Raw genomic sequence first — 115,343 nt, 5'->3', positions numbered from 1 at the left:
AAGTACTTGCTTCATAGGAAAATGTTCAATATAGGTCTTTCAGAAATTTTAGTTGTAGCTTTAGTGAGCATAATTGTTCTTGATAAAAATAAGGTACCTGTATTTATTGATCTTATTAGGAATGTGTATAAGTATCTTATGATTATAAAATCAAAAGCTAGGAGGTTATTGAAAGACGCAGGAGTTGAAGACTTATATAAAGAGTGTAATACTGAGAAAGTAAATTACATAGTTGGTAAAAATGGTAAGCTTTATCCTACTTACGATATAGATAATACATCTAAAGATAATGACAGCGAAGATTCTGGTAGTAGATGATGTACTATCTAATGTCAAGCTTTTAGAAGCTCGACTAAAAGCAGAGTACTATACGGTTATCGTAGCTCATGATGGTGAAGAAGCTATAGATTTAGTAGCAAAGCAGCAGCCTGATATTATATTACTTGATATCATGATGCCAAAGATGAATGGCTTTGAAGTTTGTAAGGAGCTAAAGAGTGATCCCTTGACAACCCATATTCCAATAATTATGGTAACTGCGCTGCATGATACTCATGATAGAGTGCAAGGTATTAATGCTGGCGCGGATGATTTTCTGACTAAACCAATAAACGAAACTGCTTTATCTGCACGAATTAAGTCTCTCACGCGCTTAAAAATGATTATCGATGAATTGCGTTTGAGAGGAGAAACTAACGCTGAGATTTGTGGAGTCGCAGGAAACAGTATTATGGATTATTCCAATCAGATTTTTGATGCTAACATACTTGTTATAGATGAGGATGTTCATCAAGCAGAGCAGATATATAATATATTAAAGCAACGCTTTAGGTCAATTAAAATACTGAGTGATCCAATAGAAGCATTGAAGGTTGGTATTGAGAATGGTTATGACCTGATCATTTCTGATATGCAATTTTCAAAAACTGACGGCTTGCGTTTGTGTTCTGAGTTTCGTAGTAAGGTGGAAACACGTTATACACCAATTCTGATTCTTTCTGAGGATTATGATAAAAACAATTTAGTAAAAGCACTTGATGTAGGTGCTAATGATTATTTAACAGTACCTTTGGATGAGGGTGAGCTAATAGCAAGGGTTAATTCGCAAGTAAAACGCAAAAGATATCAAGATGCCTTGAGAATGAATTTATTTAATAATGCGGAAATGTCTATAAAGGACCCATTAACTAACTGCTATAATAGAAGATATTTTGATGCACACTTAAGAAACATTGTTAAGGACTCTGTGGAAAAGGATAGAAGGTTGTCTCTTATGATACTTGATATAGACTATTTTAAGATAGTGAATGACAGTTTTGGGCATAGTGCTGGAGATGAACTTTTAAAGCAAATACAGAAAAGAATTTCTGAAAATATCAGAGTGACAGATTTACTAGCTAGGTTTGGTGGTGAGGAGTTTGTTGTTGTAATGCCAGATACCAATGTATCAGATGCGTATACTATTGCGGAGAGAATACGAAAAATTATTGCTAAAGAACCTTTTGTACTTGCGGATAAAAATACAACCCATAATGTAACTGTGAGCATTGGAATTGCAGAAATGCAAGGATCTGACTTTGATGATATTAAAAAATTTATAGTACGTGCTGACAGATATTTATATAAAGCAAAAAACAGTGGTAGAAATAGAGTGGTTACTGGCTATAGCTAAAGTGGCTTAAGTTTACCGACAACCGTCATTCCGCTACTCGTTAGCGGAATCTATGCTGAGATACCGCGAATGAATCGCGGTATGACGGTTCGCGGCAGCATGACGATAAGGTTTATACCTTGTCATTCCAGTGCTTGACACTGGAATCCAGTTTTCCATATAATTTCATCGAAAACGTTGTAACCACTTTCCATGCTAGTTTGCTTGTTCACAAGCAAACTTTTCTGGATCCTAGGCTCTGTGGACAAAATTTTAGAGAAGCCATACAAGAGCTCCAACAAAATTGAGAAAACCAATAAAAACCTCAGCAGTTTTATCAAATCTGGAAAAAATGCGCCTAAAATTTTTAATTTTACCAAAAAAACACTCAATCAAATGACGTTCTTTGTAGATATGCTCATCGTAATACCTTTGCACTTTTCGATTCCGTTTTGGCGGAATAACTACTGTACATCCCTTGTCTTCAAGACTTGTAACAAAGGCATTGCTATCGTAGCCCTTGTCAGCTACTACAGTAGAGTTATAGATACTTTCGGTCAACACTTGTGCCTGCGTAATTTCATTTCTTTGACCAGGAGTCAGAGTAAATTTAAGTGGATTTCCAAGTGCATCGACAAGCGCATGTATTTTAGTTGTAAAGCCACCTTTGCTCCTCCCTAAAGCTTCTTGATCCTTGGAGTTTTTTGTATATCCAGATGAACATGGATGGGCTCGAATGATCGTACCGTCGATTATAGCAACTTCTAAATCAGGCTCTTGTTTAGTATATTCAAGCAATTTTTTCCAGACATCTCTTTCACACCATCTTTTAAATCGCTTATGTATACTCCTGTAATTACCATAAGTTTTTGGTAAAAGTCTCCATTGGCAACCACTTCGCACTATGTACCACACTGCCTCTATGAATATTCTTAAACGTTTTTCATCTTTGCTGTGCATTCCTTTTACGCTTTTTATGAACTCTAAAATTTGTTTCCAATTTTCCTCTTTGATGTAATATTGCATATGGTAGTTTCTCCATTTTTTACCTATTAGGCTAAACTACCATCTTTTTCTCTCTTTTCATATTTTTTGTCCACAGAGCCTAGATCGGATTGTGGAGATGGTAATTTTTCTTTAAAATTAGTTATTGCTTTTCCTTGACGTTTATGTAGTCCAAGTTCTATCTGCATCACCATAATGTTACGTGACCAGCCATGTTCAATAGCTTTTTTTACATAAAATAATCTTATTTCATGACTTTCTATTTTTTCCAAAAGAGTGATATTGTGATACCAAGTTAATTGTGCAAGAGGCTCCTGCACAAATTCAACATCAGGATATTCTTCGGCAAACTTACGCATATACTTCAGATTTCTCGTGCTAAAGCCTTTCATTTCTGGAAATGTACTTCTCAAATCCTTACTTAGTTGATCAATTACCTTAGCTCCCCAGGTATGTTCTTTTTGGCGTTTTAGGATCTCTGTACCAATATGGTGGTAAAGCAAAATAAGCTTACTATTTACTGCAAGTGCTGCCTTATAACGGTTTGTTGCAATATGATCCTTCAACTGCTCTAAAAATTCTGTATATTCTTTTGCTATAATTTTTGTCATACGGTTCCTTTTAATCCATTATACAATTCCTTTGTCTGTCGAGAAGACAATCTTCCGCTTGCCTTCAGCTTTGAAGGGATTCCTTATTGACTTCAAACTCGTCCATCAACTAAAATATATTGACTTTACGTGCAATATTAGCTTTAAACCAGTAAAACAAGCTGCTTAACATATGCGTTTTTTCTATTCTAATTATATTCTTTTTTTGTCTTTATGTTGTTTTTTGCTTTTTTCGTTATCTTCAACAAAAGCCCAAACGAATGATACGTTAGCTGTTCCTATACCACAAAGGAAAAAAGAAATAGTTGAGCACACTGTTGTAGCACAACCGAGGCAAATTATCGAAATGCAAGAAGAAGTCATTATTAACGAGGGTAAAGAATTCATTCCAATTCCAAAAAGAAAAAAAAGTGTAGAGAAAAAACTAAGAAGGGATGTTAGAGGGGCAAAAAATGAAATAGGAAACGAAAAAAGCGTTGAGAGCAAAAAGGATGAATTAGTTGTAACAGAAATTATTAACTCTATAAGAGACAAGCTCACAAAATGCTGGAGCATTCCTGAAAGCATAGCTTACAAAGAAAATTTTAATATAAAAATTAACTTATTGTTATCCAGTCAAGGCGAGATAATTATGGCGGATGTAGCAGACAGTGATTCCTATCGAAATAATCCACTTTTCAGGTCGATAGCAGATAATGCAATGCGTGCAGTATATAAATGTAGCCCATTGACCGGCTTGCCTACTCAGCACCACCACATTTGGCGTGAAGTAACACTAGACTTTATTCTATAGCTAAAGTAATTCTATAATTTAATAAGCCCACTGTACCCGTTCAGGATAGCAGCAAGGTAGTATAACCATAGAGTAAAAGTGAGTTTACAACAAATGGTGTCATCCCAGTGCTTGACACTGGGATCCAGTTTTCTTTACAAATTCACCAAAAGTGCTTCATTCTATAACGCAAAACCCATACTTACCAAACCCAATGCATTACTTGCAATTAAGTTTCCTGGATTCCAGTGTCAAGCACTGGAATGACACCATAGGGGGAGCTACTTGGATGACGGGAGAAGGAGGTTGCTTGGATGACACCCTGATAACCGTTATCCCGCTACGTGTTAGCGGCTAAGAGATACCACGGCGGTATGACGGTTAAATAATTCGTCATACCGCTGCTTGTTAGCGGGATCTCTTGTTAGCGGCTGAGATACCGCGAATGAATCGCGGTATGACGGCTAAGTAGGGTGTCATCCCAGTGCCCAGACACTGGGATCCAGTTTTCTTTACAAATTCATCAAAAGTGCTTCATTCTATAACGCAAAACCCATACTCACCAAACCCAATGCATTACTTGCAATTAAATTTCCTGGATTCCAGTGTCTGGGCACTGGGATGACGTTATACGGTTCTTGGATGCAAAGAAGAGTGAGAAAAACTCTATAGTTAGCAAACTTTCAATCAGAAACAGCCAAAGATCTCTCTAAGATGTCAGTTTCTTTTGTATCTTCAACTTTACCGTCCTGGTCGAATGAAATTTGCAGAGACTTACTACTATACTTCCTTTTTCCTAAAAAGTTGGCTTGTTTAATTTTATATGAGACATAGTACCAAACATTGTCATCGAACTTTGATACTAATGTTGGTGATCCTAAAGTGTGAACCACTTTTTCTTTATCGTCACCTACTTTTATCTTGCTCCATAATTCAACACTAATGCCAGGAGCTCCGTGATTGTGAATAGTGTGAGTGCAGCTCACTGTAAATAATAAAATAAAAGATATTAATACTCGCATCTCTGTTGATAAATTACTTGAAGCTATAATACACTAATAAATTATCTGCCGTCAAATTTCAAAAAAGTTAAATTGACTGATTCTCAATATCACTTAATATAATATTTACTTTAGAAAATAATAGGTGTCTTATGTCATTGTTAGAAGCAGATCCAATATACAAACCTTTTAATTACCCTTGGGCGTATGATGCGTGGCTGCAGCAACAAAGAATCCATTGGATACCTGAGGAAGTTCCGCTTGCTGATGACGTAAAGGATTGGAAAACTAAACTTTCAAACGTAGAGAAAAATCTACTAACTCAGATTTTTAGATTCTTTACTCAGGCAGACATTGAAGTAAATAACTGCTACATGAGGCATTATTCAAATATATTTAAGCCAACAGAAATATGCATGATGCTTGCAAGCTTTTCCAATATGGAAACTATACACATTGCAGCTTATTCTTATCTTTTAGACACAATTGGCATGCCAGAAAGCGAGTATCAAGCATTCTTAAAGTATGATGCTATGAGAAAGAAGTATGAGTATATGCTAGAATTTGAGGAAAGCAAAAAACATGATAAAAAACATGTAGCTAAAACCCTAGCAGTGTTTGGTGCATTTACCGAGGGGTTGCAGTTATTCGCATCGTTTGCAATTTTGCTCAATTTCCAACGCTTTGGAAAAATGAAAGGAATGGGGCAGATAATCGCCTGGTCAGCCCGTGATGAAACTTTGCACACCAATTCAATTATTATGTTATTTAATACATTTATTAAAGAGAATAATGAAATTTGGAACGATGAGTTTAAAGAGGAATTATATTCTGCATGCCGCACTATTGTTGAGCTTGAGGATGAGTTTATAAAGCTTGCTTTTAATTTCGGAGACGTTGAAGGACTATCTGCAGAAGAAGTGCGCAATTACATACGCTACGTAGCAAACAGACGGTTAATGCAATTAGGTCTTGAGTCCATATATGATGTTAATGATAATCCTATTCCGTGGCTTGATGAAATACTAAATGGCGTGGAACATACGAATTTCTTTGAAAATAGAGTAACAGAGTATAGCCGTGCAGCAACTCAAGGCACATGGGAGGAGGCTTTTACTGAAAACGACACGAATAATAAGTGAGTGCTAATTTCACTCTTCTTTGTCATTCCAGTGTCAGCTACTTTCATTACACCATTTGCTGTGCAGTTTAGACAGTTTTGCTTTACTTAACAACTAACTTACCATATATATGTCCATAGGACATTGGTATATAAGAACGTGCTACAACTATTAATCTTACTCACGGTCATCACTTCAGTTGCATTCTTTGGTCATTTAGTTCCAATGGAAGCAAAAACCTTCTTGTACTCAACGAGCCTGAGTATAAAAGAGGTTTTGCTATTTATAATGCCTTTTATTATTTTTGCGTTAATCTTTAGCAGTGTTAACAATCTTAAGCAGTCAGCTATAAAGTTCATATTGTTACTTATTATAATGATCTTCTTGTCAAATCTGGCTTCAAGTTTAATAGCTTATTCTGTTGGGCATTTTATCATACAAAACACTCATTCAATACAAGATATAACGTATGAAGAAACAATTGTTCCCTCATGGTCGTTTAGGCTGCCTGCATTGCTTTCTAATTTTTATGCCCTTGCCTGTGGATTTGTGTCCAGCATAGTAGTGTCCACACTGCTACCCAAGAAAAGCAAAGAGCTTTCGAACAAAATGTTAGATTTAACTCTCTTTATTTTGAAGACGTTTTTGACGCCGATTATTCCAATATTTGTACTTGGGCTTGCTTTAAAAATGCAGCATGATCAAGTTTTATCTATAATATTTAAGGATTACTCAATAATTTTCATTATTATAGCATCTGCAACCTACCTTTATGTTTTCCTCTTATATGGAGCAGCAAATTCATTCAAGATCACAAGCTGGATAGCTAGTATAGGCAATATGATACCGGCATTTATTACTGCGATAAGCACAATGTCTAGTAATGCAACTATGCCTCTTAGTCTTGAAGGAAGCAAAAAAAATGTAAAGCAACCTGACATAGCATCGTCTGTTGTGCCAATAACTGCTAGCTTTCATTTAGTAGGTGATTGCTTTTTTATCATAATATTATCAATGATAATTGCCTCCGGTTATTCATTGTGCACAACAGACTATGTAACTTTCCTTCTCTATTTTTTGTTATTTAAGTTTGCTATCGTTGCAGTGCCGGCAGGAGGAATTATGGTAATGCTACCTATTCTTGAGAAATACCTCAAATTTTCTCCAGAAATGCTTTCGTTAATCACAGCATTGTATATAGTGTTTGATCCAATAATCACTTCAGCAAATGTTATGGGTAATGGTGCCTTTACTATGATATTTTCAAAACTCTATGATAAGCTTAAGTAATGTCTATTTTAGCGATTGATACTGTAGGTATTGGTAGTTCAATAGCAATAGTTGATTATGATGGTAACTGTTTTGTAGAGCGCAATTTCACCAGCAATCGTCATGCAGAATCATTTTTTCAAATACTAAGTACTTTGTTTGATAAGCACAACTATAATTATGATAAAATAGATCATTTGGCGGTAGTAGTTGGACCAGGAAGTTTCACTGGAATTAGAGTTGGTATATCAGCTGCACAAGGTATAAATCTTGCTACAAATAAGCCGTTATACGGAGTTAGTGCGCTGGAAGTTCAAGCCTACGCAATATCTTTGCTTTGTGCAAATAGCAAAAAAAATATCAGAGCTATAATCAAAAATGCTCAAGGGTTTTATACGCAGTTATTTGATTTCAATTTATTGCCGCTATCTGGTCCAACTGCAGTACGTGACCCTGGTCACGCTACAAGCAGTACACATATGGATTGCAATTTAAATGCTAGCCATGCAGGACTATTAGTTCATTATAGACTGAAGAACAAGCAAAAATTAAAAGAAGTTGAAGCTCTATATTTAAATGAGCCTCAGTATATGAAATCATTATAAACTATTCTTTTGCGTACATGCTAATTTGGCTAAGCTTGTGCATCTGGTTTACTATCTCTTGAGCTACTTCTTTTATACTCATATCTGAATTTTCTATCTCTATAGCACTCGGTGGTGTAAATAAATTGTTAATCCTACATTGCTCTATCATGCTATTTACATTAATCACCTTCCTATTTTTTCTTTGCCTTTTTAATGCAATACGCTTTTGTAATGTCGGTAGATCACACCTAAGTACCACAGGAAGGATTTCTGTGTTCATTTTTTTACTAAGCCTTACTATTGAATCATACATCCTCATGTTCTGATCATTATTTTCCATCAACTCATCAATAAATATGTAATTTTTTGAGTGAATCGGATAATTTTCTATTACCTGAAGCATAATTTGCATAATGCCATATATTCTATCTTGAACTTCTTTAGGTATTTGATCACGTTCAAAGACACCATCGTATATAGAGCAAGCTTGAACATTGTTATAGAACTTACTATTTACAATTAATGCGTTTATCATATTAGATAATTCTATTGCTGTGGAAAGTTTACCACTTCCCGAAAGACCAGAGAGAGATATGAAAAATCCTGCTGGCTGTTTTTTTGTGTTAATATTTACCATATTATTTTCAATCTTGAAACTTACATTTATAATAACATAAAAATGAAGCTTTAAAACATATGAAATATTATATAGAAAATTATTTTTGTAGTTAAGATATTATGTAATTTAAAAACATAAATTCTGTATATAAACTCTATAATAACGATAACTATTTTTAAGCAAGCTACAACACAAAAGTGTTTGGTATTCAGAAAGCAAGACAGAGTGGCATAGACTTATTAGTTTACTACAAGTCTCTTTTCGCGTATAAACCTTCAGAAGATTCTAACAGAGGATTGTGTTGTTAACAAAGAGCAGAGTAAAAAGGGATCTAGTCTATGCCTATCAGATTTTGTCCTACCTTAAGTTCGATGATCATACATATACTCACCTTTCAGTGCGTTCTGAAGATCAAAAGTCGTTTTATATTTATCCGTTTGGTATGCGTTTTGATGAAGTAGATGAACGTTCGTTAATGAAAGTATCATTTGATGGAGATGTAGTTGAAGGCAAAGAATATCAATATAATAGAACTGGCTATATAATTCATGGTTTTGTTTATCAAGCAAGGAAAGATATTCAAGCAATTTTTCACTTGCATACACCTTCTATTGTAGCGGTTTCTTCTCTCAAAGATGGGCTGCTTCCTATAAGTCAATGGGCACTGCACTTTTACAATAAAATCTCTTACCATAATTATAATTCCCTAGCACTTAGCGATACAGAAGGAAAGAGGTTAATAGCTGATCTGAAAGAAAATTTTGTCATGTTAATGCGTAATCATGGATCTATAACGTGTGGTCGGACTATACAAGAAGCAATGTTTTACACGTATCATTTAGAACAAGCGTGCAAAACTCAATGTTTAACGTTAGCAATGAATAAGGAGTTATCAATTCCAAGTGAAGAAATTTGCTCAAAAGCTGTAAAGGATCTCCTATCTTTTGAAAGCAATCTTGGTGAGAGGGATTGGCACGCATGGGTTAGACTAATTAAAAGTAAGTTGTAAGAGACTTTCGCACTACTATCTGTCATCCAAGTAGCGCCTTCTCCCGTCATCCAAGTAGCTGACACTGGTTCCTTTATGACGGTTGTAAGTTGGAAATGTGATATAAAAGAAGCAAGAAGGAAGATAACTCTATAAAAATGTGATTATCGCAGGCTTGAGCGACCGTAAGACGGTAGTATTATAACATACGTAGATATCAAGGTCTATTCTTCGAGACGTTTGAATAGTTGCTTGGGACATATATATGCACCCGTTTACAATCTTAAATTTTAACTTAAACTCTCGAGGTTTTTTATGGTTACATCTTATCAAAATTTTATTGGCATTGATATCGGAAAACTTGAATTTGTTACTGCAGTTAATGAACAAAAAGGTGTCATCAAATTTGACCTTACCCAGAAAAAGTAGAGAGAAAGTTAAGACGTTTTTGGAGTAAAATAAAACGTTTTTTCAAAATATGACAAATAGAAGAGAATATACAGCAGAATTCAAATTAGAAGCTGTTAAGCTGGTTAAAGAAACAGGTCAAGCAAGTACAAAAATAGCAAAAGATCTAGGCTCTGTGGACAAAAAATATGAAAAGAGAGAAAAAGATGGTAGTTTAGCCTAATAGGTAAAAAATGGAGAAACTACCATATGCAATATTACATCAAAGAGGAAAATTGGAAACAAATTTTAGAGTTCATAAAAAGCGTAAAAGGAATGCACAGCAAAGATGAAAAACGTTTAAGAATATTCATAGAGGCAGTGTGGTACATAGTGCGAAGTGGTTGCCAATGGAGACTTTTATCAAAAACTTATGGTAATTACAGGAGTATACATAAGCGATTTAAAAGATGGTGTGAAAGAGATGTCTGGAAAAAATTGCTTGAATATACTAAACAAGAGCCTGATTTAGAAGTTGCTATAATCGACGGTACGATCATCCGAGCCCATCCATGTTCATCTGGATATACAAAAAACTCCAAGGATCAAGAAGCTTTAGGGAGGAGCAAAGGTGGCTTTACAACTAAAATACATGCGCTTGTCTATGCACTTGGAAATCCACTTAAATTTACTCTGACTCCTGGTCAAAGAAATGAAATTACGCAGGCACAAGTGTTGACCGAAAGTATCTATAACTCTACTGTAGTAGCTGACAAGGGCTACGATAGCAATGCCTTTGTTACAAGTCTTGAAGACAAGGGATGTACAGTAGTTATTCCGCCAAAACGGAATCGAAAAGTGCAAAGGTATTACGATGAGCATATCTACAAAGAACGTCATTTGATTGAGTGTTTTTTTGGTAAAATTAAAAATTTTAGGCGCATTTTTTCCAGATTTGATAAAACTGCTGAGGTTTTTATTGGTTTTCTCAATTTTATTGGAGCTCTTGTATGGCTTCTCTAAAATTTTGTCCACAGAGCCTAGAAAGAGTACAGGAGTTTGTCAATGCTAACTTGGTACAAGAACCAATTTATGAAAATTTAAGGGAAGAAGAATCACTATATGCTACAGCTAATAAAAGCACCATCTCCTTAAAAGAAGAAATGAAAGGAATTAGGCTTCTTCTGAATGAAGATGGTGTTAGATCAAAAAAAGCGATACATAATGTTCAAGATGCTTTTAAAAAACAAGTAATGGAAGCAATCAAAAAGCAAGGCTATAGTGTGAGTAGTGAGGAAAGAGAAAGTGGGATTACTGTTGAAGGAAGTAAACCAATAGACGTTCAGCAGATAATACAAGATAATTTTAGTCAATTCACAAAGTTACATGATAAGGCGCTTAATGATAACAAAAACGAAAATCTTAGGAAAAAAGAGCCCATATATCAGAACACTGAAGAGTTATTATCATCACTTCCTCAAAAAAGGAAATCAAGTGATGGTATGGTTGCTGATGGTGAGAATAAAAAACAAGATATTAAGGACATGTCGTCATCCGAAACACAAGCAAACCCAACACGCTCAAAACGTCATGCAATGATGCTTGACCCTCAGCAAATAGAATCTATATACCAGAATGCTGAAGAGTTATCACCAGGTAAAAAATACGCACATATTCAAATCGTTTCCTTAGGCTCTGTGGACAAAAAATATGAAAAGAGAGAAAAAGATGGTAGTTTAGCCTAATAGGTAAAAAATGGAGAAACTACCATATGCAATATTACATCAAAGAGGAAAATTGGAAACAAATTTTAGAGTTCATAAAAAGCGTAAAAGGAATGCACAGCAAAGATGAAAAACGTTTAAGAATATTCATAGAGGCAGTGTGGTACATAGTGCGAAGTGGTTGCCAATGGAGACTTTTACCAAAAACTTATGGTAATTACAGGAGTATACATAAGCGATTTAAAAGATGGTGTGAAAGAGATGTCTGGAAAAAATTGCTTGAATATACTAAACAAGAGCCTGATTTAGAAGTTGCTATAATCGACGGTACGATCATCCGAGCCCATCCATGTTCATCTGGATATACAAAAAACTCCAAGGATCAAGAAGCTTTAGGGAGGAGCAAAGGTGGCTTTACAACTAAAATACATGCGCTTGTCGATGCACTTGGAAATCCACTTAAATTTACTCTGACTCCTGGTCAAAGAAATGAAATTACGCAGGCACAAGTGTTGACCGAAAGTATCTATAACTCTACTGTAGTAGCTGACAAGGGCTACGATAGCAATGCCTTTGTTACAAGTCTTGAAGACAAGGGATGTACAGTAGTTATTCCGCCAAAACGGAATCGAAAAGTGCAAAGGTATTACGATGAGCATATCTACAAAGAACGTCATTTGATTGAGTGTTTTTTTGGTAAAATTAAAAATTTTAGGCGCATTTTTTCCAGATTTGATAAAACTGCTGAGGTTTTTATTGGTTTTCTCAATTTTGTTGGAGCTCTTGTATGGCTTCTCTAAAATTTTGTCCACAGAGCCTAGAGATACCGCGAATGAATTGCGGTATGACGTAGGACTGCTGTTATTCCAGTGTCTGGGCACTGCCGTCTTGGATGGAAAGGCTGGATCCAAGTAGTCAGCTACTCGTATGACATCTTTGTGTTTGAGGCAAAACCAGCTATAACATTTCTTCGCAAACAAATGTTCGTACAGTTGTGGGTCGTGCACAACTCTATTCCTATAATGAGTAGCTCCCTCCTATCTCATTTATATCATATTTTTAACTTACCCAATAACATAAATTACTTTAGCTATGCTATAGTTAAAGTGGCTTAGGTTTACTTACAATTTGAAAAACAACAAATTCGTCATTCCGCTACTCGTTAGCGCTGCGGCGGTATGATGTAGGGAAACCTTTCTTGGGTTAGCTATATCAATAGCATTGCTTTAAAAAGAGTGCCCATATTTTCAGTCAACCTTAAGAATTCACTAAAGATCCTATTCTTTTGTTCATCACTTGCGTTTTTCATTAAAGCCTGGGTTCTTTCTTTTATGCCAAAAAGATATAAAAATTCTCTTTGAGTTAAAATCTCGCAATCTACGTGTTTTAATGAATCTTTTAATGCTTGAAAGTTCACAAGTGCGGTAATATCACTATTACCAACATTCTCAAGAAAATTAGCATACTTATGTTGTTTTATCGATTGCAAAGTGCTCTTATATGCGGGGTATACATAACCGTAATCTACAATCAAAGCAGCTCCTTTATTATTATATATCTTCTTCTCAAGTTTTTTTAATATTTCAACCCCAACTGAACATATTTCCACCACTGCACCATTAAAAAATTTTCCATTTGTCATCTGAGTAGCTGACACTGGAATCCATGATTCTTTTTTTCTGGATTCCAGTGTCACGCACTGGCATGACACCAAGAGACTGCCATCATCTTGTTTTGTCACCATATTTTCATACCACCCCTCATTATGATATACAAACTGATCTATCGGAAGAGCGTCAAAGAACTCATTTGCTAAAAAAATGGTTGGTTGTTCTGGTAGGTCGTCAATATTTTTGTGCCAATTAACATCTAAGCCTTTTAATTTTTCCTTTTGTATCTTCCGTAAAGTAGGGCTTATTTCAACTAAGTGGATCAACATTGAATTAAAAAAGCTGCTGTATTTTTTAGTGACTCTTATTATATCGTGAATGAGTGTTCCTTTGCCTGGCCCAAGTTCAACTAGAGAAAATTTTGATGGCTTTCCTAATTTTTCCCATGTATGCATTATCCAAACTGCAATTACTTCACCAAATAATTGGCTGATCTCAGGTGCGGTAGTAAAATCACCATCCTTACCAAGCGGTAATTTACTTGTATAATAGCCGTATTTTTCATGGTACAAAACGGCATTCATGAAATCACTGATGGATATTGATCCTTGACTTTTGTCAATTAATTCGTGTATATAAGTGAGCATGTTATTAATAAATGTTTAACTATAGCGTGCCATAATATAAAATAGTAGAGTATTTATATATATAGTATAAACTTAAGTTTGTGAGTAATAGTGCTTCAGTTATGGACGACAAAAACACCGATTATGTTGCCCTTATACCTCAAGATGATAGTATTGAATACAAATTTGAAGAAGCTGTCAATTTTATAGAAAACAAGGTTATAAATGCTGATAGGCTAACTTTAGCGGAAGTGTTTCAAGTGCTAGTTCAAATGCTAGATGGTGATCTAGCATTGGTAAAAAAAGTACTAGCATATGCTAATATTATGGCAAAGCATGGAATGAAGGTAGCAAAAGAGTCGCAATTAAGCAGAGCTGATGTTCGCCGAGCTTTGGAAGGTAGAGAAAGTGTTATCAATAGACAAGATTTTATAAAGAAACCGCCTCTTCCACCTGCTATAAAATCGACCAAAAAGAAAAGTAGAGGTCTTTAAATGGCCGAATCTATAAAAAAATTTACTGTACAATGTGACTTCAAAGGACAAAGTTCACCTTTTGCAATATACATAGGAAATCCAAAAAGTGATGCTCATCCAATTCATCATCAAGATTCCTGGCTTGTAAAAGAACGTGGAGGGAATATTCCTAATAAAGTAAAAGAAAGTCTACAAAAATTATATAAACTATCTCAAGAAAATGGAGTCTCTTTCTCAGAGTTATGCGCGTATGCCATTACTGTGGTTAGTAATAATGATAAAAAAAGCGATAGCAAAAAATAGCAAACTGCTCTCTTATCATCCAATATCTTCTTCCTGTCTTTCCTATACCTTCTCTCTTGTCATCCCAGTGCTTGACACTGGGATCCAGCTAGGCTCTGTGGACAAAATTTTAGAGAAGCCATACAAGAGCTCCAACAAAATTGAGAAAACCAATAAAAACCTCAGCAGTTTTATCAAATCTGGAAAAAATGCGCCTAAAATTTTTAATTTTACCAAAAAAACACTCAATCAAATGACGTTCTTTGTAGATATGCTCATCGTAATACCTTTGCACTTTTCGATTCCGTTTTGGCGGAATAACTACTGTACATCCCTTGTCTTCAAGACTTGTAACAAAGGCATTGCTATCGTAGCCCTTGTCAGCTACTACAGTAGAGTTATAGATACTTTCGGTCAACACTTGTGCCTGCGTAATTTCATTTCTTTGACCAGGAGTCAGAGTAAATTTAAGTGGATTTCCAAGTGCATCGACAAGCGCATGTATTTTAGTTGTAAAGCCACCTTTGCTCCTCCCTAAAGCTTCTTGATCCTTGGAGTTTTTTGTATATCCAGATGAACATGGATGGGCTCGGATGATCGTACCGTCGATTATAGCAACTTCTAAATCAGGCTCTTGTTTAGTATATTCAAGCAATTTTTTCCAGACATCTCTTTCACACCATCTTTTAAATCGCTTATGTATACTCCTGTAATTACCATAAGTTTTTGGTAAAAGTCTCCATTGGCAACCACTTCGCACTATGTACCACACTGCCTCTATGAATATTCTTAAACGTTTTTCATCTTTGCTGTGCATTCCTTTTACGCTTTTTATGAACTCTAAAATTTGTTTCCAATTTTCCTCTTTGATGTAATATTGCATATGGTAGTTTCTCCATTTTTTACCTATTAGGCTAAACTACCATCTTTTTCTCTCTTTTCATATTTTTTGTCCACAGAGCCTAGGTTGGTGAATATAAAAGTAGCTAATCTCATTTATATTAAAACACTACGTTTTTGATGGGGTTGCGTGAAAAACTGGATTCCAGTGTCAAGCACTGGAATGACACCACCTGCCACACAAATTGCCTACAAATTACAATGTTCGTACAGTAAGTACTGAAATGACATCATTTACTATGTAATATTGTGTCATATTACAGATATATAGTTTAATCCCTCAATATTTCATTTATAGAGATTTTCGATCTCGTCTTTTCATCCACTTTTTTTACTATGACTGCACAATAGGTTGAAATATTATTTTTAGATGGAATAGACCCTGATATCACTACAGAATAAGGCGGTACTTCGCCATAAAATACCTTGCTAGTTCCTCTATCAATAATCTTTGTTGATGCCCCAATAAACACACCCATGCCAAGGACTGATCCTTCTCTCACTACCACACCCTCGGCTACCTCGCTACGTGCTCCAATAAAGCAATTATCTTCTATAATGACAGGTGAAGCTTGAATAGGCTCAAGGACTCCACCTATTCCCACTCCACCGGAAATATGACAGTTTTTTCCTATTTGCGCATAGCTACCAATCGTTGACCAGGTATCTATCATTGTTCCTGAATCAACATATGCACCAACGTTGATAAAACTTGGCATTAGAACAACATTTGTACCTATATAAGCAGATCGGCGAACAAAACACCCAGGAACTGCTCTAATTTTTAACCGGCGAAATTTCTCCTCATTCCATTCACTAAACTTGTTACCGATCTTATCAAACCAGCAATTAGTATTATCTATTATTTTATTTTCTTCGGTGAGAAAATGTAATAATATTGCCTGCTTTATCCACTTATGTACTACCCATTCTCCACTTGATAGCTTTTCTGCTACTCTAATTTTGCCACTATCAAGGAGCTCAATTACCTCTTTAATTGCTATTCTTGCTGTTTTCTTTAGATTACAGTCATTAAATTTTTCTCTATTTTTCCAAATATCTTCTATCTCACTCTGTGCTTTTTTTAGTTGCAAATCTTCCATTTGTTATATATATATATTGATATTAAATTTGTAGCTCTGTATCATTTAAGCTTGTTACTACTTTATATGTAAGTGTTATGAAAATACAATGTAATAGTTGTACTAAAACTTACTTAGTATCCCCCGAGCAAATTGGCGCATCTGGAAGAAAGGTAAAGTGTACGAACTGCAATCACATGTGGCATGAATATCTAGAAGAAGTGTCAAACAAATCGCACTCTGCTAATATACAGGAAAAAAAAGTTAGCGGAAGGAATTTTTTACAAAATCTAGCATTTACCACTCTAGCTTTTGCAACAGCTACAGGATTATGCGTCGTAATTGCTAATGGCATCTTTCCTAGAGAGATGAACAAAGCATACAAAACGATCAGTTCATATAAGGATTCAATAAGCTATAAATTAGGGTACAAAAAAGAACAAACAGAAAGTCCAAATGTAAAAGAACTTGCTGTAAATAAGTTTTATCAAGACTACCTTTTTTTATCTAATTTAAGATCTAGTTAAATAGGCATAAGCCGTCGCCGGTATCGGTATTCAGTTTCTCTAGCTACTCAGATGGTGCTTAGGGTGACAGAGTTTTAAAAATAAGTTATTTTTTAGCAAAAAAGGCAGCTCATGAGTATTAAAATTGCACCTTCTATACTTTCAGCAGATTTTGCAAAATTAGGGGAAGAAGTAAGAAAAATTAGCGATTTAGGTGTGGATTACATACACATAGACGTTATGGATGGGAATTTCGTTCCAAATATTACAATTGGTCCTAGCGTTGTCTCTGCAATACGTAAATATAGCAATCTTCCTTTTGATGTGCATTTAATGGTCAAATCTCCTGGTAACCACATTGAAAGCTTTATAAATGCTGGTGCTGATATTATCACTGTACATGCAGAAGCAGAGACACACCTTGAGAGGTTGATAAGAAAGATAAAGTCATACAAAAATGTAAACGACGAAAAAAAACCGATTCAAGTTGGAGTTTCAATTGTTCCTTCAACTTCTCCAAGTGTGCTTGAATACATAATACATGAGCTAGATATTGTGCTGATTATGACAGTCAACCCTGGCTTTGGAGGACAGGAATTCATTCATTCACAGTTGAACAAGATATCTACTATAAAAAAAATGATACAAGAGCGTAACCTTAAAACACAAATTTCAGTAGATGGTGGAATTAACTTTTTTAACGCAGCTGATATAATAAAAGCAGGTGCAGATATTTTAGTTGCGGGATCGGCGATATTCAAGGCTGAAGATATTAAGAAGGCCGTAAACGATCTTAAAAATCCATCGTTGTGACCCTATATAGCTAAAGTGGCTTAGGTTTACCTACAATTTGAAAAACAACAAATTCGTCATTCCGCTACTCGTTAGCGGAATCTATGCTGAGATACCGCGGCGGTATGACGTAGAAAAACCTTTCTTGGGTTGTATCCGTTCAGCTAAGCGGTGTGAGAGATGATAGATAAGAGGTTTTGGAAAGGATTGAGACCCATTTGTTTCCATGTTAGTTAAGTATAATGAAATTATCCGTTCAAGTTCCCCGCTTCGATTGGGTAAAATATGAATTTTTGCGATAAACGACATAATGCCGTATCTGCTGTTCAGCATGGTTGTTTGTCAGCGGAATGTTTTCTGGGTCATCTAAAAAATTCCACATCATTCTTTCAGATTTCAAAATATTTTTCGCAACTCGAGAAGCTCCAATTGCTTCAGGTAAGTAGGATATCTCCTTCAAGTAATACCTTGTACGTTTTCGCAATTTCCTGGCACGTCTGGTAAATCTAAAAACATAGTTGATCTATCTCATTTTTCAGTAGAGCTTTTTTTAGCGCAAACAACTCAATGGTAACATTTCTCAAATAACAACCGAGAACTTTAACTTCAATGTTCCAACTATGCGCTAACCTTTCAAAGTCTCGTATCAAATGAGCCCAGCAGATTTGCCTGTTTTTATCGGCAAAGTAGTTGTATGCTGCGTACCTGTCGTAAGCTATTGCGATTGCAGAACTTACTATTTTGTAAAACCTTCATTCCTCTTGACTCTGTCAATTTTATAAAACTTGCTGTATTACTGGCAAACATCCAGCACCAACCAAGTTTACTTTTGTTATAATGGCTCGTTTCATCGATATGCAGAACTTCACTTTTACTTACTTCTTGCTCGATTTGCTCATATGCTTCTTGGCATTTTTCTGCAACTCTAGCCTCGCTATTTGACACGCTACCAACACTGATGTCCAGGTTGAAAATATTTTTTATAATATTTGCTACTTCTCTTTTCGAGTTCTTGTAAAATCCGCTCAGCGCCGCGATTGTTGACTTAACTTTTGGACCAAATGTATCCGCAGTAACACCTTCTGGTAGCCTGCTACTTTTTCTTTTTCCACACTTGCAACAGCGGCCATTGGTATTCCACAACATAAGCTGGCAAATCAACTTTTTGATGAATGTATGGCTCTTTCGATATCGCAATTTCTCCTCCGCACTCGCAAGAACTCTATTTTCACCACTTCATCTGCTTCCATTTTAGGGCGATACTTTCCTTCATGCCCAATCTGTGCCCCTATTTTCCTGTCACTTTTTTTCTTTTTCTTCTTTAGCTTGTATAACTCTTTTGAGCTCGTTATCGATGAATTTTGTGAATTCAGACCTAGTCTTTCTTTCAATTCAGCATTTTCGATTCTTAGCGCCTTATTCTCAGATCTAAAATTTTCGTTTTCTATCTCTAACCTCTTTATCTCTGCTTTTAGTTGCTCTATCTCTATTTTAAAGCTTCCACAGAGCTTGAGAAGACTAGCTAGGCTCTGTGGACAAAATTTTAGAGAAGCCATACAAGAGCTCCAACAAAATTGAGAAAACCAATAAAAACCTCAGCAGTTTTATCAAATCTGGAAAAAATGCGCCTAAAATTTTTAATTTTACCAAAAAAACACTCAATCAAATGACGTTCTTTGTAGATATGCTCATCGTAATACCTTTGCACTTTTCGATTCCGTTTTGGCGGAATAACTACTGTACATCCCTTGTCTTCAAGACTTGTAACAAAGGCATTGCTATCGTAGCCCTTGTCAGCTACTACAGTAGAGTTATAGATACTTTCGGTCAACACTTGTGCCTGCGTAATTTCATTTCTTTGACCAGGAGTCAGAGTAAATTTAAGTGGATTTCCAAGTGCATCGACAAGCGCATGTATTTTAGTTGTAAAGCCACCTTTGCTCCTCCCTAAAGCTTCTTGATCCTTGGAGTTTTTTGTATATCCAGATGAACATGGATGGGCTCGGATGATCGTACCGTCGATTATAGCAACTTCTAAATCAGGCTCTTGTTTAGTATATTCAAGCAATTTTTTCCAGACATCTCTTTCACACCATCTTTTAAATCGCTTATGTATACTCCTGTAATTACCATAAGTTTTTGGTAAAAGTCTCCATTGGCAACCACTTCGCACTATGTACCACACTGCCTCTATGAATATTCTTAAACGTTTTTCATCTTTGCTGTGCATTCCTTTTACGCTTTTTATGAACTCTAAAATTTGTTTCCAATTTTCCTCTTTGATGTAATATTGCATATGGTAGTTTCTCCATTTTTTACCTATTAGGCTAAACTACCATCTTTTTCTCTCTTTTCATATTTTTTGTCCACAGAGCCTAGTAGATCAGACATATTTACCACACATACTACTTGTGATATTATGTTTTTAGCACTCCTTGTCTACTTTTTATTTTACCGCTCCGCTGAACGGATACCTTTTTTTTACTGTTTGAGTATGTAAGGATTATGACGACCTATCCCAAACCTCAACTATATCCTCACTAAACTCTATTATCTTTGTTTTTTTAAACTGATAACAGTTGTTAATGAATTGAATCCCTAAATCTCCTACAAAAGGAGTGGCATCATTGCCTAAAATTTTACCACTGCGGCATATTATCAACCTGTCGATTAAATTACACTTTAATAGTTCTGTGATTAACACTCCTCCACCTTCAACTAATAACCTTGTTATACCGATTTCTGAAACAAGTTTTAATGCCATGTCCTTTAGGCAGGCTTTGCCTGCATCGTTTGAATTGACTTTCAAGTAGTTAATATTTTTTATTTTTTCTTTTACTTCTTTATTCGTTATCACCCAAGTTGTTACTTTATCTGCAGTCTTTGCAATGTTATGCTCTTCCTTTAATCTCCCTTGGCTATCTATAATTAGCCTTATTGGCGATCTACTTCCGAGTCCTGGTAATCTGCAAGTTAAGAGTGGATCATCATTAATAAGAGTATTGCTGCCAATCATAATTGCATCATATTTCGTTCTGAGCTCATGCACCCAGTTTCTCGTATTTTCACTTGTTATCCATTTGCTATCGCCTGTAAATGTTGCGATTTTTCCGTCAAGAGTTGTTGCGACTTTGCAAGCTATAAATGGTCTATGTAATTCTTTAGTGGTGAAAAAACCGACATTCAGTTCTTCTGCTTCTTTTTGCATAATACCTTGCTCAACTTCAATTCCTGCTTCTTTCAGAGCTTTAATGCCTCCACCTGAAACTCTACTATCTGGGTCAATAGTTGCAATTACTACTCTTTTTATGCCAGTTTTTATGATTTTTGCAGTGCAAGGCCCCGTGACTCCGTGATGACAACATGGCTCAAGAGTGATATATATAGTTGCGCCATGAGTTGAATCTTTAGCGTTTTGCAAAGCGACTACCTCCGCATGCGGACGCCCACTAATCCCTGTATATCCCTCACTAACAATTGTACCATCTTTTACAATAACACACCCGACAGCAGGATTTGGTGCAACATTTCCAAGATTTTTTTCTGCAAGCCTTAATGCAATTGACATGAAATGATCATCAGTCATTAGAAAGAAGTCATTTCGTATGAGGTATCAAAAATTCTTCTGTGCTCGTGTATAGCAAATCTATCTGTCATACCTGAGATATAGTCACATATTATTACTGAACGCTGAGATTCACAAGCGAGTTTGCTCCACTCTGTGGGAAGTAATCCTGGGTTTTCATAAAAACATTGAAAGAGTTCCTGTATTATGCGTTTTGCTTTGTTCATCGTTCTACTCAGTTTATAGCTTCTGTATATTTTCTCCATGTTGAATCTTTTCATTTCTTTTGTAGCATTCGCAACTTCTGGTGAAAATGTGACTAGCATTTTATTTAGACTTCTTACGTCTTTTACGCTTTTTATTTTGTGATCTTCAATATTTCTTTCAGTCTGAGAAACAACATCACTTATCATAGTTCCTATAGTTCCACTCAGTGATTCATGTATGAGTTTGCTCTGAGGCAATTCTGAATATCTGCTCCTTATGTCTTTAAACATTTTTTCAATTAAAGGAACATTCAGCAAATCTTCGATGGTTACTAAATTCGCCCTGAGTGCATCATCAAGATCGTGAACACTGTAAGCAATATCATCGGCAATTGAAGCAACTTGCGCTTCAATGCTTGAAAATTCTTCAAGTTTTAGATCATATTTTTTGTTGTATTCTAATAACAGCTGATTACTTGTAGAAGACTCCGCGTTTTGACCAAGCAAGGGACCGTTATGTTTTGCAACTCCTTCAATCACCTCCCAACTTAGATTCATACCATCAAAATCAGCATGTTTTTGTTCAAGATAAGTTAAAATCCTTATAGCTTGAACATTATGATCAAACTCATACTTCTCATTATCAAGATTCAAATCTTGAACTGATTTCTTTAGAGCATCTTCACCTGCATGACCAAATGGAGGATGACCAAGATCATGTGCGAGCGCTATGCATTCAGTGATATCCTCATTTAAGCCAAGTCTACGCGCAATGGACCTTGCAATTTGTGCAACTTCAAGGCTATGAGTAAGCCGAGTGCGATAGTAGTCGTGCTCATAATTGATAAAAACTTGTGTTTTGTACTCCAACTTTCTAAACGCATTAGAGTGAATGATACGGTCCCTATCACGCTGAAAGCAGCTGCGATTCTCATCTTCTGGCTCTTTGAAGTATCTCCCTTTTGTTTTGCTTGGAAAACATGCATAATTTAATAGAAAATTATTGTTTGACATGTAAAATTTCTACTATAATAAGTTATCAATAATAAACGGTGGTTACTATGTCAACAAATTACAACATCAACTTAACTGATAATGCACTAAAAAAAATCCACTCTCTTGCAGAGCAGGAAGGGGATAAGAGTTCCATTTTACGGGTTGCAGTTTCAGGTGGTGGATGTTCTGGCTTCAAATACAATTTTCTTATGGATCAAATGAATAAAAATCTATCTTTGGATGATGAAGACGATGATTACGATGATGAGTTTGATGACGAAGACGAAGATGATGATTATGAAGAAAGCGAGGACTATAGAAGCCACTCCAGTTTTAGCGAAAAAGGTAAAGATATAGTAATTAATGATGAAAATGGCAATCCTGTATTAATGGTTGATAATTGTTCAGCAAAATTTTTAAATAACTCAGTTATAGATTATACTGAGGATCTCAGTGGTTCTGGTTTTCAAATAAAGAATGCCTTTGCTAAATCCCAGTGTGGTTGTGGCAACAGCTTCTCAGTTTAGTCAAAAATTTGATGTCATTCCAGTGCGTGACACTGGAATCCAGCCTTTTACGAAATCCCATCACAAACGTTGTGTTTTAACATAGGATTAGCTACTTTTATGCTCACCAACTTAATAAAATTCCTGGATCCCAGTGTCAGCTACTTGGATGACACTCTTCTCTGGTGGAGGGTGCTCTCAAGTCACAACGTTCATATAGTTGTATACTTGACACTGAGGTTTATTCTTCTATTTCTTTTTTACTGGTTATGCACTATCATTTGCTATGCAAGCACAACATTTGTATGGTTATAGGTCTTTTAAACATGGGTGGTAATGTAGCACTAGAACTAACTTCTGTAGATAAAAGCTTCAAGGACAATTCTGCTGTTGTAAAGGATATCAACTTAAGTGTTACAAGAGGGCAAGTAGTAGCGCTGATTGGCAATTCAGGTGCAGGGAAAACAACTATATTGCAAATCGCAGGCTTGTTGGATAAGCCAACTTCAGGTATAGTTACGATAGATGGAATAAATTGCACACAAGCCAGTAATAAGCATAAAACTCATGTAAGAAGAAATTTTCTTAGTTTTGTTTATCAATTTCACTATTTGTTACAAGAGTTATCGGTGTTGGAAAATATTATGCTTCCTCAACTCATTGCAGGAAAAAGCAAAGCTGAAGCAAAAAAAAATTCGCAAGCAACATTGGAAAAATTTGGTCTGGAAAACAAAGCAAGTAGCATGGTATCTGAAGTTTCAGGTGGGGAAAGGCAGAGAGTTGCAATTGCAAGAAGCATTGTAAATTCTCCAAAGCTTTTACTTGCAGATGAGCCAACAGGAAACTTAGATCCAACAAATTCTTTTAACGTGTTTTTACTGCTACATTCATACGTAAAGGAAAATAACAGCTCTATGCTTATAGTAACACACAATCATCTCCTTGCAGAAAAGGCAGACTGCATTTTCCAATTGAGAGATCGATCATTAGTGAAGTTGTGAGTAGGAAAAATAGCACAATTTCTATGCCTTATACTTATCTAACCAATGATCATTAACAGAGTACAACTCGCATGAAATGCTTTCATTGCTTTTTATACACGGACTTTTTAACTTACGCTGTTTACTTAGGGAACACCCCGATAACATAAACACAGCTAAAACAAAAAATAATAGCTTTTTAAACATAACAAAACCTTTTCATTTATATTACTACACTCATTTCTCTTGTTTGTAAAGATTAGGCATATTCTTTTACCCTTACCTCTTTTTTGACCTTTTGAGAAGAAATAGTTGCACTATTCAAGCGCAGTTTTATATAATTGTCCACGATTTGAGTCACTTCCTCTTCTTTATCCTTTAGAAAGTGATTAGTATCATCTATTATATGGTATTTCATGTGATCACTTCTTACTGAATTTATCAACCTTTTTGATAATTCTGTTACATCGCTTTCTTCTGAGATTGTATCATTACTGCTTTGTATTATAAGCCCAGAAACTGGACAGGGAGAAAGAAAAGAAAAATCGTACTTAGTTACCGGAAGAGAAAGAGCAATAAAACCCACTATCTCAGGGCGGCGCATTGTTAGCTGCATAGCCACCCATGCTCCAAAAGAAAAACCAGCGATCCAAATTGGAACATTGCTAGGATTATGTTCCTGAAGCCAATCAATGGCTACCGCAGCGTCAGTTAATTCTCCTATACCCTTATCAAAAGTTCCGGTAGATTTTCCCACACCACGAAAGTTAATTTTCAATGCAGAAAAATTGTTATCGATAAAAGACGTATATGTACTATGTACAATTTTACTATCCATATTACCACCATATTGAGGATGATGATGTAAAACCAGCACAACCGGCGCGTTGGCATCTTTGCTTTGGTGGTATTCACCTTCTATCTTTCTTGTTGCATTATTTAAAAAAACTTCAACCATGATAACTCCTAATAAGAACCCGCTTGACAGGTATTGATGACGTGAGTTATTAATTATGTATTAATTTCGCTGTTTTTGCAATAAATTTTTTATCGTGTTAAAGCTAACGTACATAGTTATGATTATAGTTGATGGTAAACTTATTTAAGTGACAGATGAGTCCATTCTCTTTAGAAAACAGTGGTTGCGTATATGCTGATTACAATGCAACTGCTCCAATTAGTGAAAATGTAAAAAAAAGTATATTTGAGGTCTTGTCAAAACAAACGCTCAATCCATCATCACTACATAAGAGAGGACAAGAAGCGAGGAAGATTCTTCAGGATGCAAGAGATAACGTACGTGGTGCTATTGGCGTCTCAAGTGATAAAGAAATAGTTTTTACGTCTGGTGCAACTGAAGCGAATAACCTTGTTATGAGAGGAATAGCAGGCTACCTGCATATAATTTCAGCTATAGAGCATCCTTCAATTCTTAATTCTGCATGTAATCCATATATAATACCTGTTAATCAGGAGGGCATTGTTGACTTTTTAGAGCTAGAAAAAATTCTAAGCGAACTTAAAGGAAACAAAGCAATAGTTTCAGTTATGATGGCAAATAACGAAACCGGAGTTATTCAACCTATTGAGGAAATAGCTAAAATAGTACACAAGTTTGGAGCAATTTGCCACACTGACACTGCTCAAAGTGTTGGGAAAATTAAAGTTAATATGGAAGATTTAGGAGTGGATTTACTCACTTTATCCGCCCATAAATTTGGCGGTGTAGCAGGCAGTGGAGTTTTAATATTCAATAAAGAACTTGCGATAGAACCTATTATAATAGGTGGTGGACAAGAGAAGGGATTTCGTGGTGGTACGGAAAATATTGTTGCAATTGCAGGCCTTTCTGCCGCATTGCAAAATATTCCAGATCTTCTATCAAAAATGGATGAAGTAAAGGAGCTACGCGATCAATTAGAGTGTGAATTATTAAATCTTGCCAGTGACATAAGGATCTTCGGTAAAGACTCAAAGAGGCTGCCAAACACAAGTTTTATTTATATGCCAGGAGTAAAGAGTGATGTGCAGCTCATGCATTTTGACTTGAATCATATTGCAGTTAGTAATGGTTCCGCATGTTCTTCTGGAAAAGTTGAGCCTTCCCATGTTTTGCTTGCAATGGGGGCAACAAAAGAGCAAGCAGAGTGTTCAATTAGAATCAGTATAGGTCCAGAAACTAAACCACAAGACATAAAAAAAATAGTGGATTGTTGGTATAATATCTACAAGCAGAACACCTTGGTATAGATAATACGTGGTATCATGCAGGGAGCTATAAATTAGATGTAAAAAATTCCTTTACAAGTTTCGCCAGCCCCCTTATCATGAAACTGAAGCTATTTATTTATCTTCTCTGTACAGATTAAATGACAAAAAAACTCACGTATCTGGCGTCTCATGTTTAATTTTTTGCACTATGTGCATTCTATGTCTTTATCAAATTTCTGGGTTTTTACCTACACAAGCTGAAATACGCTTATAAAGCATTTAAAACATTAAAAAACGCCAACTTAAAAAATGGATAGTGAATAACTAGCTACCCTAGGGTTTCTTTTGCCTTTTTTTCTGTTTAGTAAATTTCTTAACGTTTATAATTTAGATTAGTTGCAGCTTAAAAGCAGCTGAATCGCGGTTATTAAGTGTTTAGAATAAAAAAACGCCATACTTGAAAGTATAATGTAAGTAATTAGCCAACCACGGGGCTTCTTTTGCCTTTTTTTTCATTTGGTAAATTTCTTAATGTTTATGGCTAAAGCAATTTAAGAGACCGAAAATGGTGTCATTCCAGCGCGTGACGCTGGAATCCAGTTCTTATTACCTGGTGTAAAGTTAAGTTTCCTGGATCCCAGTGTCTGGGCACTGGGATGACGCCTCTGGGCACTGCCGTCATAAAGGAACCAGTGTCAGCTACTTGAATGACATCATAGGGGGTGCTGCCCTGACAATCGTCATCCCGCTACTTGTTAGCGGGATCTAGAGATACCGCGAATGAATCGCGGTATGACGGTTCGCGGCGGTATGACGTAGGATTGCTGTCATTCCAGTCTGGAATCCAGCCTTTATTATGCAGCCACTTGGTTGAAATTAAGTCTTCTGGATCCAAGTAGTCAGGGCACTGGGATGACACCATTTGCTGTGCAATTTACCTTCAAAAATGAATGTTCGTACAGCTATGGATTCATTCGCGGTATCTCACCATAGATCCCGCTGACAAGCAGCGGTATGACGGTTATCAGTAAACATGAATTACTTTAGCCATGCAATCAGGCTCCCTAAAAACACTTTATAGCTCTTGAGTATAAAAAAAAATTCCTTTAATAATAAGGCATGCTAATCAGGAATTTAATAAAACAAGCAACTCAAGTAGGAAGCAGTGAAAATGCAATACGGTATGTCGAATATCTCTATCAATTTGAGAAGTTTAGAAACACATTAAACCTCACTTTATCACTAATAAAGCAAAATAGGCTCTCATTTGAAATATACCAAGAGGGATTAGTGGATATGGAAGAGGGAGTGTGTAAGACAATCAGGTCTTCCAGTGTAAATAGATATGTTATTGTACTGAGGAAGTCAAACCCATACATTATAGTGCATGAACTTTCACACATGGTTGAAAATGAACTGAACTTAAGTTTGGAACAGGAATTTCTCCATAAAGTTTACCAGGATATTGAGCAGAACCTAAAGCAAGCAAATATTCTTGTGCAGAAAATTATCGGCCAAGTTATATTTAAAGAGATACAGGCTTATCAAACTGCAAAATCACGTGCATCTGAATTATTTGCACGCTACTTTGAGCTGTTTGCTTGGGCGCAGGAGGTTTACCCTAAAGATAAAGAATACTTAATCCGCACTCAAGACTTAAACAAAGTGTTCCTTGCTACTGATCAATGGAAAAAGAGCTACCTGGATCCACAAATGATGGAGAGAATAGATAAGGAAATTAAGGAATACAGCAATAAAACTGCCACTAAAGACGTAACCAAAGTGCAAAGCAGTTGGACTAATAAATTTTCTCCTGGGGGCAAAAAAATTAGCTCCATATTTGAAGATGATGATTAGCTTATAGTGCAGGTTTTCCTACGTCATACCGCTGCGAACCGTCATACCGCGATTCATTCTTTTGGTGTACGAACATTGCAATTTGCAGGTAATTTGAGTAGTAGATGGTGTCATTCCAGTGCTTGACACTGGAATCCAGTTTCTATTGTACAGCCACCTGGTGTGCTCATTTAAAGTGAAGTTTTCTGGATCCCAGTGTCTAGGCACTGGGATGACACCATTCTTTTTCCTGGATCCCAGTGTCTGGGCACTGGAATGACACCTTCCTAGGCTCTGTGGACAAAATTTTAGAGAAGCCATACAAGAGCTCCAACAAAATTGAGAAAACCAATAAAAACCTCAGCAGTTTTATCAAATCTGGAAAAAATGCGCCTAAAATTTTTAATTTTACCAAAAAAACACTCAATCAAATGACGTTCTTTGTAGATATGCTCATCGTAATACCTTTGCACTTTTCGATTCCGTTTTGGCGGAATAACTACTGTACATCCCTTGTCTTCAAGACTTGTAACAAAGGCATTGCTATCGTAGCCCTTGTCAGCTACTACAGTAGAGTTATAGATACTTTCGGTCAACACTTGTGCCTGCGTAATTTCATTTCTTTGACCAGGAGTCAGAGTAAATTTAAGTGGATTTCCAAGTGCATCGACAAGCGCATGTATTTTAGTTGTAAAGCCACCTTTGCTCCTCCCTAAAGCTTCTTGATCCTTGGAGTTTTTTGTATATCCAGATGAACATGGATGGGCTCGGATGATCGTACCGTCGATTATAGCAACTTCTAAATCAGGCTCTTGTTTAGTATATTCAAGCAATTTTTTCCAGACATCTCTTTCACACCATCTTTTAAATCGCTTATGTATACTCCTGTAATTACCATAAGTTTTTGGTAAAAGTCTCCATTGGCAACCACTTCGCACTATGTACCACACTGCCTCTATGAATATTCTTAAACGTTTTTCATCTTTGCTGTGCATTCCTTTTACGCTTTTTATGAACTCTAAAATTTGTTTCCAATTTTCCTCTTTGATGTAATATTGCATATGGTAGTTTCTCCATCTTTTACCTATTAGGCTAAACTACCATCTTTTTCTCTCTTTTCATATTTTTTGTCCACAGAGCCTAGAACACTAGGCTCTGTGGACAAAATTTTAGAGAAGCCATACAAGAGCTCCAACAAAATTGAGAAAACCAATAAAAACCTCAGCAGTTTTATCAAATCTGGAAAAAATGCGCCTAAAATTTTTAATTTTACCAAAAAAACACTCAATCAAATGACGTTCTTTGTAGATATGCTCATCGTAATACCTTTGCACTTTTCGATTCCGTTTTGGCGGAATAACTACTGTACATCCCTTGTCTTCAAGACTTGTAACAAAGGCATTGCTATCGTAGCCCTTGTCAGCTACTACAGTAGAGTTATAGATACTTTCGGTCAACACTTGTGCCTGCGTAATTTCATTTCTTTGACCAGGAGTCAGAGTAAATTTAAGTGGATTTCCAAGTGCATCGACAAGCGCATGTATTTTAGTTGTAAAGCCACCTTTGCTCCTCCCTAAAGCTTCTTGATCCTTGGAGTTTTTTGTATATCCAGATGAACATGGATGGGCTCGGATGATCGTACCGTCGATTATAGCAACTTCTAAATCAGGCTCTTGTTTAGTATATTCAAGCAATTTTTTCCAGACATCTCTTTCACACCATCTTTTAAATCGCTTATGTATACTCCTGTAATTACCATAAGTTTTTGGTAAAAGTCTCCATTGGCAACCACTTCGCACTATGTACCACACTGCCTCTATGAATATTCTTAAACGTTTTTCATCTTTGCTGTGCATTCCTTTTACGCTTTTTATGAACTCTAAAATTTGTTTCCAATTTTCCTCTTTGATGTAATATTGCATATGGTAGTTTCTCCATTTTTTACCTATTAGGCTAAACTACCATCTTTTTCTCTCTTTTCATATTTTTTGTCCACAGAGCCTAGTGGAAATTGCTCTCAAATCATAATGTTCGTACAGTTGTGCGCGGCATCTCATCAGCTAACAAGCAGCGGGATGACGGTTGTCGGTAAATCTTTTAGCTGTAGAAGTTAACTTTGCAGTTAACTTCTACAGCGTTTCAAGATATAGTTTTGACAATAAAGTGCTCGAATATACATGAAAACCATTTTAGCTGTTGAAACAAGCTGCGACGAAACTGCAGTAGCGATTGTAAATAGTGACAAGCAAGTCCTTGCTCACGAAATTCTCTCCCAAGCAGAACACAAAAAACGTGGTGGAGTGATCCCTGAAATAGCTTCACGTGCTCATATGAAGCATTTAAGTGGTCTAATAAAAAGCGCCGTGGAAAAATCTAACCTTAACTTTTGTGACCTCAATGCGATTGCAGCAACATCAGGACCAGGACTCATAGGTGGATTAATAGTTGGTACAATGATGGCTAAAGCAATTGCGCATGTAGCACAAAAACCGTTCATTGCAGTGAATCACTTAGAAGCGCATGCATTGGTTATTAGGTTACTGCATGAGGTAAAATTTCCATTTTTAGTCCTACTAATATCAGGTGGTCACTGTCAATTTTTAATTGCACAGGATGTAGGTAAATACATTAAACTTGGAGAAACGCTCGATGATTCACTAGGAGAAGCATTTGATAAAGTTGCTAAGATGCTGGGTTTAAGCTATCCCGGAGGGCCATTAATTGAAAAGTTAGCTAAAAAAGGCAATGGTGCAAGATTTAAATTGCCAAGGGCAATGATAAAACGTTCTGGATGTAACTTTTCGTTTTCTGGAATTAAAACAGCAGTAAAAAACTTAGTGCAAGAACTTAAAATGAGCGAGCAAGATGTGTGTGATGTATGTGCTTCGTTTCAAGAGTGTATTAGTGACATACTGCTGGACAGGGTTAGTAATGCGATTATTATGGCCGAATCTTTAAATATCAAAATCAATGACTTTGTGATTACCGGCGGAGTTGCAGCAAATAATTTCTTGAGAGAAAAATTAAAACAACACATAAACTTAAACATATTTTTTCCTCCCAACAACCTATGTACAGATAATGCAATAATGGTTGGATGGGCAGGAATTGAAATGTTACAGAAAAGCTATATAGATTCTCTCAATTTTGCACCAAGACCTAAGTGGGAGTTAGAGAGTTATTAAAAGCTCTCAATTCTGAATTATAGCTAAAGTGACTTAGGTTCTCTAATTGCACATAAGTCAACAATAATTTTCACACAAATCAAAACAGCATATCTTCTCCATAATCCTTGGTAATTTTACATAAGTTAAAAGTAGCATATGGTTTTCTCCGCGGTCTGAGATGACAATAAATTTGTCAAGCCGCATTATACTTGTTAGGCTCTGTGGACAAAAAATATGAAAAGAGAGAAAAAGATGGTAGTTTAGCCTAATAGGTAAAAAATGGAGAAACTACCATATGCAATATTACATCAAAGAGGAAAATTGGAAACAAATTTTAGAGTTCATAAAAAGCGTAAAAGGAATGCACAGCAAAGATGAAAAACGTTTAAGAATATTCATAGAGGCAGTGTGGTACATAGTGCGAAGTGGTTGCCAATGGAGACTTTTACCAAAAACTTATGGTAATTACAGGAGTATACATAAGCGATTTAAAAGATGGTGTGAAAGAGATGTCTGGAAAAAATTGCTTGAATATACTAAACAAGAGCCTGATTTAGAAGTTGCTATAATCGACGGTACGATCATCCGAGCCCATCCATGTTCATCTGGATATACAAAAAACTCCAAGGATCAAGAAGCTTTAGGGAGGAGCAAAGGTGGCTTTACAACTAAAATACATGCGCTTGTCGATGCACTTGGAAATCCACTTAAATTTACTCTGACTCCTGGTCAAAGAAATGAAATTACGCAGGCACAAGTGTTGACCGAAAGTATCTATAACTCTACTGTAGTAGCTGACAAGGGCTACGATAGCAATGCCTTTGTTACAAGTCTTGAAGACAAGGGATGTACAGTAGTTATTCCGCCAAAACGGAATCGAAAAGTGCAAAGGTATTACGATGAGCATATCTACAAAGAACGTCATTTGATTGAGTGTTTTTTTGGTAAAATTAAAAATTTTAGGCGCATTTTTTCCAGATTTGATAAAACTGCTGAGGTTTTTATTGGTTTTCTCAATTTTGTTGGAGCTCTTGTATGGCTTCTCTAAAATTTTGTCCACAGAGCCTAGTTCAATGGCTTTTTCAAATTGATCTTTACTAGTCTTCTCAAGAAACGTTAATACGTTTGAATGAGCTTGCTTTCTACCTTCCTCATAGTCTTTACAAACCTCTCGTGCGTATTGTATGGTTTCTTCAGTTATAACAGCACCTTTCTTTACATACGATTCTATTTTTTTCAGATCACCTTGTTCAATGGCCTTTTTAAGTAGCTGTTCATTATAAATATCCACAAGAAACGTTAATACGCTTGAATGAGCTTGCTTTTTATCTTTCTTACAATTTTTACAAGCATTTTGTGCGCATTGTATGATTTCTCCAGATATAACAGTATCTTCCTTTACAAGAGATTTTATTCTTTCCAGATTACCTTGTTTAATGGCCGCTCTAATATGAATATTCACAAGAAACATTAATACGCTTGAATGAGCTTGCTTTTTATCTTCCTCACATTTTTCATAAACACCTCGTGCGTATTGTATGGCTTTTTCAGTTATAACAGCATCCTTACTCTCAAGCAATTCTATTACTTCCAGATTACCTGCTTCAATGGCTTTTTTAAATTGATCTTTACTAGTCTTCTCAAGAAACTTTAATACGCTTGAATGAGCTTGCTTTCTATCTTCCTTATAGTTTTTACAAACATCTTTTGCATATTGTACAATTTCTTCAGTTATAACAGCACCTTTCTTTACATACGATTCTATTTTTTTCAGATCACCTTGTTCAATGGCCTTTTTAAATAGCTGTTCATTATGAATATTCACAGGAAACGTTAATACGCTTAAATGAGCTTGCTTTTTATCTTCCTCACATTTTTCATAAACACCTCGTGCGTATTGTATGGCTTTTTCAGTTATAACAGCATCATTATTCACAAGCAATTCTATTACTTCCAGATTACCTGCTTTAATAGCTACACTTAAAGGACTCTCACGATGACTATTTTTAGCATTAACATCCTTACCGTTCGCAAGAAGTCTTTTAGCCCTGTCAATATTACCTTCCTTAGCAGCATGATGCAAAAGCCCTCCTGGGTGTAACACGTTAAGAAGGAATGATTTAGTTCCTGAAGCTACCATGTCTAAAAATGTCTTACCAGATTTATCTTTAATTTCCTCATTAGCTCCCTCTTTTAAAAGCAACCTTACTATTTCATCCTTATTGGAAGCAGCAGCATAATGTAGAGCTGTTTTGCCATCGCTATCTTGAGTGTCAATCTTAGCACCACTTTCAACAAGTAACATTACCATTTTATTAACATTCTGAATGTCACCATAAGAGGAAACGGCATAATGTAAAGCTGTTTTGTTATTCCTATCTTGAATATTAACATCAGCGCCATTTTTAATAAGTGAGTTTACTAAATCATAATCGCCTTTTTCTACAGCATAGTGCAAAAGTTTTATAGCAGGATCTCTACTCTCAGTATCTTTAAATTTATCTAGTATCGCTTCCACGCATTTCTGATTGCCAATTGACGACGCCCTTTTAAGCTTTTCACATATACCACGCCAAGATAGAATAGAATCTAGTTCTTTTTCTAAATGCTCTAACAAAAATTTAATATAGCATCTCTTACCAGCACCAATAAGCAGACTATCAAGCTCTTCATCTTGCGTGAATAATATACCTTCGTGCATCTTTACACATCTTTCCACAAGCGTATCATTAGCTGCAATGGCTAGAAGTACCAATTCTTTTACCGTACCATTCTCTTTTTTATATATTTTTTCTATGAGCACTTTACGCACGCGCTCATGATCTGTTTGTGCCGTCAAATTAAGTTGCTGTGAGCAAAAATCCTTCAGATCTTTAAGATCAGGGTTAATAGGTATGTCATCTTTCTCTTCCTTTATATTACCCATAACTTCATCCAAATTCGTATAATCACCATTTTTTGCTTTATTTATAATATCTACCAATTTATCAAAGGCTAAACTTTTAGGAATGATATCAAATAAATTATCAACATCTGAATCCACCTCTGCTGGCGAACCTGCAACAACTGCATTATCGGCACCTTTAAAATACTTATTGATATCATCTAGTAAATTTTCTCTACCAGTTTTTAACTGCTCGGGAATGGTAAGTGTTACTTTACCTTCTTCATACTCTACCTTACCATTCTGAGATTTAAGCGTGAACTCTAAAATAGCATCAAGCCTGCATATTTCTATATTTGTATCCTGTTGCTTAACAGGCATACTTGGACAATACTGAATATTTAGGGAATCTTGGCTATTACATATAATACTTATCTTTCTATCGTTAGCGTCAGGCAATTGTAGGTTATACTCAAAAAATATAGGAAAGAGCTGCATGAGCAAAGAGCCGTCATACCCGGCTTGATTGCAATTAGTAATTAACTCTTTCAGTATATGATCATCTGGAACTTCTGCCTTAGCATGCTTAAACATTTCTATTAAAACATGCTTTACAACTTGGCGTTTACTACTTTGAAGCTCTTGATTATACTTATCACACAACTGGCCAACAAAATCTTTACTTATGGTTTTACCATTGATTATAAAATTCATTCTAGGTAAGTCTTTATAAGCTTGCTTACCAGAATTCGCATCAGCATTATTTTTGTCTGCCCTTACTTGACTGAGCAAAGATTGCGTTAGCTTAAATTCTGATCTAGTCGCTCTGTTGGTATTTTGTTCTTCTTCAGCCTCTGAACAATTACCTGAATCCCCAGAATTTTTCGTACTTTTAACTTTATTTTCTTTTGCAGTATCTACTGCTGGTGGCATGAGCCCACCAAGTAAACTCCAAATCATGTTTTACCCCTAATTAATAGCTAAGTTAAGTATAGCATTAAACAGAAATCTTGCCAAGCAAATTATTAACTCTCTTAGCAAACAGACTTACATCATCCATCTCTTCACCTTCCACTATACAAGCTTGGTAAAACAATAAGTGAACCATGTCCTCCAATGTTGGGTTTTCACCACTTTCAGCATAAGATTTCATTATATTTTTTATTACAGGATGTTTAGTGTTAATTTCCAGCACCTTTGGCGTGCGGTAATTTAGCTGCTTTTGTTCGCGCAAGAAACGCTCCATGCGAAGATCCATAGCACCTTCATCAACCGCTAGGCATACGGGACTACCGGTTAACTTTTTGGAAATTTTTACGCTTTTTACTGAATTGCCAAGAACTTTGGTGAAATATTGCATTATAGAATCTGTATTTTCCTCAGTTTTTTCTTCTTTCGATTTATTTTCTTTATCTTTCTTATCTTCTTCTGAAGAGAATTTTTCCAAATCAACATCTGCGCGGGTTACAGACTTGATTTTCTGATCTTTATATTCATGAATCACGCTAGTCCAGAAATCATCAACTGGATCAACAAATAGGAGCACTTCTAGTCCTTTACTGACGAATCCTTCAAGTTGTGGACTGTTTTTCACTGAATCCAAGCTATTTCCGGTGAGATAATAGATATGCTCCTGCTCAGGCTTCATTCTGCTTATATAGTCATCAATGCTGACTAATTTCTCATCACCAGTGCTCTGAAATCTGCAAATTGAGAGCAGCGCTTCTCTCTCATCAGTTGGCATAGCTTCACAAAGACCCTCTTTTAATACTGCACCAAAATTGGTCCAGAATTTTGTGTACTCTTCCAAATTCTCTTTTGCCTTTTTACCGAGCTCTGATATCGCGCGTTTAGTGAGGGATTTCCTGATTTGCTCAACAACACGATTATTCTGCAGCGTTTCTCTGCTGATATTAAGAGGCAAGTACGGTGAATCAACCACGCCTTTCAGAAAACGCAAGTATTGTGGTATGATCTGTACGTTATCTTCAGTAATAAATACCTTGTTTACATATAACTTCACAGAGCAACGTCTATCTGGATGAAATAAATCAAAAGGTTTAATAGAGGGAACATAAAGCAAATTCGTATATTCTATTGCACCTTCATTTTTATTATGCAATATCATCCAAGGTTCACCACCAACATGCGCAACACTGCGGAAAAAATCGTTGTGCTCCTCCTGAGTAACGTCATTTTTTGGCTTAGTCCAAATTGCAGCCTTACTGTTTAACTTTTCACTTTTTCCTTCTTCATCTATGAATTCAACAGGAAAATTTATATGATCAGAGTAAGTAGTGACAATGTTTTCAACACGAAATTTATCTAAAAACTCATTTTCTTCAGGATGCATAATGAGTGTAATTTTGGTTCCGCGAGGGACTTGATTATCTGATTTACTTATTGAATATTCTCCATCTCCCTTGGATTTCCAGACCCAAGACTCCTCCTCTCCAGCTTTTCTTGATTCTACTATTACTTCCGATGCAACCATAAAGCTTGAATAAAAACCAACACCAAACTTACCTATCAGCTCTACAGTTTGACTTGAATCTTTATTATTCTTGATCGCATCTAAGAACTTTTGCGTACCAGAGCTTGCAATTGTACCAAGGTTATCTATTAAATCTTGTCTGTTCATTCCGACGCCATTATCAGTGATATATAGCTCGTTCTTATCTTTATTGGAGCTAATAGTGATTTTTAATTCATCACTCAAATCTAGCAAATTAGGGTTTAGTTGAGATTCATAGCGCAACTTATCACATGCATCTGATGCATTTGATATCAATTCACGCAGAAAAATGTCTTTATTGGTGTAAAGTGAATGAATCACTATATTCAGTACTTTCCCTACCTCAGCGTCAAATTTTAAATTTTCAGTTTCTTGTACATTATGCATTTTGAGCTCCATTATTTGCCTACTACCCTAATAATTTAAGTATTGAATCACGATCTTTCAAGGTCACGTACACCAAAATTAATGTGGGTGTAGTTATTATGACACCCAATTTATGGGATCTCTTGCATAACAAACTTTTAGCAGCGCATTGGATGAAACGAAAAACTTCCTTAACACCCTTCGCCAGCCCCCTTATCATGAAACTGAAGCTATTTATTTATCTTCGCAATCTCTGCAGTGGATTAATGACAAAAAAACTTAATGTATTTGGCGTAAATCATGCTTAATTTTTTGCACTATGTGCACCTCATGTCTTTATCAAATTTCTAGGCTCTGTGGACAAAAAATATGAAAAGAGAGAAAAAGATGGTAGTTTAGCCTAATAGGTAAAAAATGGAGAAACTACCATATGCAATATTACATCAAAGAGGAAAATTGGAAACAAATTTTAGAGTTCATAAAAAGCGTAAAAGGAATGCACAGCAAAGATGAAAAACGTTTAAGAATATTCATAGAGGCAGTGTGGTACATAGTGCGAAGTGGTTGCCAATGGAGACTTTTACCAAAAACTTATGGTAATTACAGGAGTATACATAAGCGATTTAAAAGATGGTGTGAAAGAGATGTCTGGAAAAAATTGCTTGAATATACTAAACAAGAGCCTGATTTAGAAGTTGCTATAATCGACGGTACGATCATTCGAGCCCATCCATGTTCATCTGGATATACAAAAAACTCCAAGGATCAAGAAGCTTTAGGGAGGAGCAAAGGTGGCTTTACAACTAAAATACATGCGCTTGTCGATGCACTTGGAAATCCACTTAAATTTACTCTGACTCCTGGTCAAAGAAATGAAATTACGCAGGCACAAGTGTTGACCGAAAGTATCTATAACTCTACTGTAGTAGCTGACAAGGGCTACGATAGCAATGCCTTTGTTACAAGTCTTGAAGACAAGGGATGTACAGTAGTTATTCCGCCAAAACGGAATCGAAAAGTGCAAAGGTATTACGATGAGCATATCTACAAAGAACGTCATTTGATTGAGTGTTTTTTTGGTAAAATTAAAAATTTTAGGCGCATTTTTTCCAGATTTGATAAAACTGCTGAGGTTTTTATTGGTTTTCTCAATTTTGTTGGAGCTCTTGTATGGCTTCTCTAAAATTTTGTCCACAGAGCCTAGATCTCTAGCACTCGTTGATAATGCTTTTGCTATGACATATAATTTTTTAATTGAAATTTTACGTGTTCCTTTTTCATATTGTAATATGACCTGATATTTTGTACCGATTTTACTTGCTAAATCCTTTTGAGTATATCCCAGCCTTAATCTACGATTTCTTATCTCTTGCCTAACTTTGTAGCTTAGGCTTTCTGCCAATTCGCACACTAATGTCTTCTATTGGAATTGTTGCTTAAATAATTTCTCCCTTTCGCTTATTATTTGGTCGCTTTTGTCCTCAACCCCTCTCATCTCTCTTTCTCGTTCCTCTATAATAAACTTCATAACCTCATCTGAATATTTGCTCTTTCCACTTGCTAGTTCTGATTTTAACCTTCTTACTTTATATTCCAATTCTAAAAACCTTTCTTGTCTCATTAGCAATTCTATCATCTGATTTATTTGTAAGCGTAATTCCCCTTCTTCTAGAGCTCCTGCTATTTTGATCAGTAATAACTCATCTATTTTATAATTTACTTCAGATTGAGCTATAAATAAGTTAATCATTGCTCGTACATCAACAGGCTCGGCTACTAATACCTTAACATTACTACACACAAAACATTTTAAACTTATATTTTTTTCTAGATAATTTTTCATATCCTGCGATAAGTTCTCCTTTAATTCTTCATATGCTCCTGACAGTAACACCTCTAATTCCTTAAAAAACTCAATCTCTATATCACCCACCACAAGAATCATTAGCAGATGTTTTACTAACTCTCTATCATTTGATTTGATCGCCTGATAAATTGCTTTTTCTCTATTCTCTTCCAAATCATAAAGTTCTGATGAATCACTAAGGCTAAATAAATAGTTTGTAGCTTCTCCAGAAGCATAGGCAATATTAACTTCTCTTAGTGGATGACCATCATTAAACTTTTCTAGTAACTTACTATCAGTAGTTTCTTCTATTGCAACAGCCACTTTACTCAATTTCTTTAGCTGGTCTATACCTTCTCTTGAATCTCTAGGTGTATTTTTAACTTCATTTAGCACCTTGCTATAAAGACTTTGCTTTTCCTCACTGCTTAATAATGTACAATGCTCCTTCAGTTGTTCAGAAGTTTTAGATAGAAGTTGTATTAACATATCCTGCCTACGTTTTGTTGAAAATACTCACGCTATATTATAGAATTTTTAATTGAAAGTAAACTTGTAGGTTCATATCTAAAATAGGTATCTTTGAGACTGCTAAACTCATGGCATCCATTTCCTGGCCTTTAAAGGCACTTTATAGAAGAGTTGATAAAAAGATGTGCAAAACTACATTCAAGGCTTAAAGTACCATTTTAAGCCCACCTCTGAAGGTCGTTTTTTTCATCAACACTCTTGAATCTTACCTAAAAATAAAAACGTTGAATATTTCTTCAGAATTGTGTATAATTACTAATGCTTTTTAGGTTTTTTTCTCATGGCTCTTTCTAAGTTCCTTGACGTACGAAATGATGTCGCATTCAAAAAAATATTTGGTACTGAAAAAAATAAGGATATACTTATTCACTTCCTCAATGACATCATTGGCTTCACTGGTAAAAACCAAATAAAGGATATAGAGTTTCTAAGTACTATTCAAGACCCTGATATTGCCGCTAAAAAGCAAAGTATTGTTGACGTTCTCTGTAAAGATGAAAATGGGGTGCAAGTGATCGTCGAGATGCAAGTTGCTAAAACTAAAGGATTTGAAAAACGTGCCCAATACTATGCTGCTAAAGCTTACTCAAGGCAAGCTGATAAAGGTGACCAGTATCATAACCTTAAGGAAATTATCTTCATTGCTATAGCAGATTGTGTGCTGTTTCCTAATAAATCTGAGTACAAGTCAAAGCATACTATTCGAGATGAAGACACTAATGAGCATGATCTAAAAGATTTCTATTTTATATTTATTGAGTTGCCAAAATTTCCAAAGAATAAGGAAGATCAGTTGGAAAATATAGTTGAAAAATGGGTTTATTTTTTTCGATATGCAGACGAAACTAGTGAAGAAGAGCTGGAAAAAATAATAGGTAGTGATCTAATAATTAAAAAAGCCTATGAAGAGCTAAATAGATTCAACTGGTCAGAAAAAGAATTTATTGCCTATGAACAGGAAATAAAACGTATTCTTGATGAACAGGCTGTCCTCGCTCAAAAACTTGATGATGCTACTCAAAAAGGTAGACTAGAAGGCATCCAAATCGGACATGAAAAAGGCAGAGAAGAGGGTGAGAAGCAAGCTAAAATAGCAGTCGCAAAGAATCTACTTAAAGCAGGGGTTTCTATTGATATCATAACTGAAACTACCGGTCTTACTGCTGATGAAGTTAAATCCCTACTATCTCTGGATGCTTAAATGAATATCTTTGTATTAGACGAAAATCCTATAACTGCAGCGCAAATGTTATGCGATAAGCATATAGTGAAAATGCCATCAGAAACTGCTCAGTTACTTAGTAATATTTTTTCAACAGCATCCAAATCCTTTTGTTAGTGTAATAGATTATAATATAGAAGTTCCATACAAACTTACTCATATCCTTGTTCTTTATGGGCTAAAAGGAAACTTTTATTGGTTGATAAAGCATGGAAAAGAATTGTGCATAGAGTATAGCTTGCGATACAAAAGAACGCACAAATCCGAGAAAGTTATAGATTGGTGTGATAATAATAAGGATTTGCTAATTTTTCAATTAGCTGATATACGAGCTTTTGCAAAAGCATTACCTGATCAGTATAAATGTAGTAATCCAATAGAATCCTATAGAGAATATTACCTAAAAGAAAAGATGAAGTTTGCTAAGTGGGAAAAAAGGTAGAGAAACACCAGATTGGTTGCTAGGCTCTGTGGACAAAAAATATGAAAAGAGAGAAAAAGATGGTAGTTTAGCCTAATAGGTAAAAAATGGAGAAACTACCATATGCAATATTACATCAAAGAGGAAAATTGGAAACAAATTTTAGAGTTCATAAAAAGCGTAAAAGGAATGCACAGCAAAGATGAAAAACGTTTAAGAATATTCATAGAGGCAGTGTGGTACATAGTGCGAAGTGGTTGCCAATGGAGACTTTTACCAAAAACTTATGGTAATTACAGGAGTATACATAAGCGATTTAAAAGATGGTGTGAAAGAGATGTCTGGAAAAAATTGCTTGAATATACTAAACAAGAGCCTGATTTAGAAGTTGCTATAATCGACGGTACGATCATTCGAGCCCATCCATGTTCATCTGGATATACAAAAAACTCCAAGGATCAAGAAGCTTTAGGGAGGAGCAAAGGTGGCTTTACAACTAAAATACATGCGCTTGTCGATGCACTTGGAAATCCACTTAAATTTACTCTGACTCCTGGTCAAAGAAATGAAATTACGCAGGCACAAGTGTTGACCGAAAGTATCTATAACTCTACTGTAGTAGCTGACAAGGGCTACGATAGCAATGCCTTTGTTACAAGTCTTGAAGACAAGGGATGTACAGTAGTTATTCCGCCAAAACGGAATCGAAAAGTGCAAAGGTATTACGATGAGCATATCTACAAAGAACGTCATTTGATTGAGTGTTTTTTTGGTAAAATTAAAAATTTTAGGCGCATTTTTTCCAGATTTGATAAAACTGCTGAGGTTTTTATTGGTTTTCTCAATTTTGTTGGAGCTCTTGTATGGCTTCTCTAAAATTTTGTCCACAGAGCCTAGGCTCTGTGGACAAAAAATATGAAAAGAGAGAAAAAGATGGTAGTTTAGCCTAATAGGTAAAAAATGGAGAAACTACCATATGCAATATTACATCAAAGAGGAAAATTGGAAACAAATTTTAGAGTTCATAAAAAGCGTAAAAGGAATGCACAGCAAAGATGAAAAACGTTTAAGAATATTCATAGAGGCAGTGTGGTACATAGTGCGAAGTGGTTGCCAATGGAGACTTTTATCAAAAACTTATGGTAATTACAGGAGTATACATAAGCGATTTAAAAGATGGTGTGAAAGAGATGTCTGGAAAAAATTGCTTGAATATACTAAACAAGAGCCTGATTTAGAAGTTGCTATAATCGACGGTACGATCATCCGAGCCCATCCATGTTCATCTGGATATACAAAAAACTCCAAGGATCAAGAAGCTTTAGGGAGGAGCAAAGGTGGCTTTACAACTAAAATACATGCGCTTGTCGATGCACTTGGAAATCCACTTAAATTTACTCTGACTCCTGGTCAAAGAAATGAAATTACGCAGGCACAAGTGTTGACCGAAAGTATCTATAACTCTACTGTAGTAGCTGACAAGGGCTACGATAGCAATGCCTTTGTTACAAGTCTTGAAGACAAGGGATGTACAGTAGTTATTCCGCCAAAACGGAATCGAAAAGTGCAAAGGTATTACGATGAGCATATCTACAAAGAACGTCATTTGATTGAGTGTTTTTTTGGTAAAATTAAAAATTTTAGGCGCATTTTTTCCAGATTTGATAAAACTGCTGAGGTTTTTATTGGTTTTCTCAATTTTGTTGGAGCTCTTGTATGGCTTCTCTAAAATTTTGTCCACAGAGCCTAGACATTCTACTATTAACTATTGCATTCCTGCACAATTTATTCTCATGATAAAAACGTCTTAACTTTCTCTCTACTTTTTCTGGGTAAGGTCACCTCTTTAGGTGCTCCTTTTTTCTTTCTTATACACACAAAAATCATATAGAATTGTAAATACAGCTTTTTTATTCTGATGCTTTTCAATTCTATAGCTCTGGTTGTCTCTCTATTACTATTTTTCTACATTATCGTAAAAAAACTGAGCGAAAAGAAAGCAAACCTTGAGGGTAATTTATGTAAATTAGAGCAAGAACTTCAAGAAACAAAGCAAAGTTTGCTTACGAAGAATGAAGAAATAGTTGATTTAAGGGTCAAAAGAGCAGAACTTGAAGTAACTCTGCAAAAAGAACGTGAGGAAAAGAAAAAGGAAATAGAATTACTAACAAAAGCAGAGGAGAGATTAACAAACACTTTTAAAGCGCTCTCTCTTGATGCCTTGCAAGTGAACAATAATAATTTTCTGAACTTAGCGAAGGAAGTCATTGATAACAAATTAAAAGAAACGGAAAGCGATTTCAAAAAAAGACAAGCAACGATCAACGAAGTTGTAACTCCAATAAAAGAAAAATTAGAAAAATTCGATAATGAAATACGTGAGCTAGAAAAAGAGAGGGTAGGGGCCTATGAAGGTTTAAAGGAGCAAATTGGAGCGCTGATGAACCAAACTTCCAGCCTTGCTAATGCCTTGAGAAAGCCTCACATCAGAGGAAAGTGGGGTGAAATGCAGCTCAAAAGGGTGGTAGAAATAGCAGGAATGATTGAATATTGCGATTTTTTTACTCAACCGTCAGTGGTTGATAAAAACGAGGATAATTTATTGCGTCCTGATTTAATAATCAAAATGCCATCTGGAAAGCAAATAATAATAGATGCTAAAGTGCCGCTTGATTCTTACATGGATGCTATATCACAAAATGATTTGCAAATACAAAAGGAGAAATTAAAGAATCATTCCCTGGCAATAAAAAAACACATAAATGACTTGGGTAAAAAAGAGTATTGGAATCAATTTGAAAATACGCCAGAACTTGTGGTGCTTTTCTTAACAGGGGAGGGGGTTTTTAGCGCAGCACTGGAATATGAGCCTGCTTTGATAGAGATTGGAGTGGAAAAAAAAGTGATCATTGCAACACCGATCACTCTAATTGCGTTGCTGAGAGCAATAGCGTATGGATGGAAGCAAGAGATGATGGCTGAAAACGCAAAGAAAATCAGTGAACTAGGTCATATTTTATATGAGCGCATTTGCACAATGGGTGAAAACTTTGATAATTTGCGCAGGAGCTTAAAAAGTGCTGTTGATCATTATAATAAAACTGCTGGCTCTCTTGAAGTAAGGGTGTTTCCTGCTGCTCGAGAATTCAATAAGCTTGGTATACATGCAAAAAATAAAAGTTTAAGTGCTGCAAAGGAATTAGAGTCTTTACCACGCAGTTTACATACTGAGGAGCTGAAAGTAGATTAGGCATCTTAACAGGGAATGTTCAAAAAAGTGTGTCAAATCAAAAAAAAAGTAATAAATTGATATAAAAAAAATGGAGGTTTGACAATGAGTCAGAAAGTAGTAAACAGAACTACCGGTTTGGTAGATTACAAAGAACTGGAAGCAAATATACTGTCATCAATAAGGGAAGGCAGACCATTAACAGGAAGAGATGGAGCATTTACACCACTTATAAAAAAGCTGCTGGAGGCAAGTTTGGAAGGTGAAATAGAAAATCACTTATTAGCTGAAAGTGAAGAGAATAATCGAAGAAATGGGAGAAATGGAAAGACTTTACGGACAAGTGCAGGTTCATTTGAGCTTTTGACGCCTAGAGATAGGGAGGGAAGCTTTGAACCCCAAATAGTCAAAAAAAGGCAAACAAACCAGAGCTTGAAACGAAGATTTTGAGCACATTTGCCAGTGGTATGGGCTATAGAGATATAGCGTCACATGTTGAGGAAATTTATGATCACAAAATATCGGCGGCAGAGATATCAAGTATTACCGACAAATTACTGCCGGTAATCAATGAATGGCGCAGTCGTCCATTACAGTCTGTGTATCCAATAGTGTTCATGGTTTTTTAAAGTCAAAGAGGACGGACATTGTGTAAGTAAATGTATGTACAATATATTGGGCATAGACCAAAATGGCAGAAAAGAAGTATTAAGTTTTTATTTGGCTGAAAGTGAAGGAGCTAACTTCTGGTTGGGAGTACTAAATGATCTCAAAGAAAGAGGAGTAGAAGATATTCTAATTGCCTGTGTAGATGGGCTAAAAAGCTTTCCTGCAGCCATAAATAGTGTATTTCCTAATGCAGAGGTACAGCTATGTGTGGTACATCAGATACGCAATTCTCTAAAATATGTATCTAGGCTCTGTGGACAAAATTTTAGAGAAGCCATACAAGAGCTCCAACAAAATTGAGAAAACCAATAAAAACCTCAGCAGTTTTATCAAATCTGGAAAAAATGCGCCTAAAATTTTTAATTTTACCAAAAAAACACTCAATCAAATGACGTTCTTTGTAGATATGCTCATCGTAATACCTTTGCACTTTTCGATTCCGTTTTGGCGGAATAACTACTGTACATCCCTTGTCTTCAAGACTTGTAACAAAGGCATTGCTATCGTAGCCCTTGTCAGCTACTACAGTAGAGTTATAGATACTTTCGGTCAACACTTGTGCCTGCGTAATTTCATTTCTTTGACCAGGAGTCAGAGTAAATTTAAGTGGATTTCCAAGTGCATCGACAAGCGCATGTATTTTAGTTGTAAAGCCACCTTTGCTCCTCCCTAAAGCTTCTTGATCCTTGGAGTTTTTTGTATATCCAGATGAACGTGGATGGGCTCGGATGATCGTACCGTCGATTATAGCAACTTCTAAATCAGGCTCTTGTTTAGTATATTCAAGCAATTTTTTCCAGACATCTCTTTCACACCATCTTTTAAATCGCTTATGTATACTCCTGTAATTACCATAAGTTTTTGGTAAAAGTCTCCATTGGCAACCACTTCGCACTATGTACCACACTGCCTCTATGAATATTCTTAAACGTTTTTCATCTTTGCTGTGCATTCCTTTTACGCTTTTTATGAACTCTAAAATTTGTTTCCAATTTTCCTCTTTGATGTAATATTGCATATGGTAGTTTCTCCATTTTTTACCTATTAGGCTAAACTACCATCTTTTTCTCTCTTTTCATATTTTTTGTCCACAGAGCCTAGGCTCTGTGGACAAAATTTTAGAGAAGCCATACAAGAGCTCCAACAAAATTGAGAAAACCAATAAAAACCTCAGCAGTTTTATCAAATCTGGAAAAAATGCGCCTAAAATTTTTAATTTTACCAAAAAAACACTCAATCAAATGACGTTCTTTGTAGATATGCTCATCGTAATACCTTTGCACTTTTCGATTCCGTTTTGGCGGAATAACTACTGTACATCCCTTGTCTTCAAGACTTGTAACAAAGGCATTGCTATCGTAGCCCTTGTCAGCTACTACAGTAGAGTTATAGATACTTTCGGTCAACACTTGTGCCTGCGTAATTTCATTTCTTTGACCAGGAGTCAGAGTAAATTTAAGTGGATTTCCAAGTGCATCGACAAGCGCATGTATTTTAGTTGTAAAGCCACCTTTGCTCCTCCCTAAAGCTTCTTGATCCTTGGAGTTTTTTGTATATCCAGATGAACATGGATGGGCTCGGATGATCGTACCGTCGATTATAGCAACTTCTAAATCAGGCTCTTGTTTAGTATATTCAAGCAATTTTTTCCAGACATCTCTTTCACACCATCTTTTAAATCGCTTATGTATACTCCTGTAATTACCATAAGTTTTTGGTAAAAGTCTCCATTGGCAACCACTTCGCACTATGTACCACACTGCCTCTATGAATATTCTTAAACGTTTTTCATCTTTGCTGTGCATTCCTTTTACGCTTTTTATGAACTCTAAAATTTGTTTCCAATTTTCCTCTTTGATGTAATATTGCATATGGTAGTTTCTCCATTTTTTACCTATTAGGCTAAACTACCATCTTTTTCTCTCTTTTCATATTTTTTGTCCACAGAGCCTAGAGACCTGCTGCAAAAGGTGATTGAAAAAATGATGTGAGAGGGGTAGAAGAAGAATAAGCAGATCAAGTAAGGAAAAAAAATGAGCTTTAGTTACTATAATATGAAAAAACACCCAAGAAACTTTCGTAATATAACAGGTTTAAGTATAGAGGAGTTCGAAAAAGTAGTAGAAAAAGTGAGGTCTGGATGGAAAAAACTTGAAAAACAGAAAAAGTGTCATGGTAGAAGATCAAAACTACCAACTCTGGAAGATAAGTTGTTTTGCGTAATTTTGTACTATCGCACTTACATAACACATAGATTTTTAGGATGCCTATTCAATGTGCACAACGCAAATGTATGTAGGTTACTTAAGAGAATAGAGCCATTACTCGCCAAAAAAGTGACTATAACAAAAGATAGAAGTATGACGCCAGAAAAAATACTGAAGATTTTGGCTGATGTTACAGAACAGCAAATACAGAGGCCAGAAGATAGTAAAAAACGGAAGAAATCATATTCAGGAAAAAAAAGAACCAACACTATGAAAACTGAGATTATTATCGAAGAAGGAGGAAGAATTTTATCAGTGTCAAAGTCATACCGTGGTAGAATTAGTGATTTTCGCATAAGGAAACAAGAAAAATATTTACCACTTGATAGCATAAAACATGCTGATTCTGGATATCAAGGTTGGCAAAAATTGCAAAGCAATGTTATAATTCCATATAAAAAGTATCGTAAAAAGCCATTAACTCCAGAGCAGAAAGAGCATAATAGAAGGTTAGCATCATTTAGGCTCTGTGGACAAAATTTTAGAGAAGCCATACAAGAGCTCCAACAAAATTGAGAAAACCAATAAAAACCTCAGCAGTTTTATCAAATCTGGAAAAAATGCGCCTAAAATTTTTAATTTTACCAAAAAAACACTCAATCAAATGACGTTCTTTGTAGATATGCTCATCGTAATACCTTTGCACTTTTCGATTCCGTTTTGGCGGAATAACTACTGTACATCCCTTGTCTTCAAGACTTGTAACAAAGGCATTGCTATCGTAGCCCTTGTCAGCTACTACAGTAGAGTTATAGATACTTTCGGTCAACACTTGTGCCTGCGTAATTTCATTTCTTTGACCAGGAGTCAGAGTAAATTTAAGTGGATTTCCAAGTGCATCGACAAGCGCATGTATTTTAGTTGTAAAGCCACCTTTGCTCCTCCCTAAAGCTTCTTGATCCTTGGAGTTTTTTGTATATCCAGATGAACATGGATGGGCTCGGATGATCGTACCGTCGATTATAGCAACTTCTAAATCAGGCTCTTGTTTAGTATATTCAAGCAATTTTTTCCAGACATCTCTTTCACACCATCTTTTAAATCGCTTATGTATACTCCTGTAATTACCATAAGTTTTTGGTAAAAGTCTCCATTGGCAACCACTTCGCACTATGTACCACACTGCCTCTATGAATATTCTTAAACGTTTTTCATCTTTGCTGTGCATTCCTTTTACGCTTTTTATGAACTCTAAAATTTGTTTCCAATTTTCCTCTTTGATGTAATATTGCATATGGTAGTTTCTCCATTTTTTACCTATTAGGCTAAACTACCATCTTTTTCTCTCTTTTCATATTTTTTGTCCACAGAGCCTAGGCTCTGTGGACAAAATTTTAGAGAAGCCATACAAGAGCTCCAACAAAATTGAGAAAACCAATAAAAACCTCAGCAGTTTTATCAAATCTGGAAAAAATGCGCCTAAAATTTTTAATTTTACCAAAAAAACACTCAATCAAATGACGTTCTTTGTAGATATGCTCATCGTAATACCTTTGCACTTTTCGATTCCGTTTTGGCGGAATAACTACTGTACATCCCTTGTCTTCAAGACTTGTAACAAAGGCATTGCTATCGTAGCCCTTGTCAGCTACTACAGTAGAGTTATAGATACTTTCGGTCAACACTTGTGCCTGCGTAATTTCATTTCTTTGACCAGGAGTCAGAGTAAATTTAAGTGGATTTCCAAGTGCATCGACAAGCGCATGTATTTTAGTTGTAAAGCCACCTTTGCTCCTCCCTAAAGCTTCTTGATCCTTGGAGTTTTTTGTATATCCAGATGAACATGGATGGGCTCGGATGATCGTACCGTCGATTATAGCAACTTCTAAATCAGGCTCTTGTTTAGTATATTCAAGCAATTTTTTCCAGACATCTCTTTCACACCATCTTTTAAATCGCTTATGTATACTCCTGTAATTACCATAAGTTTTTGGTAAAAGTCTCCATTGGCAACCACTTCGCACTATGTACCACACTGCCTCTATGAATATTCTTAAACGTTTTTCATCTTTGCTGTGCATTCCTTTTACGCTTTTTATGAACTCTAAAATTTGTTTCCAATTTTCCTCTTTGATGTAATATTGCATATGGTAGTTTCTCCATTTTTTACCTATTAGGCTAAACTACCATCTTTTTCTCTCTTTTCATATTTTTTGTCCACAGAGCCTAGAGCACCAAGTAATGTTCTATATCACTGTCAGCAACTAATTTGCCGCACCGAGAGCTGATAGACCCTTTCATCTTTCTCTCTACCTCTTTTTCACTAAATCTTTTGGGGGGTAAAACAATATATTTTTCCAAACAGTTATAAACTAGGAACCATAAAAACAGCTTCATGATTAGCCATTTTAAAAGTTTGATCAAGTTCAATATTCCTAAGCGTCGTACTTGCCTTATACGAACAATAACATCCCAATGTAAGGAAAGTTAATGCAGTCAAAGCAAGTGCAATAGATATTCCTAAATGAGACATTGTTAAACTTGTACCAACAGCAAATGCTCCAGATAATATAAGAGAAGCAGAGGCATAAATTATTTGCTTTCTACCATGAGCGCTTGCTTCTGAGAATTGAGATTTTACTGCTTTGAACTGCTCAGGAGGTTGACTTGGGCTGCTAGCCCTTCTACTATAACCTTGCTTTATATTGATTAGGCCCTCTTGTGTAATGTTTGCTAATATCAATTCGTTAACGGCTCTCCCCAATTCATCAATCCTTTGTGTCAGTCCTTGCTCACTCTCTAATTTCCAGGAACACTCATCACTGGATTGAGTAATTTCTCCAAATCTACTTACGTTCTCTGTTCTTTCTTTGGATACGTTGAACAGCTTATTCTCCAGTATACTATTTCTATTTAGAAGATCTTTTTTTTCTTCCACAAACTGAAGTTTTTCTTCGGTCAATCGAAGATTTGCTTGTTTCAGAAAACAATTAATTTCTTCTTTTATTTTTAATGCTACTTTAAGTTCATGAATTTCTTGTAACAAATCTTTAGAGTTGCCTTTAGACTCATTTTTGTGGCAAGCCCTACTACTATCACATAACACTTCTTCTATAATGCTCAGGCTGTCAAAACCTTCCTGATCAGTTGAATCCTTATCTGTGAGGATTCTGTTACCCTTTTTAGTAGGAGTGCTCGTATAAATCCGATCCTCATTGAGGTTAGCCGATATTCCTGTGTCGTTGAATATACTCTCAATAATCGAGCTATCCGAAATCGCATCTCTATTCCCAAATGTCTCATTATTGCTAGAAGCAACTTGCTCTTGCCTCTGACACACAGAAATTTCTGTTGGACTAGTAACACTCTCTTGAGCATTTTTACTGCTTCCACTAGTAAAGCAGTGCTTATTCATTACCTTTTCAACATTCTCCATAAGTTCTCCTCTTTCAATTACAATATGAGATTCGTTTTTTTCGTAGTTAATTTTGTCATATAATTGTTCACATTCTTTGTAGGATAATATTGGTTGTAGCGTCTTCTTCTTTACTTCTTCATCGTAGAAAGCTCTCAGCTTATCATTTGATAATATTGCTATAGCTTCTTTTACATCAGGATGCAATTGAGAATGCCCATTTTTGCATGAATTAACACGGTTCAGTAGAAAAATCTTAACAGAGTGTTGCTTGTATTCCCTAAGCTTCTCTAATGTAATCCCCATAACTTTTTCTTGTGATTCTATGTATCTCAGAGCGTCTTCAAAGTCTTGCCTGTTAGAGGTGAGAGGTTGAGCTTTTTTAAATTTTTTAATCTCACTCTCTTTTGGGTGCACAACATCAACTTCAATAACAGGACTAACACTTGCAGAGTCAATTGCATTTAACACAATACCGCGATCATCTTGATTTTTTAGGAAAGCTTTTAGCTGTTTTTTAAAGTTCAATAAATTACTTAATTTATCTTCATTAGTTTTAGATTTTTTGATTTGATCATAAACGTTTCTGGCTGCTTGGTTGTTCTCTTTATCAGTCCTTATTTTACTTTCTAACTTACCAAGGAGTTTGCTCAGTGGTTTTTTAAGTTTCTTATAATCGTTAACAAGCAGTTCTCTTATCCGTCTTTCAAAATCTCCTTTTCCTTTGAATCTCAAAACAGTATATAGATCATCTTCAGCCCTCTGCTGATCGGATTTTGTATTTACAACCATAACCTTACCTAACACTAACAGATACTGCTGAACAGAACTTAAGGGCGAAGTTAAAACCCACTTAGGCTCTGTGGACAAAAAATATGAAAAGAGAGAAAAAGATGGTAGTTTAGCCTAATAGGTAAAAAATGGAGAAACTACCATATGCAATATTACATCAAAGAGGAAAATTGGAAACAAATTTTAGAGTTCATAAAAAGCGTAAAAGGAATGCACAGCAAAGATGAAAAACGTTTAAGAATATTCATAGAGGCAGTGTGGTACATAGTGCGAAGTGGTTGCCAATGGAGACTTTTATCAAAAACTTATGGTAATTACAGGAGTATACATAAGCGATTTAAAAGATGGTGTGAAAGAGATGTCTGGAAAAAATTGCTTGAATATACTAAACAAGAGCCTGATTTAGAAGTTGCTATAATCGACGGTACGATCATCCGAGCCCATCCATGTTCATCTGGATATACAAAAAACTCCAAGGATCAAGAAGCTTTAGGGAGGAGCAAAGGTGGCTTTACAACTAAAATACATGCGCTTGTCGATGCACTTGGAAATCCACTTAAATTTACTCTGACTCCTGGTCAAAGAAATGAAATTACGCAGGCACAAGTGTTGACCGAAAGTATCTATAACTCTACTGTAGTAGCTGACAAGGGCTACGATAGCAATGCCTTTGTTACAAGTCTTGAAGACAAGGGATGTACAGTAGTTATTCCGCCAAAACGGAATCGAAAAGTGCAAAGGTATTACGATGAGCATATTTTTTATCGCTTGATTCGCAGCAGGTCTATAGATGTTATTGTCAGCGTATTTCGAAAAGATTTGTCTAATCTGATGAATATTTTCAGCTAATTGCATTCTTTCACCCCCATTTAGAGAGCAATGAGAATTTATAAAAATGTTAGTTAGTTTATCTTGGTAATCGTGGTCTAATATTTTGCTACCAGAAAAATATTCACTTTTATCATAAGACCTGCTGCGAATCAAGCGATAAAAAAAAGGAAAGGAGGGTGAATAAAATCAAGGTTAACTAAAAGGCGTGCTTAAGATTTACAATACCAGCAATAATATTGAACCTCAAGTTATATTTTTTCTGAAAATTGCGATAAACATTCGACATAATCTTAAATATCTTTATCTCTCGGATCTTATTTTCTACTCTCATTCTAAATGATGCTAACCTTCTATTATGCTCTTTCTGCTCTGGAGTTAATGGCTTTTTACGATACTTTTTATATGGAATTATAACATTGCTTTGCAATTTTTGCCAACCTTGATATCCAGAATCAGCATGTTTTATGCTATCAAGTGGTAAATATTTTTCTTGTTTCCTTATGCGAAAATCACTAATTCTACCACGGTATGACTTTGACACTGATAAAATTCTTCCTCCTTCTTCGATAATAATCTCAGTTTTCATAGTGTTGGTTCTTTTTTTTCCTGAATATGATTTCTTCCGTTTTTTACTATCTTCTGGCCTCTGTATTTGCTGTTCTGTAACATCAGCCAAAATCTTCAGTATTTTTTCTGGCGTCATACTTCTATCTTTTGTTATAGTCACTTTTTTGGCGAGTAATGGCTCTATTCTCTTAAGTAACCTACATACATTTGCGTTGTGCACATTGAATAGGCATCCTAAAAATCTATGTGTTATGTAAGTGCGATAGTACAAAATTACGCAAAACAACTTATCTTCCAGAGTTGGTAGTTTTGATCTTCTACCATGACACTTTTTCTGTTTTTCAAGTTTTTTCCATCCAGACCTCACTTTTTCTACTACTTTTTCGAACTCCTCTATACTTAAACCTGTTATATTACGAAAGTTTCTTGGGTGTTTTTTCATATTATAGTAACTAAAGCTCATTTTTTTTCCTTACTTGATCTGCTTATTCTTCTTCTACCCCTCTCACATCATTTTTTCAATCACCTTTTGCAGCAGGTCTTATAGTATGTGGATCGGTGTTTTTGATATTGGAAAGCTTGATACTGACGAGTTCAAAGAAAGAGAAATAAAATCCAGTAAAGAGAAGTACTGGAAGAACAGTATTCATGTAAGATCTGGAGACGTTCAAGATAAAGTATTAGTTTACTCATGGCTTGATATCAATCAGTTTAACCAAGATAAATGGAATAATTTTTTATCACAACTTGAGGGAGATCACAAAGTAGATTTTATAGGAACTGGGCCACTTACATTTAAATACAAAGATTTTAATTATCGTGTATACCCTCCACTCTTTGGTTCTTCGGATGGTGAGCAATCTTCCCTTAGCAATACTGAAGTTTTTAGCTTCTCACGAACAGAAGTAAATCAAATTATAGAAAATATTAAAAGATCTCATCAATCAATAAAAAAGCAAGTCATTGATCATTACGCATCACTGAACAAAGATTTTGTTGAAAATGATGTAGATTTTGTAAAGATTATTACTGATGTGAATAACAAAACAAAACTCACTTCTATACGATACTCTAACACTTCTAAAGATATTACACTAGGCTCTGTGGACAAAATTTTAGAGAAGCCATACAAGAGCTCCAACAAAATTGAGAAAACCAATAAAAACCTCAGCAGTTTTATCAAATCTGGAAAAAATGCGCCTAAAATTTTTAATTTTACCAAAAAAACACTCAATCAAATGACGTTCTTTGTAGATATGCTCATCGTAATACCTTTGCACTTTTCGATTCCGTTTTGGCGGAATAACTACTGTACATCCCTTGTCTTCAAGACTTGTAACAAAGGCATTGCTATCGTAGCCCTTGTCAGCTACTACAGTAGAGTTATAGATACTTTCGGTCAACACTTGTGCCTGCGTAATTTCATTTCTTTGACCAGGAGTCAGAGTAAATTTAAGTGGATTTCCAAGTGCATCGACAAGCGCATGTATTTTAGTTGTAAAGCCACCTTTGCTCCTCCCTAAAGCTTCTTGATCCTTGGAGTTTTTTGTATATCCAGATGAACATGGATGGGCTCGGATGATCGTACCGTCGATTATAGCAACTTCTAAATCAGGCTCTTGTTTAGTATATTCAAGCAATTTTTTCCAGACATCTCTTTCACACCATCTTTTAAATCGCTTATGTATACTCCTGTAATTACCATAAGTTTTTGGTAAAAGTCTCCATTGGCAACCACTTCGCACTATGTACCACACTGCCTCTATGAATATTCTTAAACGTTTTTCATCTTTGCTGTGCATTCCTTTTACGCTTTTTATGAACTCTAAAATTTGTTTCCAATTTTCCTCTTTGATGTAATATTGCATATGGTAGTTTCTCCATTTTTTACCTATTAGGCTAAACTACCATCTTTTTCTCTCTTTTCATATTTTTTGTCCACAGAGCCTAGTAAAAAGCTATTCTCAATCATATATAAAATATATATATTGTACATGCTAAAAACATGATGATAAGATAGATGCAGGTAATACCTTTTTAACGAACAATCGCGTTGAAAATAGTTCATATTTAGAAATTTTGAGTATATAATTATAAATGAGTCATATAACCTGTAAACAATGCTTAGCGATATGGAATCGATAAGAAGTACAATTGAAGAGATAATAGATCAAAATAAAGGTCATGATATAGTAACTTTTGATGTGCAGAATAAAACCGTTATTGCAAAATATATGATTATTGCATCTGGTGATTCAAGCCGTCACGTTAAAGCTTTAGCTGAACACGTAATAAAAAGCCTCAAGCCACATGATAAAATAGATGTAGAAGGTATGGATGAAGGCAATTGGGTGGTTTTAAGTTTTCAAGGCATAATGGTTCACATATTCAGGCCAGAAGTAAGGGAGTATTATAAAATAGAAGAGTTATGGAACTGATTGCCTGGGCCATTCAAGTACAACTGTATAAGTATCGCACCTTTAGGATAGCTCCCCAAGAAAAGGTGTCATCCCAGTGCTTGACACTGGGATCCAGAAAACTTAATTATAAACGAGCACACTATACAACGTTTTTGATGAAATTGCATGAAAAACTGGATTCCAGCGTCACGCGCTGGAATGACATCATCATCGATATCTTCAATGACAATGTTCACATATAAAATAACATACTAAAAAGATTATGAAACACAAGTCCGAGTTTTTAAATTTTATCCAAGAAAGAGGGTACCTATACCAATGCACAAACATTGAAGGACTAGATCAGTTATTATTGCAGAGCAATTATATAGTCGCATACATTGGGTTTGATTGCACAGCACCAAGTCTTCATATTGGTCACCTAATGCATATTATGATGTTCCGTCACCTGCAAAAATTTGGTTACAAGCCGATAGTCTTACTTGGAGGTGGCACAACAAAAATTGGTGACCCATCCGGTAAGGATAAAGCAAGAAGCTTCTTATCTATCAAGGATATTAGCGAAAATATATCTAGTATAAAGAAAACATTGGAGAAAATGATATCTTTTGATGATAGAAAGACTGGTGCAGTTATAGTAAATAATGCAGATTGGTTAGATAACATAAAATACATAGATTTTTTGCGTGACATAGGAGCGCATTTTTCGGTAAATCGCATGCTAAGTTTTGATAGTGTGAAAACTAGGCTAGATAGAGAGCAAACCTTAAGCTTCTTAGAATTTAATTACATGTTATTGCAGGCTTACGATTTTACTGAATTAAACAAAAAGTATGACTGTCGTTTGCAGGTAGGGGGATCAGACCAGTGGGGAAATATAGTAAATGGGATTGAACTGGGAAAAAAATTAAACTTGCCTGAGCTGTTTGGCCTTACCACGCCTCTTTTATTAAATGCACAAGGAAAAAAAATGGGCAAAACTGAAAGTGGAGCGATATGGCTCGATGGCAATATGCTAAAACCTTACGATTATTGGCAATATTTTCGCAATGTTGATGATCAAGACGTCGGACGTTTCTTGAGATTGTTCACTGATTTGTCAATTGATGAGATCAAAAAGTTAGAATCCTTAAAAGATCAGGAAATAAATGAAGCAAAAAAAGTTTTGGCAACAGAAGTGACAAAAATATGTCACGGTGACAAAGAAGCAGAACTTGCACAATCTGCTGCAGTCTCTGCTTTTGAGAATGAGGATAGCTCACTACTTCCTGATTACATTATAAAAAAAGAACAAGTTGCAAGCGGCATATCCTTAGTAGACCTACTACATGACACCGGTTTTGAACCTTCAAAAGGCGCTGCAAAGCGTTTAATACAGGGCAATGGGTGCAAAGTTAATGATAATATTATAAATGACATTAACTACATAATAAATTCCGAGAGCTTTAAAGATCAATCATTCATAAAATTATCTGCAGGAAAGAAACGCCATATTAAAGTTATGGTAGATTAGATCTCGAAGTAAGAAAACAAATTTTATACAAGTGAGAAATTAGATATGGAGCAAATTTTCAAAATTCGAGAATTATGTATAAAACAACTGGAAAGGTAGTAGAAAGCGAAATTCTATTATATATAGCTAAAGTGGCTTAGGTTTACCTACAATTTGAAAAACAACAAATTCGTCATTCCGCTACTCGTTAGCGGAATCTATACCGCGAATGAATCCATAACTGTACGGGCATTGCAACTTGGGCCTACCAGGAGGGCAATGCCTCTTATCCAAGTACCCTCTTCTTGTCATCCCAGTGCTTGACACTGGGATCCAGGAATTTTATTAAGTTGGTAAGTATAAAAGTAGCCGTTTTATGTTAAAATACAACGTTTTGATGATTATGAAAAGGCTGGATCCCAGTGTCTGGGCACTGGGATGACAAGGTATAAACCTTATCGTCATGCCGCCGCAGACCGTCATACCGCGATTCATTCGCGGTATCTCGGCAATAGATCCCGCTAACACTTAGCGGGATGGCGATTGTCGGTGAACCTAAGTTACTTTAGCCATAAATATTTAAGAAATTTACCAAATAAAAAAAAAGGCAAAAGAAGCCCCATGGTGGTTGGCTATTTACTATGTACTAGGCTCTGTGGACAAAAAATATGAAAAGAGAGAAAAAGATGGTAGTTTAGCCTAATAGGTAAAAAATGGAGAAACTACCATATGCAATATTACATCAAAGAGGAAAATTGGAAACAAATTTTAGAGTTCATAAAAAGCGTAAAAGGAATGCACAGCAAAGATGAAAAACGTTTAAGAATATTCATAGAGGCAGTGTGGTACATAGTGCGAAGTGGTTGCCAATGGAGACTTTTACCAAAAACTTATGGTAATTACAGGAGTATACATAAGCGATTTAAAAGATGGTGTGAAAGAGATGTCTGGAAAAAATTGCTTGAATATACTAAACAAGAGCCTGATTTAGAAGTTGCTATAATCGACGGTACGATCATCCGAGCCCATCCATGTTCATCTGGATATACAAAAAACTCCAAGGATCAAGAAGCTTTAGGGAGGAGCAAAGGTGGCTTTACAACTAAAATACATGCGCTTGTCGATGCACTTGGAAATCCACTTAAATTTACTCTGACTCCTGGTCAAAGAAATGAAATTACGCAGGCACAAGTGTTGACCGAAAGTATCTATAACTCTACTGTAGTAGCTGACAAGGGCTACGATAGCAATGCCTTTGTTACAAGTCTTGAAGACAAGGGATGTACAGTAGTTATTCCGCCAAAACGGAATCGAAAAGTGCAAAGGTATTACGATGAGCATATCTACAAAGAACGTCATTTGATTGAGTGTTTTTTTGGTAAAATTAAAAATTTTAGGCGCATTTTTTCCAGATTTGATAAAACTGCTGAGGTTTTTATTGGTTTTCTCAATTTTGTTGGAGCTCTTGTATGGCTTCTCTAAAATTTTGTCCACAGAGCCTAGTTTGCTTGTGAACAAGCAAACTTTTCTGGATCCCAGTGTCTGGGCACTGGGATGACAAGAGAAGGTACTAGCCTGACACCCTGACAACCGTCATCCCGCTGCTTGTTAGCGGGATCTATGCTAATGCCCTTTTATTCTTTCAATTATGTTATTTCCATTTAAATCTGTCTGTTCCGCAACTTCAGTGAATACAGTTGAATACTCCCTCAAACTGATCGTCATAACTTTACCCTACTTTGAATAATATTTTGATCATTACATATTGTAACAAAAAAAAATCAACTCATCTCTTCCAAAGGCTCTATATTGAAGATAGAAAGTCCAGAAGCGATGACGTGTGCTAAGGCCTGCACGAGAAACATTCTTGCAGCGGTGAGGTTTAAGTTGTCTTCCAGTATGAAACGCATGTTTAAATCACTCTTGCCATACCCCCATAAAACGTGAAACGCTTCTGCAACTTCAAGTAAGTAGAAAGTAATTCTGTGTGGCTCACAAAGCCTTGCTGCAATTTCTACCACATCTGGCCACTTTGCTAAGGTTTTTATGAGGAAGAGCTCTCCACCTGTCCTTAAAAGTGAAGGATCTGCTGTTGGGAGCTCTTTTGGAGCATTACGCATTAACGAATGAGCACGAGCATGCGCATATTGCACATAAAAAATAGGATTATCTTTTGACTGTTCTTTAACTTTAGCAAAATCAAAGTCCAAGACCATATCATTCTTGCGTGTCAGCATTATAAAACGAGTGATATCCCTGCCAACTTCCTCCACTACATCTCTTGCTGTTAGGAAGTTTCCTGATCTTTTGGACATCTTAACAGGTTTTTCATTCTCGAAAAAATTCACAATATTATGCAGTTTTACCTCTATTTTTGCTTGATCATCACTTAGCGCAGAAACGACTGCTTTTAGCCTTTTGACATAACCACCGTGGTCACTACCAAGCTCTACAATCATATTATTAAAACCACGTGATATCTTATCAAAATGGTAAGCAATATCCGAGGCAAAATAAGTCCAAATGCCGTCCTTTTTCTTCAATGCTCGGTCAACGTCGTCACCAAATTTTGTAGAGCAAAATAACATTTCTTTTCTGGAAGTCCAATTTTCACTTTCTTTGCCTTTTGGTTTCTCCAGGTACCCTTCATACACCAAACCCTTGTCAGATAATATCTTTATACTCTCTTCGATCTTGCCACTTTTTTGCAGCTCATACTCTGAAGTAAAAACATCATGATTTACTCCAAGCAAGTTCATGTCTTCCTTTATGAGTTCTAAGATAAAACTTAAAGTATATTCCCTAATTATTTGATTATCTTGCTTTTTTAGAAATTCCTTGCCATATTTTTTAGCTAGCCCCTCCCCTATTGGTTTTAAATATTCACCTGGGTACAAACCTTTTTCAACACTAATTTTTTCTCCCAGAGCTTCTTTATATCGCAAATACACTGACCGAATTAGTGTATCTATCTGCGCTCCAGCATCATTAATATAGTATTCCTTAGTAACTTTATAACCAACTTTTTTTAGTAAGTTTGCCAGAACGTCACCAAATACTGCTCCTCTTGCATGACCAATATGCAGTGGACCAGTTGGATTTGCAGATACAAACTCAACATTGATGGCCTGATTGTTCCCTATATCTAGGGTGCCAAACTCTGTTTTTAGCTCATTTATTTGTTTTAAAATTCCATGCCACACTTCTATTTTTAAGTGCATGTTGATGAAACCAGGGCCTGCTATTTCCACTTTTGCAACTTCATCAAAAAGTTCAAATTCTCTTGCTAACATCCCTGCAATCTCGACTGAATTCTTCTTTTCATGCTTTGCAAGTACCATGGCAATGTTTGTGTAAATATCTCCATGCGCTCTATTGCTTGGAGGCTCTACGATAAAGTTTGTTGCATTCGTGCTTATAATACCCCTTTGCTTCAACTCGTTTAATTTGCTGGAAATTAGAGAGGAAACCTGCTTGAAAATGTTCATCAACTAGAAAAACTATGAAAACCTCCAACAATATAGCGAATAAGTGGGACTAGTTGAAGGTTTATCTTAACTATTTTATCTTCCTAGATCAGGAAAGTCATAGTTTATATTAAGACATTGTCGTAATCATGGTAAGAGAAAGCCATACCTTCGCTGTAACCATCATTACCAGCATCAGGCTCTTTAACATCATCAGTTACTACCTGATCTTCAGTTACCACCTGATCTTCAGTTGTGATTTTATCCTTGATCGTCTCGTCTACACCCTCATCACTATAAGAAAATTTGTTAGTATATGAATAGCGATTATTGATTTTATCACTATAGTTATGTTTTAACATAGAGACCTCCTATACAGTCAAAATTAGAATTACATTAAGATAGAACAAGCTATGAATATAACGTGAATGAAAGAAACTACAGATCACGAAATTTCCGGATAACTATGGAACCATTATAAAATAATAAAATTAAAAAATTAATAATTTTAACATTAAATCTAGCATACTCATTAAATCAACAACGATATAGCTTAAATTCTCTTTTAATTTACACAATATTTCATGCCTACTGTATCTTCGCCAGTTTTGCATACAGCCCGTCTTTACTTATTAGAGAGTCATGAGTTCCTACTTCTTCCACTTTTCCATGATTAATTACTATAATCTTGTCAGTCTTGAGTGCGGTTGATAGTCTGTGTGTAATTACGATCGTTGTTCTGTTTTGCATTAACTTGCTCAAGGCTTTTTGCACGAGGTTTTCACTTTTATAATCAAGGGCAGAGGTTGCTTCATCCAGTACTAAAATCTGAGGATTGTTGAGTATGGCCCTTGCTATTACAATACGTTGTTTTTGTCCTTCAGAAAGTTTTAACCCTCTTTTTCCTACAAATGTATCAAATTTATCAGGCAGCTTATCAATAAATTCCATCGCGTAAGCGCTGATAGCTGCTTGCCTTACTTCCTCATATTCAGCACCAGGTTTGCCGTATAGTATATTTTCCATTATTGAGCAAGAGAATATCATGTGATCTTGTGGCACTAAGCCAAACAACGATCTGAGGTCATTTAGTGCAATTGACTTAATGTTGTGCCCATCGATAGTAATGCTGCCTTTGTTTGGATCATGAAAACGGAGCAGAAGCTTTAAAATGGTGCTTTTACCACTGCCAGATGGTCCAACAATTGATACTGCTTGACCTGCCTCTATAGAAAATGATACGTTATTTAACGCTGGCTTATCAGACTGAGATTCATAAAAAAATGTTACACCATTAAACGAAATTCCTTTTTGAACACTACAAATTTTTATAGGATCATCGGGATCTACTATAGAGCTTTTCATATTTTTAAATTCAAATAAACGCTCTACTATTCCAAGACCTCGTTGTAAATCACTGATATTATCGCTCAAATTATTTATAGCTCCTGTCGCAAGCGCTGAATAAAACACAAATGAGGAGAGTTCTCCAATAGTTATATTATTGCTTAAGACTTCTTTAATACCAAAAAAGAGCAAAACAACTAGTGAACCTATCACACACGTGATAACTAGAGTTACTAAAATAGCACGCAAGAGTACTAATTTTACGTATGATTTTGATACTGAGTTTAAATACTCCTTAAAACGGGTTTTTTCATTTTCTTCGAGTACAAACGATTTGATAGTCACTATAGATCTAAAATTTTCCTCACTAAATGACGCAAGCTCACTTAATTTATCCTGGGCAAAGCGTGCATAGCTACGCACTTTTTTTCCAAGTGAGGTCATGATAATGAGTAGTATAGGTATTATTGCGGCTGCATACGCAGTTAGTTGTATATTTGTATATAATAACATGGCAACACTGCCAATCAGAATCACAAAATTTCGTAATATGGTTAGTAAGCTGCTGTTTATTATTGATTGCAACACAGATGTATCAGTAACTAACGCTGAGATAACATCTTGTACGCCTGTGTTCTCAAAGAAACTTGGTTGCAAGTTAGTGATACTGCTATATAAGTCGTATCTGATTCTTGCGATAACTTTCTCGCTGCCAATGCCAATGAAATATAACCGAGTAAATGCAGTGAGAGAAATGGCTAAAACTATAAGTATTGCAATTAATAGTTTGGTAGTAAAATTATGCCCTGCGCCAGAATCAATTATATTGCTCAAACCCCTGCCAAAGAGAAGGATCGTTAAGGCTGAAAATAAAACTGCAATAAAAGCTATGATGAAATAAGATAGATTAGGCTTTATATAGTAAAATAACTGCCTAATATTAGATCGCATCGTATTTTAAAGTTTCTAAAGTTAAGTATATAGATTTTAGTTTCAGGGGAAAGGGGAAAGGTATGGCATTAGTCTACAGCATGTCTTCTAAGCGCAATACGCTCATGAAACTTTAATGCGATAGCTTGATTTCTACTAAAAGACAGCATTATGCCAAGTGCGATGCTCGAAGATAAAAGAGAAGAGCCACCATAGCTAAGTAGTGGCAGGGTTATGCCGGTGGTGGGAAAAATACTCAATGTTACCCCTGTGTTTATTATGAATTGTGTGATGAATTGAATTGAGATACCAAGAATCACCAACAGATTGAATAATTCATTTTCCCTATATGCAACGTAAAGCAAGCGGGCGGAAATGATACCAAATAACATCAATGTGGCTAAGCACGTAATCAAACCAAATTCTTCTGCTAAAACAGAAAACACAAAATCTGTATGACAATCAGGAAGAGAGGCTTTTACGCTACCTTCACCAGGTCCAACCCCAGTTAATTGACCTCTTTTGAATGCTTCTAATGATTTTGTGACTTGAAAGTTATCCCGCTGCGTAAAAAAGACAAAATTGTAAATCCTTTGCTTTATATGTGGGAGGCATAAGTAAGCTATTGTAGTTCCAGTTGTGGCCATTCCTATTATGCATAGAAAGTATAAAAATGGTATACATGCAATAAACATTTGACCAATAAAAGAATATGTTAAAAGCATAGACATACTGAAATCAGGTTGCAAAAGTAACAACACAAAAACTAACAGAAATATTATGATTGATATGTGTATTTTAAACTTCATTTCGCTGGCTAAGATACTAGCTATAACAACAGAAAAAAATGGCCTTACGAACTCAGATGGTTGAACTGAAATTTTGACAATATGTAACCATCGTTTCGCACCTTTTACCTCTATACCAAGTATTATCGCAGCTGCCACTAGAATAGTAAATAAAATGAAACCTGCGAATGAGAGGTTAAGTATAGTTCTTGTGTTGAGAAAAGAAAATGTCACCAAGGTAATTAGTGACAGGACTATATAAATTGTATGGCGCCGTATAAAATAATCCTGTGGTAGAGAAAGACGCTGCGCAATTACAGGGCTTGCTGAATAAACAAGAATGAAGCTTATAGTGAGCAAAAAAAACACTGGAAGGATGAGATAATAATCTAGGGTTCTATACCAGAGTTTAATATTCATTTTGTTCCAATGTGTAATGCCACTATTCCATAGCTCATATTATGAAACTCAACATTCTTAAAACCTACCTCTTCAATCTCCATTTTAAAATCAGCCTGAGTTGGAAATTCTCTGATGCTCTTCACTAAATATTCATAAGAACTCTTGTCTTTAGCAACTATGCTGCCAATTTTAGGAATTACTTTAAATGAATATAAGTCATAAAGTTTGGTAAATATCTCATTTTGATAGTGCATAGGGGCAAATTCTAAGCAGATAAATTTTCCATGTGGTTTTAATACCCTGTGCGCCTCATTTAAAGCCTTCTTACGGTCAGAAACATTTCGAATGCCAAAAGCTATTGTGCAATAATCAAATTCGGAGTCTTCAAATGGTAAACTTTCTGCACTTGCACATACCCAATCAAAATTAATTTGGTTTGAATTTATAGCTTTATCACGTCCTCTGCTTAGCATATTTTGATTTATATCGCATACTGTAACCTTAGCACTTGGCTCTTTTCTTACTATTCTTATTGCTATATCTCCAGTTCCTCCAGCAACATCTAAAACCTGAGAGTTTTTTGTAAAATGCACACTATTTACCATCTTATCCTTCCATAATCTGTGCATTCCGAGGCTCATTATATCATTCATGGTGTCGTAGCGACTTGCCACGGAATCGAATACCTCTTTAACTAATTGCGATTTATTCTTGATTTTTATAGTAGACATTACGTAAAGTCTCTCAACTCCTTTATAATTGGTAAAAATTAATTTGAATTAACATAACGACAGGCCTTGAGCCTGTTAAAATCTTCTTCAGCGTGGTATGATGACCGAGTTAGTGGGCTTGATGCAACCACTAAGAAACCTTTGGAGTAAGCAATGTATTTATAATGCTCAAATTCCTCTGGGGTAACATACCTATCAAGTTTTGCATGTTTTGGAGTTGGTTGTAGATATTGACCAATTGTAATAAAATCAACCTCAGCACTGCGCAAATCGTCCATAACCTGAAATATTTCCTCTTTTGTTTCTCCAAGACCAACCATAAGCCCCGACTTTGTGAAAACTTTAGGATTAATCTGCTTTACCATCTTCAGTAAATATAGTGAATGAAAATAGCGAGCTCGTGGTCTTATTTTTGCATACAATCTCGGCACTGTTTCAATATTGTGGTTATAGACATCAGGTGATGCAACAGCGATTGCTTCAAATGCTCCTTTCTTATTTAAAAAATCAGGAGTTAAAATCTCTATTGTTGTTTCTGAAGTTATCTTTCTAATTTCTTCTATGCACTGTATAAACTGATTTGCGCCACCATCTGGTAAATCATCACGATCAACGGAAGTAATAACAACATGCTTTAAGTTTAACTTTTTTATCGCTTTTGCTAAATTTTCTGGCTCATGAGGATCTAGTTTATCAGGAATGCCAGTTGCAACGTTGCAAAATGCACAAGCACGAGTGCAAACAGAACCGAGAATCATCACAGTAGCATGACGCTTATTCCAACACTCACCAATATTTGGACATGCAGCTTCTTCACATACTGTATGTAAGTTATGCAGTTTAACGGTGTTTAAGGTCTCATTAAATACTTCACCGGTCGGAGCTTTTGCTCTAAGCCATGGAGGCTTACTATGCATCTGAAACGGCTAACTCTACCTCTTGCTTTACTAAAACTTTTTTCAACCTTCTTTTTATCTTCTGCGCTTTCTCACTTAGTTTAATCGTTCTTGTGTTGAGCAAAAAAGCATCCAAATCACCTTTGTAATCTATAGTTCTCAAAGTTCTTGTTGCTACACGAAATCTAAACTTTTTATTCAATATATCACTCGTCAACGTAACCTTATGTAAATTTAAAAGAAAGGTACGCTTTGTTTTACGATTCGAATGTGATACCTTATTACCAAAAGATTTTTTTCTATTTGTTAATTCACAAACTCTACTCACTTCAATATACCAAATTATTCTATGTACTTAGATTACCTTATATAGTCAAATAGTCAATACTCTCTTGCTTAATTTTTATACCATATACTGCTTTATAGCCAAAAAATATCGTGATTTTTTCTATTATAAGAGAAATCATATGCTGAATTTCCAATGCTTTGCTGCCATTTGTTACTACCAGATGCAACACACCCGAATTTATATTCTGTGCATATGAGATCTTTTTCGGTTTTGTACACTCTGCTATTTCTTTCCCTACTATATTTCGCCAGTTTAAAATCAGACGTATTTCATTTTTGCTAATCTTATTTTTCATGCATTTTAATGCATAGTTTTCTATTATAGACTTTAATTTTTTTGGACCGCTACGTTTGAGCATTTTTCTGTTTTTTTAGTAGGTAGATAATATAAAAGTATACATATAACTTGAGATTTTGTCATTACTGCTACATGTTTGTGAGATACCGTGACGGTATGACCATAGTCGTCATTCCGCGGCGTGTTCGCGGAATCTAGCCCTGGTCACGCTACTTAGATGACAACCTTCTAACTGCTTTACAAAGACTCTACCCTCTGGCCTCACACCATAAAAAGCAGTATTTTTATGTAAAACTTATCTCAACGTAGCACTTGTCAAGTAAGTCGTTCCATTCAAAAATTTTTGTTTTGCCTCATAATTAACCTTATAGCTGTTTTAATTGTAATTGGTTAAATTATTATTAACTTGCTAGGCTCTGTGGACAAAAAATATGAAAAGAGAGAAAAAGATGGTAGTTTAGCCTAATAGGTAAAAAATGGAGAAACTACCATATGCAATATTACATCAAAGAGGAAAATTGGAAACAAATTTTAGAGTTCATAAAAAGCGTAAAAGGAATGCACAGCAAAGATGAAAAACGTTTAAGAATATTCATAGAGGCAGTGTGGTACATAGTGCGAAGTGGTTGCCAATGGAGACTTTTACCAAAAACTTATGGTAATTACAGGAGTATACATAAGCGATTTAAAAGATGGTGTGAAAGAGATGTCTGGAAAAAATTGCTTGAATATACTAAACAAGAGCCTGATTTAGAAGTTGCTATAATCGACGGTACGATCATCCGAGCCCATCCACGTTCATCTGGATATACAAAAAACTCCAAGGATCAAGAAGCTTTAGGGAGGAGCAAAGGTGGCTTTACAACTAAAATACATGCGCTTGTCGATGCACTTGGAAATCCACTTAAATTTACTCTGACTCCTGGTCAAAGAAATGAAATTACGCAGGCACAAGTGTTGACCGAAAGTATCTATAACTCTACTGTAGTAGCTGACAAGGGCTACGATAGCAATGCCTTTGTTACAAGTCTTGAAGACAAGGGATGTACAGTAGTTATTCCGCCAAAACGGAATCGAAAAGTGCAAAGGTATTACGATGAGCATATCTACAAAGAACGTCATTTGATTGAGTGTTTTTTTGGTAAAATTAAAAATTTTAGGCGCATTTTTTCCAGATTTGATAAAACTGCTGAGGTTTTTATTGGTTTTCTCAATTTTGTTGGAGCTCTTGTATGGCTTCTCTAAAATTTTGTCCACAGAGCCTAAACAAGAGCCTGATTTAGAAGTTGCTATAATCGACGGTACGATCATCCGAGCCCATCCATGTTCATCTGGATATACAAAAAACTCCAAGGATCAAGAAGCTTTAGGGAGGAGCAAAGGTGGCTTTACAACTAAAATACATGCGCTTGTCGATGCACTTGGAAATCCACTTAAATTTACTCTGACTCCTGGTCAAAGAAATGAAATTACGCAGGCACAAGTGTTGACCGAAAGTATCTATAACTCTACTGTAGTAGCTGACAAGGGCTACGATAGCAATGCCTTTGTTACAAGTCTTGAAGACAAGGGATGTACAGTAGTTATTCCGCCAAAACGGAATCGAAAAGTGCAAAGGTATTACGATGAGCATATCTACAAAGAACGTCATTTGATTGAGTGTTTTTTTGGTAAAATTAAAAATTTTAGGCGCATTTTTTCCAGATTTGATAAAACTGCTGAGGTTTTTATTGGTTTTCTCAATTTTGTTGGAGCTCTTGTATGGCTTCTCTAAAATTTTGTCCACAGAGCCTAGGCTAGATCCAAAAAATAGCATAATCAATATGCAAATTGTAATAGAAATCACGTTTGCGTATGGTTTATTGCTATGCGGTTAATCTTTCCTCAATCCAAGCTGCTTGAATAGCTTCGAGTATTTTTTCGTTACAGCGTTTTTCATCATCATCAAATTCCTCTAAACTCAAGACCTTTTTTTTAAGCTCAGTGAATCTGATACTAATTATATTCTCATCTGGAAATTTTTCCTCCAGAGCTTCTACAATATCTTCTATATCAAGCCATTTCATACTTTTTTGTATTTATCTGCTAAGTTAAATTGGTGCCCATGGGGAGACTTGAACTCCCAAGGTCGCAAAACCCACGGATTTTAAGTCCGCTGCGTCTACCGATTCCGCCACACGGGCTTTTTTTATCTATCTAGAGTAAAACTCTACTACTAAATTGACTTCCATGTCTGCTGAATAAGGAACCTCAGAATATTGAGGTGACCTCAAATACTTCACTGAATGCTCTTTACTATCTGCTTCTAAATAATCCGGAGCCTTGCGCTCTTGTTTTTGTTCAGCCTCTACTACTACAGGAATTTTTGCTGCCCTTTCTCTTATTTTTATTATATCACCTGGCTTCACTCGATAACTCGATATGTTAACCACCTTATCATTAACTGTAACGTGCTTATGAGATATGAGCTGCTTTGCTGAGTAAATTGTTGGAACAAGACCAGAGTGGTATAAAACAGAACTTAATCTCGATTCTAAGATACCGATAAAATTATCAGCCGTATAACCCTTTCTGTTATAAGCATCTAAAAATGTACGTCTGAGCTGCTTACTTGAAATCGCATAGTAAAACTTAAATTTCTTATGTGCAGCAAACTGCTTACCAAAGTCGGATAACTTCTTGAATCCAAGAATACCATGTTGACCTGGAGGGTATTTCCTTTTGTTTACTGGGTCTTTAGCTCTACCCCATAAATTTACACCAAGTCTACGGCTAATCCTATACTTTCTAGTGATAACAGTTGTCATATAAAAACTCTCACGATTTAACTTTAGATTATTAAGGATTTTAGCACTCAGTGTCAACTTGTTTTTGCTGATATAATCTTTTATACTTCATTTTTAAGTTTTTCTATTAACACATGAATCATTCACATTTAAAATCTATGGCAAACGCCATCCGTTTTTTATCAATTGATGCAGTACAAAAAGCAAACTCTGGACACCCAGGTATGCCACTTGGCATGGCAGATGTTGCAACTGTTTTGTTTGCTAAATATCTGAATCATAATCCTGATGATTCTAAATGGTTCAATAGAGATCGCTTTGTTTTATCAAACGGTCATGGGTCAATGTTACTATATTCAATATTATATTTGACAGGTTATATTAGCATAGATGAGCTAAAAAACTTCAGGCAAATGGGATCCAAGACCCCAGGTCATCCAGAGTTTGGCTTGACTTCCGGAGTAGAGGCAACAACAGGCCCGCTCGGTCAGGGGTTTGCCACTGCTGTTGGCATGGCACTTGCTGAATCGATTCTTAAAGAACAATTTGGAGATAGCTTAATTAATCACTACACTTACGTGATGCTAGGGGATGGCTGTCTTATGGAAGGAATAAGCCATGAAGCAGCATCACTTGCTGGGCATCTTAAATTGAATAAGCTCATAGCCCTTTTTGATGATAATGATATCTCTATAGATGGCGCTACTTGTCTTTCCTGCTCTGATGATGTAGAGAAACGCTTCTTAGCGTATGGATGGAATGTTGACAAAATTGATGGCCACGATTTTGATGCCATATCCTTTGCAATAGAGCAAGCAAAAAAGTCTGGTAAACCTACAATGATCTGCTGCAAAACCATTATCGGAAAGTTTTCAAGCCGTGCTGGCACATCCTCTGCTCACAGTGGTGCTTTTTTGGAGGAAGACATTAAACAGATGAGAGAGAAATTAAACTGGAATTATGAACCATTCCATGTGCCAGAAGATGTGAAAAATGCCTGGAAGAAAACTGTTGAGAGAGCAAAACAAAACTACACGATGTCATTCCAGTGCTTGACACTGGAATCTAGGAAAGAAGAAAAAGAATGGATTCCAGTGTCAAGCACTTGGATGACAGAAGAGAATGCTGAGATGACAGGGTATCATGCAGAACTTCAAAGGCGACTAGATGAGCGTCTGCCGGATAACATCAATTCGGTGTCATTCCAGTGCTTGACACTGGAATCCAGTGAAAATAAAGAACTTCAAAGGCGGTTAGATAAACGTCTACCAGATAATATCGCTGGTGTTTTAGCTGACCTAAAGAAACAAATATGTGAGCTAATGCCAAACGAAGCTACACGTTCTTCTTTCGGCATGGTAATGGAACTTTTAACACAACATATGCCGGAATTAATCGGCGGTTCTGCTGATCTTACTGGGTCAAATTGCACTAAATATAAGCACATGCAGGTAATAAATAGCAATAATTATAGAGGCTCTTATGTCCACTATGGAGTGAGAGAGCACGCTATGGCAGCATGTATGAATGGTATGGCACTTCACGGCGCGATTCTTCCTTATGGCGGCACTTTTTTGGTATTTTCCGACTATTGCCGTCCTGCTATACGTCTTTCAGCTCTGATGAAGCAGCAGGTTATGTATGTCATGACTCACGACTCAATTGGAGTGGGAGAAGATGGCCCAACTCATCAGCCAATAGAGCATTTAGCCTCTTTGCGTGCTATACCAAATCTATATGTTTTTAGGCCAGCCGATGCAGTTGAAACTCTGGAGTGTGTTAGCATTGCACTCGAAAAAAAAGAGTCACCTGCACTGTTTGCGCTCTCAAGGCAAAACGTAAGTTACATGCATTCTGATATCGATCAATCTACTAATCTATCGAAGTTTGGTGCATATATTTTGTGTGAATGTTCAAAAGAATTAAAAGTGACGATATTTGCTACGGGGTCCGAGATTGAAATTGCAGTTGAAGCAAGGAAAAAATTGCAGGAAAAAGGTATAGGTACAAGGATTGTTTCTATGCCATGCTGGAGGCTTTTTGACGAGCAAAGCGATGAATATAAAGCGGCAATATTAAATAATGACAGCATTAAAGTTGCAATTGAAGCCGGAAGTGAAATGGGTTGGCATAAATATATAGGTTCAAACGGTATATTTATTGGCATGAAAAGCTTCGGAGAATCAGCACCTTATAAAACACTTTATGAGCATTTTAATATCAGTGCTGATCACGTAGTAAAATGTGTGTGTGAGAAACTGGTTTACATTCAGTAGACTTCTTGCATAACCATATGAAAGCCCTCTCTTCTTTGTCATTCCAGCGCGTGACGTTATTCAAGATGATGTCATGCCAGTGCTTGACACTGGAATCCAGTTTTCCATCCAAGACGGTGTCATCCCAGTGCTTGACACTGGGATCCAGTTTTCTTTACAAATTCACCAAAAGTGTTTCATTCTATAACGCAAAACCCATACTCACCAAACCCAATGCATTACTTGCAATTAAGTTTCCTGGATCCCAGTGTCAAGCACTGGGATGACACCTTTTCCGGTAGAAGATCACTATCAAATCACATTGCTCTGGTCATTATGATCACCATTATTTTGTTCAACTGATTGATCGACCCTAGGCTCTGTGGACAAAAAATATGAAAAGAGAGAAAAAGATGGTAGTTTAGCCTAATAGGTAAAAAATGGAGAAACTACCATATGCAATATTACATCAAAGAGGAAAATTGGAAACAAATTTTAGAGTTCATAAAAAGCGTAAAAGGAATGCACAGCAAAGATGAAAAACGTTTAAGAATATTCATAGAGGCAGTGTGGTACATAGTGCGAAGTGGTTGCCAATGGAGACTTTTACCAAAAACTTATGGTAATTACAGGAGTATACATAAGCGATTTAAAAGATGGTGTGAAAGAGATGTCTGGAAAAAATTGCTTGAATATACTAAACAAGAGCCTGATTTAGAAGTTGCTATAATCGACGGTACGATCATCCGAGCCCATCCATGTTCATCTGGATATACAAAAAACTCCAAGGATCAAGAAGCTTTAGGGAGGAGCAAAGGTGGCTTTACAACTAAAATACATGCGCTTGTCGATGCACTTGGAAATCCACTTAAATTTACTCTGACTCCTGGTCAAAGAAATGAAATTACGCAGGCACAAGTGTTGACCGAAAGTATCTATAACTCTACTGTAGTAGCTGACAAGGGCTACGATAGCAATGCCTTTGTTACAAGTCTTGAAGACAAGGGATGTACAGTAGTTATTCCGCCAAAACGGAATCGAAAAGTGCAAAGGTATTACGATGAGCATATCTACAAAGAACGTCATTTGATTGAGTGTTTTTTTGGTAAAATTAAAAATTTTAGGCGCATTTTTTCCAGATTTGATAAAACTGCTGAGGTTTTTATTGGTTTTCTCAATTTTGTTGGAGCTCTTGTATGGCTTCTCTAAAATTTTGTCCACAGAGCCTAGTATTCATTATGGGCAAGACTCTCATCTACTTAATCGGCTTTCCAGGTAGTGGTAAGTTTACTACTGCAAAGGAACTGTGTAAAATCATTGGTGCAGTAATAGTAAGCAATAATCTATTCAATAATATTATATTTGATATTGTTAAATTACAAGATGCTGAAGTTCCAGATGATCTGTGGGAAAAAATTTTTGCAGTTAGGGAAAATGTATTAGCAATACTGGAAAAACACTACGTAAAATCAAAACACTATATATTTACAAATGAATTGATAGAGGGTGATTCCTATGACCAAAGATTATATAACTCAGTGGTAAATTTAAGTAAAAAAATGGGCATGGAAATTTTTTCTGTAGTATTACATTGTAATAATGAAAAACTAGTAAGACGTGTCCAATCAGAAGAGAGATATCAGGAAAATAAAATTACTGATCCGGATTTTGCTATAAAGAAAATTGAAGGGAAAAGGCTATTTATACCTGAGGGTTCGCTTGAAATTGATAACTCGAACTTGAGTGCAAAGGAAGTTGCAAAGAAAATTGTTGAAGAGATGAAGAAAGAAAAAAATGGAAAATTAATTAAAACTTCTGTAACAAATCATTTAAAAACAGAGCGTACTCGTGGTTGAGCAGAAAGATAAGTATCGTCCTTGTGTTGGCATAATGCTATTTAACAAACAAGGACATGTCTTCATTGGAAAACGCTTTGATAGCGGCTCTTACTGGCAGATGCCACAAGGAGGTGTTGATGATGGTGAGGAACTGGAACAAGCAGCGTTACGTGAGTTGCTAGAGGAGGTTGGTACTAATAAAGTAAAGGTTATAACTAAAAGCAAGGATTGGATATACTACAACTTGCCTGAAGAAGTTATACCAATATGCTGGAATGGAAAATATTCTGGTCAAAAGCAAAGGTGGTTCTTAATGAAGTTTTGCGGAGAGGATGAGGACATTGATATTAATTATACTGGTCATCCAGAGTTCAAAGAGTGGCGTTGGCAAGGTATAGATAGTTTAGTAGCCAGTGCTATATCATTTAAAAAAGAAGTTTATAAAACAGTGATAGAAGAGTTTTCTTCTATAATAAAAGCCTCAACAATAAGCTCATGATAGTAGATTCTCATTGCCACTTGATTTATTTTTCTGACGATGAAATACCAAAAGTAATTTCAAGGGCAGAGCAAAATGGTGTAAAGGTTTTGCATAACATATGCGTAAGCATTGACGATGTTCCTAAGTTATTAAAAATTTCTTCGTCTTATGATCAAGTCTACTCCTCTGTTGGTGTACATCCGCTTGATGCTGCTATAGAAAACGGTGAGTGTATACATGTTGATGAATTAGTTGAATTTACCAAGAACCAAAAGGTAATTAGTATCGGTGAAACCGGGTTAGATTTTTATAAATCTGACAACAAAGACAATCAGAAAAAAAGTTTTGCATTACATATAGAAGCGTCAAGAATAACTGGACTACCTTTAGTTATTCACACAAGAAGCGCTGATAATGAGATGATCGATATGTTAAGGTCAGAAATGAAAGCCGGTGCTTTTAGTGGAGTAATGCACTGCTTTGCTTCCTCTAAAGAACTTGCTTATCAATCTATAGATTTGGGGTTATATATTTCATTTTCTGGAATCATTACTTTTAAAAATGCGAGCTTACTCAGAGGAATTGCACAAGGTGTACCACGCGAACGTGTTTTAGTCGAAACTGATGCACCATATCTATCACCTGAGCCTTATAGGGGAAAAAAGAATGAACCAGCAATGGTGAAATACGTTGTTGATTGTTTGGCAGAGTTGTGGAATGAGTCACCAGAACAAGTAGCGGAGGTAACCACAAGCAACTTTTTTAGGCTGTTTACGAAACTTAAGCTCAAAGAAACTCTATAGAGCAATTAATTTAGTATCTGTTCAAGGGCGTGGCTAATATGCAAATATTGAAGCAAAAGTGGTGTTATGCAAGTAGCTGACACTGGGATCTAGTTTCACTTTATGGTTGTGTCATTCCAGTGCTTGACACTGGAATTCAGCTTTTAATGCAACCCCTCACCAAAAATATTGTGTTTTAACATAAGGTTAGCTACTTTTATACTCAGTATCCAATCAAAACCCCTGGATCCCAGTGTCAAGCACTGGGATGACATCATTTGTTGTAAACTCACTTTTTCTTGATTTTTTGATTTATCTTGTCTACCTTATTTTGCCACTCCGCTGAACGGATACTTAATTTAGCTTAGAAGTTTCACCAGCTCTCTCACCGAGTTTACAGACTTATTAAACATTTCTTGTTCACTATCATTCATTTTAACTTCTAGGATCTTTTCAATTCCGTTTTTTCCAATAATTACAGGAACACCAATAAACAAATCTTCTACACCATATTCACCATTAAGGTAAGCAGCACATGGTAATATGCGCCTCTTATCTTTTAAATATGATTCTAACATGCATATAGCTGAAGATGCAGGAGCGTAGTATGCAGATCCAGACTTAAGCAGATCAACTATTTCTTTACCGCCATTGCGAGTGCGTTCAACTATTTCATCGACTTTTTTCTGTGTGATAAGACCCATATCGATAATTTGAGTAAGTGGAACTCCAGCAACTGAAGCACAATTGATTAGTGGTACCATAGTGTCGCCATGTCCTCCAAGCACAAAAGCAGATATATCTTCAACTGAGATATTTAACTCACTTGCAAGAAAGTAACGAAAACGGGAAGAATCAAGCACTCCTGCCATGCCAACAATCATATTAGTTGGAAGGTTTGAAAATTTATGCACCACTGAAACCATGGCATCCAAAGGGTTGGTAACCACTATTACAAACGCGTTTGGAGAATATTTTTTAATATTTTCGCCAACCTCCTTCATTACTTTAGCATTGGTTTGCAGGAGGTCATCCCTGCTCATTCCAGGTTTTCTAGCGATGCCAGCGGTTATTATAATTGCATCGGAGTTTTTTATATCTTCATACCTATTTGTGCCAGTAATATTGATATTAAATCCATCAATAGGGGATGATTCTGCTATGTCGAGTGCTTTACCTTGTGGTATTCCATCACTAATATCAAGTAAAACAACATCACCGAGTTCCCTTAGTGCAATCATATGGGTGAGAGTTCCACCGATATTTCCTGCACCGATTAAAGATATTTTTTTTCTTTGTACTGTCATTTTCTACTCCTTTGTATTTACTTTTATGGTTTTACCTTCCCAAGGCGATAAGCTATCAAACATACGAAAATCTTGCGGTAAATCTATAGGGTTATACACAACCTTTTTTGTCTCTATATCATATCTTACTTCCTCATAACCAGTGAGAGGGAAATCTTTTAACATTGGATGACCTTTGAATCCATAGTCTGTTAGAATCCTACGCAAATCAGGGTGATCAGAAAACTCTATTCCATACATATCAAACACTTCACGCTCAAACCACAAAGCCGTACTAAATATCTTCGCTACACTTGGAGGCATGTCGCTTTCACATAACTGAAGCTTTATGTGTACTCTAATATTATGCACAATGCTGAGCAGATTGTATATTAGCTCGAAGCGCTTCTCTCTATTTGGATAGTCAACCCCAAAAATATCAACTAATAGTTCAAACCTACACTTTTCATCATCACGTAGAAAGAATAGGTGCTTTTCAATTTCATCTAAAGTTGAATATATTACAATAATGCCATCATCTTTTTGAATGCACTCGCATTTGGTCTTTTTTTGTATATACTTTGCAGTTTTATCCATTCCGAGTCCGTTTTATTTTGTTTTGTAGGCATAGCATTCCATATAGCAACGCCTCAGCGGTTGGTGGGCATCCAGGGACATACACGTCAACTGGCACAATTCTATCACAGCCTCGGACTACTGAATAAGAGTAATGGTAATAACCACCACCATTTGCACAACTTCCCATGGAAATAACATACTTCGGGTCTGCCATTTGATCATAAACCTTGCGCAATGCTGCTGCCATTTTATTAGTTAGTGTGCCAGCAACAATCATCACATCTGATTGACGTGGGCTTGCACGAAACATTATACCATATCTATCAAGATCATAACGGCTGGATGCAGTATGCATCATCTCAACTGCGCAACATGCAAGACCAAATGTCATTGGCCACAATGAACCAGACCTTGCCCAATTCATTACATAATCTGTTAAATCACCAAATTTAGTGACAAGAAACCCTTCTTTTTTATAACGACCCCAGTCATCATTAGATAGAATTTGATTTGTCATAAACTACTCCCACTCTAATGCACCTTTACACCATTCATAGATAAAACCTATAGTGAGTATTGCAAGAAATACCATCATAGACCAAAATCCACCATAGCTTATCTTAGATAAAGAAACAGCCCAAGGAAAAAGAAAAGCAATTTCTAAGTCAAATATTATAAATAATATTGAAACTAGGTAAAATTTAATGTCAAAATTTTTCCTTGCACTGGATAGTGGATTGAAGCCACACTCATATGTGGAAAGCTTTTCACCATCTGGCTTACTCACTGCAAGAAACATAGGCAATATACCTAAAGCAAAAGATACTACAATTGATACGCAGATAAAGATTACTATGGTTAAATATTCGCTCATTTAACAAAACATATAACACTATGAGTTTACATGCTTTCCTAACTTTTTACCACCTAAAATATGCACGTGAAAGTGTGGTACAACCTGCTCTCCATTTTCACCGTAGTTAGTGACTAATCTATATCCTGTTTTTTCTAGATTATATTTGTGTGCTATCTCTCTTACAGTTTTGAAGAAATCCGCTATTTCCTCTTCAGGAGCTTTTAGAATGAAATCATCATATGAAATATATTGATTTTTTGGTATAACTAAAATATGAACTGGTGCGTCAGGGTACTTATCATGAAAAGCTAGTACATTTTCATTTTCATGTACCTTCTCACAAGGTAACTCACCTCTTAATATTTGAGCAAAGATGTTATCGCTATCATAAACTTCATTGCTCATATTTTAAGAGCGACCTTTCCCTCTTTCTTCGTTTTTCTCTACATTAGGTGTAGATAGTGGTTTTATCGCTTCACCAGAAGCATCTTCAAGATTTAAAGAGCTTACAAGTTCCCTTACTTTTACCATGTCCTGCTGTTCTTTCAAAAAGGGTTCTATTCCACTTACCCTTTTTCCAGTAATAACTCCTGGTTGTAAGTGATACATATCCCCAGGAACAGTTAGACTATGATGTCTTTCCTCTATTTTTTTAGCTTCACTCATAATACTCCCCTATAACTTATTTTTGCATTCCACAACTTTGCGACTTACCTGCTTTTATAGCTTCTTGCGCCCATTTTTTCTCACCTGAAGCTATAGTTTCTGAAGGCTGACCAACATCAGACTTCACAACTTTGTCTGATGACTGCTTTTGATTATCATATTCCTTATACAATTTTTCTGCAATACCATTCAGCAATTTTAAGTCTGTATGAATTTTAAATTCTCCACCAGTAATTCCTGCCAGCTTCTTAAGGTCGCCATTAATGCTATCAGCAATTCCTTGAAGAGCAAGCTTTTTTATCTCCTCTGGACTCTTTCCTTTATTTTTAGAGTCAGTTTTAATGTCTTCAATTATTTTTTTAACATCAACTTCAATTACAATTTTGTTTTCTTCTCTAAAAATAGTTACATTCGGTAAATCTTTTTTTATTTTATCTAATTGCTCTGGGCTCAAATAAGGTATATCCCCTGTCAGAATTCTTGATGCTAAAAAACTTACCTTTCCTTTCTCTTGTTTTTTTATTTCTACACCAAGATTTTTACTAGCTTGTGTGGTTTCTATGGGTGGGTCATATTCCTCTTCTTCTTCAGGTACATCTATACCAACAGCTTCCTTTAACGAAACTGTGGCATCATGTTTCATTTCACCCATTGAAGCAAACGGCTTCTTTATAGGGTAAATAAGTGCTTTAGGCACAAGAGCAAGCACCCGACCTGTAGCCTTTACACCTCTACCTAGAAAACTTCCTACTTTAGCTAGTATAGAAGTAGATTCTTCATTTTGGTCGTTTTTTGGCATACATACCTCCAAGGTACTTTCTATAACTAAATACATTTTAATTATAGACGAAAAAATTTAAACTTCTATATCCATTATAAGATAGAATTATAGGGATTGCAACCATTATTTGTACATTGTCTAAAACATGTAGTATTTTCGCTACTTTTATTGTTCAATTTATTATAAAGAATACTCTAAATTATGTGTAAATGGAACACAAATAATATCATTGATGCAACTGGCGGAAGAGACGTAAATGGTTATAATTGGATACATAGCTCAAATATTTCAACGGACACAAGAAGCATAAAAAAAGGTGATTTATTTATTGCACTCAAGGGAAAGAATTTTGATGGCCATAATTTTTTGCATGAAGCGTTTTTAAAAGGGGCAGTAGCTGCAATAGTAAGTGAGGGTAAATATAAAAATTTTCCTCTCGTTATTGTACAAGATACCCTGAAAGCTTTGCACGATATGGCATCATACTATATTAGAAATATTCTTGTTGATGCTAAAGTTATTGCAATTACAGGCAGTGTCGGGAAAACTACTACAAAGGATATGCTGCACACTGTTTTATCGCAATATGGAGTGTTCCATGCGAACGAAGGTAACTTAAATAATAATATAGGATTGCCTTTGACAATTCTAAAAGCTCCAAAGAACTGCCAGTACTTAATCCTTGAAATGGGAATGAATAAAGTTGGTGAAATAAAAGAATTATCAAAGATTAGTAATCCGAATATTGCAGTTATTACCAACATCGAACCTGCACATACTGAAAATTTTTCATCACTGTTTGACGTTGCACAAGCGAAGTTAGAAATTCTGTATGGTATGAAAAATAACGGTACTTTGGTCTTGAACAGAGATAATAAATATTATGATTATCTCTCATCACGCGCCAATAGAAATGTAATAAGCTTCGGTAAAGATAAAAATGCTGAAGTTTGTTTACTAAACTTAATAAGAAACGATGAATCTTCTGTCATTTCAGCACTATCTTCTGTCATCCCAGTGCCCAGACACTGGGATCCAGGAAGTTCAATTGCAAATGAGCATATCAGACGGTTGTATAATAAAAACTGGATTCCAGCGTCACGCGCTGGAATGACATCAAACCGAGTTGCTAATAGATTAAGTTTAAAAATCAGGCTGAGTAATAATCAAATTATAAACTGTAATTTACGTGTGCAAGGTGAGCATTTTGCATACTCTGCATTAGCTGTTACAGCGGTTGTGCGGAGTCTAGGACTTGATTTATCAAAATTACCACTTGCACTTGAGAATTTTAGTGTAACGAAAGGTAGAGGCAATATTCATAAAGTCAAATACAATGGAAAATACATACATTTAATTGATGACTCCTATAACGCCAGCCCTGCTTCGATGAAAACTGCAATAAAAACTTTGAGTACATATTCTAATCAGAGAAAAGTAGCTTTGCTTGGTGATATGTTGGAACTTGGTGATGAAAGCATAGAGTTTCATACAGATTTGGTTAAGATTATCACAGGAAATAATATAGATAAAGTTTATACAGTTGGTAAATTTATGTTAGAATTGCATGAGCTTTTGCCAGATAATATGAGAGGCGCACATTTTAATGATTCTAATCAATTGAAAAGTGATTTAGCTAACATTATTCAGAATAATGACGCAATTCTAGTTAAAGGCTCACGAGGAATGAAAATGGATCTTATTGTACAAGAATTCATAATAGAATATTAAGTAAAATCATTATATTAATTTACAGTAATAAATTATTAGGAACTTTAATTGTGACAAAACGTGTAATTATTTTTGGTGGAACGGGGTTTATAGGGAAACACATCGTAAGACGCTTGGCAGCAGAAGGATATTTGATAAAGGTGTTTACTCGTAATCAGGAAAAAGCTGCTTGTTTAAAATTGTGTGGCAATTTAGGACAAATATCAATATTTAAAGGCGATTTTTTTGATGAAAAATCAGTTCTGGAGGGTATGGAAGAATGTGATGTAGCTATAAACTTAGTGGGAATATTATATGAAGCAAAAAAGCACGATTTTTACGCTGTTCACGTTAAAATAGCTGAAAGGATAGCAAAAGCTGCAAAAATGAAAAATGTACCTATGATGATACATTTTTCTGCTATGGGAATAGAAAATAGCAAGTTGTCAAAATATGCTCAAAGTAAATTGGAAGGTGAAAAAGCTGTAACTTCAGCATTTCAAGAAGCAATAATAATTAGGCCAAGCCTTGTATTTGGTAAGGAAGATAACTTCTTTAATAAGTTTGCAAGATTAGCAACTATTCTTCCTTTTTTGCCACTAATTGGCAATGGAACGACTAAATTTCAGCCAATATGTGTAACAGACTTAGCTGAAGTGGTATATCGTATTATCAGTTTTAATAAGCAAGACAAGAAAATTTATAACATGGGTGGACCAAAGGTTTACTCTTTCAAAAGCTTATTGAAGTTTATTCTGAATGTTACTAACAGAAAGTGTTTGTTGATCAATGTATCTTTTCCAATGGCAAAGTTAATAGCTTTCTTTTTAGAAAATAAAATTATTTCTATGCTATTAAAACCAATAACCGGAGATACGAACCCTGTGCTTACTCAAGATCAGGTGAAAGTTATGATGAATAGTTCAATCGAAAGGTCAGCTGACCTTGAAACAATGAAGGTTCGACCATTAGCAATTGAAAATGTGGTACCAGAGTACTTGAAGATTTATAGAAAGTATTGATAAAAGAGTGTGCCCGGTGGGATTCGAACCTACGACCCACAGCTTAGAAGGCTGTTGCTCTATCCAGCTGAGCTACGGGCACACAACATATATAAAATGCTTCTTAGTACAAGTGAAGTCAAGTATTTCGTGTGAATATGATGTTTATCTTGCAACACCTTGTCATTGCAGTTGTGTGTCACACGCTGCTGAAATTGGATGCGAGAAGTCTATTTATTTTAGAAAATATTATATAGAAAGTTGCTTGACAAACTCCGCCAGCGCCCTTATCATGACACTAAGAGTATTTCTGACTCAAAACTTGTTTTTGATCCGCGCGGGCTCAACAACAAAATCCAGTAAAAAACTCAGGTGTTTATTAGCGGATTATATAAAATTATAGCGGCTGCATGTCTTTTAAATTTTTTCTACATTCAGCCAAATCGCGCTTAAACTAAGCGTCAGCACATTATTACAGCGCCAATTTAAAGCATTAGAGAGTCAAAACTCGCACTACGGGGTTTCTTTGCCTTTTTTTTTATTTGGTAAATTTCTTAAATATTTATGGATAAACGACAACCGTCATCCCGTTACTTGTTAGCGGATGAGATACCGTGACGGTATGACGGTTCGCGGCGGGATGACAAGGAGCAACAGAATGACAGAGAGTTATGCAAGCATCGAACAGACGAAATCTGTCAAATCAGAAAGAAACACACAAATTTAAGTTTTTAGTAGTTTTCAAGTATAGTTGTACAGGGAGCGCCTTTGCAGTTATGACCGACATTTTCAATGGTGCCTAAGTGCCCGTATGCAAGCATGGTTTTGGAAGGAACGGTCAAATCATTGATGGAGTCATTTAGACTACCTCGGTTAGGAGATTGTACTATCAACCGTTCCAAGCTGAAGCGTTTCCCTATTACAAATTATATGTAGGAGTTACCATGAAAAAAGCAAAAAGTAAATTAGAAATAGTGAATCCTAATGCAGCAGGAATAGACATTGGTTCAGCTGTACACTATGTGTGTGTACCTGAAGGAAGAGATGAACAACGCGTTCAGAAATTTGGCTGCTTTACTGAAGACCTTCATAACTTAGCACAGTGGTTGAAAAAGTGTAAAGTTACAACAGTAGCTATGGAATCAACAGGAGTATATTGGATTCCTTTATTTCAAATACTTGAGTCATACAAATTCGAGGTAAGATTGGTAAATGCACGGCATGTAAAGAATGTACCTGGTAGGAAGTCTGACGTTCAAGATTGCCAATGGCTCCAACAACTGCTTAGCTACGGACTGCTTCATGGATCGTTTAGGCCAGATAATCAGATGTGTGTATTGCGCAGTTACGTGCGGCAACGCAAAAATCTCACTGAAAGTGCATCTACACATATTCTGCGTATGCAGAAGGCATTAATTCAAATGAATATACAATTACACAAGGTTATTAGTCATATTACTGGGATAACTGGTATGAAAATCATTGAAGCTATAATTGAGGGCGAAAGAGATTCTGAAAAATTGGCAGAATTCAGGGACGTGCGAATGAAAAATGATCAGTCTACTATTGCAAAAGCGTTAGCTGGTGACTATAGAGAGGAACACTTATTCACGCTAAAGTAAGAATTTGAACTATATAATATTTATCAAGAAAAAATAGCAGAATGTGATAGAAATATTGAAGCCTATTATAAAACGTTTGAAACAAAGTCTTGTGAAAGCAAACAGCTAAGTAAGCAAAAGAATAAAAATAGCAAAAGTAAGCCAAGCTTTGCTTTGTATGAGGAACTGCACCGAATAACTGGTATGGATTTCACTAAAATTCCTGGATTTGATGTATTAAGTATACAAACCATAATTTCAGAAGTTGGTATAAACCATAGTAAATGGCCAACAGAAAAGCACTTTTCATCGTGGTTGGGACTCAGTCCTGCTAATAAAGTTACAGGGGAAAAAGTGTTTAACACAAGAACACGTAAAGTCATTAACCGTGCTGCAAATGCTTTGCGAATAGCTGCTCATTCTGTAGGAAATAGTAAAAGTGCATTGGGTGCATACTACAGAAGATTGAAAAAACGACTAGGCTCTGTGGACAAAAAATATGAAAAGAGAGAAAAAGATGGTAGTTTAGCCTAATAGGTAAAAAATGGAGAAACTACCATATGCAATATTACATCAAAGAGGAAAATTGGAAACAAATTTTAGAGTTCATAAAAAGCGTAAAAGGAATGCACAGCAAAGATGAAAAACGTTTAAGAATATTCATAGAGGCAGTGTGGTACATAGTGCGAAGTGGTTGCCAATGGAGACTTTTACCAAAAACTTACGGTAATTACAGGAGTATACATAAGCGATTTAAAAGATGGTGTGAAAGAGATGTCTGGAAAAAATTGCTTGAATATACTAAACAAGAGCCTGATTTAGAAGTTGCTATAATCGACGGTACGATCATCCGAGCCCATCCATGTTCATCTGGATATACAAAAAACTCCAAGGATCAAGAAGCTTTAGGGAGGAGCAAAGGTGGCTTTACAACTAAAATACATGCGCTTGTCGATGCACTTGGAAATCCACTTAAATTTACTCTGACTCCTGGTCAAAGAAATGAAATTACGCAGGCACAAGTGTTGACCGAAAGTATCTATAACTCTACTGTAGTAGCTGACAAGGGCTACGATAGCAATGCCTTTGTTACAAGTCTTGAAGACAAGGGATGTACAGTAGTTATTCCGCCAAAACGGAATCGAAAAGTGCAAAGGTATTACGATGAGCATATCTACAAAGAACGTCATTTGATTGAGTGTTTTTTTGGTAAAATTAAAAATTTTAGGCGCATTTTTTCCAGATTTGATAAAACTGCTGAGGTTTTTATTGGTTTTCTCAATTTTGTTGGAGCTCTTGTATGGCTTCTCTAAAATTTTGTCCACAGAGCCTAGGTCTTTTAGTTTAAAGCCTGTTATTATCTTCTCTAATTGAGAATCAAATTCTTTATTGGCAAAATTTTCAGCAGGATTATTTAAATTTTTTAACTCTTTGTATAATTTATTATTTTCTGCAATTGAGTGGCAGAACTTTATTATAGCAGAGTCCTTAGTGAAAGAATTGTCTTTTTCCATTTTATTGATACAGTCCTTGAGGGATGTAAAATGCGATTCAAGCCATGACGAATATAGATCGTATTCATAAGATGCCAACAAGCAATGTATTGCATTCCAAGCACATGATGCTACCCTTATAACTGATTCAACATCATAATTCTCTGACTGATTACTTGTTTTTCCTGCCTCTGCTGTTTTTTCTTCCTTGAGACCTGCTGCAAAAGGTGATTGAAAAAATGATGTGAGAGGGGTAGAAGAAGAATAAGCAGATCAAGTAAGGAAAAAAAATGAGCTTTAGTTACTATAATATGAAAAAACACCCAAGAAACTTTCGTAATATAACAGGTTTAAGTATAGAGGAGTTCGAAAAAGTAGTAGAAAAAGTGAGGTCTGGATGGAAAAAACTTGAAAAACAGAAAAAGTGTCATGGTAGAAGATCAAAACTACCAACTCTGGAAGATAAGTTGTTTTGCGTAATTTTGTACTATCGCACTTACATAACACATAGATTTTTAGGATGCCTATTCAATGTGCACAACGCAAATGTATGTAGGTTACTTAAGAGAATAGAGCCATTACTCGCCAAAAAAGTGACTATAACAAAAGATAGAAGTATGACGCCAGAAAAAATACTGAAGATTTTGGCTGATGTTACAGAACAGCAAATACAGAGGCCAGAAGATAGTAAAAAACGGAAGAAATCATATTCAGGAAAAAAAAGAACCAACACTATGAAAACTGAGATTATTATCGAAGAAGGAGGAAGAATTTTATCAGTGTCAAAGTCATACCGTGGTAGAATTAGTGATTTTCGCATAAGGAAACAAGAAAAATATTTACCACTTGATAGCATAAAACATGCTGATTCTGGATATCAAGGTTGGCAAAAATTGCAAAGCAATGTTATAATTCCATATAAAAAGTATCGTAAAAAGCCATTAACTCCAGAGCAGAAAGAGCATAATAGAAGGTTAGCATCATTTAGAATGAGAGTAGAAAATAAGATCCGAGAGATAAAGATATTTAAGATTATGTCGAATGTTTATCGCAATTTTCAGAAAAAATATAACTTGAGGTTCAATATTATTGCTGGTATTGTAAATCTTAAGCACGCCTTTTAGTTAACCTTGATTTTATTCACCCTCCTTTCCTTTTTTTTATCGCTTGATTCGCAGCAGGTCTATTGTCTCGTTTTCATTGCAGAGAAGTGCAGCAATTAATATTGCCGCTGCTGTTCCAATTTTCACTGGTTCGAAAATCACTTTATATTCTTGCAGCGCATGTAATTCCTCCATCACTAATGACTCGTACTGTATATTTGTAGAAATTATGGGCGGCATATAATCGCTTTTTAGCCTCAACAAAGTGTTGTGAAACATAGTGTTCTGACTAAATATTTTCTGAAATTGCTTTGGCTTAGATAAAGGCCAAAGTCTGCTACCACTACCACCACACAATATTACAGGGCGCATTTAGTTAAGAAAGTTGATTAAATAATTAATATCTTATACTGAGGGCAAAATGCATGCAAGTTTTTGTTGTAAAATGATTAAATAGAGGGTAGGTATCAATTTAAAGTAATGGCTAAGGAGAGTGAGTGTGTGTAGCGCCTTGCCCTTGCTGTGAATTTCTTCTATTTTGTAATTTCTCAACATGACCTTTGCTTTTACCACTTAATATTTCATTACCCTTATTTTGTTCTTCCTCAGGACTCTTTAGTATTTCATTACTCTTGCTGATTCCTTTATCATTCTCTTGTTTCTTCAAGTCTTTTTCAATATCTGGCCTCCTGGCGTTAAGCTCTTTCCATGTGCCTATAATTGGATCGAGATCAGGGCGATTTTCTTTTTGTTTTGCTTCTCTTTTACCATCTTTAACTACCTTAAAATCATTCTCTGCTTCTTTCCAGCATTCTTTCAATTGACATTCCAACATAGTTAAGTAAGCATCACCATATTTTTTCTTATTTGCTACAAACAATAAAATTGGAGCCTTAAGTATGGTAGCTCCCATATTCACTAAATTTTTTATTGCCATTGCAGGAGTAAATAAAAGATAACCAAAAGACTTTGCAATTGGGTTTTGTTTGCTTATTAAATGCTTCCCTAACTTTATAGGAAGAGAAGTCAACAATTTAGTACAAACTTTAGCCAAGCTTGTAGCAAAAACAATAGGAACAGATATGAGACTTTTATCTAGCTCTAGATTACCATTTTGATCTCTAATTTCTGAAAAATGGGTGCTTAGCTTCTTGTAATCACTAGTGTATAATAATTTTCCATTTCTTCCTTTTTCATCGACAACTTCCTGAACTTTACCTTCTTTATTTTTCACCTTTTTAATTAGCACAGAAGAGTTAGTTAATTCAAATGGATATTGAGGATCCTTAGGTTTTTGAGCTTCAAAAATTGGCACGTGTTTTTCAAGATCGATTTTTGAAAACTTAAATGGCTTATAAAATTTACTATAATCATTAACCTCACGCCTAGCTTTATCAACTAAAAAGTCAATAGTAAAGTAGGATTTTTTATCAATTTTCCTAACTAAGTCTAGATTAAACTTGTATCCATTATATTCAAGTTGGTACCTTGGATTTCCCTCTTCATCTTTTACAAGTTTTCCACTGCTATCTTTTTCTTCTATAATTTTTCCAGACCTTACAATCTCATCATAATTTTTTGGGTACCGGCATTTTCGTCCATCCTTATATACCATTACCTTTCTAAGGTCTTTGACGTAAACTTGAGATTCAGGTGAGGTAAATAGATCCTTCACTTTTAGCGTAAGGTCCGTTCCCCACTTTTTCAATGTCTCTAACATATTGCTAAACCAAAATCGCTATAATGCTATAGCTCAATAATAAAACTAGTACACTAATAATATATTAACACAGCACCGGTGATTTTACAAGAAAATATGCCTGTAGAAGATAAAGATTGTAAAAGCGAGGGTTATATAAGTAATGCTTGATAAGTACTTTATGCATGTAATTGTAAAAATCCTCAAAGGTACGCTGTGTATATAATCTTCGCATACTACCTGCATTCCAAGAACTGCGTGCCAAAAAATGCAAAACAACAATACAACAAAAAATAAAAGCTCTAGAGGGTGATTAATAAATTTTTCACTAAAAGACAAAGAGCTATCAGTATAAAATGTGCAAGAAAATGAATAGATAAACCAAGGAAACAGGAACAGTAAAATTACCGCAGAAACACGCTGAACCCACCAATGATGTACTGAATTTCCAGATTGACTCATATAAACATAAATAAAAAAGCCATAGTAGAAAGAAGTAACGTTACTGTCAGCAGTATAGCACTCCTTGAAACGCCAGTAATTTCTAAATTAAGCCCAACATCCCACAATAAATGACGAATACCATTAAGAAAATGATATACAAAACTTATAAAACATAAGACATAAGCTAATTTAGCAACAGGAGTGAATAATAATGCATTTAAGTACCTTACTATAAGTAACTCAGGAAAGTAAACATGTAATATGAAATACCAAGAAAGTATCATTAATAAAAGGAATAGCAAAATACCAGTCAATCTATGCATAATAGAGAAAAAACTAGTAACTTGTACTTTATATATTTGTAAATGTGGAGAAAGAGGTCTATCACTCATAAAATTCCGTTATCGGGAAATTAAAATAAAGCAGAAGTAAAGACAGCAGTATAGCACATAACAACACCATCATTAAAAATGGTAAGTTATGCGCAAAGCCTAAGGAGGTAATCCAGCTGCAGATTCCCCTACTGCTACCTTGTTACGACTTCACCCCAGTCACCGATCCCACTTTAAATAACTCCCTCCTTGCGGTTAGGTCGTTAGCTTCGAGTGAAACCAATTCCCATGGCGTGACGGGCAGTGTGTACAAGACCCGAGAACGTATTCACCGTGGCGTGCTGATCCACGATTACTAGCGATTCCAACTTCATGCACTCGAGTTGCAGAGTACAATCCGAACTGAGATGGCTTTTAAGGGATTGGCTTAGCCTCGCGACTTTGCAGCCCATTGTAGCCACCATTGTAGCACGTGTGTAGCCCACTCCATAAGGGCCATGATGACTTGACATCATCCCCACCTTCCTCCAGTTTATCACTGGCAGTTTCCTTAAAGTCCCCAGCATTACCTGATGGTAACTAAGGATGAGGGTTGCGCTCGTTGCGGGACTTAACCCAACATCTCACGACACGAGCTGACGACAGCCATGCAACACCTGTGTGAAACCCGGCCGAACCGACCCTATCTCTTCGAATAGGTATAATTTCCATGTCAAGGAGTGGTAAGGTTTTTCGCGTTGCATCGAATTAAACCACATGCTCCACCGCTTGTGCGGGTCCCCGTCAATTCCTTTGAGTTTTAATCTTGCGACCGTAGTCCCCAGGCGGAATGTTTAACGCGTTAGCTGTAATACAGAAAGTAAAACTTCCCATATTTAACATTCATCGTTTACAGCGTGGACTACCAGGGTATCTAATCCTGTTTGCTCCCCACGCCTTCGCGCCTCAGCGTCAGATTTGAACCAGATAGACGCCTTCGCCACTGGTGTTCCTCCTAATATTTACGAATTTCACCTCTACACTAGGAATTCCTCTATCCTCTTTCAATCTCTAGATTAGCAGTTTTAAAAGCAATTCCAAGGTTGAGCCTTGGGATTTCACTTTTAACTTACTAATCCGCCTACGCGCCCTTTACGCCCAATAATTCCGAATAACGCTAGCCCTCTCCGTATTACCGCGGCTGCTGGCACGGAGTTAGCCAGGACTTCTTCTGTGAGTACCGTCATTATCTTCCTCACTAAAAGAGCTTTACAACCCAAAGGCCTTCTTCACTCATGCGGCATGGCTGGATCAGGCTTTCGCCCATTGTCCAATATTCCCCACTGCTGCCTCCCGTAGGAGTCTGGACCGTATCTCAGTTCCAGTGTGGCTGATCATCTTCTCAGATCAGCTATAGATCATTGCCTTGGTAGGCTATTACTCCACCAACTAGCTAATCTAATATAGGCTCATCTAATAGCAATAAATTTTTCCCCCGTAGGGCGTATACGGTATTAGTTGCCGTTTCCAACAATTATTCCGTACTACTAGGTAGATTCCTATACATTACTCACCCGTCTGCCACTAAGTTATACCATAGCAAGCTACAATATAACTCCGTTCGACTTGCATGTGTTAGGCCTGCCGCCAGCGTTCATTCTGAGCCAGGATCAAACTCTCAAATTTAGACTTCAACCTATAAAAGGTTGAGGGTACATCGGATAAATCCGACAAAAAATAATTTAGCTTAATACTGCTGTCTTTATTTCTACTTTAGAAATATTTTAATCTCCAACTATTCAAACAACTTTGAGAATATTATTATGTGATATAATCACTATGTCAATATGTTTTTGCAAATCAAAAGCATTAATGTATAAATATATAACTATTTGGAATATTACCATGAAAAAATACATCTTTCTGCTTGCACTCGCGCCAATGTTAGTTGGCATCACATTATACTTATTGCGCAACATTGATAACACAAAACAATCTATAACTGCAGGTGACAAGTTTTACGAAGTATTATTCTTAAAAAAAGATAATAAGCCGCTGCTAGAAGAAATAGATTCAAATTGGGAGTATTTAGCAAATTTTGAACGCGCATTCAATCATATCTCAGATTCAATGCCAACAGACACAGCATCTATTTATAATGATTTGGCAGATGATAAAGATGCTCCTGGTGTTTTGCGTGAGTTAGCACAATATTTAGAAGTAATGAGCTTACTTCACTCCAACGGTGAAAAAATAAATAAAGACAAAATTGATAATTTAGAATCAAGCACAGTATACCCTTATTCAAGCCAAGAAGCCATCGCTATAGTAAAGATACACAATAACGACGTTAAGGGTGCAACTGAAATATTGCGTTCCCTATCAAATGATAGAAAATGCCCTATCCTAATCAAAGCTAATGCACAAGAATTACTCAGGATATATGGGAGTTAACTCATTGGACTTTTTGCATAGCTTTTGGCAGCGCATTGGATGAAACGAAAAACTTCCTTGACAAGCCTCGCCAGCTCCCTTATCATAAAACTGAAGCTATTTATTTATCTTCGCAATCTGTGCAGGTTAATGACAAAAAACTTAGGGTATTTGGCGTCTCATGTTTAATTTTTCGCACTACGTGCATCGCATGTCTTTAAAAATTTCTGGGTTTTTACCTATATAAGCCGAAACGCGCTTACAAAGCGTTTAAGACAGCAAAAAACGTCAAATTGACAAGGGAGAATTTGAATGCTAGCTACTACGGGGTTTCTTTGCCTTTTTTCCTGCTTAGTAAATTTCTTAAACACTTGCGGTGTAGGTTAGTTGCAAGTTAAAAGCAGCTAAATCGCTCTTAATCAAGCGTTTTAGAATAAAAAAAACGCCGATATTTTAGTACATGGTAAATAGCCAACCACCACGGGGTTTCTTTTGCCTTTTTTTTCATTTGGTAAATTTTTTAAATATTTATGGTTAAAGATTGCACGAATGTTGCAATTACAAAAACGATTTCTACTAGGCTCTGTGGACAAAAAATATGAAAAGAGAGAAAAAGATGGTAGTTTAGCCTAATAGGTAAAAAATGGAGAAACTACCATATGCAATATTACATCAAAGAGGAAAATTGGAAACAAATTTTAGAGTTCATAAAAAGCGTAAAAGGAATGCACAGCAAAAGACCTGCTGCAAAAGGTGATTGAAAAAATGATGTGAGAGGGGTAGAAGAAGAATAAGCAGATCAAGTAAGGAAAAAAAATGAGCTTTAGTTACTATAATATGAAAAAACACCCAAGAAACTTTCGTAATATAACAGGTTTAAGTATAGAGGAGTTCGAAAAAGTAGTAGAAAAAGTGAGGTCTGGATGGAAAAAACTTGAAAAACAGAAAAAGTGTCATGGTAGAAGATCAAAACTACCAACTCTGGAAGATAAGTTGTTTTGCGTAATTTTGTACTATCGCACTTACATAACACATAGATTTTTAGGATGCCTATTCAATGTGCACAACGCAAATGTATGTAGGTTACTTAAGAGAATAGAGCCATTACTCGCCAAAAAAGTGACTATAACAAAAGATAGAAGTATGACGCCAGAAAAAATACTGAAGATTTTGGCTGATGTTACAGAACAGCAAATACAGAGGCCAGAAGATAGTAAAAAACGGAAGAAATCATATTCAGGAAAAAAAAGAACCAACACTATGAAAACTGAGATTATTATCGAAGAAGGAGGAAGAATTTTATCAGTGTCAAAGTCATACCGTGGTAGAATTAGTGATTTTCGCATAAGGAAACAAGAAAAATATTTACCACTTGATAGCATAAAACATGCTGATTCTGGATATCAAGGTTGGCAAAAATTGCAAAGCAATGTTATAATTCCATATAAAAAGTATCGTAAAAAGCCATTAACTCCAGAGCAGAAAGAGCATAATAGAAGGTTAGCATCATTTAGAATGAGAGTAGAAAATAAGATCCGAGAGATAAAGATATTTAAGATTATGTCGAATGTTTATCGCAATTTTCAGAAAAAATATAACTTGAGGTTCAATATTATTGCTGGTATTGTAAATCTTAAGCACGCCTTTTAGTTAACCTTGATTTTATTCACCCTCCTTTCCTTTTTTTTATCGCTTGATTCGCAGCAGGTCTAAAGATGAAAAACGTTTAAGAATATTCATAGAGGCAGTGTGGTACATAGTGCGAAGTGGTTGCCAATGGAGACTTTTACCAAAAACTTATGGTAATTACAGGAGTATACATAAGCGATTTAAAAGATGGTGTGAAAGAGATGTCTGGAAAAAATTGCTTGAATATACTAAACAAGAGCCTGATTTAGAAGTTGCTATAATCGACGGTACGATCATCCGAGCCCATCCATGTTCATCTGGATATACAAAAAACTCCAAGGATCAAGAAGCTTTAGGGAGGAGCAAAGGTGGCTTTACAACTAAAATACATGCGCTTGTCGATGCACTTGGAAATCCACTTAAATTTACTCTGACTCCTGGTCAAAGAAATGAAATTACGCAGGCACAAGTGTTGACCGAAAGTATCTATAACTCTACTGTAGTAGCTGACAAGGGCTACGATAGCAATGCCTTTGTTACAAGTCTTGAAGACAAGGGATGTACAGTAGTTATTCCGCCAAAACGGAATCGAAAAGTGCAAAGGTATTACGATGAGCATATCTACAAAGAACGTCATTTGATTGAGTGTTTTTTTGGTAAAATTAAAAATTTTAGGCGCATTTTTTCCAGATTTGATAAAACTGCTGAGGTTTTTATTGGTTTTCTCAATTTTGTTGGAGCTCTTGTATGGCTTCTCTAAAATTTTGTCCACAGAGCCTAGTGACAGAACTTGCTCTTTAAGCTTTGGGTACTCAAGCTTTGCTCGATATACATCAAGTAAATAGAATTTATTATCTATTTTTGCCCAGGTGGTGCAGACGCTAAAGTCGCTGGAATCGTTTGTTGAAACTGCAGTGTCCCAGCTTTGAGTTACATGTGAGAGATTATCAGGGAAATTTTTATAGCGCTTTAGCCACTCTTGTTTTATTATACCACTTGAAAGCGGCAGGGGGTTTTGTTGATATTGAGCAGCAAAAGCGTAACTCCCGAGTTCAACTTTTATCATCTCAACTTCTTCTCTTCCTCCCTCCAGGGGATATAATAACTCATTCTCTTCTCTTGAGTATAATACTCTTGCAGGTAGTGTCATTCCAGCACTTGATGCTGGAATCCAGTCTTTTGCGGTTGAATTTTCTGGATCCCAGTGTCTGGGCACTGGGATGACAGGAGGGGGGGTTGGAATGACACCAGTATGGTTATTAATTGAATAAATAACCTCCTTATTTTCAGAAATCATTGGCAAACAAATGTGATGCCATATGTTTTTTGGCTTGGATAAGAGGTGCCCAGTTAAGTTTTCCAGGTGGAGCCTATGCATCACAAGCACAATTACTCCTTTTTTTCTATCGTTGAGTCTCGTTACTAAAGTCTGATCGAACCAGTTTGTGGCACGTTTTCTAAATGTTTCACTCAAAGCTTGAGCAGGGTTAAGCGGATCATCCACAATAATAAAGTCACCACCTTCACCGGTTAATGTTCCTCCAACTGATGTTGCGATTCTGTATCCTCTCTGCACTGTTTGGAATTTATATTTAGTGTTCTGGTCTTTGGATAGTTCTACCTCTGGAAATAGCTTTTTATACCAATCAGATTGCATTATGCACCTCGTATCGAGCGAATGTTTTTCGCTAAGCAACTTAGAATAACTTGCAACTATTATTCTTGCAGTTGGCTGATTTCCCAGTATCCATGCGGGCCACGCAACACTTACACATATGGACTTCATTGAACGCGGAGGCATATTGAGTATTATGCGCCTTACTTCGCCAGCATTCGCTGCTTCCAGCCTGTCTGCTATGACTTTTATGTACTGATAATCATTATACTCACATCCCGGCACCACTGTTTGAAAGCACAGTTCAATGAATTTTAGAAAGTTCATGTTAGACCTCCTATAGTATCACCCAAGTAACCCCTATGGTGTCATCCAAGTAGCCGACACTGGTTCCTTTATGACGGCGTCATGCAAGTAGCTGACACTGGAATCCAGTTTTTATTATACAGCTGCTCAATGTGCTCATTACAGTGAAGTTTCCAGTGTCTGGGCACTGGGATGACATCCTTTGGTTTTTTATATGGTTATGCAAGAAATCTAGTGTAGATTTTTATTTATTTTATAAGATTGAAGTGTTACAGTAGCGAGCTTACAACACTACTGTTTTGTAAATTTAGTGAATAAAATTACTTCTTCAACTTTATCGAAGTAAAGAATTGATTTCCATTGCGGTAAATGAGCAACATTATTGAATCTTTACCGTTTTTCTTTACTGCTGAATCAACTTGTTTTTGAAAATCATTAGTATTTTCTATATCGGTTCCATCTAATTGGATAATAATGTCTCCTTTTTTAATACCACGCAGCGTGGCATTACTGTTACTATCTACATTGGTAACTATCACACCTTTTGTAGGATTACTTTCTTTTGATTCTTTTGGCAGGTTTGAAACAGTTAAACCAGTTATGTAATCGGATGTTGATTTATTTTCTTCTTGATTATTACCTTGACCATCATTTGCAGATTCTTCAATCACAACCTTAATATTGACCTCTTTGCTCTTTCTAAGTAACTTAATTTGTACTTTTTTTCCAGGTTCAGTTCTTGAAACCATTTGAGGCAGTTGTGTCATTCTATCAATTTTTTTATCATCAAATTCTAATAATATGTCACCCACCTTAATTCCACCTTTTTCTGCAGGACTATCCTGTACTATACTTGCAACCAGTGCACCTTTTGTATCTTTTAAACCCAAGGACTTAGCGAATTCTTTCGTTATAGGCTGAACTTGCACACCAAGCCAACCATGTTTTATTTTTTTGCCACTTTTTAATGTGTCAATAATTGACATAGCTAAATTAGATGGTATAGCAAAGCCTATACCCACGTTACCGCCAGACTCAGATGGGGAATAGATAGCGGTGTTAATGCCTATAACTTTTCCATTTAAATCAAATAATGGCCCTCCAGAGTTGCCTCTATTAATTGCAGCGTCGGTTTGAATAAATTCATTCATAGTGCCGATACTAATGTCTCTAGACCTTGCAGATACAACTCCCTTGCTAACGGAGCTACCCAAACCAAATGGGTTACCTATTGCAATAACAGTATCGCCAACCCTTGCTGCATCAGAATCACCAAATGCGACGAAAGGAAGGTCTTTATCAGAATGGATCTTAAGCACAGCAAGATCAGTTCTTGCATCATAGCCTAAAACTTCTGCTTTAAAATGAGTATTATCGTTCATGGTAGCTGTGATATCTTGGGCGTTTTTAATAACGTGATAATTTGTTACTATGATTCCACCTTTATCTATAATAAACCCAGAGCCAAGCAACACCACCTCTCTGTTAACACTAGGGCCCCTATCCATAAAAAACTGATCAAAGTGCTCAAAAAACTCTCTAAAATCATCAAAAAAATTATTTCCTGGCATAGATGGAACTCTAGTTTTGCTGTTATTTTCTTGTTTGATGATTTGTTCGCTTGAAATATTTACAACCGCAGGAATGAGTTCTTCCACTAAATCGGCAAGTCCTTGATTACAGTTGCATGCAGTAGTGCTAGCATCAACAACTTTTTTTGCGTTCCAGTCGAACACATTAGCGTATGAAGAGAATGAAATCAAAAAACATGCAAATATAGATAAAATAATTTTCATAGACTATTTCCACCCCTTATTTAAAATATCTAAAAAATTATTATTTGGTGAAAGTACAAATTTAGTATTATTTTCGGCAAATGATTTACTATAAGCGCTCATAGAGCGATAAAAGTTAAAGAACTCTTCATCAACCTTAAATGCCTCATTATAAATTCTAGTTGCTTCAGCATAACCACGGCCCCTTATTTCGTACGATTCTTTTACTGCACTGGAGATAATTTCCCTTTTTAATTTATCAGCTTTTGATCTAACTTCCTGCCCAGCTTGCTCTCCTTCTGCTCTAATTTCTTTTGCTTCTTTTTCCCTTTCAGTTTGCATACGGCGAAATATTGCAGAACTATTTTCTTCTGGTAAATCTGCTCTCTTAATTCTTACATCTATTATTTCTATGCCAAATTTTTCAGCTTCAGAATAAACTCCACGCTGAATCAATTGCATAACCTCTGATCTTTTTTCATTCAACAAGCTAATCAACGAAAATCTGCCTATATTTTCTCTTATGTGAGCTTCTATAACCGGATATAATCTTCTAACCAGACCTGATTCATTCCTCACAGCCTGGTAAAAAGTAACAGGATTTGTTATTTTATATTTTGCATACGCATCTACTATAATACGTTTTTGATCCGCTGTTATCACTTCCCTTGGGATCTTATCAGGACTTAAATCTAAAACTCTTTTATCAAGAAACTCTACACTATTTATGAATGGCAACTTAAAATATAAGCCACTTTCCCTAACATCCCTTACAACTTTACCCAGTTGTATAACTATTGCTTGCTTTGTTTCTTGCACAACAAATATTGAATTAGATAAAACAATCAATAAAACAACAAATACAGAAACAAAAACAATTTTAATATTACTACTCATGGTTATTTTCCTAAATTTGTAAGAGGTAAATAAGAAAACATACCTTTCAGATCATCAGTTACAACAACTTTGTCTACCTTACTGAAAATATTTTCCATAGTTTCAAGATAAATACGATTCTTAACGAGAGAAGGATTCTGTCTATATTCCTCATAAAGAGATAAAAAGCGATTTGCATTACCTTTTGCTTCATTTATTATTTCATTTTCATATGCTTGTGCATCTAATTTTATCTTTATCGCTTCACCCTTTGCTCGAGGTATAATATCATTATTATAAGCATATGCTTCGTTTATAGTACGCTCTTTGTCTGCACGAGCACTTTGTACATCTCTAAACGAACTGATTACTTTTTCTGGTGGATCAATTTTTTTCATTTGAACAGATAAAATCTCTATACCCATTTGGTATCCATCAAGAATCTGCTGCAATAGAATTCTAGTATCTCTAGAAATTTCTGGTCTGCCTTGACCAAGTGCAAAAGAGATCGTGTTTTTACCTATTATTTCTCTCATGGCACTTTCAGCAGCATTTTTAACACTGAAACCGGGTTTGTAATCCCGCACTTTGAATAAATAGTCCTTAGCATCTCTAACGCGCCATTGAACCTCGAAGTTAACGTTGACTATATTTTCATCTCCAGTTAGCATCACGCCTTCACCGCGATCTGTATCTCGCCCATAAGAACTACTTACCCCAATTTCTTCACGATTTACTTCCTTAACGTTCACTTTAAAAACCTTGCCAATAGGGTAGGGGAAGTGATAACGCAAACCAGGTGTTTCTGTATTAGAATATTTACCAAAGGTAAGTTCTATACTTTCTTCACTAGGATGGACAATATAAAAGCCAGTGCAAGCATAGAACAGCAAAATAATGAAAATGATGAAATAAGGTTTTTTGCCCCTGTTTCTGGTTAATCCATTAAGAAAGAACCTTATATCAGATACAGCTTTACTTAAAATATCTTCATTATTGGGAGTTTTGTTCCCTACCGGTTTCTTTCCCAGGTTCCAAGGATTATTATCATCGAACATAATGATTGATTCTATAATTAATACGCTAATATTACTTCTTTAATAAGAAAATGCAAACATAAATTGCTATTTTATTTACAAATTAATCATCAGGATGGAAAACATGATCGTACACTTCCTTTTCTCTATGTAATATGGTCGACTCTATGGAATTTTCTGGCTTTTTTTTGAATTCTTTTTTGTCACTCTTTAAGTGCACTACGTCTTCGTGAAAATGGAAATGATAGCTGAATAATAAAACCATTATTATTAAAGTTATAACAGCTAAAAAGATGAGTGTTCTTTTTCTATACCTCATAAATGCTGCAGCTTCTTGACCTAATTTTCTACGCTACCACAAAACACGTCAAGCGAAATTATTTGAAGATAAATAAATACTGGCAATCAATTTAACACTAACTTAAGAATCAAGGAATACAATTATAATATATTTAATTAATAGTGAGGTTTAAAATGTCACCTAATGAAAAAAATTCAAATTCTGTTGGAACTCAACAAAACCAACCAGAAGATAGTTTTGATTTGAATAAAACGATGCAAAATCTACCAAATTCAGATATTGCTAATGATCCCAAGAAGCTAAAAGAAAGAATTACTGACCTGTTAAAAGGGGATACAGAATTCTCTAAGATGAAACAAGGAGATAAGATTCTTGTAGTAAGTACAGCAAGTGGATTATTTACGGCAGTACTACCACTTTTGGCAGTTGGTGCAACACTTGCTATACCGGGTGCTATAGTTGGTCTTGCTTTATATTTTGCTGTAAAAGTCGCTGTAAAAGCAGTTCAATCTGGATATAAAGGGCTCAAGTGGTCAGCAGAAAAAACAGTTGATGGGGCGAAATATACTGCCGGAAAAGTTAGAGATGGTGCTGTACATGTTAAAGATAAGGTGAAAGAAGGTTATGAACATTCAGTAGATTCACTGAAAAAAGGTGCTAGTTTTGTAGGCGAAGGAGTGGCAAATAAGTTCCATAAGGCATCTGGTGAGACGGACTATTTAGATAAGGTAAAAAGGTTTACTCCAGATGCAATTAAGAAATCTGACGAAATAAGAAATGATATGAAAGCAATTTTTGCTGATAAAGGAAATAATTCTGGGTTAGTGAAAAATATACTTTCTGGAATATCGTCAGAAATTGATTTAAAAATGGCAGAGAAGGCAAAATCAGGGGAGATTGAACATACTTCTGGATGGCAAGTACAGAAAGAATTCATTAATAATTTAAATGAAAAAAGCTTGCATAACTTGTTAACACAAAGGTCATTACCTAAAGGTAGTTATTTCATCGACAGTGTTTTCTCTGAACATCACGATGAAATTAAGAAGGTTATTAAAGAATGTAGAGAAAATCATTTGTACTCAAGCGTAAGCAATATGTTTGACAGAGCAGAGAAAAAAGCTAACAGGCCTTCTGTCAAAAGTTTAACTAGGTCTGTGTCATCATCATTCTCTTCACTGGGAAGAAAAAACTCTGAACAATCTAACAGCTTGTCAAGAAGCAATTCACTAAATTCTATAGGAACTGAAAGTACTGCTACTGTCTCTGATTCAGATTCTCAGAACTTTGCAACAGTCCGTAGAAGCAATTCATCTAGTAGCTTAACTCCTAAGCTTACTCCAGTTGCTCCACCAGAACTACCTAGAAGCGCCTCATTGACTAACTTAAATGGACAAAGTTCTTTCAGTGAAGATGTTCTCAGTGATCCTATTGTGGAGCAAAACCTGGATAGTTTGAGTAACAGAACTCTCACTCACAGTAATTCTACTGATAGTGGAATGGGTTCTGGTTCTTCTACGCTAACAAGAAAACAAGTTCTTCCTTTAAAAGAAGAATTTGACAGAGAACTCGAAGAAAAGTTGGCAAAACGACGCGCATCTCTAGATCAACCTAGTGCAGAACCTGTCAACTCAAGAGCTACAACAACTCCAGGAACAGTGTAATAAGTAAAACTTCTACCTTCTCCAAAAGGATGTTACTCAATGAGTAACGTCCTTTTTTTGTTTTTAAACTATAGAAAAATCCTAGGCTCTGTGGACAAAAAATATGAAAAGAGAGAAAAAGATGGTAGTTTAGCCTAATAGGTAAAAAATGGAGAAACTACCATATGCAATATTACATCAAAGAGGAAAATTGGAAACAAATTTTAGAGTTCATAAAAAGCGTAAAAGGAATGCACAGCAAAGATGAAAAACGTTTAAGAATATTCATAGAGGCAGTGTGGTACATAGTGCGAAGTGGTTGCCAATGGAGACTTTTACCAAAAACTTATGGTAATTACAGGAGTATACATAAGCGATTTAAAAGATGGTGTGAAAGAGATGTCTGGAAAAAATTGCTTGAATATACTAAACAAGAGCCTGATTTAGAAGTTGCTATAATCGACGGTACGATCATCCGAGCCCATCCATGTTCATCTGGATATACAAAAAACTCCAAGGATCAAGAAGCTTTAGGGAGGAGCAAAGGTGGCTTTACAACTAAAATACATGCGCTTGTCGATGCACTTGGAAATCCACTTAAATTTACTCTGACTCCTGGTCAAAGAAATGAAATTACGCAGGCACAAGTGTTGACCGAAAGTATCTATAACTCTACTGTAGTAGCTGACAAGGGCTACGATAGCAATGCCTTTGTTACAAGTCTTGAAGACAAGGGATGTACAGTAGTTATTCCGCCAAAACGGAATCGAAAAGTGCAAAGGTATTACGATGAGCATATCTACAAAGAACGTCATTTGATTGAGTGTTTTTTTGGTAAAATTAAAAATTTTAGGCGCATTTTTTCCAGATTTGATAAAACTGCTGAGGTTTTTATTGGTTTTCTCAATTTTGTTGGAGCTCTTGTATGGCTTCTCTAAAATTTTGTCCACAGAGCCTAGGAAAGGTGTCATCCCAGTGCCCCTGTGATGTCACCTTTACGTTTGAGGCAAACTAGCTATAACACTTAACATACTACCTTTGCAAACAAATGTTCATACAGTACGCGCTGGCGTTATTTTCTCTTGATGAATAAATCTCGGTAGAGTATAGTAGCAATGCGTTTATGTAAATTCTAATGAGTAATTTAGTTTTAGTCTATGCAACTTTTTCAAATTTTGAGGAGGCTAAGGCTGTTTCTGAGGAATTGTTAAACGAGAAATTAATTGTATGTGTAAACATATTTCCCGAAGTGAATTCTCTGTATTTATGGGAAGGTAAAATTAGTAATAGTTGTGAAGTAGTAGCAATTATGAAAAGCAAAAATGATCAAGTTGATAAAATTGTAGAAAAAATCGAAGCAATGCATTCTTATGATCAGCCAGCTATTGCTGTGATGCCCATAGAAAAAGCAAATAAATCTTTTACTAATTGGGCTAATAGTGTTATTGATGTAAGTAGTATTGGGGTGTAGCCAAGTGGTAAGGCAGCGGTTTTTGATACCGCCACGCGAAGGTTCGAATCCTTCCACCCCAGCCATATTGAAGTGGGTGTGAAATGATATCACTTTTCTATAAATTAAGATTATTGAATTATATATTAGGTAGTCTAAAAGATATAATTGTGAAACTGTTTCTCTTCACAATGTATCTTTACACATTCAGCATTGTGCTCATGTTTCTCAGCAATGGTTTTTGGTATGCTGTAGAATTTTGCTCTTTCAAAAATGCGTTTTACCGTTTTTTTCAATATTGCAAGTGGTATTATGAAAATAGGGAAGATCTCGGTTACGGAATTTCTATTCGAATATTAGTGGCGTTTCTTACTCCGCATTTTCTCTATAAATTATTACTTGGCACAGGCTGGAAGTCCTTTTTAAAGGAAAAGATAATACAGATACTCAACACAAGAAGAAAAAAGGGTAGTGAGTTCAGTAACAGTAGCAAACCAAGTGGCAGTAGTTATAGTGATAAGAATAATTACAGCAATAACAGTGGTAACAATGAGCGTCAAGCTCAAGATGCAAAGCGAAAAGTAAACATGATAAAGCAGCTATTAATCAAAGATATAGAGGCAACTATAGATAGGAGATTGAATTATATTTTTTTCGGTAAAAGGAGTAAACCTCATTAAGTATATAAAAAGGCTTTATCTAGTAAGGCTTTTTAAGGTTGGCTGTATTTTATTTTTTACGTATACCGGATCACAATCAGCCAATATACATGTGTGCACAAAATCTTGACTAAAGTCTGACAACCAAGAAATTGCCTTACGTTTTTCTACCAAGCTTTCTGTTTTTTTACAGTTACTTGCTGCATCAGTCATCGCCTGCGCTATTACTGATTTCCACAGCAAATAATACCTTTGTATATCATCTGACGTACTATTTGTTTCATAAGACCTGCTGCGAATCAAGCGATAAAAAAAAGGAAAGGAGGGTGAATAAAATCAAGGTTAACTAAAAGGCGTGCTTAAGATTTACAATACCAGCAATAATATTGAACCTCAAGTTATATTTTTTCTGAAAATTGCGATAAACATTCGACATAATCTTAAATATCTTTATCTCTCGGATCTTATTTTCTACTCTCATTCTAAATGATGCTAACCTTCTATTATGCTCTTTCTGCTCTGGAGTTAATGGCTTTTTACGATACTTTTTATATGGAATTATAACATTGCTTTGCAATTTTTGCCAACCTTGATATCCAGAATCAGCATGTTTTATGCTATCAAGTGGTAAATATTTTTCTTGTTTCCTTATGCGAAAATCACTAATTCTACCACGGTATGACTTTGACACTGATAAAATTCTTCCTCCTTCTTCGATAATAATCTCAGTTTTCATAGTGTTGGTTCTTTTTTTTCCTGAATATGATTTCTTCCGTTTTTTACTATCTTCTGGCCTCTGTATTTGCTGTTCTGTAACATCAGCCAAAATCTTCAGTATTTTTTCTGGCGTCATACTTCTATCTTTTGTTATAGTCACTTTTTTGGCGAGTAATGGCTCTATTCTCTTAAGTAACCTACATACATTTGCGTTGTGCACATTGAATAGGCATCCTAAAAATCTATGTGTTATGTAAGTGCGATAGTACAAAATTACGCAAAACAACTTATCTTCCAGAGTTGGTAGTTTTGATCTTCTACCATGACACTTTTTCTGTTTTTCAAGTTTTTTCCATCCAGACCTCACTTTTTCTACTACTTTTTCGAACTCCTCTATACTTAAACCTGTTATATTACGAAAGTTTCTTGGGTGTTTTTTCATATTATAGTAACTAAAGCTCATTTTTTTTCCTTACTTGATCTGCTTATTCTTCTTCTACCCCTCTCACATCATTTTTTCAATCACCTTTTGCAGCAGGTCTATAGTGGTTAAAAAATTCTTTAAAATTGAAGTTGTTTAACATAATGATACCTCTTTGGATTGAAATTTGAAATGATTTAAGTTTATGTCGCCACAGCAGATTCCGCTAACACGTAGCGGGATGACGGTTGTCAGGCCAGCGCCCCTATGATGTCATTCAAGTAGCTGACACTGGTTCCTTTATGATGATGTCATCCCAGTGCTTGACACTGGGATCCAGCCCTTCCATAATCATCAAAACATTGTATTTTAACGTAAAACAGCTATTTTTATACTCACCAACTTAATAAAATTCCTGGATTCCAGTGTCAAGCACTGGAATGACACCCTTTACGGGCTCTTAAATTGCAACTAATCTAAATATTTAAGAAATTTACCAAATGAAAAAAAAGGCAAAAGAAGCCCCGTAGTTAACTAGGCTCTGTGGACAAAAAATATGAAAAGAGAGAAAAAGATGGTAGTTTAGCCTAATAGGTAAAAAATGGAGAAACTACCATATGCAATATTACATCAAAGAGGAAAATTGGAAACAAATTTTAGAGTTCATAAAAAGCGTAAAAGGAATGCACAGCAAAGATGAAAAACGTTTAAGAATATTCATAGAGGCAGTGTGGTACATAGTGCGAAGTGGTTGCCAATGGAGACTTTTACCAAAAACTTATGGTAATTACAGGAGTATACATAAGCGATTTAAAAGATGGTGTGAAAGAGATGTCTGGAAAAAATTGCTTGAATATACTAAACAAGAGCCTGATTTAGAAGTTGCTATAATCGACGGTACGATTATCCGAGCCCATCCATGTTCATCTGGATATACAAAAAACTCCAAGGATCAAGAAGCTTTAGGGAGGAGCAAAGGTGGCTTTACAACTAAAATACATGCACTTGTCGATGCACTTGGAAATCCACTTAAATTTACTCTGACTCCTGGTCAAAGAAATGAAATTACGCAGGCACAAGTGTTGACCGAAAGTATCTATAACTCTACTGTAGTAGCTGACAAGGGCTACGATAGCAATGCCTTTGTTACAAGTCTTGAAGACAAGGGATGTACAGTAGTTATTCCGCCAAAACGGAATCGAAAAGTGCAAAGGTATTACGATGAGCATATCTACAAAGAACGTCATTTGATTGAGTGTTTTTTTGGTAAAATTAAAAATTTTAGGCGCATTTTTTCCAGATTTGATAAAACTGCTGAGGTTTTTATTGGTTTTCTCAATTTTGTTGGAGCTCTTGTATGGCTTCTCTAAAATTTTGTCCACAGAGCCTAGTTATTTATATGTACTTCAAAATATTGGCGTTTTTTATTCTAAACGCTGCAATTTAGCGACTTTTAAACTGCAACAGACCCTTAGCTTAAATGCTAAGAAATTTACTAAGCAGAAAAAAAGGCAAAAGAAACCCCGTGTTAGCTAGGCTCTGTGGACAAAATTTTAGAGAAGCCATACAAGAGCTCCAACAAAATTGAGAAAACCAATAAAAACCTCAGCAGTTTTATCAAATCTGGAAAAAATGCGCCTAAAATTTTTAATTTTACCAAAAAAACACTCAATCAAATGACGTTCTTTGTAGATATGCTCATCGTAATACCTTTGCACTTTTCGATTCCGTTTTGGCGGAATAACTACTGTACATCCCTTGTCTTCAAGACTTGTAACAAAGGCATTGCTATCGTAGCCCTTGTCAGCTACTACAGTAGAGTTATAGATACTTTCGGTCAACACTTGTGCCTGCGTAATTTCATTTCTTTGACCAGGAGTCAGAGTAAATTTAAGTGGATTTCCAAGTGCATAGACAAGTGCATGTATTTTAGTTGTAAAGCCACCTTTGCTCCTCCCTAAAGCTTCTTGATCCTTGGAGTTTTTTGTATATCCAGATGAACATGGATGGGCTCGGATGATCGTACCGTCGATTATAGCAACTTCTAAATCAGGCTCTTGTTTAGTATATTCAAGCAATTTTTTCCAGACATCTCTTTCACACCATCTTTTAAATCGCTTATGTATACTCCTGTAATTACCATAAGTTTTTGATAAAAGTCTCCATTGGCAACCACTTCGCACTATGTACCACACTGCCTCTATGAATATTCTTAAACGTTTTTCATCTTTGCTGTGCATTCCTTTTACGCTTTTTATGAACTCTAAAATTTGTTTCCAATTTTCCTCTTTGATGTAATATTGCATATGGTAGTTTCTCCATTTTTTACCTATTAGGCTAAACTACCATCTTTTTCTCTCTTTTCATATTTTTTGTCCACAGAGCCTAGTTGTCACTCTCTAATCCTGCAAATCGGCGTACTATACTGTCTTAAACGACTTATAAGCGCGTTTCAGCTTATATAGGTAAAAACCCAGAAATGTTGTGAAGACATAAGGTACACATAGTGCAAAAAATTAAAAATAAGACGCCAACTACGTTGTTTTCTTGCTGTTTAACCTGCACAGATGAAGATAACTGAATACCTTCAGTATCATGATAAGGGGGCTGGCGAAGGGTGTCAAGTAAGTTTTTTCGTTTCTGCGGGTTACCTGATTTTCCTACTGAAATTTTGAAAAATGTAATCTACTTCTATATTCAAATATATCAAGCAGTAATTCAAAATCAGCCATTGCGCCTTTTGCGTTATTATACGCAAGATTGAGCAGCTCTCTGTCCTGATATAAATCAGCAAATTTAAATTCCATACATCCTGATTGTTTTGTGCCTAAAATATCTCCACTGCCTCTTAGCATCATATCCCTTTCAGCAATGTAAAATCCATCTTGTGACTCACACATGATCTTTAACTTTGAAGATGAGCTTTTACTTAAATTATCGTATAATAATACACAAAAAGATGGCTTGTTTCCTCGCCCTACTCTGCCTCTTAACTGATGCAATTGTGATAACCCAAATTGCTCTGCATTTTCTATAATCATGATGGTTGCATCTGGCACATCTATACCAACTTCTATCACAGTGGTTGCAACAAGCAGAGAAAATTCATTCCTTTTGAAGGAAAACATAACTTGATCTTTCTGCTCCTGAGTCAATTTTCCGTGTATTATCCCGACTTTATCAAGAAATGTTTTTTGTAATTCCTGAAAACGCATCTCTGCTGCAGCAATATTGGTCTCTTCGTTTTCTTCTATATATGGACAAATCCAATATGCTTTTTCGCCCCTGTTTATAGCACCTTTTAGCTTTTCAATAACATCTGGCACCCTACTAATGTTCATAGTTACAGTTTTTATTGGCAATCTGGATTTTGGTTTTTCTTTCAAAATTGAACATTCAACATCACCATACATAGCTTGCTGCAAGGTTCTTGGAATGGGAGTTGCAGTAACGAAAAGTATATCGGCATTTTCTCCTTTTCCTACCAAGCGATTTCTCTGCATTACTCCAAATCGCTGTTGCTCGTCTATGACTGCAAGCCCTAAATTTTTAAATGTAACGTTAGCTTGAAATAGTGCATGAGTGCCAATCACTATATTTAAAACACCACTTGCAAGTTCGTTCATGATAATCTTTCTTTCCTTGCGCGAAGTTTTACCAGTAAGCAGCGCAACTTTTATATCGGTACAGGATAAAACTTCCTCAATCCAATTATAATGTTGCTCCGCCAAGATAGTAGTCGGTGCCATTAGAGCTGCCTGCATGTTGTTTTCTACCACATTTATCATCGCAAAAAGTGCAACTACGGTTTTGCCACTACCAACATCACCTTGCAGCAAGCTTATCATGCGATACTTGGATTTTTGTCTCTCTGAGATCTCATCTATTGCACGAGTTTGATCATTTGTTAATTGAAACGACAATTCATTTAAAACTTGCTCTTTGTATTTACTCAATATTACAAATTCTCTTCCCCTTTCTTTCACATGATTTTTTCTTGCAAGTTTCAGCGCTAGCTGATACGCAAACAATTCATCATAAGCAAGCCTTTTTCTACAAACCTCAGCTTCCGCCAATGAGCTTGGTCTGTGCAACTTTATGATGCTTTCCCTCCAACTCAACCATTTTTTTTGCTTGATTAATGTATCATCTATCCACTCTGGTAAATCAGGCAATTCCTTTAGATTAGAGCTTATTATGTTCCCAATGCGCTTATTGGTAATGCCACGGCATAATTGGTAAACTGGCTCTATGCAAGCTATTTCTTTAAATTGGTTGATGTCAAGCGACACGTAATCTGGATGAGTAATCTGCCAATGTTCAGCAAATTTTTCGAGTTTGCCACTGACGATCACAGAAGCTCCGATTGGAAATAGTTTATATAAATACTTAACTGAGTAATTAAAAAAGACTATGAATATATACTGACTCTCACTTTCAACGACTATTTTATATGGTCTACCTCTAAAAGTGGGCGACTGATGCTCATAAACTTTTGCAATGAAAGTTGTAAATTCTCCAACTCGAGCATCAGATAGTAACTTGCTTCTATCCACATAACTAAGTGGCTTATAAAACAGCAGATCCACCACCTTGTCCCCACCACAAAGTTTAGGCAATATTGCGGAATGGAACTTAGGTATATTCTCCAGCCTGCTATTTAGAAAAATCTGATTGCTCATTGAGATTCATACATGTGTAAAACTGTTATAGAGCCTTTTTAAAATCTTGTCACCTTATGGTCAGGTATGCACTATAGCTAGCACAGCTCTCTAACGTCATACCGCGATTCATTCGCGGTATCTCAGCCGCTAACACGTAACGGAATGACGAATTTGTTGTTTTTAAAATCGTCGGTAAGCCTAGGCTCTGTGGACAAAAAATATGAAAAGAGAGAAAAAGATGGTAGTTTAGCCTAATAGGTAAAAAATGGAGAAACTACCATATGCAATATTACATCAAAGAGGAAAATTGGAAACAAATTTTAGAGTTCATAAAAAGCGTAAAAGGAATGCACAGCAAAGATGAAAAACGTTTAAGAATATTCATAGAGGCAGTGTGGTACATAGTGCGAAGTGGTTGCCAATGGAGACTTTTATCAAAAACTTATGGTAATTACAGGAGTATACATAAGCGATTTAAAAGATGGTGTGAAAGAGATGTCTGGAAAAAATTGCTTGAATATACTAAACAAGAGCCTGATTTAGAAGTTGCTATAATCGACGGTACGATCATCCGAGCCCATCCATGTTCATCTGGATATACAAAAAACTCCAAGGATCAAGAAGCTTTAGGGAGGAGCAAAGGTGGCTTTACAACTAAAATACATGCGCTTGTCTATGCACTTGGAAATCCACTTAAATTTACTCTGACTCCTGGTCAAAGAAATGAAATTACGCAGGCACAAGTGTTGACCGAAAGTATCTATAACTCTACTGTAGTAGCTGACAAGGGCTACGATAGCAATGCCTTTGTTACAAGTCTTGAAGACAAGGGATGTACAGTAGTTATTCCGCCAAAACGGAATCGAAAAGTGCAAAGGTATTACGATGAGCATATCTACAAAGAACGTCATTTGATTGAGTGTTTTTTTGGTAAAATTAAAAATTTTAGGCGCATTTTTTCCAGATTTGATAAAACTGCTGAGGTTTTTATTGGTTTTCTCAATTTTATTGGAGCTCTTGTATGGCTTCTCTAAAATTTTGTCCACAGAGCCTAGAAAGAGTACAGGAGTTTGTCAATGCTAACTTGGTACAAGAACCAATTTATGAAAATTTAAGGGAAGAAGAATCACTATATGCTACAGCTAATAAAAGCACCATCTCCTTAAAAGAAGAAATGAAAGGAATTAGGCTTCTTCTGAATGAAGATGGTGTTAGATCAAAAAAAGCGATACATAATGTTCAAGATGCTTTTAAAAAACAAGTAATGGAAGCAATCAAAAAGCAAGGCTATAGTGTGAGTAGTGAGGAAAGAGAAAGTGGGATTACTGTTGAAGGAAGTAAACCAATAGACGTTCAGCAGATAATACAAGATAATTTTAGTCAATTCACAAAGTTACATGATAAGGCGCTTAATGATAACAAAAACGAAAATCTTAGGAAAAAAGAGCCCATATATCAGAACACTGAAGAGTTATTATCATCACTTCCTCAAAAAAGGAAATCAAGTGATGGTATGGTTGCTGATGGTGAGAATAAAAAACAAGATATTAAGGACATGTCGTCATCCGAAACACAAGCAAACCCAACACGCTCAAAACGTCATGCAATGATGCTTGACCCTCAGCAAATAGAATCTATATACCAGAATGCTGAAGAGTTATCACCAGGTAAAAAATACGCACATATTCAAATCGTTTCCTTAGGCTCTGTGGACAAAAAATATGAAAAGAGAGAAAAAGATGGTAGTTTAGCCTAATAGGTAAAAAATGGAGAAACTACCATATGCAATATTACATCAAAGAGGAAAATTGGAAACAAATTTTAGAGTTCATAAAAAGCGTAAAAGGAATGCACAGCAAAGATGAAAAACGTTTAAGAATATTCATAGAGGCAGTGTGGTACATAGTGCGAAGTGGTTGCCAATGGAGACTTTTACCAAAAACTTATGGTAATTACAGGAGTATACATAAGCGATTTAAAAGATGGTGTGAAAGAGATGTCTGGAAAAAATTGCTTGAATATACTAAACAAGAGCCTGATTTAGAAGTTGCTATAATCGACGGTACGATCATCCGAGCCCATCCATGTTCATCTGGATATACAAAAAACTCCAAGGATCAAGAAGCTTTAGGGAGGAGCAAAGGTGGCTTTACAACTAAAATACATGCGCTTGTCGATGCACTTGGAAATCCACTTAAATTTACTCTGACTCCTGGTCAAAGAAATGAAATTACGCAGGCACAAGTGTTGACCGAAAGTATCTATAACTCTACTGTAGTAGCTGACAAGGGCTACGATAGCAATGCCTTTGTTACAAGTCTTGAAGACAAGGGATGTACAGTAGTTATTCCGCCAAAACGGAATCGAAAAGTGCAAAGGTATTACGATGAGCATATCTACAAAGAACGTCATTTGATTGAGTGTTTTTTTGGTAAAATTAAAAATTTTAGGCGCATTTTTTCCAGATTTGATAAAACTGCTGAGGTTTTTATTGGTTTTCTCAATTTTGTTGGAGCTCTTGTATGGCTTCTCTAAAATTTTGTCCACAGAGCCTAGCACAAGAATTCAAGGCAATCAAAGATTGTATTCAAGAGGTAATAAATGCTATTTGCAATTTATTTAGAAGAGAAGTGGCAACAAAAATTGAAGGGCAGGGCTATAATGTAAGTAATAAGCAAGGAAGTAGTGAAATTACTGTCAAAGGAAGTAAGCCAATAGATGCTTCAAGAATAAACAAAGATATTATTGTCGAGTCCTTAGCTCAAATAATCGAGAAAAAAGAGAAAATCAAAGATCTTAACAATAATTATAAAGGCGACCAGCTGGAGCAAAACATATCAAAGTTATTGAACGCTGATTTGCAAAAGAAAGATATAAACTCAAACTATAATGATGGGGAGCCTACACATCAGACCGTTCAAGAAGCACGGAACTATCATCGGCAAAAGAAAGACATAAACTCAAACTCTGTGAGAGGAAACTATAATGATGGGGAGCCTATATTTCAGACCGTTCAAGAAGCACAGAACTATCATCGGCAAAAGAAAGGTATAGACTCAAACCCTGTAAGCAAAAAACCACTTGCACCACCAGTACCTACTAAAAATTATACGGAAAGGGTTATACAAAGCAGAAATATAGAAGGGATTGGAAGAAATAAGTGATTTATGTGTAAAAAACAAGAGTTAACTGACAGAAGAATTAAAACTAATGCACTAAGCTTTAAGCATAGAAACCACTTTATTGTAACTTGGCAATGATTTAATTTCTCCAATTGCAGCTAGAGTGGTTTTTTCATGCTGAGATAATAATTCTTTTGCTGCTTTTTTTACGTTAGCAGTGGTAACTGCACTAATTTTTTCTATTAATTCACTTTTACTGATATATTTATTATAGTTACCGTAGTAGTGTCCCAATGTTTCAGCACGTGAGCTAACACTTTCGCGTGACATCAAAATTTGGGATTTTACTCGCTCTTTCACTCTATTTACTTCTTCTTCCTTCAGATTATCTGTAGACAACTTTTTCAACTCTGTCGTTATAGATTTTAAAAGCTTATCTAAGTTACTACTATCTGTGCCAGCAAAAATGGAAAACATCCCTGTATCAGTGTAGCTGGAATTAAATGAATAAACAGAGTAAGCTAATCCCTGCTTTTCCCTTACTTCCTGGAATAAACGTGATGACATTCCGCTCCCTAATATAGAATCAAGCACTTGAAACGTGTGATATTTATCGTCATGGCGAGAAACACTAGGTAGACCAATTAGCAAGTGCACCTGATCTAATTTACGATGTTCTAAATACTCACCACCAGTACAGCTCGCATTTTGGCTTTTTTTCAGCTCTTTAGAATGAATCTTTGAGAGAAAATCTTTGGTTAATGCAACAACTTCTTCATGTTCAACATTTCCTGCAACGGCAAATAGCATATTCTCGCCAAAGTAATGCTCATTTATGTAATTATCTAGATCTTCTCGAGTAAAAGATTTTACAGTATCTTGCGTGCCTAAGATTGACCTGCCGAAAGGTTGATCTTTATAAGCTGCCTCAAAATATTTGTCGAAAACAATGTCACTTGGTGAATCATTAGTCTGAAAAATCTCTTGTATTACAACGCCCTTCTCACGTTCCAATTCATCTTCTGGAAATGTTGAATTCATCAATATATCTATTAATATATCAATACCAGTTTTGATGTCCTTCTTGAGAACTTTTGCATAATAGGTGGTGCTTTCTCTACCGGTGCTAGCGTTGAAAACTCCACCTATGTCATCAAAAGCTTTTGCAATTTCAAAGGCAGTTCTTGTCTTCGTCCCTTTGAAAGCCATGTGTTCTAGAAAATGGGATATTCCATTTTGATTTGCACTTTCCGCTCTACTGCCAACACCAACTCGTATACTTAAAGCTACGGAATCAATATCACGCACCTGCTCAGTTATTATGCGCAGACCATTATCTAATTTTGTTACCTGGGGTATATTCATCTCATATATTCTTCTAAGTTCTCTTCTGCAAAATCCCAATTAATCAAATGATCAAGGAAAACTTTTATGTAGTCAATTCTACGGTTTTGACAATCTAAATAATAGGCGTGCTCCCACACATCCATAGTGAGTAATGGAACTTGACCATAAATTAATGGCAAATCTGCATTTGGAGTTTTGGTGATTTTAAGCTTTCCTTTTTCAAACACTAACCACACCCATCCACTACCAAACTGGCTTACTCCATAATTGGAGAATTCTTCATAAAATTTATCAAAGCCACCGATATCGTCCTGAATTTTTTTTGCTAAAAGACTACTATCTTTAGGCTTACCACCACCATTTTTTTTCATTGAGTTCCAATAAAAAGTGTGGTTCCAAACTTGTGCTGCGTTATTAAATATAGGCAAGTTGCTGCTATTACCATGAACTTCTGTTATTAATCCCTCAATTTTCACATGCTGATAATCCGTATTTTCAACCAGCTCGTTGAGTTTATTTAAATACCCTTTATGATGCTTATCATAATGAAAGTCTAAAGTTTTTGCAGATATGTAAGGCTCTAAAGCTGTTTTATCATATGGTAATTCAGGTAAAGTAAAATTCATTCAACCTCCTCAATTTCTAACCTAGATAGTATTGCAATATGTGCTCTTGTGCAACATATAATTAATAGCTAAAACATTTAGGTATCTATTGCATTATTCTAAATTATACTACAATAACGATTATTATATAAGCCATAGAAATGGATTAAATGCAAAAGTTACTTGACACCCTTCGCCACCCCCCTTATCATGAAACTGAAGCTATTTATTTATCTTCTCTGTACAGATTAAATGACAAAAAAACTCAACGTATTTGGCGTCTCATGTTTAATTTTTTGCACTATGTGCATCTTATGTCTTCACAACATTTCTGGGTTTTTACCTATATAAGCTGAAACGCGCTTATAAGTCGTTTAAGACAGTATAGTACGCCGATTTGCAGGATTAGAGAGTGACAACTAGCTAACACGGGGTTTCTTTTGCCTTTTTTTCTGCTTAGTAAATTTCTTAAACATTTAAACTAAGGTGAGTTGCATTTAAAAGCAGCTAAATTGCAGCGTTTAAGACTTAAAAAACACCAATACTGAAAATAGACAATGACTAGGGCTTCTTTTGCCTTTTTTTTCGTTTGGTAAATTTCTTAATGTTTGTAGCTAACATGAACAAACATTTGAGAGTAACTTCTGCTAGGCTCTGTGGACAAAATTTTAGAGAAGCCATACAAGAGCTCCAACAAAATTGAGAAAACCAATAAAAACCTCAGCAGTTTTATCAAATCTGGAAAAAATGCGCCTAAAATTTTTAATTTTACCAAAAAAACACTCAATCAAATGACGTTCTTTGTAGATATGCTCATCGTAATACCTTTGCACTTTTCGATTCCGTTTTGGCGGAATAACTACTGTACATCCCTTGTCTTCAAGACTTGTAACAAAGGCATTGCTATCGTAGCCCTTGTCAGCTACTACAGTAGAGTTATAGATACTTTCGGTCAACACTTGTGCCTGCGTAATTTCATTTCTTTGACCAGGAGTCAGAGTAAATTTAAGTGGATTTCCAAGTGCATCGACAAGCGCATGTATTTTAGTTGTAAAGCCACCTTTGCTCCTCCCTAAAGCTTCTTGATCCTTGGAGTTTTTTGTATATCCAGATGAACATGGATGGGCTCGGATGATCGTACCGTCGATTATAGCAACTTCTAAATCAGGCTCTTGTTTAGTATATTCAAGCAATTTTTTCCAGACATCTCTTTCACACCATCTTTTAAATCGCTTATGTATACTCCTGTAATTACCATAAGTTTTTGGTAAAAGTCTCCATTGGCAACCACTTCGCACTATGTACCACACTGCCTCTATGAATATTCTTAAACGTTTTTCATCTTTGCTGTGCATTCCTTTTACGCTTTTTATGAACTCTAAAATTTGTTTCCAATTTTCCTCTTTGATGTAATATTGCATATGGTAGTTTCTCCATTTTTTACCTATTAGGCTAAACTACCATCTTTTTCTCTCTTTTCATATTTTTTGTCCACAGAGCCTAGTAGGGTGTCATCCCAGTGCTTGACACTGGGATCCAGCTTTCTTTATAAATTCACCAAAAGTGCTTCATTCTATAACGCAAAACCCATACTCACCAAACCCAATGCATTACTTGCAACTAAGTTTCCTGGATCCCAGTGTCTGGGCACTGGGATGACAAAAAAAGGAGCACTGGGATGACATCATAGGGGCGCTGGCCTGACAATCGTCATTCCGCTACGTGTTAGCGGGATCTAGAGATACCGTGACGGTATGACAAGGGAGAACAGTTGTATTCCTGCACAATTTATTCTCATGACAAAAACGTCTTAACTTTCTCTCTACTTTTTCTGGGTAAGGTCAATTTTGTGAAAAAATGGATTGAATTATAGGCAGATTTGGCTATTATTTGTAATACATGGGTATTAGGTAAAATGTTTAAATTTGATCCTTTATTATTAGCTCGAATTCAGTTTGCCTTCACAATAGGCTTTCACATTATATTTCCTGCTTTCACGATCGGGCTTGCAAGTTTTCTAGCCTTTTTGGAATGGTGTTGGCTTAAGACTGGTGATACACGTTTCCGTGATGTTTATAAATTCTGGATCAAGATTTTTGCCGTTGCTTTTGGCATGGGAGTGGTATCTGGAGTTGTAATGTCATATCAACTCGGTACCAATTGGTCGATTTTTTCTGACCGCATAGCCAATGTTCTCGGCCCTCTATTTTCCTTTGAGGTTTTAACAGCCTTTTTTCTGGAGGCATCTTTTTTGAGTATTATGCTATTTGGATGGAATAGGGTAAGTCCTCGTATGCACTTTGCTTCTACTTGTATTGTTGCAGTGGGAACGCTTATTTCAGCTTTTTGGATTATTGCAGCCAACAGCTGGATGCAAACACCCACTGGATTCACGATTGGTGAGAATGGTCTCCTATATCCAACCAATTGGTTAGAGATTATTTTTAATCCTTCTTTCCCTTATCGCTTTATTCATATGGTAACAGCAGCCTATCTTACAACAGCGTTCGTGGTGGGCGGTGTAGGGGCGTTTTATCTTTGGAAAACGCAACATGCTCCTCAAGCAAGAATTATGTTTGGTATGGCAACCATTATGGTAGCTTTAGCTGCACCATTTCAGTTGTTTGTGGGGGATAAGCATGGATTAAATACTCTAAAGCATCAACCTGCTAAGATTGCTGCAATGGAAGGTATATGGGAAACCGAAAAAGGGGCTGGCTTACTTTTATTTGCTTATCCGGATCAGCAAAATGAAATTAATCACTACGAGATAAAAATTCCTAATCTTGCCAGCTTGATCTTAACACATGATTTTTTAGGAGAAGTAAAAGGATTAAAGGAATGGAAAAAAGAAGATAGACCACCTGTAGTATGGGTATTCTGGTCCTTCCGTATAATGGTTGGAGTTGGAATTTTAATGATCATAATTGGGTTAGTAAGTGTTATACAGTATCTTCGTGGCAAATTATTCCAAAGTTGTT

At 35.8% G+C, this 115,343-nt stretch carries 106 protein-coding genes, 3 tRNA genes, 1 rRNA gene and 14 pseudogenes (2 of these 124 cut by a window edge); 63 read left to right on the top strand and 61 right to left on the bottom strand.

What is annotated here, in order from left to right; genetic code table 11:
* The 3 genes in view from OPR60_RS03870 to OPR60_RS03860 are tightly spaced (at most 4 nt apart) and all read left to right on the top strand, a layout consistent with a single transcriptional unit that may run on beyond the window.
* On the top strand, positions 1 to 17 hold the 3' end of the coding sequence (locus OPR60_RS03870; protein WP_265040323.1) for an NAD-glutamate dehydrogenase. It extends 4,735 nt beyond the left edge of the window; only the last 17 of its 4,752 coding nucleotides appear in the window; its start codon lies off the left edge, out of view; the stop codon is at positions 15 to 17.
* 4 nt (positions 18 to 21) lie between these two features.
* On the top strand, positions 22 to 318 hold the full coding sequence (tatB, locus tag OPR60_RS03865) for a Sec-independent protein translocase subunit TatB (RefSeq protein ID WP_065094878.1): 297 nt from the start codon (positions 22 to 24) through the stop codon (positions 316 to 318).
* On the top strand, positions 290 to 1,672 hold the full coding sequence (locus OPR60_RS03860) for a PleD family two-component system response regulator (RefSeq protein ID WP_265040063.1): 1,383 nt from the start codon (positions 290 to 292) through the stop codon (positions 1,670 to 1,672). The genes tatB and OPR60_RS03860 overlap by 29 nt, the downstream gene beginning before the upstream one ends.
* Positions 1,673 to 1,924: 252 nt before the next feature.
* Here OPR60_RS03860 and OPR60_RS03855 read toward each other — a convergent pair whose 3' ends face one another.
* Together OPR60_RS03855 and OPR60_RS03850 are read right to left on the bottom strand one after the other, a co-directional pair.
* The gene (locus OPR60_RS03855) at positions 1,925 to 2,677 is read right to left on the bottom strand and encodes an IS5 family transposase (protein ID WP_265039632.1); all 753 of its coding nucleotides are present in this window, start codon (positions 2,675 to 2,677) and stop codon (positions 1,925 to 1,927) included.
* Between the two features lie 26 nt (positions 2,678 to 2,703).
* Positions 2,704 to 3,267 (bottom strand): DUF1016 N-terminal domain-containing protein, encoded by a 564-nt coding sequence (locus OPR60_RS03850; protein ID WP_265040062.1) that lies wholly within the window; start codon positions 3,265 to 3,267, stop codon positions 2,704 to 2,706.
* A gap of 172 nt (positions 3,268 to 3,439) precedes the next feature.
* Between OPR60_RS03850 and OPR60_RS03845 the strand changes: the two genes are divergently transcribed.
* The gene (locus OPR60_RS03845; protein ID WP_022626225.1) at positions 3,440 to 4,060 is read left to right on the top strand and encodes a hypothetical protein; all 621 of its coding nucleotides are present in this window, start codon (positions 3,440 to 3,442) and stop codon (positions 4,058 to 4,060) included.
* Positions 4,061 to 4,722: 662 nt separating this feature from the next.
* On the opposite strand, the gene OPR60_RS03840 is transcribed toward OPR60_RS03845, so the two are convergent.
* The gene (locus OPR60_RS03840) at positions 4,723 to 5,061 is read right to left on the bottom strand and encodes an outer membrane protein assembly factor BamE (RefSeq protein ID WP_006279908.1); all 339 of its coding nucleotides are present in this window, start codon (positions 5,059 to 5,061) and stop codon (positions 4,723 to 4,725) included.
* 131 nt (positions 5,062 to 5,192) lie between these two features.
* Here OPR60_RS03840 and OPR60_RS03835 point away from each other — a divergent pair, with 131 nt between their 5' ends.
* The 3 genes from OPR60_RS03835 to tsaB all read left to right on the top strand — a co-directional run bounded on the left by OPR60_RS03835 (position 5,193) and on the right by tsaB (position 8,035).
* Entirely contained in the window at positions 5,193 to 6,182 is a 990-nt protein-coding gene (locus tag OPR60_RS03835) for a ribonucleotide-diphosphate reductase subunit beta (protein ID WP_065094944.1), read from the top strand.
* A 138-nt stretch (positions 6,183 to 6,320) separates the two neighbouring features.
* Positions 6,321 to 7,451, top strand: a complete 1,131-nt coding sequence (locus tag OPR60_RS03830; RefSeq protein ID WP_265040061.1) for a dicarboxylate/amino acid:cation symporter — start codon at positions 6,321 to 6,323, stop codon at positions 7,449 to 7,451.
* Positions 7,451 to 8,035 (top strand): tRNA (adenosine(37)-N6)-threonylcarbamoyltransferase complex dimerization subunit type 1 TsaB, encoded by a 585-nt coding sequence (tsaB, locus tag OPR60_RS03825; RefSeq protein ID WP_065094943.1) that lies wholly within the window; start codon positions 7,451 to 7,453, stop codon positions 8,033 to 8,035. The genes OPR60_RS03830 and tsaB overlap by 1 nt, the downstream gene beginning before the upstream one ends.
* A 1-nt stretch (position 8,036) precedes the next feature.
* Here tsaB and OPR60_RS03820 read toward each other — a convergent pair whose 3' ends face one another.
* Positions 8,037 to 8,654 (bottom strand): DEAD/DEAH box helicase family protein, encoded by a 618-nt coding sequence (locus tag OPR60_RS03820; protein WP_065094942.1) that lies wholly within the window; start codon positions 8,652 to 8,654, stop codon positions 8,037 to 8,039.
* A gap of 280 nt (positions 8,655 to 8,934) precedes the next feature.
* On the opposite strand from OPR60_RS03820, the gene OPR60_RS03815 reads away from it, so the two are divergent.
* The 6 genes and pseudogenes from OPR60_RS03815 (at position 8,935) to OPR60_RS03790 (ending at position 12,535) form a co-directional block, all read left to right on the top strand.
* A complete protein-coding gene (locus OPR60_RS03815; protein ID WP_065094941.1) occupies positions 8,935 to 9,645 on the top strand; it encodes a class II aldolase/adducin family protein in 711 nt (236 codons plus the stop codon).
* A 294-nt stretch (positions 9,646 to 9,939) separates the two neighbouring features.
* Positions 9,940 to 10,035: pseudogene (locus OPR60_RS03810) on the top strand (IS110 family transposase); the annotation flags it as partial.
* Between the two features lie 67 nt (positions 10,036 to 10,102).
* Positions 10,103 to 10,255, top strand: a complete 153-nt coding sequence (locus OPR60_RS03805) for a transposase (RefSeq protein WP_264703868.1) — start codon at positions 10,103 to 10,105, stop codon at positions 10,253 to 10,255.
* Between the two features lie 26 nt (positions 10,256 to 10,281).
* A complete protein-coding gene (locus tag OPR60_RS03800) occupies positions 10,282 to 11,034 on the top strand; it encodes an IS5 family transposase (protein ID WP_265040033.1) in 753 nt (250 codons plus the stop codon).
* Complete coding sequence (locus tag OPR60_RS03795) at positions 11,022 to 11,756, top strand: hypothetical protein (RefSeq protein WP_265040032.1); 735 nt, start codon at positions 11,022 to 11,024, stop codon at positions 11,754 to 11,756. The genes OPR60_RS03800 and OPR60_RS03795 overlap by 13 nt, the downstream gene beginning before the upstream one ends.
* Before the next feature lie 26 nt (positions 11,757 to 11,782).
* Positions 11,783 to 12,535: an IS5 family transposase gene (locus tag OPR60_RS03790; protein ID WP_265039632.1), complete on the top strand. Its 753-nt coding sequence runs from the start codon at positions 11,783 to 11,785 to the stop codon at positions 12,533 to 12,535.
* A gap of 407 nt (positions 12,536 to 12,942) precedes the next feature.
* Here OPR60_RS03790 and OPR60_RS03785 read toward each other — a convergent pair whose 3' ends face one another.
* Positions 12,943 to 13,992, bottom strand: a complete 1,050-nt coding sequence (locus tag OPR60_RS03785) for a class I SAM-dependent methyltransferase (protein WP_265040060.1) — start codon at positions 13,990 to 13,992, stop codon at positions 12,943 to 12,945.
* A 101-nt stretch (positions 13,993 to 14,093) separates the two neighbouring features.
* Between OPR60_RS03785 and OPR60_RS03780 the strand changes: the two genes are divergently transcribed.
* Entirely contained in the window at positions 14,094 to 14,465 is a 372-nt protein-coding gene (locus tag OPR60_RS03780) for a hypothetical protein (RefSeq protein ID WP_406829701.1), read from the top strand.
* On the top strand, positions 14,466 to 14,750 hold the full coding sequence (locus OPR60_RS03775) for a DUF2610 domain-containing protein (protein WP_064125056.1): 285 nt from the start codon (positions 14,466 to 14,468) through the stop codon (positions 14,748 to 14,750).
* Between the two features lie 109 nt (positions 14,751 to 14,859).
* Here the strand turns inward: OPR60_RS03775 and OPR60_RS03770 are convergent, their stop codons facing one another.
* Complete coding sequence (locus OPR60_RS03770; protein ID WP_265039632.1) at positions 14,860 to 15,612, bottom strand: IS5 family transposase; 753 nt, start codon at positions 15,610 to 15,612, stop codon at positions 14,860 to 14,862.
* 138 nt (positions 15,613 to 15,750) lie between these two features.
* Between OPR60_RS03770 and OPR60_RS07025 the strand changes: the two are divergent.
* Positions 15,751 to 15,846 (top strand): annotated as a pseudogene (locus OPR60_RS07025) (WPE palindromic element domain-containing protein); the annotation flags it as partial.
* A gap of 55 nt (positions 15,847 to 15,901) precedes the next feature.
* On the opposite strand, the gene dapD reads toward OPR60_RS07025, so the two are convergent.
* Positions 15,902 to 16,732 carry a 2,3,4,5-tetrahydropyridine-2,6-dicarboxylate N-succinyltransferase gene (gene dapD / locus OPR60_RS03765; protein WP_265040058.1) on the bottom strand — a complete coding sequence of 277 codons (831 nt, stop codon included), beginning with the start codon at positions 16,730 to 16,732 and terminating at the stop codon, positions 15,902 to 15,904.
* Positions 16,733 to 16,809: 77 nt separating this feature from the next.
* Here dapD and OPR60_RS03760 point away from each other — a divergent pair.
* From OPR60_RS03760 to rpe, 3 genes and pseudogenes are all read left to right on the top strand, one after another.
* Positions 16,810 to 16,905, top strand: a pseudogene (locus OPR60_RS03760) (zinc-ribbon domain-containing protein); the annotation flags it as partial.
* A gap of 27 nt (positions 16,906 to 16,932) precedes the next feature.
* Entirely contained in the window at positions 16,933 to 17,238 is a 306-nt protein-coding gene (locus tag OPR60_RS03755; RefSeq protein WP_265040356.1) for a hypothetical protein, read from the top strand.
* Positions 17,239 to 17,349: 111 nt separating this feature from the next.
* A complete protein-coding gene (gene rpe, locus OPR60_RS03750; RefSeq protein WP_065095429.1) occupies positions 17,350 to 18,030 on the top strand; it encodes a ribulose-phosphate 3-epimerase in 681 nt (226 codons plus the stop codon).
* A gap of 143 nt (positions 18,031 to 18,173) precedes the next feature.
* Here the strand turns inward: rpe and tnpC are convergent.
* From tnpC to OPR60_RS03730, 4 genes and pseudogenes are all read right to left on the bottom strand, one after another.
* A pseudogene (tnpC, locus tag OPR60_RS03745) lies at positions 18,174 to 19,565 on the bottom strand (IS66 family transposase).
* On the bottom strand, positions 19,553 to 20,305 hold the full coding sequence (locus OPR60_RS03740; RefSeq protein ID WP_265039632.1) for an IS5 family transposase: 753 nt from the start codon (positions 20,303 to 20,305) through the stop codon (positions 19,553 to 19,555). The pseudogene tnpC and the gene OPR60_RS03740 overlap by 13 nt, the downstream one beginning before the upstream one ends.
* 207 nt (positions 20,306 to 20,512) lie before the next feature.
* Complete coding sequence (ribD, locus tag OPR60_RS03735; protein ID WP_265040057.1) at positions 20,513 to 21,595, bottom strand: bifunctional diaminohydroxyphosphoribosylaminopyrimidine deaminase/5-amino-6-(5-phosphoribosylamino)uracil reductase RibD; 1,083 nt, start codon at positions 21,593 to 21,595, stop codon at positions 20,513 to 20,515.
* A complete protein-coding gene (locus OPR60_RS03730; RefSeq protein WP_065095416.1) occupies positions 21,595 to 22,794 on the bottom strand; it encodes a deoxyguanosinetriphosphate triphosphohydrolase in 1,200 nt (399 codons plus the stop codon). The genes ribD and OPR60_RS03730 overlap by 1 nt, the downstream gene beginning before the upstream one ends.
* A gap of 47 nt (positions 22,795 to 22,841) precedes the next feature.
* Between OPR60_RS03730 and OPR60_RS03725 the strand changes: the two genes are divergently transcribed.
* Complete coding sequence (locus tag OPR60_RS03725) at positions 22,842 to 23,303, top strand: HesB/IscA family protein (protein ID WP_010081891.1); 462 nt, start codon at positions 22,842 to 22,844, stop codon at positions 23,301 to 23,303.
* A gap of 305 nt (positions 23,304 to 23,608) precedes the next feature.
* Positions 23,609 to 24,283, top strand: coding sequence for an ABC transporter ATP-binding protein (locus tag OPR60_RS03720; RefSeq protein ID WP_065095009.1), 675 nt, complete (start codon positions 23,609 to 23,611; stop codon positions 24,281 to 24,283).
* Positions 24,284 to 24,521: 238 nt separating this feature from the next.
* On the opposite strand, the gene OPR60_RS03710 is transcribed toward OPR60_RS03720, so the two are convergent.
* Positions 24,522 to 25,220 carry an alpha/beta hydrolase gene (locus tag OPR60_RS03710; RefSeq protein WP_265040056.1) on the bottom strand — a complete coding sequence of 233 codons (699 nt, stop codon included), beginning with the start codon at positions 25,218 to 25,220 and terminating at the stop codon, positions 24,522 to 24,524.
* A gap of 155 nt (positions 25,221 to 25,375) precedes the next feature.
* On the opposite strand from OPR60_RS03710, the gene OPR60_RS03705 reads away from it, so the two are divergent.
* Both OPR60_RS03705 and OPR60_RS03700 read left to right on the top strand, forming a co-directional pair.
* Positions 25,376 to 26,512 carry a cysteine desulfurase family protein gene (locus OPR60_RS03705; RefSeq protein WP_065095011.1) on the top strand — a complete coding sequence of 379 codons (1,137 nt, stop codon included), beginning with the start codon at positions 25,376 to 25,378 and terminating at the stop codon, positions 26,510 to 26,512.
* Positions 26,513 to 27,592: 1,080 nt separating this feature from the next.
* Positions 27,593 to 28,330 (top strand): WD_0702 family putative metalloprotease, encoded by a 738-nt coding sequence (locus OPR60_RS03700; RefSeq protein WP_065095012.1) that lies wholly within the window; start codon positions 27,593 to 27,595, stop codon positions 28,328 to 28,330.
* Between the two features lie 39 nt (positions 28,331 to 28,369).
* On the opposite strand, the pseudogene OPR60_RS07020 reads toward OPR60_RS03700, so the two are convergent.
* From OPR60_RS07020 to OPR60_RS03685, 3 genes and pseudogenes are all read right to left on the bottom strand, one after another.
* Positions 28,370 to 28,540, bottom strand: a pseudogene (locus OPR60_RS07020) (WPE palindromic element domain-containing protein); the annotation flags it as partial.
* A 77-nt stretch (positions 28,541 to 28,617) separates the two neighbouring features.
* The gene (locus OPR60_RS03690; RefSeq protein ID WP_265039632.1) at positions 28,618 to 29,370 is read right to left on the bottom strand and encodes an IS5 family transposase; all 753 of its coding nucleotides are present in this window, start codon (positions 29,368 to 29,370) and stop codon (positions 28,618 to 28,620) included.
* 108 nt (positions 29,371 to 29,478) lie between these two features.
* The gene (locus OPR60_RS03685; RefSeq protein WP_265039632.1) at positions 29,479 to 30,231 is read right to left on the bottom strand and encodes an IS5 family transposase; all 753 of its coding nucleotides are present in this window, start codon (positions 30,229 to 30,231) and stop codon (positions 29,479 to 29,481) included.
* Positions 30,232 to 30,486: 255 nt separating this feature from the next.
* Between OPR60_RS03685 and tsaD the strand changes: the two genes are divergently transcribed.
* Both tsaD and OPR60_RS03675 read left to right on the top strand, forming a co-directional pair.
* A complete protein-coding gene (tsaD, locus tag OPR60_RS03680; RefSeq protein WP_065095013.1) occupies positions 30,487 to 31,494 on the top strand; it encodes a tRNA (adenosine(37)-N6)-threonylcarbamoyltransferase complex transferase subunit TsaD in 1,008 nt (335 codons plus the stop codon).
* A gap of 277 nt (positions 31,495 to 31,771) precedes the next feature.
* Positions 31,772 to 32,524 carry an IS5 family transposase gene (locus OPR60_RS03675; RefSeq protein WP_265039632.1) on the top strand — a complete coding sequence of 251 codons (753 nt, stop codon included), beginning with the start codon at positions 31,772 to 31,774 and terminating at the stop codon, positions 32,522 to 32,524.
* A gap of 876 nt (positions 32,525 to 33,400) precedes the next feature.
* On the opposite strand, the pseudogene OPR60_RS03670 reads toward OPR60_RS03675, so the two are convergent.
* Together OPR60_RS03670 and htpG are read right to left on the bottom strand one after the other, a co-directional pair.
* Positions 33,401 to 34,177, bottom strand: a pseudogene (locus OPR60_RS03670) (ankyrin repeat domain-containing protein); the annotation flags it as partial.
* Positions 34,178 to 35,357: 1,180 nt separating this feature from the next.
* Positions 35,358 to 37,262 (bottom strand): molecular chaperone HtpG, encoded by a 1,905-nt coding sequence (htpG, locus tag OPR60_RS03665; protein ID WP_265040055.1) that lies wholly within the window; start codon positions 37,260 to 37,262, stop codon positions 35,358 to 35,360.
* Between the two features lie 409 nt (positions 37,263 to 37,671).
* On the opposite strand from htpG, the gene OPR60_RS03660 reads away from it, so the two are divergent.
* On the top strand, positions 37,672 to 38,424 hold the full coding sequence (locus tag OPR60_RS03660; RefSeq protein WP_265039632.1) for an IS5 family transposase: 753 nt from the start codon (positions 37,672 to 37,674) through the stop codon (positions 38,422 to 38,424).
* 18 nt (positions 38,425 to 38,442) lie between these two features.
* Here the strand turns inward: OPR60_RS03660 and OPR60_RS03655 are convergent.
* Positions 38,443 to 38,643 (bottom strand): annotated as a pseudogene (locus tag OPR60_RS03655) (helix-turn-helix transcriptional regulator); the annotation flags it as partial.
* Between the two features lie 18 nt (positions 38,644 to 38,661).
* Positions 38,662 to 39,576: a hypothetical protein gene (locus OPR60_RS03650; protein ID WP_265040054.1), complete on the bottom strand. Its 915-nt coding sequence runs from the start codon at positions 39,574 to 39,576 to the stop codon at positions 38,662 to 38,664.
* A 322-nt stretch (positions 39,577 to 39,898) separates the two neighbouring features.
* Here OPR60_RS03650 and OPR60_RS03645 point away from each other — a divergent pair, with 322 nt between their 5' ends.
* The 6 genes and pseudogenes from OPR60_RS03645 to OPR60_RS03620 form a co-directional block, all read left to right on the top strand.
* A complete protein-coding gene (locus OPR60_RS03645) occupies positions 39,899 to 40,819 on the top strand; it encodes an Rpn family recombination-promoting nuclease/putative transposase (RefSeq protein ID WP_265040053.1) in 921 nt (306 codons plus the stop codon).
* A pseudogene (locus OPR60_RS06670) lies at positions 40,820 to 41,358 on the top strand (pyrimidine dimer DNA glycosylase/endonuclease V).
* 26 nt (positions 41,359 to 41,384) lie between these two features.
* Complete coding sequence (locus OPR60_RS03635; protein ID WP_265039632.1) at positions 41,385 to 42,137, top strand: IS5 family transposase; 753 nt, start codon at positions 41,385 to 41,387, stop codon at positions 42,135 to 42,137.
* 100 nt (positions 42,138 to 42,237) lie between these two features.
* Positions 42,238 to 42,990, top strand: coding sequence for an IS5 family transposase (locus tag OPR60_RS03630; protein WP_265039650.1), 753 nt, complete (start codon positions 42,238 to 42,240; stop codon positions 42,988 to 42,990).
* 189 nt (positions 42,991 to 43,179) lie between these two features.
* Positions 43,180 to 44,511, top strand: a complete 1,332-nt coding sequence (locus OPR60_RS03625) for a DNA recombination protein RmuC (RefSeq protein ID WP_265040052.1) — start codon at positions 43,180 to 43,182, stop codon at positions 44,509 to 44,511.
* Positions 44,512 to 44,595: 84 nt separating this feature from the next.
* A pseudogene (locus OPR60_RS03620) lies at positions 44,596 to 45,453 on the top strand (IS256 family transposase); the annotation flags it as partial.
* On the opposite strand, the gene OPR60_RS03615 reads toward OPR60_RS03620, so the two are convergent.
* Both OPR60_RS03615 and OPR60_RS03610 read right to left on the bottom strand, forming a co-directional pair.
* Complete coding sequence (locus tag OPR60_RS03615; RefSeq protein ID WP_265040046.1) at positions 45,425 to 46,177, bottom strand: IS5 family transposase; 753 nt, start codon at positions 46,175 to 46,177, stop codon at positions 45,425 to 45,427. The pseudogene OPR60_RS03620 and the gene OPR60_RS03615 overlap by 29 nt on opposite strands.
* 100 nt (positions 46,178 to 46,277) lie before the next feature.
* Positions 46,278 to 47,030 (bottom strand): IS5 family transposase, encoded by a 753-nt coding sequence (locus OPR60_RS03610; RefSeq protein ID WP_265039632.1) that lies wholly within the window; start codon positions 47,028 to 47,030, stop codon positions 46,278 to 46,280.
* Between the two features lie 183 nt (positions 47,031 to 47,213).
* On the opposite strand from OPR60_RS03610, the pseudogene OPR60_RS03605 reads away from it, so the two are divergent.
* Positions 47,214 to 47,894: pseudogene (locus tag OPR60_RS03605) on the top strand (transposase); the annotation flags it as partial.
* 13 nt (positions 47,895 to 47,907) lie between these two features.
* Here OPR60_RS03605 and OPR60_RS03600 read toward each other — a convergent pair.
* The 3 genes from OPR60_RS03600 to OPR60_RS03590 all read right to left on the bottom strand — a co-directional run bounded on the left by OPR60_RS03600 (position 47,908) and on the right by OPR60_RS03590 (position 51,651).
* Positions 47,908 to 48,660: an IS5 family transposase gene (locus OPR60_RS03600; protein ID WP_265039632.1), complete on the bottom strand. Its 753-nt coding sequence runs from the start codon at positions 48,658 to 48,660 to the stop codon at positions 47,908 to 47,910.
* A 100-nt stretch (positions 48,661 to 48,760) separates the two neighbouring features.
* Entirely contained in the window at positions 48,761 to 49,513 is a 753-nt protein-coding gene (locus OPR60_RS03595) for an IS5 family transposase (RefSeq protein WP_265039632.1), read from the bottom strand.
* 218 nt (positions 49,514 to 49,731) lie between these two features.
* On the bottom strand, positions 49,732 to 51,651 hold the full coding sequence (locus OPR60_RS03590; RefSeq protein ID WP_265039865.1) for a TomO hydrophobic C-terminal domain-containing protein: 1,920 nt from the start codon (positions 51,649 to 51,651) through the stop codon (positions 49,732 to 49,734).
* Positions 51,652 to 51,717: 66 nt separating this feature from the next.
* On the opposite strand from OPR60_RS03590, the gene OPR60_RS03585 reads away from it, so the two are divergent.
* A complete protein-coding gene (locus OPR60_RS03585; protein ID WP_265040051.1) occupies positions 51,718 to 52,422 on the top strand; it encodes an IS5 family transposase in 705 nt (234 codons plus the stop codon).
* Positions 52,423 to 52,600: 178 nt separating this feature from the next.
* Here OPR60_RS03585 and OPR60_RS03580 read toward each other — a convergent pair whose 3' ends face one another.
* On the bottom strand, positions 52,601 to 53,413 hold the full coding sequence (locus OPR60_RS03580; RefSeq protein ID WP_265040287.1) for a transposase: 813 nt from the start codon (positions 53,411 to 53,413) through the stop codon (positions 52,601 to 52,603).
* Positions 53,414 to 54,086: 673 nt separating this feature from the next.
* Positions 54,087 to 54,839, bottom strand: a complete 753-nt coding sequence (locus tag OPR60_RS03575; RefSeq protein ID WP_265039632.1) for an IS5 family transposase — start codon at positions 54,837 to 54,839, stop codon at positions 54,087 to 54,089.
* Positions 54,840 to 55,091: 252 nt separating this feature from the next.
* On the opposite strand from OPR60_RS03575, the gene rsfS reads away from it, so the two are divergent.
* The 3 genes from rsfS (at position 55,092) to OPR60_RS03560 (ending at position 58,365) form a co-directional block, all read left to right on the top strand.
* Positions 55,092 to 55,409, top strand: a complete 318-nt coding sequence (gene rsfS, locus OPR60_RS03570) for a ribosome silencing factor (RefSeq protein ID WP_065094892.1) — start codon at positions 55,092 to 55,094, stop codon at positions 55,407 to 55,409.
* A gap of 244 nt (positions 55,410 to 55,653) precedes the next feature.
* Entirely contained in the window at positions 55,654 to 56,904 is a 1,251-nt protein-coding gene (gene tyrS / locus OPR60_RS03565; protein WP_265040050.1) for a tyrosine--tRNA ligase, read from the top strand.
* A gap of 708 nt (positions 56,905 to 57,612) precedes the next feature.
* Positions 57,613 to 58,365, top strand: a complete 753-nt coding sequence (locus tag OPR60_RS03560) for an IS5 family transposase (protein WP_265039632.1) — start codon at positions 57,613 to 57,615, stop codon at positions 58,363 to 58,365.
* A 299-nt stretch (positions 58,366 to 58,664) separates the two neighbouring features.
* Here OPR60_RS03560 and argS read toward each other — a convergent pair whose 3' ends face one another.
* From argS to OPR60_RS03520, 8 genes are all read right to left on the bottom strand, one after another.
* Positions 58,665 to 60,371, bottom strand: a complete 1,707-nt coding sequence (gene argS / locus OPR60_RS03555; RefSeq protein ID WP_065095088.1) for an arginine--tRNA ligase — start codon at positions 60,369 to 60,371, stop codon at positions 58,665 to 58,667.
* 104 nt (positions 60,372 to 60,475) lie between these two features.
* The gene (locus OPR60_RS03550; protein ID WP_265040049.1) at positions 60,476 to 60,712 is read right to left on the bottom strand and encodes a hypothetical protein; all 237 of its coding nucleotides are present in this window, start codon (positions 60,710 to 60,712) and stop codon (positions 60,476 to 60,478) included.
* A gap of 226 nt (positions 60,713 to 60,938) precedes the next feature.
* Positions 60,939 to 62,648 (bottom strand): ABC transporter ATP-binding protein, encoded by a 1,710-nt coding sequence (locus OPR60_RS03545; RefSeq protein WP_065095090.1) that lies wholly within the window; start codon positions 62,646 to 62,648, stop codon positions 60,939 to 60,941.
* A gap of 68 nt (positions 62,649 to 62,716) precedes the next feature.
* A complete protein-coding gene (locus OPR60_RS03540) occupies positions 62,717 to 63,835 on the bottom strand; it encodes an FtsW/RodA/SpoVE family cell cycle protein (protein ID WP_265040048.1) in 1,119 nt (372 codons plus the stop codon).
* A complete protein-coding gene (gene ubiE / locus OPR60_RS03535) occupies positions 63,832 to 64,548 on the bottom strand; it encodes a bifunctional demethylmenaquinone methyltransferase/2-methoxy-6-polyprenyl-1,4-benzoquinol methylase UbiE (RefSeq protein WP_065095410.1) in 717 nt (238 codons plus the stop codon). The genes OPR60_RS03540 and ubiE overlap by 4 nt, the downstream gene beginning before the upstream one ends.
* Positions 64,549 to 64,586: 38 nt before the next feature.
* Positions 64,587 to 65,465, bottom strand: a complete 879-nt coding sequence (gene lipA / locus OPR60_RS03530) for a lipoyl synthase (RefSeq protein ID WP_265040047.1) — start codon at positions 65,463 to 65,465, stop codon at positions 64,587 to 64,589.
* Complete coding sequence (rpmB, locus tag OPR60_RS03525) at positions 65,458 to 65,772, bottom strand: 50S ribosomal protein L28 (protein ID WP_006279619.1); 315 nt, start codon at positions 65,770 to 65,772, stop codon at positions 65,458 to 65,460. Before rpmB ends, lipA begins: the two co-directional genes overlap by 8 nt.
* A gap of 37 nt (positions 65,773 to 65,809) precedes the next feature.
* A complete protein-coding gene (locus tag OPR60_RS03520) occupies positions 65,810 to 66,151 on the bottom strand; it encodes a DUF721 domain-containing protein (protein ID WP_010082513.1) in 342 nt (113 codons plus the stop codon).
* Between the two features lie 431 nt (positions 66,152 to 66,582).
* Between OPR60_RS03520 and OPR60_RS03515 the strand changes: the two genes are divergently transcribed.
* Entirely contained in the window at positions 66,583 to 67,335 is a 753-nt protein-coding gene (locus OPR60_RS03515; RefSeq protein ID WP_265040046.1) for an IS5 family transposase, read from the top strand.
* A gap of 4 nt (positions 67,336 to 67,339) precedes the next feature.
* Positions 67,340 to 67,864 (top strand): IS5 family transposase, encoded by a 525-nt coding sequence (locus tag OPR60_RS03510; RefSeq protein WP_265039791.1) that lies wholly within the window; start codon positions 67,340 to 67,342, stop codon positions 67,862 to 67,864.
* A 91-nt stretch (positions 67,865 to 67,955) separates the two neighbouring features.
* Here the strand turns inward: OPR60_RS03510 and iscX are convergent, their stop codons facing one another.
* From iscX to rpsD, 3 genes are all read right to left on the bottom strand, one after another.
* The gene (gene iscX, locus OPR60_RS03505; protein ID WP_010962556.1) at positions 67,956 to 68,156 is read right to left on the bottom strand and encodes a Fe-S cluster assembly protein IscX; all 201 of its coding nucleotides are present in this window, start codon (positions 68,154 to 68,156) and stop codon (positions 67,956 to 67,958) included.
* Between the two features lie 30 nt (positions 68,157 to 68,186).
* Positions 68,187 to 68,273, bottom strand: a tRNA-Leu gene (locus OPR60_RS03500).
* Between the two features lie 9 nt (positions 68,274 to 68,282).
* Entirely contained in the window at positions 68,283 to 68,897 is a 615-nt protein-coding gene (gene rpsD, locus OPR60_RS03495; RefSeq protein WP_010962555.1) for a 30S ribosomal protein S4, read from the bottom strand.
* Positions 68,898 to 69,010: 113 nt separating this feature from the next.
* On the opposite strand from rpsD, the gene OPR60_RS03490 reads away from it, so the two are divergent.
* The 5 genes from OPR60_RS03490 (at position 69,011) to OPR60_RS03470 (ending at position 74,253) form a co-directional block, all read left to right on the top strand.
* Complete coding sequence (locus tag OPR60_RS03490; protein WP_265040045.1) at positions 69,011 to 71,152, top strand: transketolase family protein; 2,142 nt, start codon at positions 69,011 to 69,013, stop codon at positions 71,150 to 71,152.
* A 435-nt stretch (positions 71,153 to 71,587) separates the two neighbouring features.
* Positions 71,588 to 72,340 (top strand): IS5 family transposase, encoded by a 753-nt coding sequence (locus OPR60_RS03485; protein WP_265039632.1) that lies wholly within the window; start codon positions 71,588 to 71,590, stop codon positions 72,338 to 72,340.
* The gene (locus OPR60_RS03480; RefSeq protein ID WP_265040044.1) at positions 72,328 to 72,987 is read left to right on the top strand and encodes an AAA family ATPase; all 660 of its coding nucleotides are present in this window, start codon (positions 72,328 to 72,330) and stop codon (positions 72,985 to 72,987) included. The genes OPR60_RS03485 and OPR60_RS03480 overlap by 13 nt, the downstream gene beginning before the upstream one ends.
* Positions 72,980 to 73,468, top strand: coding sequence for an RNA pyrophosphohydrolase (locus tag OPR60_RS03475; protein WP_082941403.1), 489 nt, complete (start codon positions 72,980 to 72,982; stop codon positions 73,466 to 73,468). Before OPR60_RS03480 ends, OPR60_RS03475 begins: the two co-directional genes overlap by 8 nt.
* Complete coding sequence (locus OPR60_RS03470; protein WP_065094895.1) at positions 73,465 to 74,253, top strand: TatD family hydrolase; 789 nt, start codon at positions 73,465 to 73,467, stop codon at positions 74,251 to 74,253. The genes OPR60_RS03475 and OPR60_RS03470 overlap by 4 nt, the downstream gene beginning before the upstream one ends.
* A 338-nt stretch (positions 74,254 to 74,591) precedes the next feature.
* Here OPR60_RS03470 and mdh read toward each other — a convergent pair whose 3' ends face one another.
* From mdh to OPR60_RS03435, 7 genes are read right to left on the bottom strand one after another with little or no spacing between them, the layout of a single operon-like run.
* On the bottom strand, positions 74,592 to 75,539 hold the full coding sequence (mdh, locus tag OPR60_RS03465; RefSeq protein ID WP_265040043.1) for a malate dehydrogenase: 948 nt from the start codon (positions 75,537 to 75,539) through the stop codon (positions 74,592 to 74,594).
* A 3-nt stretch (positions 75,540 to 75,542) separates the two neighbouring features.
* Complete coding sequence (locus OPR60_RS03460; protein ID WP_007548576.1) at positions 75,543 to 76,115, bottom strand: NADH-quinone oxidoreductase subunit C; 573 nt, start codon at positions 76,113 to 76,115, stop codon at positions 75,543 to 75,545.
* Entirely contained in the window at positions 76,108 to 76,614 is a 507-nt protein-coding gene (locus tag OPR60_RS03455; protein ID WP_006279574.1) for a NuoB/complex I 20 kDa subunit family protein, read from the bottom strand. The genes OPR60_RS03460 and OPR60_RS03455 overlap by 8 nt, the downstream gene beginning before the upstream one ends.
* A 3-nt stretch (positions 76,615 to 76,617) precedes the next feature.
* Positions 76,618 to 76,971 (bottom strand): NADH-quinone oxidoreductase subunit A, encoded by a 354-nt coding sequence (locus OPR60_RS03450; RefSeq protein WP_006279576.1) that lies wholly within the window; start codon positions 76,969 to 76,971, stop codon positions 76,618 to 76,620.
* 18 nt (positions 76,972 to 76,989) lie between these two features.
* Positions 76,990 to 77,358: an HIT domain-containing protein gene (locus OPR60_RS03445; protein ID WP_015589394.1), complete on the bottom strand. Its 369-nt coding sequence runs from the start codon at positions 77,356 to 77,358 to the stop codon at positions 76,990 to 76,992.
* A gap of 3 nt (positions 77,359 to 77,361) precedes the next feature.
* The gene (locus tag OPR60_RS03440) at positions 77,362 to 77,619 is read right to left on the bottom strand and encodes a hypothetical protein (RefSeq protein WP_006279579.1); all 258 of its coding nucleotides are present in this window, start codon (positions 77,617 to 77,619) and stop codon (positions 77,362 to 77,364) included.
* Positions 77,620 to 77,635: 16 nt separating this feature from the next.
* Positions 77,636 to 78,418 (bottom strand): hypothetical protein, encoded by a 783-nt coding sequence (locus OPR60_RS03435; protein ID WP_065094897.1) that lies wholly within the window; start codon positions 78,416 to 78,418, stop codon positions 77,636 to 77,638.
* A 183-nt stretch (positions 78,419 to 78,601) separates the two neighbouring features.
* Between OPR60_RS03435 and OPR60_RS03430 the strand changes: the two genes are divergently transcribed.
* Both OPR60_RS03430 and OPR60_RS03425 read left to right on the top strand, forming a co-directional pair.
* Positions 78,602 to 80,131 carry a UDP-N-acetylmuramoyl-tripeptide--D-alanyl-D-alanine ligase gene (locus tag OPR60_RS03430; protein ID WP_265040041.1) on the top strand — a complete coding sequence of 510 codons (1,530 nt, stop codon included), beginning with the start codon at positions 78,602 to 78,604 and terminating at the stop codon, positions 80,129 to 80,131.
* Positions 80,132 to 80,181: 50 nt separating this feature from the next.
* Entirely contained in the window at positions 80,182 to 81,132 is a 951-nt protein-coding gene (locus OPR60_RS03425; RefSeq protein WP_065095379.1) for a complex I NDUFA9 subunit family protein, read from the top strand.
* A gap of 8 nt (positions 81,133 to 81,140) precedes the next feature.
* Here the strand turns inward: OPR60_RS03425 and OPR60_RS03420 are convergent.
* Positions 81,141 to 81,214, bottom strand: a tRNA-Arg gene (locus tag OPR60_RS03420).
* A gap of 841 nt (positions 81,215 to 82,055) precedes the next feature.
* Here OPR60_RS03420 and OPR60_RS03415 point away from each other — a divergent pair.
* The 3 genes and pseudogenes from OPR60_RS03415 to OPR60_RS03405 form a co-directional block, all read left to right on the top strand.
* Positions 82,056 to 83,198, top strand: a pseudogene (locus OPR60_RS03415) (IS110 family RNA-guided transposase); the annotation flags it as partial.
* A 74-nt stretch (positions 83,199 to 83,272) separates the two neighbouring features.
* Complete coding sequence (locus OPR60_RS03410; protein WP_265039632.1) at positions 83,273 to 84,025, top strand: IS5 family transposase; 753 nt, start codon at positions 83,273 to 83,275, stop codon at positions 84,023 to 84,025.
* Positions 84,026 to 84,516: 491 nt separating this feature from the next.
* Positions 84,517 to 85,329, top strand: coding sequence for a transposase (locus OPR60_RS03405; RefSeq protein ID WP_265040287.1), 813 nt, complete (start codon positions 84,517 to 84,519; stop codon positions 85,327 to 85,329).
* Positions 85,330 to 85,380: 51 nt separating this feature from the next.
* On the opposite strand, the pseudogene OPR60_RS03400 reads toward OPR60_RS03405, so the two are convergent.
* From OPR60_RS03400 to OPR60_RS03380, 5 genes and pseudogenes are all read right to left on the bottom strand, one after another.
* Positions 85,381 to 85,680: pseudogene (locus OPR60_RS03400) on the bottom strand (sugar phosphate nucleotidyltransferase); the annotation flags it as partial.
* Positions 85,681 to 85,792: 112 nt separating this feature from the next.
* On the bottom strand, positions 85,793 to 87,028 hold the full coding sequence (locus OPR60_RS03395; RefSeq protein ID WP_065095123.1) for a hypothetical protein: 1,236 nt from the start codon (positions 87,026 to 87,028) through the stop codon (positions 85,793 to 85,795).
* Between the two features lie 84 nt (positions 87,029 to 87,112).
* A complete protein-coding gene (gene sdhD, locus OPR60_RS03390; protein WP_010963113.1) occupies positions 87,113 to 87,469 on the bottom strand; it encodes a succinate dehydrogenase, hydrophobic membrane anchor protein in 357 nt (118 codons plus the stop codon).
* Entirely contained in the window at positions 87,466 to 87,843 is a 378-nt protein-coding gene (sdhC, locus tag OPR60_RS03385; RefSeq protein WP_010963112.1) for a succinate dehydrogenase, cytochrome b556 subunit, read from the bottom strand. The genes sdhD and sdhC overlap by 4 nt, the downstream gene beginning before the upstream one ends.
* Before the next feature lie 100 nt (positions 87,844 to 87,943).
* A 16S ribosomal RNA gene (locus OPR60_RS03380) occupies positions 87,944 to 89,448 on the bottom strand.
* 153 nt (positions 89,449 to 89,601) lie between these two features.
* Here OPR60_RS03380 and OPR60_RS03375 point away from each other — a divergent pair.
* The 3 genes from OPR60_RS03375 (at position 89,602) to OPR60_RS03365 (ending at position 92,584) form a co-directional block, all read left to right on the top strand.
* On the top strand, positions 89,602 to 90,216 hold the full coding sequence (locus OPR60_RS03375) for a hypothetical protein (RefSeq protein WP_265040037.1): 615 nt from the start codon (positions 89,602 to 89,604) through the stop codon (positions 90,214 to 90,216).
* An 816-nt stretch (positions 90,217 to 91,032) separates the two neighbouring features.
* Positions 91,033 to 91,845, top strand: coding sequence for a transposase (locus tag OPR60_RS03370; RefSeq protein ID WP_265040287.1), 813 nt, complete (start codon positions 91,033 to 91,035; stop codon positions 91,843 to 91,845).
* A 43-nt stretch (positions 91,846 to 91,888) separates the two neighbouring features.
* The gene (locus OPR60_RS03365; protein WP_265039936.1) at positions 91,889 to 92,584 is read left to right on the top strand and encodes an IS5 family transposase; all 696 of its coding nucleotides are present in this window, start codon (positions 91,889 to 91,891) and stop codon (positions 92,582 to 92,584) included.
* Between the two features lie 12 nt (positions 92,585 to 92,596).
* Here the strand turns inward: OPR60_RS03365 and OPR60_RS03360 are convergent.
* From OPR60_RS03360 to hflK, 5 genes and pseudogenes are all read right to left on the bottom strand, one after another.
* Positions 92,597 to 93,766 (bottom strand): annotated as a pseudogene (locus OPR60_RS03360) (WPE palindromic element domain-containing protein); the annotation flags it as partial.
* 77 nt (positions 93,767 to 93,843) lie between these two features.
* Positions 93,844 to 93,948: pseudogene (locus OPR60_RS03355) on the bottom strand (WPE palindromic element domain-containing protein); the annotation flags it as partial.
* A 117-nt stretch (positions 93,949 to 94,065) separates the two neighbouring features.
* On the bottom strand, positions 94,066 to 95,541 hold the full coding sequence (locus OPR60_RS03350; protein WP_065094533.1) for a DegQ family serine endoprotease: 1,476 nt from the start codon (positions 95,539 to 95,541) through the stop codon (positions 94,066 to 94,068).
* A gap of 3 nt (positions 95,542 to 95,544) precedes the next feature.
* Entirely contained in the window at positions 95,545 to 96,417 is an 873-nt protein-coding gene (gene hflC / locus OPR60_RS03345; RefSeq protein ID WP_012673275.1) for a protease modulator HflC, read from the bottom strand.
* A gap of 2 nt (positions 96,418 to 96,419) precedes the next feature.
* Positions 96,420 to 97,454, bottom strand: coding sequence for an FtsH protease activity modulator HflK (gene hflK, locus OPR60_RS03340; RefSeq protein WP_010962866.1), 1,035 nt, complete (start codon positions 97,452 to 97,454; stop codon positions 96,420 to 96,422).
* A 453-nt stretch (positions 97,455 to 97,907) separates the two neighbouring features.
* On the opposite strand from hflK, the gene walE1 reads away from it, so the two are divergent.
* The 5 genes from walE1 (at position 97,908) to OPR60_RS03315 (ending at position 101,507) form a co-directional block, all read left to right on the top strand.
* Positions 97,908 to 99,398, top strand: a complete 1,491-nt coding sequence (gene walE1 / locus OPR60_RS03335) for an actin bundler (protein ID WP_156517990.1) — start codon at positions 97,908 to 97,910, stop codon at positions 99,396 to 99,398.
* A 164-nt stretch (positions 99,399 to 99,562) separates the two neighbouring features.
* Complete coding sequence (locus OPR60_RS03330) at positions 99,563 to 100,315, top strand: IS5 family transposase (RefSeq protein WP_265039632.1); 753 nt, start codon at positions 99,563 to 99,565, stop codon at positions 100,313 to 100,315.
* 197 nt (positions 100,316 to 100,512) lie between these two features.
* Entirely contained in the window at positions 100,513 to 100,848 is a 336-nt protein-coding gene (gene cutA / locus OPR60_RS03325; RefSeq protein ID WP_265040036.1) for a divalent-cation tolerance protein CutA, read from the top strand.
* Positions 100,839 to 100,913: transfer RNA gene (locus OPR60_RS03320), tRNA-Gln, on the top strand. The genes cutA and OPR60_RS03320 overlap by 10 nt, the downstream gene beginning before the upstream one ends.
* 135 nt (positions 100,914 to 101,048) lie before the next feature.
* A complete protein-coding gene (locus OPR60_RS03315) occupies positions 101,049 to 101,507 on the top strand; it encodes a hypothetical protein (RefSeq protein ID WP_245611016.1) in 459 nt (152 codons plus the stop codon).
* Positions 101,508 to 101,832: 325 nt separating this feature from the next.
* Here the strand turns inward: OPR60_RS03315 and OPR60_RS03310 are convergent, their stop codons facing one another.
* Positions 101,833 to 102,645, bottom strand: a complete 813-nt coding sequence (locus tag OPR60_RS03310; RefSeq protein WP_265040287.1) for a transposase — start codon at positions 102,643 to 102,645, stop codon at positions 101,833 to 101,835.
* A 596-nt stretch (positions 102,646 to 103,241) separates the two neighbouring features.
* Here OPR60_RS03310 and OPR60_RS03305 point away from each other — a divergent pair.
* Entirely contained in the window at positions 103,242 to 103,994 is a 753-nt protein-coding gene (locus tag OPR60_RS03305) for an IS5 family transposase (RefSeq protein WP_265039632.1), read from the top strand.
* A gap of 183 nt (positions 103,995 to 104,177) precedes the next feature.
* Here OPR60_RS03305 and OPR60_RS03300 read toward each other — a convergent pair whose 3' ends face one another.
* Positions 104,178 to 104,930: an IS5 family transposase gene (locus OPR60_RS03300; RefSeq protein WP_265040035.1), complete on the bottom strand. Its 753-nt coding sequence runs from the start codon at positions 104,928 to 104,930 to the stop codon at positions 104,178 to 104,180.
* 354 nt (positions 104,931 to 105,284) lie between these two features.
* A complete protein-coding gene (recG, locus tag OPR60_RS03295; protein ID WP_265040034.1) occupies positions 105,285 to 107,306 on the bottom strand; it encodes an ATP-dependent DNA helicase RecG in 2,022 nt (673 codons plus the stop codon).
* A 263-nt stretch (positions 107,307 to 107,569) separates the two neighbouring features.
* On the opposite strand from recG, the gene OPR60_RS03290 reads away from it, so the two are divergent.
* From OPR60_RS03290 to OPR60_RS03275, 4 genes are read left to right on the top strand one after another with little or no spacing between them, the layout of a single operon-like run.
* Entirely contained in the window at positions 107,570 to 108,322 is a 753-nt protein-coding gene (locus OPR60_RS03290; protein ID WP_265040033.1) for an IS5 family transposase, read from the top strand.
* A complete protein-coding gene (locus OPR60_RS03285) occupies positions 108,310 to 109,044 on the top strand; it encodes a hypothetical protein (protein WP_265040032.1) in 735 nt (244 codons plus the stop codon). The genes OPR60_RS03290 and OPR60_RS03285 overlap by 13 nt, the downstream gene beginning before the upstream one ends.
* Positions 109,045 to 109,070: 26 nt before the next feature.
* Entirely contained in the window at positions 109,071 to 109,823 is a 753-nt protein-coding gene (locus tag OPR60_RS03280; protein ID WP_265039632.1) for an IS5 family transposase, read from the top strand.
* The gene (locus OPR60_RS03275) at positions 109,811 to 110,452 is read left to right on the top strand and encodes a hypothetical protein (RefSeq protein ID WP_265040031.1); all 642 of its coding nucleotides are present in this window, start codon (positions 109,811 to 109,813) and stop codon (positions 110,450 to 110,452) included. The genes OPR60_RS03280 and OPR60_RS03275 overlap by 13 nt, the downstream gene beginning before the upstream one ends.
* A 51-nt stretch (positions 110,453 to 110,503) precedes the next feature.
* On the opposite strand, the gene OPR60_RS03270 is transcribed toward OPR60_RS03275, so the two are convergent.
* From OPR60_RS03270 to OPR60_RS03260, 3 genes are all read right to left on the bottom strand, one after another.
* Positions 110,504 to 111,775 carry a M16 family metallopeptidase gene (locus OPR60_RS03270; protein WP_065094889.1) on the bottom strand — a complete coding sequence of 424 codons (1,272 nt, stop codon included), beginning with the start codon at positions 111,773 to 111,775 and terminating at the stop codon, positions 110,504 to 110,506.
* Positions 111,772 to 112,383, bottom strand: a complete 612-nt coding sequence (locus tag OPR60_RS03265) for a superoxide dismutase (protein WP_065094888.1) — start codon at positions 112,381 to 112,383, stop codon at positions 111,772 to 111,774. Before OPR60_RS03265 ends, OPR60_RS03270 begins: the two co-directional genes overlap by 4 nt.
* Before the next feature lie 647 nt (positions 112,384 to 113,030).
* Positions 113,031 to 113,783: an IS5 family transposase gene (locus OPR60_RS03260; protein ID WP_265039632.1), complete on the bottom strand. Its 753-nt coding sequence runs from the start codon at positions 113,781 to 113,783 to the stop codon at positions 113,031 to 113,033.
* 494 nt (positions 113,784 to 114,277) lie between these two features.
* On the opposite strand from OPR60_RS03260, the gene OPR60_RS03255 reads away from it, so the two are divergent.
* On the top strand, positions 114,278 to 115,343 hold the 5' portion of the coding sequence (locus OPR60_RS03255) for a cytochrome ubiquinol oxidase subunit I (protein WP_065094886.1). The gene runs 341 nt beyond the window's last position; 1,066 of the gene's 1,407 nt are visible here — the first part of the coding sequence; it begins with the start codon at positions 114,278 to 114,280; its stop codon lies off the right edge, out of view.

This window comes from Wolbachia endosymbiont (group A) of Trypoxylon clavicerum (genome assembly GCF_947251665.1).
Lineage (GTDB): Bacteria > Pseudomonadota > Alphaproteobacteria > Rickettsiales > Anaplasmataceae > Wolbachia > Wolbachia pipientis.
The sequence above is the reverse complement of the archived record's forward strand: the minus strand, read 5'-3'. Positions and strand labels throughout refer to the sequence as shown.

What these genes read in the sequence shown, in the direction of transcription:
- tatB (WP_065094878.1), top strand. Translation starts at nt 22, where the DNA reads ATGTTCAATATAGGTCTTTCAGAAATTTTAGTTGTAGCTTTAGTGAGC.
- OPR60_RS03860 (WP_265040063.1), top strand. Translation starts at nt 290, where the DNA reads ATGACAGCGAAGATTCTGGTAGTAGATGATGTACTATCTAATGTCAAG.
- OPR60_RS03855 (WP_265039632.1), bottom strand. Translation starts at nt 2,677, where the DNA reads ATGCAATATTACATCAAAGAGGAAAATTGGAAACAAATTTTAGAGTTC.
- OPR60_RS03850 (WP_265040062.1), bottom strand. Translation starts at nt 3,267, where the DNA reads ATGACAAAAATTATAGCAAAAGAATATACAGAATTTTTAGAGCAGTTG.
- OPR60_RS03845 (WP_022626225.1), top strand. Translation starts at nt 3,440, where the DNA reads ATGCGTTTTTTCTATTCTAATTATATTCTTTTTTTGTCTTTATGTTGT.
- OPR60_RS03840 (WP_006279908.1), bottom strand. Translation starts at nt 5,061, where the DNA reads ATGCGAGTATTAATATCTTTTATTTTATTATTTACAGTGAGCTGCACT.
- OPR60_RS03835 (WP_065094944.1), top strand. Translation starts at nt 5,193, where the DNA reads ATGTCATTGTTAGAAGCAGATCCAATATACAAACCTTTTAATTACCCT.
- tsaB (WP_065094943.1), top strand. Translation starts at nt 7,451, where the DNA reads ATGTCTATTTTAGCGATTGATACTGTAGGTATTGGTAGTTCAATAGCA.
- OPR60_RS03820 (WP_065094942.1), bottom strand. Translation starts at nt 8,654, where the DNA reads ATGGTAAATATTAACACAAAAAAACAGCCAGCAGGATTTTTCATATCT.
- OPR60_RS03805 (WP_264703868.1), top strand. Translation starts at nt 10,103, where the DNA reads ATGACAAATAGAAGAGAATATACAGCAGAATTCAAATTAGAAGCTGTT.
- OPR60_RS03800 (WP_265040033.1), top strand. Translation starts at nt 10,282, where the DNA reads ATGCAATATTACATCAAAGAGGAAAATTGGAAACAAATTTTAGAGTTC.
- OPR60_RS03795 (WP_265040032.1), top strand. Translation starts at nt 11,022, where the DNA reads ATGGCTTCTCTAAAATTTTGTCCACAGAGCCTAGAAAGAGTACAGGAG.
- OPR60_RS03790 (WP_265039632.1), top strand. Translation starts at nt 11,783, where the DNA reads ATGCAATATTACATCAAAGAGGAAAATTGGAAACAAATTTTAGAGTTC.
- OPR60_RS03785 (WP_265040060.1), bottom strand. Translation starts at nt 13,992, where the DNA reads ATGCTCACTTATATACACGAATTAATTGACAAAAGTCAAGGATCAATA.
- OPR60_RS03780 (WP_406829701.1), top strand. Translation starts at nt 14,094, where the DNA reads ATGGACGACAAAAACACCGATTATGTTGCCCTTATACCTCAAGATGAT.
- OPR60_RS03775 (WP_064125056.1), top strand. Translation starts at nt 14,466, where the DNA reads ATGGCCGAATCTATAAAAAAATTTACTGTACAATGTGACTTCAAAGGA.
- OPR60_RS03770 (WP_265039632.1), bottom strand. Translation starts at nt 15,612, where the DNA reads ATGCAATATTACATCAAAGAGGAAAATTGGAAACAAATTTTAGAGTTC.
- dapD (WP_265040058.1), bottom strand. Translation starts at nt 16,732, where the DNA reads ATGGAAGATTTGCAACTAAAAAAAGCACAGAGTGAGATAGAAGATATT.
- rpe (WP_065095429.1), top strand. Translation starts at nt 17,350, where the DNA reads ATGAGTATTAAAATTGCACCTTCTATACTTTCAGCAGATTTTGCAAAA.
- OPR60_RS03740 (WP_265039632.1), bottom strand. Translation starts at nt 20,305, where the DNA reads ATGCAATATTACATCAAAGAGGAAAATTGGAAACAAATTTTAGAGTTC.
- ribD (WP_265040057.1), bottom strand. Translation starts at nt 21,595, where the DNA reads ATGACTGATGATCATTTCATGTCAATTGCATTAAGGCTTGCAGAAAAA.
- OPR60_RS03730 (WP_065095416.1), bottom strand. Translation starts at nt 22,794, where the DNA reads ATGTCAAACAATAATTTTCTATTAAATTATGCATGTTTTCCAAGCAAA.
- OPR60_RS03725 (WP_010081891.1), top strand. Translation starts at nt 22,842, where the DNA reads ATGTCAACAAATTACAACATCAACTTAACTGATAATGCACTAAAAAAA.
- OPR60_RS03720 (WP_065095009.1), top strand. Translation starts at nt 23,609, where the DNA reads ATGGGTGGTAATGTAGCACTAGAACTAACTTCTGTAGATAAAAGCTTC.
- OPR60_RS03710 (WP_265040056.1), bottom strand. Translation starts at nt 25,220, where the DNA reads ATGGTTGAAGTTTTTTTAAATAATGCAACAAGAAAGATAGAAGGTGAA.
- OPR60_RS03705 (WP_065095011.1), top strand. Translation starts at nt 25,376, where the DNA reads ATGAGTCCATTCTCTTTAGAAAACAGTGGTTGCGTATATGCTGATTAC.
- OPR60_RS03700 (WP_065095012.1), top strand. Translation starts at nt 27,593, where the DNA reads ATGCTAATCAGGAATTTAATAAAACAAGCAACTCAAGTAGGAAGCAGT.
- OPR60_RS03690 (WP_265039632.1), bottom strand. Translation starts at nt 29,370, where the DNA reads ATGCAATATTACATCAAAGAGGAAAATTGGAAACAAATTTTAGAGTTC.
- OPR60_RS03685 (WP_265039632.1), bottom strand. Translation starts at nt 30,231, where the DNA reads ATGCAATATTACATCAAAGAGGAAAATTGGAAACAAATTTTAGAGTTC.
- tsaD (WP_065095013.1), top strand. Translation starts at nt 30,487, where the DNA reads ATGAAAACCATTTTAGCTGTTGAAACAAGCTGCGACGAAACTGCAGTA.
- OPR60_RS03675 (WP_265039632.1), top strand. Translation starts at nt 31,772, where the DNA reads ATGCAATATTACATCAAAGAGGAAAATTGGAAACAAATTTTAGAGTTC.
- htpG (WP_265040055.1), bottom strand. Translation starts at nt 37,262, where the DNA reads ATGCATAATGTACAAGAAACTGAAAATTTAAAATTTGACGCTGAGGTA.
- OPR60_RS03660 (WP_265039632.1), top strand. Translation starts at nt 37,672, where the DNA reads ATGCAATATTACATCAAAGAGGAAAATTGGAAACAAATTTTAGAGTTC.
- OPR60_RS03650 (WP_265040054.1), bottom strand. Translation starts at nt 39,576, where the DNA reads ATGTTAATACAACTTCTATCTAAAACTTCTGAACAACTGAAGGAGCAT.
- OPR60_RS03645 (WP_265040053.1), top strand. Translation starts at nt 39,899, where the DNA reads ATGGCTCTTTCTAAGTTCCTTGACGTACGAAATGATGTCGCATTCAAA.
- OPR60_RS03635 (WP_265039632.1), top strand. Translation starts at nt 41,385, where the DNA reads ATGCAATATTACATCAAAGAGGAAAATTGGAAACAAATTTTAGAGTTC.
- OPR60_RS03630 (WP_265039650.1), top strand. Translation starts at nt 42,238, where the DNA reads ATGCAATATTACATCAAAGAGGAAAATTGGAAACAAATTTTAGAGTTC.
- OPR60_RS03625 (WP_265040052.1), top strand. Translation starts at nt 43,180, where the DNA reads ATGCTTTTCAATTCTATAGCTCTGGTTGTCTCTCTATTACTATTTTTC.
- OPR60_RS03615 (WP_265040046.1), bottom strand. Translation starts at nt 46,177, where the DNA reads ATGCAATATTACATCAAAGAGGAAAATTGGAAACAAATTTTAGAGTTC.
- OPR60_RS03610 (WP_265039632.1), bottom strand. Translation starts at nt 47,030, where the DNA reads ATGCAATATTACATCAAAGAGGAAAATTGGAAACAAATTTTAGAGTTC.
- OPR60_RS03600 (WP_265039632.1), bottom strand. Translation starts at nt 48,660, where the DNA reads ATGCAATATTACATCAAAGAGGAAAATTGGAAACAAATTTTAGAGTTC.
- OPR60_RS03595 (WP_265039632.1), bottom strand. Translation starts at nt 49,513, where the DNA reads ATGCAATATTACATCAAAGAGGAAAATTGGAAACAAATTTTAGAGTTC.
- OPR60_RS03585 (WP_265040051.1), top strand. Translation starts at nt 51,718, where the DNA reads ATGCAATATTACATCAAAGAGGAAAATTGGAAACAAATTTTAGAGTTC.
- OPR60_RS03580 (WP_265040287.1), bottom strand. Translation starts at nt 53,413, where the DNA reads ATGAAAAAACACCCAAGAAACTTTCGTAATATAACAGGTTTAAGTATA.
- OPR60_RS03575 (WP_265039632.1), bottom strand. Translation starts at nt 54,839, where the DNA reads ATGCAATATTACATCAAAGAGGAAAATTGGAAACAAATTTTAGAGTTC.
- rsfS (WP_065094892.1), top strand. Translation starts at nt 55,092, where the DNA reads ATGCTTAGCGATATGGAATCGATAAGAAGTACAATTGAAGAGATAATA.
- tyrS (WP_265040050.1), top strand. Translation starts at nt 55,654, where the DNA reads ATGAAACACAAGTCCGAGTTTTTAAATTTTATCCAAGAAAGAGGGTAC.
- OPR60_RS03560 (WP_265039632.1), top strand. Translation starts at nt 57,613, where the DNA reads ATGCAATATTACATCAAAGAGGAAAATTGGAAACAAATTTTAGAGTTC.
- argS (WP_065095088.1), bottom strand. Translation starts at nt 60,371, where the DNA reads ATGAACATTTTCAAGCAGGTTTCCTCTCTAATTTCCAGCAAATTAAAC.
- OPR60_RS03550 (WP_265040049.1), bottom strand. Translation starts at nt 60,712, where the DNA reads ATGTTAAAACATAACTATAGTGATAAAATCAATAATCGCTATTCATAT.
- OPR60_RS03545 (WP_065095090.1), bottom strand. Translation starts at nt 62,648, where the DNA reads ATGCGATCTAATATTAGGCAGTTATTTTACTATATAAAGCCTAATCTA.
- OPR60_RS03540 (WP_265040048.1), bottom strand. Translation starts at nt 63,835, where the DNA reads ATGAATATTAAACTCTGGTATAGAACCCTAGATTATTATCTCATCCTT.
- ubiE (WP_065095410.1), bottom strand. Translation starts at nt 64,548, where the DNA reads ATGTCTACTATAAAAATCAAGAATAAATCGCAATTAGTTAAAGAGGTA.
- lipA (WP_265040047.1), bottom strand. Translation starts at nt 65,465, where the DNA reads ATGCATAGTAAGCCTCCATGGCTTAGAGCAAAAGCTCCGACCGGTGAA.
- OPR60_RS03520 (WP_010082513.1), bottom strand. Translation starts at nt 66,151, where the DNA reads ATGCTCAAACGTAGCGGTCCAAAAAAATTAAAGTCTATAATAGAAAAC.
- OPR60_RS03515 (WP_265040046.1), top strand. Translation starts at nt 66,583, where the DNA reads ATGCAATATTACATCAAAGAGGAAAATTGGAAACAAATTTTAGAGTTC.
- iscX (WP_010962556.1), bottom strand. Translation starts at nt 68,156, where the DNA reads ATGAAATGGCTTGATATAGAAGATATTGTAGAAGCTCTGGAGGAAAAA.
- rpsD (WP_010962555.1), bottom strand. Translation starts at nt 68,897, where the DNA reads ATGACAACTGTTATCACTAGAAAGTATAGGATTAGCCGTAGACTTGGT.
- OPR60_RS03490 (WP_265040045.1), top strand. Translation starts at nt 69,011, where the DNA reads ATGAATCATTCACATTTAAAATCTATGGCAAACGCCATCCGTTTTTTA.
- OPR60_RS03485 (WP_265039632.1), top strand. Translation starts at nt 71,588, where the DNA reads ATGCAATATTACATCAAAGAGGAAAATTGGAAACAAATTTTAGAGTTC.
- OPR60_RS03480 (WP_265040044.1), top strand. Translation starts at nt 72,328, where the DNA reads ATGGCTTCTCTAAAATTTTGTCCACAGAGCCTAGTATTCATTATGGGC.
- OPR60_RS03470 (WP_065094895.1), top strand. Translation starts at nt 73,465, where the DNA reads ATGATAGTAGATTCTCATTGCCACTTGATTTATTTTTCTGACGATGAA.
- mdh (WP_265040043.1), bottom strand. Translation starts at nt 75,539, where the DNA reads ATGACAGTACAAAGAAAAAAAATATCTTTAATCGGTGCAGGAAATATC.
- OPR60_RS03460 (WP_007548576.1), bottom strand. Translation starts at nt 76,115, where the DNA reads ATGGATAAAACTGCAAAGTATATACAAAAAAAGACCAAATGCGAGTGC.
- OPR60_RS03455 (WP_006279574.1), bottom strand. Translation starts at nt 76,614, where the DNA reads ATGACAAATCAAATTCTATCTAATGATGACTGGGGTCGTTATAAAAAA.
- OPR60_RS03450 (WP_006279576.1), bottom strand. Translation starts at nt 76,971, where the DNA reads ATGAGCGAATATTTAACCATAGTAATCTTTATCTGCGTATCAATTGTA.
- OPR60_RS03445 (WP_015589394.1), bottom strand. Translation starts at nt 77,358, where the DNA reads ATGAGCAATGAAGTTTATGATAGCGATAACATCTTTGCTCAAATATTA.
- OPR60_RS03440 (WP_006279579.1), bottom strand. Translation starts at nt 77,619, where the DNA reads ATGAGTGAAGCTAAAAAAATAGAGGAAAGACATCATAGTCTAACTGTT.
- OPR60_RS03435 (WP_065094897.1), bottom strand. Translation starts at nt 78,418, where the DNA reads ATGCCAAAAAACGACCAAAATGAAGAATCTACTTCTATACTAGCTAAA.
- OPR60_RS03430 (WP_265040041.1), top strand. Translation starts at nt 78,602, where the DNA reads ATGTGTAAATGGAACACAAATAATATCATTGATGCAACTGGCGGAAGA.
- OPR60_RS03410 (WP_265039632.1), top strand. Translation starts at nt 83,273, where the DNA reads ATGCAATATTACATCAAAGAGGAAAATTGGAAACAAATTTTAGAGTTC.
- OPR60_RS03405 (WP_265040287.1), top strand. Translation starts at nt 84,517, where the DNA reads ATGAAAAAACACCCAAGAAACTTTCGTAATATAACAGGTTTAAGTATA.
- OPR60_RS03395 (WP_065095123.1), bottom strand. Translation starts at nt 87,028, where the DNA reads ATGTTAGAGACATTGAAAAAGTGGGGAACGGACCTTACGCTAAAAGTG.
- sdhD (WP_010963113.1), bottom strand. Translation starts at nt 87,469, where the DNA reads ATGAGTCAATCTGGAAATTCAGTACATCATTGGTGGGTTCAGCGTGTT.
- sdhC (WP_010963112.1), bottom strand. Translation starts at nt 87,843, where the DNA reads ATGAGTGATAGACCTCTTTCTCCACATTTACAAATATATAAAGTACAA.
- OPR60_RS03375 (WP_265040037.1), top strand. Translation starts at nt 89,602, where the DNA reads ATGTCAATATGTTTTTGCAAATCAAAAGCATTAATGTATAAATATATA.
- OPR60_RS03370 (WP_265040287.1), top strand. Translation starts at nt 91,033, where the DNA reads ATGAAAAAACACCCAAGAAACTTTCGTAATATAACAGGTTTAAGTATA.
- OPR60_RS03350 (WP_065094533.1), bottom strand. Translation starts at nt 95,541, where the DNA reads ATGAAAATTATTTTATCTATATTTGCATGTTTTTTGATTTCATTCTCT.
- hflC (WP_012673275.1), bottom strand. Translation starts at nt 96,417, where the DNA reads ATGAGTAGTAATATTAAAATTGTTTTTGTTTCTGTATTTGTTGTTTTA.
- hflK (WP_010962866.1), bottom strand. Translation starts at nt 97,454, where the DNA reads ATGTTCGATGATAATAATCCTTGGAACCTGGGAAAGAAACCGGTAGGG.
- walE1 (WP_156517990.1), top strand. Translation starts at nt 97,908, where the DNA reads ATGTCACCTAATGAAAAAAATTCAAATTCTGTTGGAACTCAACAAAAC.
- OPR60_RS03330 (WP_265039632.1), top strand. Translation starts at nt 99,563, where the DNA reads ATGCAATATTACATCAAAGAGGAAAATTGGAAACAAATTTTAGAGTTC.
- cutA (WP_265040036.1), top strand. Translation starts at nt 100,513, where the DNA reads ATGAGTAATTTAGTTTTAGTCTATGCAACTTTTTCAAATTTTGAGGAG.
- OPR60_RS03315 (WP_245611016.1), top strand. Translation starts at nt 101,049, where the DNA reads ATGTTTCTCAGCAATGGTTTTTGGTATGCTGTAGAATTTTGCTCTTTC.
- OPR60_RS03310 (WP_265040287.1), bottom strand. Translation starts at nt 102,645, where the DNA reads ATGAAAAAACACCCAAGAAACTTTCGTAATATAACAGGTTTAAGTATA.
- OPR60_RS03305 (WP_265039632.1), top strand. Translation starts at nt 103,242, where the DNA reads ATGCAATATTACATCAAAGAGGAAAATTGGAAACAAATTTTAGAGTTC.
- OPR60_RS03300 (WP_265040035.1), bottom strand. Translation starts at nt 104,930, where the DNA reads ATGCAATATTACATCAAAGAGGAAAATTGGAAACAAATTTTAGAGTTC.
- recG (WP_265040034.1), bottom strand. Translation starts at nt 107,306, where the DNA reads ATGAGCAATCAGATTTTTCTAAATAGCAGGCTGGAGAATATACCTAAG.
- OPR60_RS03290 (WP_265040033.1), top strand. Translation starts at nt 107,570, where the DNA reads ATGCAATATTACATCAAAGAGGAAAATTGGAAACAAATTTTAGAGTTC.
- OPR60_RS03285 (WP_265040032.1), top strand. Translation starts at nt 108,310, where the DNA reads ATGGCTTCTCTAAAATTTTGTCCACAGAGCCTAGAAAGAGTACAGGAG.
- OPR60_RS03280 (WP_265039632.1), top strand. Translation starts at nt 109,071, where the DNA reads ATGCAATATTACATCAAAGAGGAAAATTGGAAACAAATTTTAGAGTTC.
- OPR60_RS03275 (WP_265040031.1), top strand. Translation starts at nt 109,811, where the DNA reads ATGGCTTCTCTAAAATTTTGTCCACAGAGCCTAGCACAAGAATTCAAG.
- OPR60_RS03270 (WP_065094889.1), bottom strand. Translation starts at nt 111,775, where the DNA reads ATGAATATACCCCAGGTAACAAAATTAGATAATGGTCTGCGCATAATA.
- OPR60_RS03265 (WP_065094888.1), bottom strand. Translation starts at nt 112,383, where the DNA reads ATGAATTTTACTTTACCTGAATTACCATATGATAAAACAGCTTTAGAG.
- OPR60_RS03260 (WP_265039632.1), bottom strand. Translation starts at nt 113,783, where the DNA reads ATGCAATATTACATCAAAGAGGAAAATTGGAAACAAATTTTAGAGTTC.